Annotated in this window: 97 protein-coding genes and 10 pseudogenes; 42 read left to right on the forward strand and 65 right to left on the reverse strand. The window is 53.5% G+C overall.

Annotated elements, in window-relative coordinates:
* Positions 1 to 46: 46 nt before the first annotated feature.
* The 4 genes from KW062_RS05975 to KW062_RS05990 all read right to left on the reverse strand — a co-directional run bounded on the left by KW062_RS05975 (position 47) and on the right by KW062_RS05990 (position 3,214).
* Complete coding sequence (locus KW062_RS05975; protein ID WP_027619058.1) at positions 47 to 454, reverse strand: SufE family protein; 408 nt, start codon at positions 452 to 454, stop codon at positions 47 to 49.
* The gene (locus tag KW062_RS05980) at positions 451 to 1,656 is read right to left on the reverse strand and encodes an aminotransferase class V-fold PLP-dependent enzyme (protein WP_105755036.1); all 1,206 of its coding nucleotides are present in this window, start codon (positions 1,654 to 1,656) and stop codon (positions 451 to 453) included. Before KW062_RS05980 ends, KW062_RS05975 begins: the two co-directional genes overlap by 4 nt.
* A gap of 127 nt (positions 1,657 to 1,783) precedes the next feature.
* Positions 1,784 to 2,818, reverse strand: coding sequence for a 2,3,4,5-tetrahydropyridine-2,6-dicarboxylate N-succinyltransferase (gene dapD, locus KW062_RS05985; protein WP_027619056.1), 1,035 nt, complete (start codon positions 2,816 to 2,818; stop codon positions 1,784 to 1,786).
* A 33-nt stretch (positions 2,819 to 2,851) separates the two neighbouring features.
* Entirely contained in the window at positions 2,852 to 3,214 is a 363-nt protein-coding gene (locus KW062_RS05990; protein ID WP_027619055.1) for an ArsC family reductase, read from the reverse strand.
* Positions 3,215 to 3,447: 233 nt separating this feature from the next.
* Between KW062_RS05990 and KW062_RS05995 the strand changes: the two are divergent.
* A pseudogene (locus tag KW062_RS05995) lies at positions 3,448 to 4,299 on the forward strand (cation:proton antiporter); the annotation flags it as partial.
* Positions 4,300 to 4,965: 666 nt separating this feature from the next.
* Here the strand turns inward: KW062_RS05995 and KW062_RS06000 are convergent.
* Complete coding sequence (locus KW062_RS06000; protein WP_105755035.1) at positions 4,966 to 5,454, reverse strand: helix-turn-helix domain-containing protein; 489 nt, start codon at positions 5,452 to 5,454, stop codon at positions 4,966 to 4,968.
* Between the two features lie 187 nt (positions 5,455 to 5,641).
* Here KW062_RS06000 and KW062_RS06005 point away from each other — a divergent pair, with 187 nt between their 5' ends.
* The 4 genes from KW062_RS06005 to KW062_RS06020 all read left to right on the forward strand — a co-directional run bounded on the left by KW062_RS06005 (position 5,642) and on the right by KW062_RS06020 (position 7,636).
* Complete coding sequence (locus tag KW062_RS06005) at positions 5,642 to 6,379, forward strand: metallophosphoesterase (RefSeq protein ID WP_105755034.1); 738 nt, start codon at positions 5,642 to 5,644, stop codon at positions 6,377 to 6,379.
* An 88-nt stretch (positions 6,380 to 6,467) separates the two neighbouring features.
* On the forward strand, positions 6,468 to 6,818 hold the full coding sequence (locus KW062_RS06010; protein WP_146118231.1) for a hypothetical protein: 351 nt from the start codon (positions 6,468 to 6,470) through the stop codon (positions 6,816 to 6,818).
* Between the two features lie 7 nt (positions 6,819 to 6,825).
* Positions 6,826 to 7,230 (forward strand): DUF6957 family protein, encoded by a 405-nt coding sequence (locus tag KW062_RS06015; protein ID WP_105755033.1) that lies wholly within the window; start codon positions 6,826 to 6,828, stop codon positions 7,228 to 7,230.
* A gap of 49 nt (positions 7,231 to 7,279) precedes the next feature.
* Positions 7,280 to 7,636 (forward strand): hypothetical protein, encoded by a 357-nt coding sequence (locus KW062_RS06020; protein WP_105755032.1) that lies wholly within the window; start codon positions 7,280 to 7,282, stop codon positions 7,634 to 7,636.
* A 109-nt stretch (positions 7,637 to 7,745) separates the two neighbouring features.
* Here KW062_RS06020 and KW062_RS06025 read toward each other — a convergent pair whose 3' ends face one another.
* On the reverse strand, positions 7,746 to 8,045 hold the full coding sequence (locus tag KW062_RS06025) for a hypothetical protein (RefSeq protein ID WP_105755031.1): 300 nt from the start codon (positions 8,043 to 8,045) through the stop codon (positions 7,746 to 7,748).
* Positions 8,046 to 9,241: 1,196 nt separating this feature from the next.
* On the opposite strand from KW062_RS06025, the pseudogene KW062_RS06030 reads away from it, so the two are divergent.
* Positions 9,242 to 9,677 (forward strand): annotated as a pseudogene (locus tag KW062_RS06030) (LexA family protein).
* The gene (umuC, locus tag KW062_RS06035; RefSeq protein ID WP_105755055.1) at positions 9,664 to 10,944 is read left to right on the forward strand and encodes a translesion error-prone DNA polymerase V subunit UmuC; all 1,281 of its coding nucleotides are present in this window, start codon (positions 9,664 to 9,666) and stop codon (positions 10,942 to 10,944) included. Before KW062_RS06030 ends, umuC begins: the two are co-directional and overlap by 14 nt.
* 190 nt (positions 10,945 to 11,134) lie before the next feature.
* Here umuC and KW062_RS06040 read toward each other — a convergent pair whose 3' ends face one another.
* Both KW062_RS06040 and KW062_RS06045 read right to left on the reverse strand, forming a co-directional pair.
* Positions 11,135 to 12,052 (reverse strand): Kiwa anti-phage protein KwaB-like domain-containing protein, encoded by a 918-nt coding sequence (locus KW062_RS06040; RefSeq protein ID WP_105755029.1) that lies wholly within the window; start codon positions 12,050 to 12,052, stop codon positions 11,135 to 11,137.
* A gap of 2 nt (positions 12,053 to 12,054) precedes the next feature.
* Positions 12,055 to 12,651, reverse strand: a complete 597-nt coding sequence (locus tag KW062_RS06045; RefSeq protein WP_105755028.1) for a hypothetical protein — start codon at positions 12,649 to 12,651, stop codon at positions 12,055 to 12,057.
* A gap of 376 nt (positions 12,652 to 13,027) precedes the next feature.
* Between KW062_RS06045 and KW062_RS06050 the strand changes: the two genes are divergently transcribed.
* From KW062_RS06050 to KW062_RS06080, 7 genes and pseudogenes are all read left to right on the forward strand, one after another.
* Positions 13,028 to 13,393 carry a histone-like nucleoid-structuring protein, MvaT/MvaU family gene (locus KW062_RS06050; RefSeq protein WP_105755027.1) on the forward strand — a complete coding sequence of 122 codons (366 nt, stop codon included), beginning with the start codon at positions 13,028 to 13,030 and terminating at the stop codon, positions 13,391 to 13,393.
* 263 nt (positions 13,394 to 13,656) lie between these two features.
* Positions 13,657 to 14,388 carry a GntR family transcriptional regulator gene (locus KW062_RS06055; protein ID WP_105755026.1) on the forward strand — a complete coding sequence of 244 codons (732 nt, stop codon included), beginning with the start codon at positions 13,657 to 13,659 and terminating at the stop codon, positions 14,386 to 14,388.
* A 133-nt stretch (positions 14,389 to 14,521) separates the two neighbouring features.
* Complete coding sequence (locus KW062_RS06060) at positions 14,522 to 15,811, forward strand: MFS transporter (protein ID WP_105755025.1); 1,290 nt, start codon at positions 14,522 to 14,524, stop codon at positions 15,809 to 15,811.
* Positions 15,812 to 15,839: 28 nt separating this feature from the next.
* On the forward strand, positions 15,840 to 16,685 hold the full coding sequence (locus tag KW062_RS06065) for an amidohydrolase family protein (protein WP_105755024.1): 846 nt from the start codon (positions 15,840 to 15,842) through the stop codon (positions 16,683 to 16,685).
* 153 nt (positions 16,686 to 16,838) lie between these two features.
* Complete coding sequence (locus KW062_RS06070; protein WP_158261850.1) at positions 16,839 to 16,982, forward strand: hypothetical protein; 144 nt, start codon at positions 16,839 to 16,841, stop codon at positions 16,980 to 16,982.
* Complete coding sequence (locus KW062_RS06075) at positions 16,979 to 18,364, forward strand: GntP family permease (RefSeq protein WP_105755023.1); 1,386 nt, start codon at positions 16,979 to 16,981, stop codon at positions 18,362 to 18,364. Before KW062_RS06070 ends, KW062_RS06075 begins: the two co-directional genes overlap by 4 nt.
* Positions 18,365 to 18,435: 71 nt before the next feature.
* A pseudogene (locus KW062_RS06080) lies at positions 18,436 to 18,516 on the forward strand (transcriptional regulator); the annotation flags it as partial.
* Between the two features lie 213 nt (positions 18,517 to 18,729).
* Here the strand turns inward: KW062_RS06080 and KW062_RS28795 are convergent.
* The 6 genes and pseudogenes from KW062_RS28795 to KW062_RS06110 all read right to left on the reverse strand — a co-directional run.
* Positions 18,730 to 18,992 (reverse strand): annotated as a pseudogene (locus tag KW062_RS28795) (transposase domain-containing protein); the annotation flags it as partial.
* Between the two features lie 152 nt (positions 18,993 to 19,144).
* Positions 19,145 to 20,074: an AEC family transporter gene (locus KW062_RS06090; protein ID WP_105755022.1), complete on the reverse strand. Its 930-nt coding sequence runs from the start codon at positions 20,072 to 20,074 to the stop codon at positions 19,145 to 19,147.
* A gap of 256 nt (positions 20,075 to 20,330) precedes the next feature.
* Positions 20,331 to 21,353, reverse strand: coding sequence for a transketolase family protein (locus tag KW062_RS06095; RefSeq protein ID WP_105755021.1), 1,023 nt, complete (start codon positions 21,351 to 21,353; stop codon positions 20,331 to 20,333).
* Positions 21,350 to 22,198, reverse strand: coding sequence for a transketolase (locus KW062_RS06100; protein WP_105755020.1), 849 nt, complete (start codon positions 22,196 to 22,198; stop codon positions 21,350 to 21,352). The genes KW062_RS06095 and KW062_RS06100 overlap by 4 nt, the downstream gene beginning before the upstream one ends.
* A gap of 17 nt (positions 22,199 to 22,215) precedes the next feature.
* Positions 22,216 to 23,514: an MFS transporter gene (locus KW062_RS06105; protein ID WP_105755019.1), complete on the reverse strand. Its 1,299-nt coding sequence runs from the start codon at positions 23,512 to 23,514 to the stop codon at positions 22,216 to 22,218.
* Positions 23,515 to 23,614: 100 nt separating this feature from the next.
* On the reverse strand, positions 23,615 to 24,364 hold the full coding sequence (locus KW062_RS06110) for an SDR family NAD(P)-dependent oxidoreductase (RefSeq protein WP_105755018.1): 750 nt from the start codon (positions 24,362 to 24,364) through the stop codon (positions 23,615 to 23,617).
* 199 nt (positions 24,365 to 24,563) lie between these two features.
* Here KW062_RS06110 and KW062_RS06115 point away from each other — a divergent pair, with 199 nt between their 5' ends.
* Complete coding sequence (locus KW062_RS06115; protein WP_105755017.1) at positions 24,564 to 25,478, forward strand: LysR substrate-binding domain-containing protein; 915 nt, start codon at positions 24,564 to 24,566, stop codon at positions 25,476 to 25,478.
* Between the two features lie 205 nt (positions 25,479 to 25,683).
* Complete coding sequence (locus KW062_RS06120; RefSeq protein WP_105755016.1) at positions 25,684 to 26,505, forward strand: hypothetical protein; 822 nt, start codon at positions 25,684 to 25,686, stop codon at positions 26,503 to 26,505.
* A 57-nt stretch (positions 26,506 to 26,562) separates the two neighbouring features.
* On the opposite strand, the gene KW062_RS06125 is transcribed toward KW062_RS06120, so the two are convergent.
* Entirely contained in the window at positions 26,563 to 26,817 is a 255-nt protein-coding gene (locus tag KW062_RS06125) for a hypothetical protein (RefSeq protein WP_146118230.1), read from the reverse strand.
* Positions 26,818 to 27,192: 375 nt separating this feature from the next.
* On the opposite strand from KW062_RS06125, the gene KW062_RS06130 reads away from it, so the two are divergent.
* Positions 27,193 to 28,803, forward strand: coding sequence for a mechanosensitive ion channel family protein (locus KW062_RS06130; protein WP_105755015.1), 1,611 nt, complete (start codon positions 27,193 to 27,195; stop codon positions 28,801 to 28,803).
* A 24-nt stretch (positions 28,804 to 28,827) separates the two neighbouring features.
* Positions 28,828 to 30,519 carry an aspartate-alanine antiporter gene (gene aspT, locus KW062_RS06135; RefSeq protein ID WP_105755014.1) on the forward strand — a complete coding sequence of 564 codons (1,692 nt, stop codon included), beginning with the start codon at positions 28,828 to 28,830 and terminating at the stop codon, positions 30,517 to 30,519.
* 333 nt (positions 30,520 to 30,852) lie between these two features.
* Here the strand turns inward: aspT and KW062_RS06140 are convergent, their stop codons facing one another.
* From KW062_RS06140 to KW062_RS06195, 12 genes are all read right to left on the reverse strand, one after another.
* Entirely contained in the window at positions 30,853 to 32,358 is a 1,506-nt protein-coding gene (locus tag KW062_RS06140; protein WP_371321430.1) for a TolC family protein, read from the reverse strand.
* Between the two features lie 724 nt (positions 32,359 to 33,082).
* On the reverse strand, positions 33,083 to 35,452 hold the full coding sequence (locus KW062_RS06145; RefSeq protein WP_105755012.1) for a tetratricopeptide repeat protein: 2,370 nt from the start codon (positions 35,450 to 35,452) through the stop codon (positions 33,083 to 33,085).
* 224 nt (positions 35,453 to 35,676) lie between these two features.
* On the reverse strand, positions 35,677 to 38,190 hold the full coding sequence (locus KW062_RS06150; RefSeq protein ID WP_105755011.1) for a fused MFS/spermidine synthase: 2,514 nt from the start codon (positions 38,188 to 38,190) through the stop codon (positions 35,677 to 35,679).
* A gap of 147 nt (positions 38,191 to 38,337) precedes the next feature.
* Positions 38,338 to 39,918, reverse strand: coding sequence for an arylsulfatase (locus KW062_RS06155; protein ID WP_105755010.1), 1,581 nt, complete (start codon positions 39,916 to 39,918; stop codon positions 38,338 to 38,340).
* A gap of 72 nt (positions 39,919 to 39,990) precedes the next feature.
* Positions 39,991 to 41,019, reverse strand: coding sequence for an HAD family hydrolase (locus KW062_RS06160; RefSeq protein ID WP_105755009.1), 1,029 nt, complete (start codon positions 41,017 to 41,019; stop codon positions 39,991 to 39,993).
* Entirely contained in the window at positions 41,016 to 42,362 is a 1,347-nt protein-coding gene (locus KW062_RS06165; protein ID WP_105755008.1) for a BatD family protein, read from the reverse strand. The genes KW062_RS06160 and KW062_RS06165 overlap by 4 nt, the downstream gene beginning before the upstream one ends.
* Positions 42,359 to 43,939, reverse strand: coding sequence for a VWA domain-containing protein (locus KW062_RS06170; RefSeq protein ID WP_105755007.1), 1,581 nt, complete (start codon positions 43,937 to 43,939; stop codon positions 42,359 to 42,361). The genes KW062_RS06165 and KW062_RS06170 overlap by 4 nt, the downstream gene beginning before the upstream one ends.
* 1 nt (position 43,940) lies before the next feature.
* On the reverse strand, positions 43,941 to 44,933 hold the full coding sequence (locus KW062_RS06175) for a vWA domain-containing protein (RefSeq protein WP_105755006.1): 993 nt from the start codon (positions 44,931 to 44,933) through the stop codon (positions 43,941 to 43,943).
* Positions 44,920 to 45,504, reverse strand: a complete 585-nt coding sequence (locus tag KW062_RS06180) for a DUF4381 domain-containing protein (protein WP_105755005.1) — start codon at positions 45,502 to 45,504, stop codon at positions 44,920 to 44,922. Before KW062_RS06180 ends, KW062_RS06175 begins: the two co-directional genes overlap by 14 nt.
* On the reverse strand, positions 45,501 to 46,436 hold the full coding sequence (locus tag KW062_RS06185) for a DUF58 domain-containing protein (protein ID WP_105755004.1): 936 nt from the start codon (positions 46,434 to 46,436) through the stop codon (positions 45,501 to 45,503). Before KW062_RS06185 ends, KW062_RS06180 begins: the two co-directional genes overlap by 4 nt.
* An 8-nt stretch (positions 46,437 to 46,444) precedes the next feature.
* Positions 46,445 to 47,425, reverse strand: a complete 981-nt coding sequence (locus tag KW062_RS06190; RefSeq protein ID WP_105755003.1) for an AAA family ATPase — start codon at positions 47,423 to 47,425, stop codon at positions 46,445 to 46,447.
* A gap of 70 nt (positions 47,426 to 47,495) precedes the next feature.
* Entirely contained in the window at positions 47,496 to 48,326 is an 831-nt protein-coding gene (locus KW062_RS06195) for a hypothetical protein (RefSeq protein ID WP_146118229.1), read from the reverse strand.
* A 428-nt stretch (positions 48,327 to 48,754) separates the two neighbouring features.
* Here KW062_RS06195 and KW062_RS06200 point away from each other — a divergent pair, with 428 nt between their 5' ends.
* Positions 48,755 to 49,045, forward strand: a complete 291-nt coding sequence (locus tag KW062_RS06200; RefSeq protein WP_256350893.1) for a hypothetical protein — start codon at positions 48,755 to 48,757, stop codon at positions 49,043 to 49,045.
* A 165-nt stretch (positions 49,046 to 49,210) separates the two neighbouring features.
* On the opposite strand, the gene KW062_RS06205 is transcribed toward KW062_RS06200, so the two are convergent.
* The 5 genes from KW062_RS06205 to KW062_RS06225 all read right to left on the reverse strand — a co-directional run bounded on the left by KW062_RS06205 (position 49,211) and on the right by KW062_RS06225 (position 54,093).
* Entirely contained in the window at positions 49,211 to 50,503 is a 1,293-nt protein-coding gene (locus tag KW062_RS06205; protein WP_105755001.1) for an OmpP1/FadL family transporter, read from the reverse strand.
* Between the two features lie 157 nt (positions 50,504 to 50,660).
* Positions 50,661 to 51,326, reverse strand: coding sequence for a DUF3313 family protein (locus tag KW062_RS06210; RefSeq protein ID WP_105755000.1), 666 nt, complete (start codon positions 51,324 to 51,326; stop codon positions 50,661 to 50,663).
* Between the two features lie 437 nt (positions 51,327 to 51,763).
* Positions 51,764 to 52,627 carry a hypothetical protein gene (locus KW062_RS06215; protein ID WP_105754998.1) on the reverse strand — a complete coding sequence of 288 codons (864 nt, stop codon included), beginning with the start codon at positions 52,625 to 52,627 and terminating at the stop codon, positions 51,764 to 51,766.
* Positions 52,628 to 52,696: 69 nt separating this feature from the next.
* Positions 52,697 to 53,242, reverse strand: coding sequence for a hypothetical protein (locus KW062_RS06220; RefSeq protein WP_105754997.1), 546 nt, complete (start codon positions 53,240 to 53,242; stop codon positions 52,697 to 52,699).
* 632 nt (positions 53,243 to 53,874) lie between these two features.
* A complete protein-coding gene (locus KW062_RS06225) occupies positions 53,875 to 54,093 on the reverse strand; it encodes a hypothetical protein (RefSeq protein ID WP_105754995.1) in 219 nt (72 codons plus the stop codon).
* Positions 54,094 to 54,336: 243 nt separating this feature from the next.
* Here KW062_RS06225 and KW062_RS06230 point away from each other — a divergent pair, with 243 nt between their 5' ends.
* On the forward strand, positions 54,337 to 54,933 hold the full coding sequence (locus KW062_RS06230; protein ID WP_105754994.1) for a c-type cytochrome: 597 nt from the start codon (positions 54,337 to 54,339) through the stop codon (positions 54,931 to 54,933).
* Positions 54,934 to 54,943: 10 nt separating this feature from the next.
* Positions 54,944 to 55,999: a c-type cytochrome gene (locus KW062_RS06235; protein ID WP_105754993.1), complete on the forward strand. Its 1,056-nt coding sequence runs from the start codon at positions 54,944 to 54,946 to the stop codon at positions 55,997 to 55,999.
* 113 nt (positions 56,000 to 56,112) lie between these two features.
* Here KW062_RS06235 and KW062_RS06240 read toward each other — a convergent pair whose 3' ends face one another.
* Together KW062_RS06240 and KW062_RS06245 are read right to left on the reverse strand one after the other, a co-directional pair.
* On the reverse strand, positions 56,113 to 56,568 hold the full coding sequence (locus tag KW062_RS06240; RefSeq protein WP_158261849.1) for a GGDEF domain-containing protein: 456 nt from the start codon (positions 56,566 to 56,568) through the stop codon (positions 56,113 to 56,115).
* A 5-nt stretch (positions 56,569 to 56,573) separates the two neighbouring features.
* Positions 56,574 to 57,713 (reverse strand): ABC transporter substrate-binding protein, encoded by a 1,140-nt coding sequence (locus KW062_RS06245; protein ID WP_158261848.1) that lies wholly within the window; start codon positions 57,711 to 57,713, stop codon positions 56,574 to 56,576.
* Between the two features lie 531 nt (positions 57,714 to 58,244).
* Here KW062_RS06245 and KW062_RS06250 point away from each other — a divergent pair.
* Together KW062_RS06250 and KW062_RS06255 are read left to right on the forward strand one after the other, a co-directional pair.
* Positions 58,245 to 60,218: a BCCT family transporter gene (locus tag KW062_RS06250; RefSeq protein WP_105754990.1), complete on the forward strand. Its 1,974-nt coding sequence runs from the start codon at positions 58,245 to 58,247 to the stop codon at positions 60,216 to 60,218.
* 817 nt (positions 60,219 to 61,035) lie between these two features.
* On the forward strand, positions 61,036 to 61,467 hold the full coding sequence (locus KW062_RS06255; protein ID WP_105755054.1) for a glycine zipper domain-containing protein: 432 nt from the start codon (positions 61,036 to 61,038) through the stop codon (positions 61,465 to 61,467).
* A gap of 192 nt (positions 61,468 to 61,659) precedes the next feature.
* On the opposite strand, the gene KW062_RS06260 is transcribed toward KW062_RS06255, so the two are convergent.
* The 10 genes and pseudogenes from KW062_RS06260 to galB all read right to left on the reverse strand — a co-directional run bounded on the left by KW062_RS06260 (position 61,660) and on the right by galB (position 70,666).
* Complete coding sequence (locus KW062_RS06260; protein WP_256351111.1) at positions 61,660 to 62,097, reverse strand: LysE family translocator; 438 nt, start codon at positions 62,095 to 62,097, stop codon at positions 61,660 to 61,662.
* Between the two features lie 16 nt (positions 62,098 to 62,113).
* Positions 62,114 to 62,327 (reverse strand): annotated as a pseudogene (locus KW062_RS06265) (hypothetical protein).
* A 296-nt stretch (positions 62,328 to 62,623) separates the two neighbouring features.
* The gene (locus tag KW062_RS06270) at positions 62,624 to 63,853 is read right to left on the reverse strand and encodes an OprD family porin (protein WP_105754988.1); all 1,230 of its coding nucleotides are present in this window, start codon (positions 63,851 to 63,853) and stop codon (positions 62,624 to 62,626) included.
* 90 nt (positions 63,854 to 63,943) lie between these two features.
* Entirely contained in the window at positions 63,944 to 65,257 is a 1,314-nt protein-coding gene (locus KW062_RS06275) for a dicarboxylate/amino acid:cation symporter (RefSeq protein WP_105754987.1), read from the reverse strand.
* Positions 65,258 to 65,311: 54 nt separating this feature from the next.
* Entirely contained in the window at positions 65,312 to 66,175 is an 864-nt protein-coding gene (locus KW062_RS06280) for an amidohydrolase family protein (RefSeq protein WP_105754986.1), read from the reverse strand.
* Between the two features lie 115 nt (positions 66,176 to 66,290).
* A complete protein-coding gene (locus tag KW062_RS06285) occupies positions 66,291 to 67,175 on the reverse strand; it encodes a LysR substrate-binding domain-containing protein (protein WP_105754985.1) in 885 nt (294 codons plus the stop codon).
* A gap of 38 nt (positions 67,176 to 67,213) precedes the next feature.
* Entirely contained in the window at positions 67,214 to 68,125 is a 912-nt protein-coding gene (locus KW062_RS06290; protein WP_105754984.1) for an NAD(P)-dependent oxidoreductase, read from the reverse strand.
* Positions 68,125 to 69,213 carry a 4-oxalomesaconate tautomerase gene (locus KW062_RS06295; RefSeq protein ID WP_105754983.1) on the reverse strand — a complete coding sequence of 363 codons (1,089 nt, stop codon included), beginning with the start codon at positions 69,211 to 69,213 and terminating at the stop codon, positions 68,125 to 68,127. Before KW062_RS06295 ends, KW062_RS06290 begins: the two co-directional genes overlap by 1 nt.
* A gap of 5 nt (positions 69,214 to 69,218) precedes the next feature.
* Entirely contained in the window at positions 69,219 to 69,935 is a 717-nt protein-coding gene (locus KW062_RS06300) for a 4-carboxy-4-hydroxy-2-oxoadipate aldolase/oxaloacetate decarboxylase (protein ID WP_105754982.1), read from the reverse strand.
* Positions 69,932 to 70,666: a 4-oxalmesaconate hydratase gene (gene galB, locus KW062_RS06305; protein ID WP_105754981.1), complete on the reverse strand. Its 735-nt coding sequence runs from the start codon at positions 70,664 to 70,666 to the stop codon at positions 69,932 to 69,934. Before galB ends, KW062_RS06300 begins: the two co-directional genes overlap by 4 nt.
* Before the next feature lie 182 nt (positions 70,667 to 70,848).
* Here galB and KW062_RS06310 point away from each other — a divergent pair, with 182 nt between their 5' ends.
* The 5 genes and pseudogenes from KW062_RS06310 to KW062_RS28800 all read left to right on the forward strand — a co-directional run.
* The gene (locus KW062_RS06310; RefSeq protein ID WP_105754980.1) at positions 70,849 to 72,027 is read left to right on the forward strand and encodes a LysR family transcriptional regulator; all 1,179 of its coding nucleotides are present in this window, start codon (positions 70,849 to 70,851) and stop codon (positions 72,025 to 72,027) included.
* A gap of 151 nt (positions 72,028 to 72,178) precedes the next feature.
* Positions 72,179 to 72,910: a GntR family transcriptional regulator gene (locus KW062_RS06315; RefSeq protein WP_105754979.1), complete on the forward strand. Its 732-nt coding sequence runs from the start codon at positions 72,179 to 72,181 to the stop codon at positions 72,908 to 72,910.
* Between the two features lie 132 nt (positions 72,911 to 73,042).
* Positions 73,043 to 74,332 carry an MFS transporter gene (locus KW062_RS06320; protein ID WP_105754978.1) on the forward strand — a complete coding sequence of 430 codons (1,290 nt, stop codon included), beginning with the start codon at positions 73,043 to 73,045 and terminating at the stop codon, positions 74,330 to 74,332.
* 28 nt (positions 74,333 to 74,360) lie between these two features.
* On the forward strand, positions 74,361 to 75,224 hold the full coding sequence (locus tag KW062_RS06325; protein ID WP_105754977.1) for an amidohydrolase family protein: 864 nt from the start codon (positions 74,361 to 74,363) through the stop codon (positions 75,222 to 75,224).
* 15 nt (positions 75,225 to 75,239) lie between these two features.
* Positions 75,240 to 75,346, forward strand: a pseudogene (locus tag KW062_RS28800) (transcriptional regulator); the annotation flags it as partial.
* A gap of 242 nt (positions 75,347 to 75,588) precedes the next feature.
* Here the strand turns inward: KW062_RS28800 and KW062_RS06330 are convergent.
* Positions 75,589 to 76,941, reverse strand: coding sequence for an OprD family outer membrane porin (locus KW062_RS06330; protein WP_105754976.1), 1,353 nt, complete (start codon positions 76,939 to 76,941; stop codon positions 75,589 to 75,591).
* 420 nt (positions 76,942 to 77,361) lie between these two features.
* Entirely contained in the window at positions 77,362 to 77,775 is a 414-nt protein-coding gene (locus KW062_RS06335) for a hypothetical protein (protein ID WP_177433266.1), read from the reverse strand.
* Positions 77,776 to 78,037: 262 nt separating this feature from the next.
* Here KW062_RS06335 and KW062_RS06340 point away from each other — a divergent pair.
* Positions 78,038 to 79,161, forward strand: a pseudogene (locus tag KW062_RS06340) (IS3 family transposase).
* A gap of 68 nt (positions 79,162 to 79,229) precedes the next feature.
* On the opposite strand, the gene KW062_RS06345 reads toward KW062_RS06340, so the two are convergent.
* Positions 79,230 to 80,126: a LysR family transcriptional regulator gene (locus KW062_RS06345; protein ID WP_218277056.1), complete on the reverse strand. Its 897-nt coding sequence runs from the start codon at positions 80,124 to 80,126 to the stop codon at positions 79,230 to 79,232.
* 103 nt (positions 80,127 to 80,229) lie between these two features.
* Here KW062_RS06345 and KW062_RS06350 point away from each other — a divergent pair, with 103 nt between their 5' ends.
* The 5 genes and pseudogenes from KW062_RS06350 to moaA all read left to right on the forward strand — a co-directional run bounded on the left by KW062_RS06350 (position 80,230) and on the right by moaA (position 91,611).
* Entirely contained in the window at positions 80,230 to 83,661 is a 3,432-nt protein-coding gene (locus tag KW062_RS06350; RefSeq protein ID WP_105754975.1) for a molybdopterin-dependent oxidoreductase, read from the forward strand.
* 184 nt (positions 83,662 to 83,845) lie between these two features.
* Positions 83,846 to 85,294 (forward strand): short-chain fatty acid transporter, encoded by a 1,449-nt coding sequence (locus KW062_RS06355; protein WP_105754974.1) that lies wholly within the window; start codon positions 83,846 to 83,848, stop codon positions 85,292 to 85,294.
* 117 nt (positions 85,295 to 85,411) lie between these two features.
* On the forward strand, positions 85,412 to 86,332 hold the full coding sequence (lhpI, locus tag KW062_RS06360) for a bifunctional Delta(1)-pyrroline-2-carboxylate/Delta(1)-piperideine-2-carboxylate reductase (RefSeq protein WP_105754973.1): 921 nt from the start codon (positions 85,412 to 85,414) through the stop codon (positions 86,330 to 86,332).
* Between the two features lie 330 nt (positions 86,333 to 86,662).
* Positions 86,663 to 90,478 (forward strand): annotated as a pseudogene (gene putA / locus KW062_RS06365) (trifunctional transcriptional regulator/proline dehydrogenase/L-glutamate gamma-semialdehyde dehydrogenase); the annotation flags it as partial.
* A 134-nt stretch (positions 90,479 to 90,612) separates the two neighbouring features.
* Positions 90,613 to 91,611, forward strand: a complete 999-nt coding sequence (gene moaA / locus KW062_RS06370; protein ID WP_105755051.1) for a GTP 3',8-cyclase MoaA — start codon at positions 90,613 to 90,615, stop codon at positions 91,609 to 91,611.
* Between the two features lie 66 nt (positions 91,612 to 91,677).
* Here moaA and panB read toward each other — a convergent pair whose 3' ends face one another.
* On the reverse strand, positions 91,678 to 92,478 hold the full coding sequence (gene panB / locus KW062_RS06375) for a 3-methyl-2-oxobutanoate hydroxymethyltransferase (RefSeq protein ID WP_105754972.1): 801 nt from the start codon (positions 92,476 to 92,478) through the stop codon (positions 91,678 to 91,680).
* A gap of 209 nt (positions 92,479 to 92,687) precedes the next feature.
* Between panB and KW062_RS06380 the strand changes: the two genes are divergently transcribed.
* From KW062_RS06380 to KW062_RS06385, 3 genes and pseudogenes are all read left to right on the forward strand, one after another.
* Complete coding sequence (locus KW062_RS06380) at positions 92,688 to 93,470, forward strand: AraC family transcriptional regulator (protein WP_105754971.1); 783 nt, start codon at positions 92,688 to 92,690, stop codon at positions 93,468 to 93,470.
* Positions 93,471 to 93,609: 139 nt separating this feature from the next.
* Positions 93,610 to 93,918, forward strand: a pseudogene (locus KW062_RS28805) (CBS domain-containing protein); the annotation flags it as partial.
* Positions 93,919 to 94,015: 97 nt separating this feature from the next.
* Positions 94,016 to 94,210: a hypothetical protein gene (locus KW062_RS06385; protein WP_256350895.1), complete on the forward strand. Its 195-nt coding sequence runs from the start codon at positions 94,016 to 94,018 to the stop codon at positions 94,208 to 94,210.
* A gap of 319 nt (positions 94,211 to 94,529) precedes the next feature.
* Here the strand turns inward: KW062_RS06385 and KW062_RS29375 are convergent, their stop codons facing one another.
* The 3 genes from KW062_RS29375 to KW062_RS06395 all read right to left on the reverse strand — a co-directional run bounded on the left by KW062_RS29375 (position 94,530) and on the right by KW062_RS06395 (position 96,366).
* Positions 94,530 to 94,808, reverse strand: coding sequence for a DUF7693 family protein (locus tag KW062_RS29375; RefSeq protein ID WP_105754970.1), 279 nt, complete (start codon positions 94,806 to 94,808; stop codon positions 94,530 to 94,532).
* 119 nt (positions 94,809 to 94,927) lie between these two features.
* Positions 94,928 to 95,137, reverse strand: a complete 210-nt coding sequence (locus tag KW062_RS06390) for a hypothetical protein (RefSeq protein ID WP_105754969.1) — start codon at positions 95,135 to 95,137, stop codon at positions 94,928 to 94,930.
* A 449-nt stretch (positions 95,138 to 95,586) separates the two neighbouring features.
* Positions 95,587 to 96,366 carry an IclR family transcriptional regulator gene (locus tag KW062_RS06395; protein WP_090455766.1) on the reverse strand — a complete coding sequence of 260 codons (780 nt, stop codon included), beginning with the start codon at positions 96,364 to 96,366 and terminating at the stop codon, positions 95,587 to 95,589.
* Positions 96,367 to 96,580: 214 nt separating this feature from the next.
* Between KW062_RS06395 and KW062_RS06400 the strand changes: the two genes are divergently transcribed.
* Genes KW062_RS06400 through KW062_RS06415 form a run of 4 tightly spaced genes read left to right on the forward strand, consistent with a single transcriptional unit; the run spans position 96,581 to position 100,042 of the window.
* Entirely contained in the window at positions 96,581 to 97,363 is a 783-nt protein-coding gene (locus KW062_RS06400; RefSeq protein WP_105754968.1) for an ABC transporter substrate-binding protein, read from the forward strand.
* Positions 97,360 to 98,028 (forward strand): amino acid ABC transporter permease, encoded by a 669-nt coding sequence (locus KW062_RS06405; RefSeq protein ID WP_105754967.1) that lies wholly within the window; start codon positions 97,360 to 97,362, stop codon positions 98,026 to 98,028. Before KW062_RS06400 ends, KW062_RS06405 begins: the two co-directional genes overlap by 4 nt.
* Positions 98,025 to 98,777, forward strand: a complete 753-nt coding sequence (locus KW062_RS06410; protein ID WP_105754966.1) for an amino acid ABC transporter ATP-binding protein — start codon at positions 98,025 to 98,027, stop codon at positions 98,775 to 98,777. The genes KW062_RS06405 and KW062_RS06410 overlap by 4 nt, the downstream gene beginning before the upstream one ends.
* Entirely contained in the window at positions 98,774 to 100,042 is a 1,269-nt protein-coding gene (locus KW062_RS06415; RefSeq protein ID WP_105754965.1) for an NAD(P)/FAD-dependent oxidoreductase, read from the forward strand. Before KW062_RS06410 ends, KW062_RS06415 begins: the two co-directional genes overlap by 4 nt.
* Before the next feature lie 694 nt (positions 100,043 to 100,736).
* Here KW062_RS06415 and KW062_RS06420 read toward each other — a convergent pair.
* Both KW062_RS06420 and KW062_RS06425 read right to left on the reverse strand, forming a co-directional pair.
* Positions 100,737 to 101,627, reverse strand: a complete 891-nt coding sequence (locus tag KW062_RS06420) for a Fic family protein (RefSeq protein WP_256350896.1) — start codon at positions 101,625 to 101,627, stop codon at positions 100,737 to 100,739.
* Positions 101,628 to 102,904: 1,277 nt separating this feature from the next.
* Positions 102,905 to 103,942: a site-specific integrase gene (locus tag KW062_RS06425; RefSeq protein WP_158261847.1), complete on the reverse strand. Its 1,038-nt coding sequence runs from the start codon at positions 103,940 to 103,942 to the stop codon at positions 102,905 to 102,907.
* 1,098 nt (positions 103,943 to 105,040) lie between these two features.
* Here KW062_RS06425 and KW062_RS06430 point away from each other — a divergent pair.
* On the forward strand, positions 105,041 to 105,433 hold the full coding sequence (locus tag KW062_RS06430; protein ID WP_105755050.1) for an antitoxin Xre/MbcA/ParS toxin-binding domain-containing protein: 393 nt from the start codon (positions 105,041 to 105,043) through the stop codon (positions 105,431 to 105,433).
* Between the two features lie 527 nt (positions 105,434 to 105,960).
* Here the strand turns inward: KW062_RS06430 and KW062_RS06435 are convergent.
* The 12 genes and pseudogenes from KW062_RS06435 to KW062_RS06485 form a co-directional block, all read right to left on the reverse strand.
* Complete coding sequence (locus KW062_RS06435; RefSeq protein WP_105754961.1) at positions 105,961 to 106,368, reverse strand: hypothetical protein; 408 nt, start codon at positions 106,366 to 106,368, stop codon at positions 105,961 to 105,963.
* Complete coding sequence (locus KW062_RS06440; protein WP_105754960.1) at positions 106,365 to 106,586, reverse strand: hypothetical protein; 222 nt, start codon at positions 106,584 to 106,586, stop codon at positions 106,365 to 106,367. The genes KW062_RS06435 and KW062_RS06440 overlap by 4 nt, the downstream gene beginning before the upstream one ends.
* Positions 106,587 to 106,651: 65 nt before the next feature.
* A complete protein-coding gene (locus tag KW062_RS06445; RefSeq protein ID WP_105754959.1) occupies positions 106,652 to 106,933 on the reverse strand; it encodes a hypothetical protein in 282 nt (93 codons plus the stop codon).
* A gap of 268 nt (positions 106,934 to 107,201) precedes the next feature.
* Positions 107,202 to 107,378: pseudogene (locus KW062_RS28815) on the reverse strand (endonuclease); the annotation flags it as partial.
* Positions 107,379 to 107,821: 443 nt separating this feature from the next.
* Complete coding sequence (locus KW062_RS06455) at positions 107,822 to 109,429, reverse strand: DUF2326 domain-containing protein (protein ID WP_146118227.1); 1,608 nt, start codon at positions 109,427 to 109,429, stop codon at positions 107,822 to 107,824.
* On the reverse strand, positions 109,422 to 109,643 hold the full coding sequence (locus tag KW062_RS29225; RefSeq protein WP_371321431.1) for an ABC-three component system middle component 7: 222 nt from the start codon (positions 109,641 to 109,643) through the stop codon (positions 109,422 to 109,424). The genes KW062_RS06455 and KW062_RS29225 overlap by 8 nt, the downstream gene beginning before the upstream one ends.
* On the reverse strand, positions 109,637 to 110,368 hold the full coding sequence (locus KW062_RS06460; RefSeq protein ID WP_327192045.1) for an ABC-three component system protein: 732 nt from the start codon (positions 110,366 to 110,368) through the stop codon (positions 109,637 to 109,639). The genes KW062_RS29225 and KW062_RS06460 overlap by 7 nt, the downstream gene beginning before the upstream one ends.
* A 529-nt stretch (positions 110,369 to 110,897) precedes the next feature.
* The gene (locus tag KW062_RS06465; RefSeq protein WP_105754955.1) at positions 110,898 to 111,716 is read right to left on the reverse strand and encodes a PDZ domain-containing protein; all 819 of its coding nucleotides are present in this window, start codon (positions 111,714 to 111,716) and stop codon (positions 110,898 to 110,900) included.
* A 397-nt stretch (positions 111,717 to 112,113) separates the two neighbouring features.
* Positions 112,114 to 112,479: an MbcA/ParS/Xre antitoxin family protein gene (locus KW062_RS06470; RefSeq protein WP_146118225.1), complete on the reverse strand. Its 366-nt coding sequence runs from the start codon at positions 112,477 to 112,479 to the stop codon at positions 112,114 to 112,116.
* A gap of 507 nt (positions 112,480 to 112,986) precedes the next feature.
* Entirely contained in the window at positions 112,987 to 113,676 is a 690-nt protein-coding gene (locus KW062_RS06475; RefSeq protein WP_105754953.1) for a hypothetical protein, read from the reverse strand.
* Between the two features lie 260 nt (positions 113,677 to 113,936).
* Positions 113,937 to 114,530 (reverse strand): hypothetical protein, encoded by a 594-nt coding sequence (locus KW062_RS06480; protein ID WP_105754952.1) that lies wholly within the window; start codon positions 114,528 to 114,530, stop codon positions 113,937 to 113,939.
* 90 nt (positions 114,531 to 114,620) lie between these two features.
* Positions 114,621 to 115,280 (reverse strand): hypothetical protein, encoded by a 660-nt coding sequence (locus tag KW062_RS06485; RefSeq protein ID WP_105754951.1) that lies wholly within the window; start codon positions 115,278 to 115,280, stop codon positions 114,621 to 114,623.
* Between the last annotated feature and the right edge of the window lie 63 nt (positions 115,281 to 115,343).

The raw sequence follows: 115,343 nt of genomic DNA on the forward strand, positions 1-115,343 counted from the left end.
GCAGGCTGGCTCCCACAGGTTTTGAGATCGACTCACGGGCCGTCCTTTATTGAGCAGCCAATTCCCTTATCCGCTGCAACACTGCATTCAACCCATTACTACGCGACGGCGATAACTGGCGGCTGAGCCCCAACTGCTCGAACCAGCCCGGCAAGTCCACCAGTTGCAACTCGGCACTGGACAAGCCGTTGACCCGCGCCAGCAGCAGTGCCACCAAGCCGCGGATCAAGCGTGCGTCGCTGGCAGCGTTGAATTGCCAGTGGCCGTCGTGCAAGGCGCCCACCAGCCACATCTGGCTTTCACAGCCGTGTACCCGATTGGCCTCGGTTTTGTCGGCGTCGCGCATGGGCGGCAGGCGGTCGCCCCATTGCATCAGCAGGCGGGCCCGTTGTTCCCAGCCGGCGGCGGCCTGGAAGGTGGCGAGGGCGGTGACGGCGTCGGCGGGGAGGGTCATCGCAGTAGCTCCAGTGCCTGGTCGAGGGCTTCGAAGAAGCGTTCGAGGTCGTCGGAGTCGTTGTACAGCGCCAGCGATACGCGAATGGCGCCGGCCAGTTCGAAGCTTTTCAGCAACGGCATGGCGCAGTGATGCCCGGCACGCACGGCGATGCCCTGTTCCGTGAGCAGGTGCGCCAGGTCGGCGTTATGCACGCCATCGACGACGAAGCTGGCCAGGGCCAGTTGCGGTTTGCCCAGCAGGCGGATGCCGTTGCGCGCCTGCAGGCCACGCAGCAAGTAGTCATGCAGCGCGGCTTCGTGGGCGGTGACGGCGGCCTGATCGAGACCGGCCAGGTAATCCAGGGTTGCGCCGAGGCCGATCACGCTGGCAATCGGCGGCGTGCCCGCTTCGAAGCCTAGTGGTGCGGAGCGAAAGCGGGCGTCGTGGTAATTGGCATCGAGCACCATTTCCCCGCCGAATTGCCAGTGCTGCAACTGGCTCAGCGCGGAGTTGCGGGCGAAGACGACGCCCAGCCCGTCCGGGCCGTAGAGCTTGTGACTGGAAAAGACATAGAAGTCGCAACCCAGGGCCTGCACGTCGTGGCGACCGTGGACCACGCCCTGGGCGCCATCGACCACGGTTAGCGTGCCGTGTGCCTTGGCCAGCGCCAACAAGGGTGCCAGCGGCTGCCAGGCGCCGAGGACGTTGGACAGTTGGCTGACGGCAAGCAGGCGGGTGCGGGGGCCGATCAGCGTGGCGGCGGCATCGAGGTCGATCAGGCCGTCGGTATCCAGTGGCAGGACCACCAGTTTCAGCTCGCGACGTTTTGCCAGTTGCTGCCAGGGCAGCAGGTTGGCGTGGTGTTCCAGGGCGCTGATGACAATCTCATCGCCCGCCGTGAATTGTTGCTCAAGGCCATAGGCCAGGAGGTTCAGCGCCGAGGTGGCGCCGTGGGTGAAGATGATCTGCCCGCTGTCACCGGCATTAAGCCAGTGGGCAACTTTGCTGCGGCTGTCTTCGAATGCCTGGGTGGCATGGGCGCCGGGCAGGTGCTGGGCACGATGCACATTGGCTGCGCCGTTGGCGTAGTAATGCGTCAGCGCGTCGAGCAGGGCTTGGGGTTTCTGGGTAGTGGCGGCGCTGTCCAGGTAGGTCTGGTCCTGCCGTTGCAGGGCGGCGATGGCCGGAAAATCGGCGCGCCAGGGGGAGGCAATCATCACGGTTTCTGGCCCTGGTGAAGATGGGCGGGATTTACGCCGAACCCTGTAGGAGCGAGCCTGCTCGCGATGGCGTCCTCAAGGACACCAAAAGCTTCACGAGCAGGTTCGTTGCCACATTGGGACGGTATTAGTTGTGAGCGTGCAACGCTTCGTTCAGTTCGATGGCCGATTTGTGGGTTTTGCATTCCACGGCACCCGTCTCCGAGTTACGGCGGAACAACAGGTCGGTCTGGCCAGCCAGCTCACGGGCCTTGACCACTTTGACCAGGTTGTTGTTCTCGTCCAGCAGCGCGACTTTGGTGCCGGCGGTGACGTACAGGCCCGACTCGACGGTATTGCGATCGCCCAACGGAATGCCGATACCGGCGTTGGCGCCGATCAGGCAGCCTTCACCGACCTTGATCACGATGTTGCCGCCACCGGACAGGGTACCCATGGTCGAGCAACCGCCGCCCAGGTCCGAACCCTTGCCAACGAACACGCCGGCCGAGACGCGACCTTCGATCATGCCCGGGCCTTCGGTGCCGGCGTTGAAGTTGACGAAACCTTCGTGCATCACGGTGGTGCCTTCGCCGACATAGGCGCCCAGGCGCAAGCGGGCGGCATCTGCGATACGCACGCCAGCCGGTACCACGTAGTCAGTCATTTTCGGGAACTTGTCCACCGAGAACACTTCCAGCAAGTCGCCGCGCAGGCGGGCTTCCAGTTGATGCTCGGCCAGTTCGGCAAGGTCGATGGCGCCTTGGCTGGTCCAGGCTACGTTTGGCAGCAGCGGGAAAATGCCGGTCAGGTTCAGGCCGTGAGGCTTGACCAGACGGTGAGACAGCAGGTGCAGCTTGAGGTAGGCCTCAGGGGTGGAGCTCAGGGCGGCGTCTTCGGCCAGCAGGGTGGCGACCAGCGGCTTGTGGCTTTCTGCCAGGCGAGTCAGGAGGGCGGCCTGAGTGGCGTCAACCGACTTCAGTACTTCAGCCAGTTGTGCCGCCTGGGCGTTGCTGAACGCGATCGCCTGGTTGCCTTCGCCGTAGCCGAGAATCGGTGCAACGGCGGCGACCAGTTCGGCCGACGGGTTGAGCAATGGCTGTGCGTAGAACACTTCCAGCCATGCGCCCTGGCGATTTTGGGTACCGACACCGAAGGCGACGCTGAACAGAGTAGTGGACATGCAATTACCTCTAAAAAAGATGAACGGGCTGCCTTACTTGAGAGCGGCCGCGTAGATATCTGGCTTGAAGCCAATCAGGGTTCGGTCACCGAGATCGAGCACCGGGCGCTTGATCATCGAGGGTTGTGCCAGCATCAGTTCGATTGCTTTCGTCTGGTCGAGATCGGCTTTGTGTTCGTCGTCGAGTTTGCGAAAGGTCGTGCCTGCACGGTTAAGCACCACTTGCCAGCCGTGCTCATTGCACCACTGGGTCAGGTGTTCACGGTCGATTCCGGCCGTTTTGTAGTCGTGAAAATCAAAGCTGACAGCGTTTTCATCGAGCCAGGTGCGCGCCTTTTTCATGGTGTCGCAGGCTTTGATGCCGAAAAGGTGCAACGTTTTGCTTGAAGCGGTCAAGGAATTGCCCCCCTTTGGAGGTGTCGGGATTAAAGGTGACGGATTATGCCACGACCGAGCGGATTCGGCGTCGGCGGCGGGCCGGATTGAACAATTGTGCGACAAGTTACCCGGGCGGGTGCGACCTTTGTGCAACGGTCAGGCAACAGCTTAAGTGTCTAATATGGCACTTCGACGGCAACTCGTTGCCTGTTACCTGCTGTTGCATGTCGATTGATCGGGAATCCTGTTTTATGCAAACCGCCTACACCGTCCTCATTCTGCTGATGCTGGTCAGCCTCTCGCGTCTGCTCGGTCGATTGATTCCGCTGCCGCTGCCGTTGGTGCAGATCACTGCGGGTGCGCTGCTGGCCTGGCCGACGCTGGGGCTGCACGTGGCCCTCGATCCCGAGCTGTTTTTGTTTCTGTTCCTGCCGCCGCTGTTGTTCTCCGATGGCTGGCGGATGCCCAAGCGTGAGTTGTGGAAGTTGCGCGGGCCGATCCTGACCCTGGCTGTCGGGCTGGTGCTGTTCACGGTGGTCGGCGCCGGGTACTTCATTCATTGGTTGCTGCCAAGCATTCCGCTGCCGGTGGCCTTTGCGCTGGCGGCGGTGTTGTCGCCGACCGACGCCGTGGCAGTCTCGGCGATCACCCAGAATCGTCTGCCTACGCCCCTGATGCACATGCTCCAGGGCGAGGCCTTGATGAACGACGCAACGGGCCTGGTGACTTTCAAGTTCGCCCTGGCGGCGGCGATTACCGGCGCGTTTTCCCTGGCCAACGCCAGCCTGACCTTCTTGCTGGTGGCCATCGGCGGGCTGTTGGTGGGGGTGGCCCTGAGCTGGCTGGTGGGGCGTTTGCGGGCCTGGATGATTGCCCGGGGCTGGGACGATCCGGCGACCCACGTGGTGTTCATGTTGCTGCTGCCGTTTGCCGCCTATGTGCTGGCCGAACGCCTTGGCGCCTCGGGGATTCTGTCGGCGGTGGCGGCGGGGATGATGCAGAGCTGGCTCGACCTGCTGCCGCGCCAGACCAGTACCCGTTTACTCAATCGCAGTGTCTGGTCGCTGCTGGAATTCGCCTTCAACGTATCATTAGTTTTTCTTGATAGGGAAGGTAAACAAGGTAGGGGAGGATGGCTGGTCTGTTGATTTTCACTCCTAAATCCAGTGATTGCTTGGGTTTAAGGATATCTATCAACTGGCTAAACACGCGAATTCAGCATGCCTAAGTGGAGAAATGTAAACAGGCCCCCTGGACGAGTTTTTTTGTCGAAGATGTAAACCTAATCCATCTTCCGTCGGCCCATGTTTAAAAATTACCGCTTCGATTTAACTTAAATCCCTTGGTTTTACTGAGCCTAGACGTTTACATTTTGAGGAACTTCGGCGTTGAAAACGTTCGCCGCCTCGAACCAGTTCCCCTGGGTCAGAGTTAGATGTGTTCGATTGCGCGGCTTAGCTGGCCGCCTTGGCAAGATAGCGCTGCACTGTCGATTTCGAGATACCCAATTCCCAGGTGATTTTAGAATTGGACATGCCAGCGGATTGAGCCGTGGCGAGCGTTCGAACGCCTTTTAGACATCACGAGCTGCCGTGCGACCCGTTCGAGGTTCATGTTCAAAGGTAATGAGTTCGAGGACTCCGTCTCGTTTGAGAGACTCGAGCTTAGATGAGATGCGATTCATAGTCACATCAGCAGGTTCCCCAGACTGAAGAGAGTGCGCTAGAAGGATCAACAGGGCACCGACTCATAGTGGGGAGACGGTGGGCCTAGATGCTATTTCTCTCTCTTATTTTTTTGCAGTATCTGGAAACAGTTGCCGGGCTGAGCTCAAGATTTTTAGCAATAGTCTTCTGATCCAAACCCGTCTGTAGAAGGGCTTCGATCTTTTCTTCTGTGAGCTTTAGGCGCGATTCATTCGACAGGCCTTCTGTAGCCTGAGCTCGATCAACTTCCTTCTGGAATGCTTCGAGCAACCCGTTCTGGCTGAGAAGGGTAGTCGCGGCCAGAACGCCTTTCATCGTCTCCTGAACGGACTGTCCACTCCGGACGGATTCGCACAATGCGATCATCACGAGCGGTTCAATTTTCAGAACAGCAGCAATGGCAACGAGCTTATCTAGCGTAACGCTTGAATTTCCGTTCTCAAGCCAGCTCGTGTAATGACGACCCATAGCTTCTGAAAATTCATCCTGGCTCATGCCCTTTGCTTTGCGCAAAGCTCGCAGAGTGACAGCGAATGCGCGCCTCATTGACATCTTGCATCCCCAAAAGGAAGGGATAAAGCCATGTTGCTTCTATTTCATCGACCGGATATATTGGTCAGATGATGTGTTTGGCGCTTAGAGGTGCGAATTTTCGATTTTTGCACGGCTCACGCTCGTCTATTTTTCGACTCCCTTAAACATTAGCCATAAATTGACACTGTGACCAAGGAGGTGAGGTATGAGAATTCACTTGCTGTCAGACCTCCACCTTGAGTTCCAGGATTTCTCGCCTGCTACGCATGACGCGGATGTTGTTGTGTTGGCAGGTGACATCGATCTACTAGCCAGGGGAGTGGAATGGGCAAACAAAAACTTCCGCTGCCCGGTGATCTACGTTGCTGGAAACCACGAGTTCTACAAAGGCCACCTAAACCGAACGTTGGAAAAAATGCGTGAGAAGGCGCTGCCTCATGTTCACGTTTTAGAGAACGATGAAGTAGTGATTGATGGCGTAAGGTTTCTTGGAACTACAGGTTGGACTGATTTTTTCTCAACAGAAAACGTCACCACTGCGATGCTTACCGCTCAGATTTCCATGAATGACTACAAACAAATCAGAACAGGAAATCAGTACCATCGGATAAGGCCGATAGACCTCCAGCAAAAGTCGCAATTTGCGAAAAAGTGGTTGCTGGCTGAATTATCTACTGAATTTCAAGGACAAACAGTAGTGGTGACCCATCACGCACCTTTTCCGGAATGTGCGCCTGGAATCAAGTATGAGATGGGCCATTTGGCGGCAGCTTATGTCAATGACTGGAAGGAGTTTGCAGGATGCAATATAGACATCTGGTTGCATGGGCATACGCACGTCGGTTACGAGAAATCCATAGAAGGCATTCGCTGTGCGTCTAATCCAAGGGGCTACCCCTTCGAAGAGACTGGTTTTGTAAGTGATCTAATACTCACTATCTGAATCAGATGGGCGCTAAAGAAATAAATTGTCAGTCAGGAACTGTATTGTGTTCAGAACAAACGAGAGTCAGCTGCAAGGCAGATTCAAAATGCCTGATGAAAATCTCCTGTTATGGAAAAGCGTTAATCTTAGTCACAACCAATATTCTTTCTTAGTAGAAGGAGTAGGGTTTTTCGATGGGACTTTTGGGCCAAGCGTGCGCCTCGTCAGTGATGCGGAATCGGTTCAAGCAATGTGCAGTTCAGGAGATACTGAATTTTTTACTGTTACCAAGGTATACCTCATCTCCCCACCGTGGATGAACCGGCAAGATGAACGTCTAATGGAGCCGATTGCAGAAATCAGACTACAAAATCCTGGTAAAGAACCGCCGATCTACGAATTCGTAACCGTTGTGGGACAGACCTACACAAGCGTTCCTGAACCTTCACCGAAATGAGATACACATGGTGACCTTAAATGAAATCTCGCAACTCTTTTACGGCGCGGGAGAAGCAACTTCTGGTTGGAGTGGCTCGCAAGAAGACCTGATCTCTTTGGCAGGAAGGTCGTTCCCAGGCAAACCATTCTGCATCGTTCGGCAGTGGATTTTGATCGACCTCATCATGACGCCTGAGGAGAACGAAAAATTGACGAAGCTCGGACTGCTTCCTGCGACACTTTTCGCTCATGAGGTAGTCTTGGACAGCAAGGGCCGTTTCGAGCCGACCATGTGGGCACGCAGCAACTTCGGAAAATCATTCACCGAAGGCTGCATTTTTGAAACCAAGGACACCGTCTACTTGCTCTTAGGTGCAGGCCAGAAAAAAGAGGCTAGCGTGGCTGCCGCTTTTTCTATGTCCGCTGGGTGAGCTATGGCATCGCAAATACACAGTTATTGATTTTTTGAGGTTTGGCCGGATGCCTGATGTCATCGAAGTGGAGTTTCACGGCAAGGATGTTAGTGACTTTCAGCTGAGTCGCTTGGTGCGAGCGAGCCATCGAAAATATAGCGTGCCGATTACAGCTTTCATCAGTGATGCTTTCATCGCTGAGGATACGTGCGCAGGTGTTTCTTTTGACCACGCAGAGAAACACGAGGGATATCGCAAAGCGGATGGCGCCATCCTTCGCACAGGAAAAATTCACACTGTACGGAAGGAAGGGCGTTTCTGGCTGCTTGAAACGCAAGATGGCAATTACGTCATCGGCAGCTTCATGCGAGATGTTGGACGGCAGAGTTTTCTGAGGTTTCTGCGGACTGGCGAGCGCATCTGATACGTCAGTTAAAGAGCTCCGAAACCGCAATTCTGAGCCCTTAACTTGGTCGGTTCCATCCCGTGACTCACCTCATCCATGGGCTGTTTTCACAAGAGTGGTACCGGGCTCAGTAGCCGAACTCGTCCAGCAATCTCTGCAAAAAATCGCGCCGCCTTTGAACGATGCAAAGAATCAAATAATCCCGGTCGGTGTCTCTCGTCGACAGGTGCCCTGCATCCACCAAGCCATGGATGTAGCCTTCAGCTTTGCCCCTTGCCTCAAGCAATGCCTCGATGGAGGTGCTTTTGTAGATGTCGCCAGCGATCAGTTGCCACCGTTTCTTTTGGCGGTTACCAGTAGGGTCATTCGAAAACTTTGGTGCGCTGAGCAGGGCATCGAAATCGTTAGGTACGGCGGATGGACTCAAGGCGGCTTCTCACGATAGTGATTTTTTGAGGAGGCTATCACGCGCACACTATATGGCCTGTTTCTAGCTGGAGCGTTGCAGATACCCTTCCTTCCTTGATCATCCCAATCAGCACGGCTAGCCGCTTACGCGCAGAAGCGACTGCAGTAATGCCAGCGGCACAGCGAAAAGCGGTTACCGCTCAACTCTCATGACCACCTGGCCAACCTCCAGATTTTTCTCCCAGTGATGGGGCAGTTTCAATGCGTCGTAAGCCGGTGTCCACCTAGTCATCCAGCCAGCTTTCCAAAGCGCCTGTAACTGACTGTTGAATCGTTAAAACTAACCACCCAGCCGAGAGATAAAACCCTCGATAATCGTTACTCCGATTTGATTTGCCGCTTGCCGGGGATGGGAGATGAAACCATCGATATTCGTTTCACCCGCCAATCCGACCTCGCCAGGGGGTGGGAGATCAAATCGCTGATACTCGTCAAAGTCCCGTTGTTTGCTGGCTCCGACGGACAACCCAGCCGGGAGATTAAACCCCCGATATTCATTAGACGCCCGTGTTTGCTGGGCTGAACGGCCAGCGGAGCCGGGAGATGAAACTGCTTATAATCACTGACGTGATCCGATCCGACCCTCGCCAAGGGGCGGGAGATCAAACCGCCGATGTTCGCCAAAGGCCAATGATTGCTGGACGGAGCTGCCAGTAGGATATTCGTCAAAGTCCCGTGTTTGCTGGGCGGAACGGCCAGCAGGGCCGGGAGATGAAACCGCTTATATTCGCTGCCGCGAACCGATCCGAGCCTCGCCATGGGGTGGGAGATCAAACCGCCGATATTCACCAAAGGCCCGTGTTTGCTGGGCGGAACGGCCAGCGGGGCCAGGAGATGAAACCGCTTATATTTGCTGCCGCGAACCGATCTTGCCCTTGCCAGGGGGCGGGAGATGAAACCCCCGATATTCGTCTGAGCCCAGATGCTACGTACCGCATTAGCCAGGAATTCAACTCGCACGGCTAGTCGCTTACGCGAAGAGGCGACTGCTTTGTTACCAATGGGACAACGAAAAACGCTCATACCACAGTCTTTTTGGCCTAGCCTCCAGCTGCCAGCGAATCCATCGGTCGCAATTTTTCTCACTTGAGATTGACCGCAAGCAGGCTTCGACGTTAACTGTATGTATATACAGTTTTGGTTAAGGCATCCCTCATGAGCGTCACCATTCTCGGCCCCCTTGCAGAGGGGGGAGTCCAGCTCCCGTTTTACTCGTTCAAAGTTCCAGCAGGCTTCCCCGTCGCCAGCTGCTGACCATCTTGAACAACACATCTCAATCGATGAGCTCCTGGACATCCGAGCACCGCATATCTACCTGGTGCGTATTGAAGGCCACAGCATGGAAGGTGCGGGCATCTTCGACGGAGACATGGCCGTGGTGGATCGCTCGATCACCGCCGAGCATGGGCATATCGTGATTGCGGCGGTTAACTGCGAACCAGTCTGCAAGCGCCTGTGCAAGCGTGGGCCCAACATCATTTTGATGTCCGAAAACGTAGGTTATCCGCCGCGATACATTCTCGAAGGCGATGAGCTGATTATTTGGGGGGTGGTGACATTCAGCGTGCGTGCTCATGATCCAAAAGCCTGAGCCTGTCTTCGCGCTAATCGACTGCAACAGCTTCTACGCGAGCTGTGAACGGGTATTCCGGCCTGATCTGGCCAAGACACCCATCGTGGTACTGTCGAACAACGATGGCTGCGTGATCGCCCGGAGCGCGGACAGCAAACCGTTCGTAAAAATGGGTGAGCCGTACTTCCAGATCAAGCACAAGCTCAAGCAACACGGCATCGTCGCCTTCTCTTCAAACTATGCACTGTACGGTGACATGAGCGAGCGCGTTATGAGTGTGATCGAATCGCTTGTGCCAGCAGTCGAGGTCTACAGCATCGATGAAGCATTCGCAGATTTGGCCGGCGTACCAGGTGATCTCGAGACACTGGGGCGACGGATCCGGGCGCAGGTGTATCGAAGCACTGGCATTCCGGTCGGCGTCGGTATTGCCGGTACCAAAACCCTGAGCAAACTCGCCAACCATGCAGCCAAAAAATGGCAGGCGCAGAGTGGCGGTGTGGTTGATCTGCGTGACCAGGTTAAGCGCGATTGGGTACTCAAAAAATGCTCCGTCTCAGACGTGTGGGGCGTCGGGCGGAAGATGACTCTTCACTTAGAAGGCATGGGCATCAAGTCAGCCTGGGATCTCTCCAAAACCGATCCCTGGACGCTTCGCAAGAAATTCAGTGTGGTCATCGAGAAGACTGCGCGTGAGTTGGCGGGTACGCCATGCCTTGGGCTTGATGAGCCTGATCCGCCCAAGCAGGAAATTTGCTGTTCTCGCATGTTTGGCAAGCGCCTTACAGAGATCGCACCGATCAAGGAAGCGGTCGCCACCTACATCATGCGAGCGGCGGAGAAGCTTCGCGTGCAGCAGTCACTGTGCAAGAAGATCAGGATCAGCATTCGCACCGGCATGTGCAATCCGGAGGAGGCGAAGTACGCCAATGGTGTGCTGGTTGAGTTGCCGTACCCAACTGACGATGTTCGATTGATGACGAAGGCAGCGGTGGACGCTGTTGATCGAGTGTTTCGGCCAGGGTTCAAGTACAGCAAGGCGGAGGTACTCTTGCTCAGCCTCTGCCAAAAAGGTGAGTACACGGATGACCTTTTTTCCATCTCTCAACCGGCCGCTACTGAAAAAGTTATGAGTGTGCTGGATTCCATCAACGAGCGATGGGGAAGGGGAACACTGCGCTTGGCAAGTGTGCCAACCAATCCTGATTGGGGGATGCGCCGGGAGATGATGAGCCAGAGCTTCACGACGCGGGTTGATCAGCTATGGACGGTGTATTGCAATTGACGTCAGTTCCTCCTTTCTAAATAAATTTAATGACGAATCGAATTTATTAAAGCTATTAATAGTTCGCGTTCTATCTGAATCTCAACGGTCGTCTTTTTGGTCTAGTGCCAATGGAATTAATTTTCGATGTTGACTATCCGGCCTGCTAGTAAGGGGGCTAGCCGGATATAAACCGTTATATAGTTAAAGGTCACTGAATATTTTCTGTGTTTTGCACGTCATAATATTCACCGGAAAAGCGTGAAAATAGTCTGTGATTCAGTAGGGCAAGGAATATAAACTTACAATTTTCGGCGGTCGGTACTATTTTTCCGTTTGCATCGAAATCGATTGGTAGTCTCATTTCAACAGCGTTGTCACGAATATTTTGAATATAAATATCATTGTTGTAATGTGCTTTTTGCCGGATAGCTGATGCTCGTCTAAGCTGCATTTTGTTCTCTCCAACATAATTGTTGATAGCGTCCATGTTGGAAAATAGTGACGAAAAATTTGGCTCTAGCTTAAGCGCGGTAAAATCTTCTTTGTGTGCTTCTTTGTAGTTTAGTATGGATTCTGTTTTTTTCTTTGCTTTAGCGATTACGTCATCATTGAAAATAAAGAAATCGATGTGTTTTGAGATGTTGAAGGTCGGAGTTTCGTCAAGATCCAATGCGTTGTCTTTGAATGCTGCTCTATAAGCGCCTGAAAGCTTTCTAAGCTTCCATGAGTCATCAGTTGATTTTACAGCATATAAGGATTGTTGGTCGTTAAATGTAAGGCGAATGACGTAAAATTGAGCATTCTGAATATCCTTAATTTTCTTTATCTTTTTTTCGTCTCGGGCAACACATTCCTGTACCAATTGTCCTGCATGCGTTTCATCGACAGGGATAGAAAGGACGCTCGTTTCGTTATTTTCAGCCAGTAGCGAGTACTCTCGAATTTCTTCAATACTGAGAATGGCAGAGCTGACATTTTCTTTGATTTTTGAGTCAAGTATTTCCGAGGTTTCAACCCAGCGCCCTGTATAGACTAATTGACCGGCGCGAGTGGATTTTTTGAAAATCCATAGAGTCACGGTTGAATTTAAGACGTCAAACGCTTTCAGTGTTCGAAGATCGGCCATTGTTATTGGTCTCGGTTTTTTAAGATTTTAACTTTATCAATGGTGCTGTATGGCAGCACGTCGCCTGCTAATGGAGAAGACTCTGCTAAACAGCCCTCGGTGTTGATTTTTGTATCGCCTTCATATCGATATTTAATCTCGTAGTGACCCCATCCGAATGCGACAAGTGCGGGGTTCAGTATTACTTGACCTGATTTGAAGGTTAGCCAGAATATCCAGGCAAGAAAAATAAAAAAACCTAAAAATTTACCGGTCTCTTGGTAGTCTAGACTCATGAAGGAAACTACATATGGGAGAACATAGTTCATTAGGTCGGCCGGAACGTGTTTGGATTCCTCTATAACAATCTTACGCTTTGGTTTAGCCAGCCAAATCGTTCCCAAAGTTATGAGTAGTGAAACTAGACATAGAGTAAAGAATCCCAGCGCCAATAAAGGATGCTTTAACGGTAATTCACATTTGGTGTCAAAATCTAACCAATCTGTACACAAAGGTAGCGACGTAGCATCAATCTTGAAGTCCTGGGCTAGCAAGATCATGCTTAGAGGAAGGTAAGAACCAAGGTAGATCAGGAGTGCGACCAAAATCCTTGTCTGCATGTGGTGTATCTTCCCTGTCAGCCATTTCTATATGCCTTTTTCCTTCCTTGCACATTTTATAAGTAGTGCACGGAAGCTCAAGTAACCTTGTGCTTCATACCAGAGACACGGTCTCGTTTTTGCAGCAGCAAGGCTATCTTCGACAAGCTAGCAGAGTGCCACGATGGAGTCGACATCCATTTGGGACGAAGGTCAAGAATTTCTATGAAATTTAAATATTCACACCCAAGATGCCGTTATTCATCGTGTGCTTTTGCGAGGGTCGTTAATTTTCGTGCGCGCTTGGTTTTTCGAACGACGATGTGGCGGTGTAATTTTTTTGATTTTCAATAACACATTTTAATATGCTGTACGAAACTATCTCGTTGAGGCCGCTATGTCTAAACTCGCTGAATTCCGCCAACTCGAAAAACACCTTGCCGAACAGCTCGAAGCTCTCGAAGCCCTGAAAGGCGACGCTGGCCTCAAGAAAGAAATCGAATTTGAAACCAAGCTGCGCGCTCTGCTTGCTGAGTACGGTTACAGCCTGAAAGACGTGATCAACCTGCTTGACCCACAAGCCGGTCGTCGCGCTCCAACCGTCGAGTCGAAAGCCGGCAGCCGTAAGCCGCGCCAGGTGAAGGTATATAAAAACCCTCACACCGGCGAAGTCGTGGAAACCAAAGGCGGCAACCACAAGACTTTGAAGGAATGGAAAGCTGAGCACGGCTCCGCGACAGTTGAGTCCTGGCTGAGCAAGTGATTTTGGTTTGAGTACAAAAAGGCCCACCAGGGCCTTTTTTGTTGCCTGGGTAAGGCCAGTTAAACGGCTTAATCTGCTTCGAATTTTTGAAGGTATTGGTGCGGTAAGCATTGAAAATCACAGAGCTGGCTAGATGTGGGCCTAGGCAATGGCTCACCATTCGTCAGCACGGTGGCATGACCCTTCTTGACAGCCGAGTCGTCTGGGGAAATACTCGCTTCAAGATTCATATAGATGACTATATAACAAGGTGAATAAAGTCGATGAGTACTCTACCAAGTGATACTCGCCTGCCGCTCTACCAACGCCTGCGCGACCAATTGGCTGAGCAGATCGCCAAAAATCGCTGGCGTCCTGGCGAGGCGATTCCTACCGAGGCTGCGCTTTCAGCGGAGTACGAACTGTCTACCGGCACGGTGCGCAAAGCGATTGATGCGTTAGTCAGTGAGGGCATTCTGGAGCGTCAGCAGGGGCGAGGGACTTTCATTCGTCGTCCACAATTTCAATCCTCTCTGTTCCGCTTCTTTCGATTTCAGTCTGCTTCTGGTGAGCGCCAAGTACCGGAGAGCCGCATCCTGTCAATCGAGCCCGTTGCCGCGCCTTCGGCCGTAGCCCAAGCGCTTGGGCTGCCCTCCGATACACCGGTAATTCGCATTGTTCGTTTGCGTTTGCTGGAGGTTCAGCCAGTACTTGCCGAAGAAATCTGGTTGCCGCGCAGCCGTTTCCAACCCTTGCTTGAGACCGACCTCAGCCTGAAAGGGCCATTGCTGTATCCAATCTACGAAGACCTCTGCGGCCAGGTCGTTGCCTATGCCGAAGAGACCCTTACCGCCGAGTCGGTTAACGACGTACACGCACGCCTATTGCAGGTGCCGATTAACAGTCCGGTGGTAGTGATCGAGCGACTGGCCCGTGATTACGCCGGTACGCCACTGGAGTGGCGTCGTTCTCGTGGCCACGCAGAGCATTTCCGTTACAGCGTGGATATTCGCTAGCGCCTACCCGTGTAGTGAGCTGTTCAGCGGCGAACAAATCGTCGCTGGTTTCCTGTTTGTTTGCCAAAACTGGCCCTGTGGCGGTGCGGTTCGCTCTCGGCTGCCTTACGTTCCACTTATAAGGATAAGAACCATGTTCAGCTGGTATCGCCAAGTCACTCCTCGGGAGCGCAAAACGTTTTGGGCCTGCTTCGGCGGATGGTCGCTCGATGCGCTGGAAGTACAAATGTTCGGCCTGGCGATTCCGGCGCTGATCGCCGCTTTCGCCCTGATCAAGGGCGATGCAGGACTGATCAGCGGCGTCACGCTCGTCACTTCGGCCATCGGTGGCTGGGTAGGGGGGACTCTGTCCGACCGTTACGGTCGAGTGCGCACCTTGCAGTGGATGATTTTGTGGTTCTCGTTCTTCACCTTTCTCTCGGCATTTGTCACCGGTTTCAACCAGCTGTTGATCGTCAAGGCGCTGCAGGGTTTCGGCATCGGCGGCGAGTGGGCAGCAGGTGCAGTATTGATGGCCGAAACCATCAATCCGCAGTATCGCGGCAAAGTGATGGGCACCGTACAAAGTGCCTGGGCCGTGGGTTGGGGGCTGGCCGTCGGAGTTTTCACACTGATTTATTCCTTCGTGCCGCAGGACATGGCGTGGCGCGTTATGTTCCTGGTCGGGCTGCTACCGTCGTTCCTGATTATCTGGGTGCGTCGTAATGTCGAGGAGCCCGACAGCTTCCAGCGTCTGCAAAAAGAAAACGCCATCCCGCAAAGTTTTTTCAAATCCTTGGCCGGCATCTTCCGCCCCGAGTTGATCCGCGTAACGCTGTTCGGTGGTCTGTTGGGGCTGGGTGCGCACGGTGGTTACCACGCGGTGATGACCTGGCTGCCAACGTTCCTCAAGACTGAGCGCAATCTGTCCGTACTGAACTCTGGCGGCTACCTGGCGGTGATCATCTTCGCGTTCTGGTGTGGGTGTGTAGTCAGCGGCTTTTTGATCGACCGTATTGGCCGGCGCAAAAACATCGTGCTGTTCGCGCTTTGCTGTGTCGTCACTGTGCAGAGTTATGTGTTCCTGCCGCTGACCAATACTCAGATGCTGTTCCTGGGGTTCCCGCTCGGCTTTTTCGCGGCCGGTATTCCCGCGAGCCTTGGCGCACTGTTCAACGAGCTGTACCCGGCGGATGTACGCGGTGCCGGTGTGGGCTTCTGCTACAACTTTGGCCGAGTGCTTTCAGCGGTGTTCCCGTTCCTGGTCGGTCACATGAGCGACTCCATGTCCCTTGGGTCTGCGATTGGTATCGACGCCGGGATTGCCTACGGCGTGGCGGTGATCGCGGCACTTTGTCTGCCGGAAACCCGTGGACGCAGCCTCGAAGCTTCGAGTGCATCGGTGCCAGCATCGATCAACGGCAACGAGAGTGCGCGGGCCTGATGCCATTTACCTTCTATAGATGAACGCTATGACTGACACCTGTTCTACGCCGATCACCGGCATCGACTCCCATGCTCATGTGTTTAGCCGTGATCTAAATCTGGTCGGTGCACGGCGCTATACCCCTGATTACGACGCCACGCTTGAGCAGTATCTGACGCACTTGCACGCTCATGGTCTGAGTCATGGCGTATTGGTGCAACCGAGCTTTCTAGGCACCGACAATAGCTACTTGCTGGCGGCGTTGAGGCAAGCGCCGGATCAGTTGCGAGGCGTGGTTGTGCTGGATCCAGGCGTTAGTCGTGCCATGTTGAATGACATGGATCACCTGGGCGTGGTCGGCGTTCGCTTAAACCTGATAGGTAAGGCGTTACCTGATTTCCGTAACAGTGCCTGGAGAGAGTTTTTCAGCCACATTGCTGATCTTGACTGGCATGTCGAGTTGCATCGGGAGGTAAAGGATCTGCCGGGACTGATCCATCAATTGACGCCGTTCGGTTTGAAGTTGGTGATTGATCACTTTGGTCGACCGGATGCGAACTCGGGTGTCGATCAGCCCGGGTTTTGCGAGTTACTGGAGCTGGGATCGAAAGGTTCGATCTGGATGAAGGTATCGGGAATCTATCGTTTGGGAGGTACGCCGCAACAGAACATCAATTTTGCTCGAATGGCTTTACCGCTGCTGGAACAAAGTTTCGGCCTTCGCCAGTTGGTGTGGGGTAGCGACTGGCCGCATACGCAGCATGAGCAAAGCATCGGTTTCAGCACCGTAGTCGATCAGTTGCAAGCCCTGGAGTGTTCGACGCAGGTTAGCTATTCGTTGCTGGTGCAAGCCCCTCGAAGGTTATTCGGTTTTGCAGAAGGCGAAAGCTGAAATTTACGCCTGCATTTGCAGATGACCATTCATCTCACCCATTTAAACGAATACATACAGAACGTTCGAAGTGCGACGTTGCAGTCAAACCTCTCGTGCCGCATCGAGAAGTTCTGCGTAATAGCAGCTTCCAATTACAATAGAGTGGATTCCATGAACACGTCATCCAATGCCGAAGTTGAAAGCACCCAGACGATGTTTGGTTTATCGCGTGCGCCGACCGGCGTTACGGTTTCAAACTTCTCGTTCAAATCTGAGTGCAGTTTGGGCGCCAACCCAACCGAGATCATTTCATGACTCCTTTAGATATAGACCTCTTACTGACCGCATTGGTGAGCGTCCTGGTTCTGGTGGCGCTCATCGTGTCGCGTCTCAAAATGCACCCGCTCCTGGCCTTGCTAGTAGTTTCCATTGGCGTTGGCTTTGCAACCAGTATGGAGCCAGAATCCATCGTCACCCATTTGATCACCGGCGCCGGAAAGACACTGGGGGCAGTAGGGGTCGTAATCGCGCTTGGAGCGATGCTAGGCAAAATTCTTGCTGACGCAGGCGTCACAGAGCAGATCGCCGAGGTCATCCTCAAGCGAACATCGGATCGGATGATACCTTGGGCCATGATGATGGTTGCATTTGTAATTGGCATTCCCATGTTTTTCGAGGTGGGCTTGGTGATCATGCTGCCGCTGATTTTCAGCGTGGCGCGAAAGCTGGAAAGCCAGGCTCGCTTCAAAGGTTCAGCGTATGTGTATGTGGGTGTTCCGGTGATTGCGGCACTTGCAGCTATGCACGGGATGGTACCACCGCACCCTGGCCCCTTGACGGCCATCGCCGCGCTCAAAACCTCGGTTGGGCCCACAATGCTCTATGGCTTCCTTGCGGCTATTCCTTCAATGATTTTAGGTGGCCCGCTTTATGGCGCATTCATTTCGCCGCGCATGAGCACGCGGCCCGATCAGGTTTTGTTAGATCAGTTCACCCTAGCTGAAAAAGCCGACGATCAACCAAGCACCAGTGTATGCCTTGGCGTGCTGGCAGCCTTGCTACCGGCGATCCTGATGCTGATTCATGCCGTCGCTGAGATGGTATTACCCAAGGGCGATGCGATCCTGAACATGGCTAATTTCTTGGGCAATCCCCTGATAGCCATGCTCCTAGGTGTGCTGTTCGCAGGGGCAAGTCTGGTACTCGCGAGGGGCGGCGATGCAGGGCAATTGCGAGAATCCCTGGGCAAGAGCCTCAAGCCAATCGCCTCAATCATCATGATCATCGCCGGCGGTGGTGCCTTTCAGGAGCTGCTGACCAGCGCCAAGGTGGGCGACGCCATTGTGCACCTGACTCAGCAGTCTGCGTTCCCTCCGCTGATCTTGGGTTGGTTGATCGCGATGTTGCTCTCGGTATCTACCGGTTCTGCCACTGTAGGTATCGTTGGTGCTGCCGGCTTGCTGGCGCCGCTTGCAGGTGCTGATCCCAGCCTCAACCTGCCTCTGCTTGCCTTGTCCATAGGCTGCGGCTCGCTGTTCTTCAACTATGCGAACCATGCTGGCTTCTGGATGGTGAAGGAGTCCTTCGGCATGACTATGGGCGAAGCCACCAAGACCATTTCGGTGGTTCAATCCATCGTAGCCGTGGTCGGTTTGATTGTGGTGTTGATGTTGAATGCGGCTGTCACGGTGATTTGAGTCAGGATCTGTTCGCAGGTAGTAACCCTGTCCGAGCGAGTTAGCCGAGGGTGGGAGATAGAGTTACGTTTAAGGTCTATAAAAATCCTCACACTGGCGAAGTCGTCTAAACCAAAGGTGGTAACCACAATCAACTGAACGAATGGAAAGCCAGTATCGCCATGCTGGTCACTGGCGGAGTCGGAACGCGCACGGTTTCCGGGTGTGTCGGGCGTTCGCCAGACGACGCCGTCGTCCCCCAGCAAACGCAACCCAGCCCAGCTCGGGTGGCCGGCCGATTCATGCCAGCTTTTCTGCATCAGATTGAAGACCTGTAGTACAGCTCCGCTACCCAATCGCTGACAGGCTTGGACTACGGCACTGGGAGCCACCAACGGACGGTGACCTGGCAGCATGATGTTCATGCGACTGACCACATCCCACGCCGACATGCGCCGGAAAAACGCCATGGAGATGATGCACCACAGCATCATTCCAAGGGCAGGCGCCGCTTGCGCAAGGTGGCTACGCCGGCCTGTTCCAGCGTCTGCTCGACCAAAGAAGGATCGAGCAAGGAGCCCAACACCTCAATGGCGTAGGGGGTGGAGGCGATGTTGTGGGTCAGTTCCAGTGCCCGAGCGAGACGCATAAAAAATCCGATGCTAGTACATGCATCGGATTTTGAATTCTTGCGGCCAAAGGTCAAGCGAGAAGGCTTAACTGATCGGCATTAGCCCGAGAGGGTCATTTTTTGCGAGTGTCGCACATTAAGCAGACGCATCTCTTCGCTGGGTCTACTCCCTACGTACCAATGAAGTAAAGGCATGCCGATAGAGTTATGAGCGATCCGAGGGTCGACATCAATATCGTGTTGGACACAAGCGAGCCATCTCGACGGTAAAACTCTGCGAGCATGAATGGCCCTGTTCCGGTCGGCAGGGCGCTCAGAAGCAGAGCAGCTTGTGCCCAAATTAGCGGTAGGCGAAATACATAAATGGCGAGCAACCAAGTCATCAGCGGATGGGCAATTAGTTTGAGGATCACTAGGCTCGTTACGTGATCACTGCGTCCTTCATGTTTATGGGCTAAGAAAAGTCCCAGTGAAACCAGCGCACACGGCCCCGTCGCTGCAGATAGCATTTTGAGAAAATGGTGTAGTGAAACGGGCAATGGTTGTGCGGTCGTCGTCCAAAGCGCTCCCAAAATAGGTGCAACGACAATAGGGTTTTTGACCAAAGCCAGGCCAACTTTGCCTACAGCTTTAGAAAGGTTCTTTTCGCCCTGTAGGCTCACTTCAATGCAGACAACCGATATTGAAAACAATACGCAGACCACGATCAAACATGCGATCAGCGCGGGCTCCATGCCTGCTTCTCCAAATACCAGCAGGCATAGCGGGATGCCCATGTACCCTGTGTTGGCGTACGACGCACTTAATCCCACTACGCTGGCATCTGCCAGGTTGCCTGAGCGTCGGAGACGCCACACCAACGTAACGCAGAACAAACCGATTGTTGAAAGCCCATAAGTGAGAATGAAACCAGGCTGCCAAATCTGCTCCCATACAACGGTGGCCATGGCTTCAAATAACAGGGCTGGAAGGCATAGCCAAACCACCATTCGATTGATTTCTGTCGCTGCATTCGGGCCTAAGAGCCCCAGTCTACGACAGGCGAAGCCACTGAGGATGAGAGCAAAGACGGGGAGGATGATATTTAAAACAGAGGCCATTGGCCGGATAACTCGCAGTGTGTGAAGTCGAATTCTATATTCAAAATCGACAGGAGTGTCACGCATAGCTTCCTGCGGATTTAGTAGTCTCGTGGGCACTCTCGCTAATGGCTGGCGGCGCATCAATGACCAGAGTTCCGCGCTGGAGGTTAAATAAATGAGAAAGCGGGATCAAGCAGTTCACTTGGTTTTCATATTCTGACCACTTCTCCTCATGCGACGGGCGCCTCAAATCAAGGCGCCTTTCATCATGAAACTACAGCCAGGCTTTGATTTGCGCACAAACGGCTGGAGTCGAGATGCCATACCGATCATGTAGCGTCGGCAGTGCGCCCGCGTCCAGGAATGCGTCGGGTAAAGCAATTTGCCGGAAGGTAGGCGTCACTCCGTTACGCAGAAGTAACCCGGCAACAGCTTCGCCCAGCCCACCGATAATCGAGCTGTTTTCGGCGGTTACTACCAGGCGTCCGGACTTGCGGGCTTCGGCCAGGATGGTCTGCTCATCCAGCGGCTTGATGGTTGGGACGTGCAGCACTGCAACATCGATCCCGTCTGCCTGGAGCTGCTTGGCCGCTTCCAATGAACGCATCGTCATCAGCCCCGTAGAGATGATCAGGACATCGTTACCAGTGCGCAGAGTCTTGGCTTTACCGATCTCGAATTTGTAGCCGTACTCGTCCAGCACCAACGGGACATTGCCACGCAGTAAGCGCATGTAGACTGGGCCTTGATACGCAGCGATTGCAGGCACGGCCTGCTCGATTTCCAGTGCGTCGCAGGGATCAACAATCATCAGGTTGGGCATTGCGCGGAAGATCGCCAAGTCATCGGTAGCCTGATGGCTAGGGCCATACCCGGTGGTGAGGCCGGGCAAACCGCAGACGATCTTGACGTTGAGGTTTTCCTCGGCGATGGCCATGCAGATGAAGTCATAGGCGCGGCGCGAGGCGAATACGGCGTAAGTGGTGGCGAACGGCACGAAACCTTCCCGGGCCATACCCGCAGCTGCGCTCATCAGCAACTGCTCGGCCATGCCCATTTGATAGAAGCGATCCGGATGAGCTTTGGCGAAGATGTGCAGGTCGGTGTACTTGGACAAGTCGGCGGACAGGCCGACGATATCCGGGCGTTGATCCGCCAGCGCAGCTAATGCATGTCCGAAAGGTGCCGACTTGGTGGCTTGGCCTTCGGAGGCAATGGAAGCGATCATCGCGGAGGTAGTTAGGCGCTTTTTGATCGGCTCGGCGGTCGAAGTCGGCGTGTTAGCGGCATTGCTCATTTGTTTTTTCCTTCTTCAAGATTGCTCAGAGCCAGATCCCATTCGTGTTCTTCCACGCGGATGAAGTGCGTTTTTTCCCGTGTTTCGAGGAAGGGCACGCCTTTGCCCATTTTGGTATCGCAGATAATCACCCGTGGCTGAGTGCCGGGATGATTGCGCGCGGCATCGAACGCGGTGACCAGCGCCGCCAAGTCATTGCCGTCCACGCGTTGGGTGAACCAGCCAAACGCTTGCCAGCGATCAACGATGGGTTCGAACGAAAGGATTTCACTGGAGTAACCGTCGGCTTGCTGGTTGTTGACGTCGACGATGGCGATCAGGTTGTCGAGCTTCCAGTGCGACGCCGACATCACGGCTTCCCAGGTCGAGCCTTCATTCAGTTCGCCGTCCGACAGCAAGTTGTAAACGAAGGAGGACGAGCCTTTGCGTTTGAGGCCGAGACAGGCACCTACTGCGATGCCCAAGCCCTGACCCAGGGAACCACCGGTGATTTCCATGCCCGGGGTATAGGCGGCCATGCCCGACATCGGCAGGCGGCTGTCGTCCGCTCCGTAGGTTTCCAGCTCATCGAGCGGGATGATTTCGGCTTCGATCAAGGCGGCGTACAGGGCAATGGCATAGTGACCGATGGAGAGATAGAAGCGATCACGTTCTTCCCATTCAGGATCTTCAGGCCGATGGTTCATGGCATGAAAGTAAGACACTGCCAGTAGGTCGGCGGCGCCGAGGGCCTGGCCAACATAGCCCTGTCCTTGGACTTGACCCATTCGCAGCGCATGGCGGCGAATGTTGTGTGAGCGCTCAACCAGAGTCGTGGATGAAGCGTATGAAGGATTAGTAGTCATGATGAAACTCCGTTAACTCAACGATTGACCAGGGCGGCGGGAATGCGCAGTACCAGAGTGGCCCCTGCGAACAGCACGCCAGTGATCAAGTACATGCCGATGGCACTGGAGCCGGTCATTGTGGTGATCCAGCCAATCAGATAAGGCGAGCAGAACCCGGCGAGGTTGGCGAAGCTGTTGACCGCCGCGATGCCTGCGGCGGCCGAAACGCCTCCGAGCAACGTGGTGGGTAACATCCAGAACAACGACGTCGCAGACAAAATGCCAGAAGCTGCCAAGCAAAGACTGAGGATGGACAGGGTTGAATTTCCGCCCATCAACGCCGCCGAGCTCAGGCCGATAGCACCGGCAATCATCGGCACAATGAGGTGCCAGCGGCGCTCGCGATGTTTGTCACCGCTGCGTCCAACCAGCAGCATGGCGGCGATGGCACAGAGGTAAGGCAGGCTGGTCAGAAAGCCGATGTGAAGCGGATCAGAAACTCCTGAATTACGCACTAAGGTCGGTAGCCAGAAGGTTATTGCGTACTGCCCCATCACGACACAGAAGTAGATGGCAGCCAGCAGCCACAGACGACGGTCGCGAATGAACTCACCGACAGAGGCATGGGTGACTTTTTGCTGGTCGTCTTCGGCCAGCTCCCGGGTGATCAGTGCTTTTTCTTCGTCGTTTAGCCAGCTGGCTTGATGCACGCCGTCTTTCAGGTAGCTCAGTACCAAAAGTCCGACAACGACCGTAGGTACAGCCTCCAGAGCGAACATCCATTGCCAGCCGGCCCAGCCGTGCATACCGGCGAAGTGGTTCATGATCCAGCCGGAGAGGGGGCCACCCACCATGCCTGACAGCGGAATGGCGATGAACCACAACACGGTCATGCGCGCTCGGCGGTAGGACGGGAACCAATAGGTCAGGTACAGCAACAGGCCTGGGGCGAGACCGGCTTCCGCAATCCCGAGCAGAAAGCGCAGGGCATAGAACTGCCAGGCGGTTTCGACGAAGGCGAAAAGCGCCGAGACAATGCCCCAGGTGATCATGATGCGTGCGATCCATACACGCGCACCGACCTTGTGCAGGATAATGTTGCTGGGAACTTCGCAGAGGAAGTAGCCGATGAAGAACATGCCCGCGCCCAATCCGTAGACCGTTTCGCTGAGCGCCAAGTCGTTCATCATCTGCAGCTTGGCGAAGCCGACATTGACGCGATCAAGGTAAGCGCACAGGTAACAAAGCATCAGGAAAGGCATCAGGCGCCAAGCCGTTTTCCGGTAGGCGTTGGAACGCACGGTCGAAACCGCTTCGAGCGACAGGGTAGTCATGATGGTCTGATCTCTTGTTTTTATTGACTGCCAGGCCATGAGGCCCGGCTACGTCATCGATCCAGAACCGCACGAGCCGCACAGGCCCGCCCAGGTGTACTCAATGAATCAGCATGCCGCCGTTCACATCCAGAGTGATGCCTGTGAGGTAAGAGGATAGGTCGCTGGCCAGGAACAGGGCGGCGTTGGCGACATCCTGTGCTGCACCGAGTCGGCCCAACGGAATGCCGTCAATGATCGCGTGGCGGCGATCGTCCTGCATCAGGCCACCGGTGATGTCGGTGTGAATCAAACCAGGGGCGATGGAGTTGACGCGAATGTTGTCCGGCCCTAGTTCCCGTGCCATGGCTTTGCCCAGACCCAGCACACCTGCTTTAGCCGCACTGTAATGAGGGCCACCAAAAATGCCGCCGCCCCGCTGAGCAGAAACGGAAGACATGCACACAATGCTCCCGGAAGATTGTTGGCGCATGACCGGAATCACGGCCTGCGACATCAGCAGGGTGCCGCGCAGACTGACGTCCAGCACCTTGTCGTAGTCTGACGGGCGGATGTCCAAAGTCTTGAGTGGCTGAGTAATGCCGGCGTTGTTAACGAGGACGTCAATGCGGCCGAAGTGCTCGATGATTTTGGCAACGGCCTGTTGTACCTGCGATTCGTCAGCAACGTTGGCCGCAAGACCGAGATGACCTTCGCCCAAGGAAGCAGCGGCATCACGGGCAGCGGATTCATCCAGGTCAAGGATCACGACGTGAGCGCCTTGTTGCGCGAAAGTGGTCGCTGTAGCGCGGCCAATGCCACGGGCAGATGCGGCACCGGTGATGATTGCGACTTTGCCTTGGAGAAGCATGGAGAAGTACCTCAAATTGTTTTTATTGGGTCGATCCGTAAAGAACCGATGGATTCAGCTTGTTCTCCAGGGATGGTCTGAGCAATAACGCGAATGTCACTCGATGCTGAAAAAAATTCAGCACTCGCCAATAACTGGAACGAGTGATTGAATAGTTCAACGCCCGGCCTACGCCATTTGTTGTGGAATAATGAAAAAAATGAGTTCACCAGGCGATCTACCTTCGATCCTGCCACCCCTAAAATCCATTCAGGCCTTCGAGCAGACAGCCCGTTTCGGCAACGTGGCTCGCGCAGCAGAACTGCTCGACCTGACGCCTTCGGCAGTCAGCCACCAACTGGCCAAACTGGAGGCGATGATTGGTCGGCAATTGTTCTTGCGCACAGCGCGAGGCGTGACGCTGACACCGGTCGGCGAGCAATATCTCAAAGAAGTGTCCGGCATCCTCCACAGCCTCGCAGTCGCTACCGAACGCGCTGCCAGCGATGTCAGCCTCGACTGTCTACGCCTGCACTCATCGCCGAGCTTCGGCCTGCTCTGGTTGATGCCGCGCCTTGAGCAGTTCCGTGAAAGTCATCCCGATATCCAACTCAACTTGTCGTGCTCCTACGAGTCGTTGCATTTCAGCCGGGACAAGATCGATGTAGATATTCGCCATGGCACACCCAATTGGCCAAGCTTCGAAGTACGGACAGTCAGAGATGAAAAAATCGCGGTGATGGCGTCGCCGAAGCTGTTGGCGAAACGCCCGATACAGACGATTACTGATTTGCTCGACAGCAACCTGATTCTGTCTGAGGCAACATTAATCAAGTGGCCGCAGTTGTTTGCGCAGCATGGTGTTGCACGACCGGAAAAGCCCTACACCCTGAGCTTCGATCGTTCATATATGACGTTGGAAGCTGCCAGTCATGGCCTCGGTTTTGCTCTCGAAAGTACATTGCTGGCGCAGGATTATCTCGTTCGGGGAGTGCTTGTCGAAGTGGCGCCAGAGTTGAGCGTGCCGATTATGGCGCACCATTTGGTATTTCCTCGGGCTCACTCAAATTTTCCGAGGGTGCGACGGTTCCTTGAATGGATGCAGAAAGAATTGGGCCATGAATTTACGTACTGAATGTGGGCCAGATTGGGTAGTCTGCAAATCCAAATTTGAGTAGTTTTGGATCTACGGGCAGTTGCCTCATTAACGGTAGTTTTTTTCGTCACCTGTGACAAATCATACGCCCCAGACACACCGATCTTCCGAAGAAATTGCGCATTGATCAATGTTATCTACGCTAGTTACTTGCAGCGCACTTTTGTCGGCTAGGTGATTAGAGATGGATTCGAAAGATCGATTGATTTGTATCGCTTCTGTATTGACTGCAGCCTTGTGCTTTGTGCCCACGACACAGGCTGAGGACTCAGCAGAGCTGGCTAAAAAGGCCCTTAACCCAGTCGCTGCCATGTACAGTCTTCCTGTGCAGTACAACTGGGATCAAAAGATGGGCCCGACCGGCGATGGCATGCACAGCGTCACTAACATACAGCCGGTACTGCCTTTTACCTTGAACGATGACTGGAATCTCATTTCTCGCACCATTCTGCCAGTCATCGACCAACACGGGCTAATGCCCAATGGCGCAGCTGACAAATCGGGTGTCGGTGATATCACGCAGAGTTTTTTCTTCTCCCCGAAAGCGCCTACGGGCAGTGGCTGGATACTCGGCGCTGGCCCTGCGATATTGATACCTACGGGCAGTGACGAGTTGCTTAGTAGTGAACAATGGGGACTCGGCCCGACAGCAGTAGCGTTGAAACAATCAAACGGCTGGACGCGGGGTATCCTGGCCAACCATATCTGGGGGCTCAATGGCAGCCCGCCCGATGATAAGGAAAAGGTCAATCAGACCTTTCTGCAACCCTTCCTCTCCTACACCACAAGTAGTCTCACCACCTTCGGTGTGAATAGCGAGTCCACCTACAACTGGCAAACTCGTGAGTGGGCGATACCAATCAATCTGATGGTCACCCAATTATTGAAGATCGGTGGCCAACCGTTGACCTTGCAGGTAGGGCCACGTTACTGGCTCGAAAGCCCGGATGATGGAGCTCAAGGCTGGGGGTTTCGCGCGGCAGTAACTTTTTTGTTTCCTCGATGACACACCTTCCAAAAAGGAGTCTTGCTACGGATCCCTCAGGTAACGCCAAAGTATCCATCATTGTGTTTTGTATCGTATCAATCTGCGTAATGTTTGACCGAAAAAATCTGCCTTGGGGATATTCACATCAAGCAGAGAGAGGATGTTCATGCACCAGACCTGGCGCTGCAAAACAACCAGCTTGGTGCCGTTGAGTGGTAAAGACTCCAACGGCCTGTTTCTACCTGCCTCCCCCCGACTTAGGGTGACCCATTCGTTTTCTTCGGTGAGTTGACCACGATCAATATTTAAAGGCTGGTACTGTTGGGGCATCTTCGACTGCGCTACCAGCCATGCTTTTTATGGAGCAAAAAAGTGACTGAACGACAAATTTTTCAAGTTGCCGGATTTCGAGAAAGTTGAGTGAACACTGCCGTGAGACCGTAGTTTTAGGCGAGATTTCAGATGGTCAATTTTTTTGAAAATTCTGTATACAGGCGAGCGCATATGAGATCTCTGCCAAAGCGCTCAGGAACTGAAGTGAGCGACTCTTTATCCCGTCGGCCTTATCCCCTATTGGCTGCTCTAGGTTATTGGTACTTTTTTCAAAAAGATCCATTTAGTAAGCTTCTAGGACACAGATCTGACATTCGCTCTTCGCTGAACTACGCTGCGATTTGATATCTTCGTATCATAAGGACATCACGCATGCGAATCAGATTGCCAGTCATATGGATGGTTGTTTTTTGCATGCTTTGGTCAGTCAGCCTTTGGGCTGACACCACAGTAAAACCGGTAGAAAACCTCGCCGAGCTTAAAGTCGCGAATCGTAGCGTTATGGTCTTTCACGCGACGATACTCGGTGAAGTGCCCGAGTTACGAGCAAAGCGGGCGAAAGAGGTCATTGGTGAGGCCCTGGAAGCCGATGACGGGCTAAACGTCACCATCGAGCCGATCATGAAAAGCTATATGGTGTTGTTGGGCAGTCGTAGGGCCTTCATTTTTTCTCCTGAGGACTTCAATGAGTCCGAATTCGACTCAGTACAGCAGGCAGCTGAAGTGGCGGCGGAAAAGCTGCGCCAAGCGGTCTCTGAAACTCAAGAAACGCGCAACCTGCATCTGATCCTCTGGTCAGTGGGAGCCGCATTGTTGGCAACTGGCATTTATGTCGCCCTACTCTTGGGCGTGAGTAATCTGCGACGGCGCTTGCTGAGAAAACTCCCCGAGTTGATGCATCAACATACCAGAGCGTTAAAGATTGGGCGGATTCCGTTGCTCGACGCCAATTATATGTATCCGTTGGTCGGCCGTCTGTTCGAGCTCCTGCGGTGGATTGCTGTGTCGCTCCTGACATACGAGTGGTGTGGTTTTGTCCTATTGCGTTTTCCCTACACACGACCGTGGGGTGAAAGACTTGATAGCTATCTATTGGAAGTCGGCGATTATTTTTTGCAGGGGATTGTCGGTGCCATACCAAGATTGGTCATAGCCCTAGCAATTTTTTTCATCGCGCGCGGCGCTACTGCATTTACGAGCAGGATTCTGCGTCGCATTTCTAGCCCTGGAAACTTCAGCTGGTTGAACCACGAGACCCTACAACCGACTCAAAAGCTCACTTCCCTGGCCATCTGGCTGTTTGCTTTGGCGATGGCCTATCCGTATTTGCCGGGTGCTGGCACCGATGCATTCAAAGGAGTATCGGTGCTGGTCGGCCTGATGATTTCCCTGGGGGCCACCAGCGTGGTAGGGCAGGCCGCCGCCGGGTTGATTCTGACCTACACTCGAACACTGCGGCTAGGCGAGTACGTGCGTATTGGCGAATACGAAGGAACCGTCACTGAGCTGGGTATGTTCACCACGCGTATCCGCACTGGTCTGGGTGAGGTGTTAACTCTGCCAAACTCATTGATCACAGGTGCTGTAACGAAGAACTACTCGCGGGCGGTCAAGGGTATGGGGTATGTGGTCGACACCGTGGTGACGATTGGCTACGACACCCCGTGGAGGCAAGTGGAAAGTATGCTGTTGGAAGCTGCCCGACGCACCGTAGGCGTCCTTGAAGACCCATCACCCCAAGTGTTTCAGACCGCGCTGTCAGATTTCTACCCGGAGTATCGCTTGGTGGCCCAGGCCATTCCGAATCTGCCGCGACCGCGAGCAGTGTTGCTCAGCATACTGCACGCCAACATACAGGATGTGTTCAACGAGTACGGCGTACAGATCATGTCGCCCCACTATCTGGGCGATCCGCAGCAAGAGAAGTGGGTGCCCAAGGACAAATGGTACACGGCACCTGCGCAAGAACAGAAGGATTACTGAGTCGTCTCAAAGGGAGTGGGCAATATGCTTGAATTCGTGCTCCATGCTTTTCGATCCAACCCGGAGATTGCGGTGTTCCTCGCTATTGCCCTGGGCGTTTTCATCGGTCGCATCCACATCGGCAGTTTTCACTTGGGCTCGGTAGCCGGGGCGCTGCTGATGGGACTGCTGATCGGCCAGATCGGCCTGGAAGTGCCGACCGGGTTGAAGTCGGTGTTTTTCGTGATGTTCATCTACGCGGTCGGCTTCAAGAGCGGGCCAGAGTTTTTCGGAAGCCTCAATCGCGGTACGCTAAAACTGGTGCTGCTATCCGTGGTGCTGTGCGCCACGGCGCTGGCGACCATTCTGTTGATGAACGCGGTGTTTCATTTTGACGCCGGTTTCACCGCAGGCCTCGGTGCTGGTGCGCTCACCGACACGGCGATCATGGGTACCGCAACAAGTTCGATCAATCAACTGGCGATCGACGCTGCCGCGAAGGCGCAGCTCAACAGTCATATGGCGATTGCCTATGCAATCACCTACCTGTTTGGCACGATCGGTCTGGTTGTCTTTGTAGGCAGTATCGCCCCGAAATTGCTCGGTGTGGATCTTAGGGCTTCGGCAAGGGAACTGGAGTTGGAATTAGGAATCGCCAAAGACGAAGACGCAATTACCGTACCGTACACGCGCATTGTTGTGCGTGCACATCAAGTTGCCAGCAATGGCGAGGCGGCTGGACAACGCATCGTCGATATCGAAAAGTTGCATGACTCTCTGACGTTCGAGCGGGTAGTGCGTGCCGGGCAGATCATCGAGCGCGATGAAGATTTCACCCTAATGACAGGCGATATTGTCGGTGTGTACGCCTTACGCGAAGCCGTTGGAACACTAACCCAATGGATCGGGCCGGAAATCGACCATCCAGTATCGTTATCGTTTCCGACCCGCAAGGTAGACTTAATCCTGACTTCGCCAGAGTTCGCCGGAAAGACCATCCATCAAGCCAAATCTCTTCTGGAAAATACCCAGCGCCTAGGTTGCTTCATTAACACCATTACCCGTCAGGGATACGAACTGCCGTTACTGCCTAACACTGTGCTTCGCCGGGGTGATGTACTTACTCTCACTGGACGCACGGCCGGCGTCGAGGCGTTGGCTAGGAGGCTTGGGCGGATTCGCGAGAGCAACTACAAAAGTGACATCGCCGTACATGCCTTGGGCATGGTGCTGGGGTCGCTGCTAGGTTTGCTGTCCACTCATGTCGGGATGATTCCAGTGGAACTCGGCATCGGTGGCGGAGTGTTGGTCGCGGCGCTGGTGATAGGCTGGTACAACTCCCGTCACCCAGAAGTCGGAGCACTACCCAAGGCCGCGCAATGGGCGTTTTCCGAATTTGGCCTGACTGCGTTTGGTGCAGTTGTTGGTTTGCTCGCGGGCCCGGCGGCTTTTGCCGCAATGAAAGAGCAAGGTCTGGCGCTGCTGTTATCCGGCGCGGTAGTGACGATAGTACCTCCGTTGGTGGCGCTGTATTTCGGTCGATATATACTTCGTCTGCATCCGATGATCCTGTTCGGCGCACTAGCTGGTGCACAGACGGAAGCCGCATCAATGAACAAGATTATCGAACAGTCCGGCAGTAACACTCCGGTCATTGGCTTTACCGTGTGTTATGGCATTTCCAACGTATTGCTGGCCGTGTGTGGGCCCATCATCATTTTTGTCATCGCAGGTTAGAGTGTTTTTCAGCAATCACTTTCCCTAAGTAAGATAGCCAACAAATGAGCTACGCCATTAGCCGTCTTGCGGCTGCGTGCGCTTTTGCTCAGCACTTTAATTGACAGAAGGGGCGTCACTCCTCCCAGCAATAAATTAGGGTGTTTCTGATCGAGCTGGGCTTCGATTTGGACGGTCTGAACTACGGCTTCGAACCGCGCTTTGATGGCGCTGACATAGGCAGCGTGGGCTTGCCAGTTTCATGTAAGCTGATTTATAGGGGCAGGCCGGGCGTCGGTGTTGACGTTGGTGCTCAAGATCAGACAGGCCAACAACAGGAAGCCGAAACTGGGCTCAAGGGCGGTTTTGTGCATTCGGCGCTCCTTGCTGAGTGATGAGTAGGCGTTGCTGCTCCTGTTCGTTCAAAGTGCGTTGGATTTCCCGGGCCAAGGTCTTGATGTCGTGTTTAGATATTTCGGTCGGCAGGACATCTAGGCCCACTGAGTTGTACAAGCGGCCCCAAGCCGCCTGAGCACTGGAGAATGCGGCTTCGCGCTGATAGCGCGAGAGCAGATAGCGCCCTTCGGAACGAATCACTTCCAGTTCTGAGCCCAACTTCCCGGTTTTCGCCGCCTGGGCGTAGTCGAGCAGGCTGCGGTCGACCCGCAAACTGTCCTCGGTGAATTCCACTTCCTGGCGCGCCAGTTGATAGCGCAGGGTACCGACCCGTACCTGGGTCAGGATTGCCATGGACAGAGCCACCCGACGTGTATCGTCGGTTTCGTTCTGGGACTTTTGCGCGGCATTGAGCGATGGCAATTGCAACAGGCGCAGTAGGTTCATCGAGACTTGCAGGCCGGTGGCGTTCCAGTCGTTGTTGTAGAGGTATTTGTTGGAGTCGTAGTGATAGCCGAAGTCGACGCTGACATTAGGCCACAATTGCGCCTTGGCGATGTCCAGGTCTTTCTGGTTGACCCGCTTGCGGTACCACTCTTCCATGATTTCCGGACGGTGCTCCATGGACAGCTGCTCAAGCTGCGCCATGCTCTGGTGCACCTCGGGCAGCGGCGGATCGGGTACGTCGGCCAAGACCATATTCGTCCCCGGTGGCAGCGACATCAGCGCAGCAAGCTCAGCCTGGGCAAACTCCAGATCTTGGCGCCGTACGGTCAGCAGGTAGATCGAATCGAGCAGAGCCCGCTGGTAGGCGAGTATTTCCTGGCGTGGCAATAGGCCGCGCTGTTCGGCTTCTCGGGCCGAGGTCAGTGCGGTGTGGGTGCGCATCAGCAGCTTGTCAACTTCCGGCATTAGGCGCTGCGCACCGAGAGCGCGCCAGTAGGCATTGCGCACGTCTTGCAGGACGTTCTGCGCGACTTTGCGCCGGCGCTCTTCGGCCATCAGAATCTGGTCAGCCTTCTGCTGGGTACGGTAATACGCTACGCCGAAATCCAGCAAGCTCCAGCTCAGTCCTAGACCATAGATTTCGCGGTAACGCTCTTCGGAGGTCGAAGGCCGCAAGCTGACCTGGCGGTCTTCGATACCGATCGAGGTACCTCCTGAGTCATTATTGCGTCCGGCATATCCGGCTGAGGCCACCAACCGTGGCAGCATTTCATGGCTGGAGACATCGCGCAGGTCTGAGGCCAGCGCGCTTTCCATGAGTTTGAGGCGGTAGTCGAGATTGTATTTCAAGGCCCGTGCGGCCGCTTCATAAAAGGTAATGGGTGCGGTGACCGGTTCCTGGTCGGAGTACATGCGGGACTGGTCAGAGATGATGCGTTGACGGTTTTCTTCGTCGGTGGAGGGTTTAAGCTCCAATGCAGAGCAGGCGCTAAGTACCAGTGCCCCTGTAAAGGCCATACATAGAATCCGGATAGCAGTACTAGGCATACTCAATCCCTTTTGCTTGTCCGTGTAGGAGGGCCCTGATAGCGACTGTTCGGTGAAAGCACAAACTCCTAGGAGTTAAGAATGGGGAGCTTGAGCGCTATGGGCGTAGGTGCATTGAGACCAAAATGGATATTGATAAACCCAGATCGCCGAAATAGCATGTTCAATCCTTGTATGGCGCCTTGAACCATACAAGGGTATGCGACACCGGTTATCTGACTTAATGAGCGTAGAGCTTTTTTTGTGCTTTTCCATATGTCAGTGCGCCGTGCTGACCTCAGTATGGTTCGCGGTACAATAGAAGTCATCGAACAACCAAGGCGTGTTGGGTGAAGCTCGCCTTTGGCAGGTTCAAGAGCGCCTGTTATCCCTATGGGAATGATGAGCTGAATGCTCTGGTCGTCGCTGCCGCGCTTGCCTACGAGACCGTCGCCCCCTGTCCAGTCTCGCAAATTATGATACCGCCAATCTATGCCGAGGAGCGGTGGTGACGATTCTGCGATGGTCGATACGTACCTCTTACTCCGATTGAGTCGCTTAAACCTATCAATAAAAAAGTAGGCTAAGTTGATATTTCCTGATGGCGGTGATGGTTAAACTCAGGAACGCCCACTTCGTGTTTGTTGACATCTCCGGCGATCTAGACAGCTAGATGTTTAGCGTTGGAATGCTGAGCACTGATTAGATCATCACATCATTTTAGTGCCGGATCGCCCATATTCATTCTCTTCCACCCCTGCAATAGCACCTGCGCCTTCGGCTCTTGGCCGCTGTCGAGGTAGTACTGGATCAGCGACAGCCGTGCATTGCGGTTGGCCGGTTGCACCTTGAGCAGGCCTTCCAGTATCGAGCACGCCTCATCAACCTTGCCACTGTCGTGTAACGCCACCGCCAGCACATAACCGTACTGCGCGTTCTGCGGTTCCAGTTGTGCAGCCTTGTGCAGCGCAGCCATCGCTTCGTCGGTTTTACCGGTGCGGATCAGTGACAGGCCCTGGGTATGTTGCAACAGCGCAGCCTCCGGGTGTTCCTTGAGGCTGTCAGCAAGCAGTGTTTGCGCTTCCTGACCGCGACCGTTGGCCTCCAGCCATTGCACTAGCGTCACCAGCGCCGGGTAGAAGTCCGGATCGCGCTTGAGCGCATCTCGCAGCAATGCCTCGACTTCCGAACTGCGCCCACTGGCCTGATAAAGCATGGCCAGATTGAGGTTTGCTTCGGCGCGTTCGAGCAGACTCTTCTGCACCGCCTCGTATTCGCCAATCGCCGCTTCCCAGTTGGCTTGCGCTGCACCGAGACCATTACTGCGGGCGACGCTGAGCAAGTCCCGCGCAACAACAATGCGCACCGCTTTCACCGGATCTTCCAGCAGTGGTGACAGCAACGGCGCACGTTCGGGTGGCGGCAGAAATGCACTGATTGCCCTCGCTGCACTTTCACGCACCTGTGGCTCAGGATTTTTCAGATCTTGCGTGGCCAGTTTCAATGCCTGCGCGCTTGGGTACAGCGGCAGTTCTGCCAGCAAGGTCGAGCGTTGAATTGCCGGCAGGTTGCTGCGCTGCAATTGCGTAAACAACGCGTCGGCAGCCCCGGGCTGGCCATTGCGGATCAGCCACAGACTTTCGTCGTAACGCGGTGCCTGCGGGGCGGTGGAGGCGCCCCACAGCTTGAACTGCGCGGTGATTTTGTCGCCAGACTTGCCCTGATGGCAGGTCATGCAGGCGTCCGGGGTGCCGAGTTTCTGCGCACGTTCCGGGTTGGGAATGCTGAAGCTGTGGTCGTGGCGGAAGTCGTTGCCCATGTAGAACTTGCCGGGCATGTGGCAATCCACGCACTGCGAACCCGGTTGGCCCATGGTGTGGCGCGTGTGTTCGATGGAGTCGTAGTTTTTTGCTTGCAGGCCTCGGCCATCAACCCCTTCAACCGAAGTCTTGCCCGCCGTGTTGTGGCATTGCAGGCACACGCCATTGCCCGGCACCTTCAGCTGCGTGCTGTGCGGGTTGTGGCAGTTGCTGCAACGCACACCTTTGTCGAACATTTTGCTTTGCAGGAACGAGCCATGCTCGAACACTTCATCCTTGATCTTGCCGTCCAGCGCATACAGTTCGCGGGTTAGGGTGCTAGGCAGGTAGTCGTCCATCAAGCGTTTGCCGGCCGTGTAGCCATCGCCCAACGGTGCACGACGCGCATGGCAACGGGCGCAGGTTTCGATCTCGACCGTGGCGTTTTTGTCGTTGAGGTCGACGTCGAAACCCTGATGAATCAGGTCGCCTTTTTTCTGCGTCCATTCCAGGTGATTGGAGGCCGGGCCATGGCAAGCCTGGCAGCCGACGCCGAGGCTGTTCCAGTGACTGTCGAAGGTGTTTTTCGCCGCATCGAAATTGCGCTTGAAACCGGTGGTGTGGCACTCGACGCACATGAAGTTGGCGTTCTGGCTCGGCTTGCTCCAGTGCAGCGGGTTCTTGAAGGTCACACCCTGGCCCGGATACAAATGGAACCAGCGGTGTTTCTCGGTATCCCAGGCCACGCCGAGGGCTTGCAGCCGACCCTCGCCGACCTCGATCAAATACTGTTGCAACGGTGCAATGCCGAAGGTGTAGGCGACTTTGAAATCGGCGTTCTTGCCGTCGATACCCGGCGTGTTGACCCAGAATTCGTCGCCCTTGCGCGCGAACACCGTGGTCTCTTTTTCGGCCTTGAAGGTGACATTGTTGAAGTCGCCGAGCATGGTCTCGGCGTTGGCTGGTTGCATCGCCAACTGGTGATGGGAGCCTTGCCAGTCCTTGACCTGCTCGCCGTGGCAGCCTTGGCATTGCTGCTCGTCGACCATGGTCGCCGGTTTCAGCGCGACCAGTGGCGGCTTGGGTGCGGCAGGCGCGGGCGCCGGTGCACTGATCGGTGGCACCGTGATCGGCGCGGTAACGGGCGCAGGGCTGAACAGAAACCAGCCTATCCCCGCCACAGCCGCCAGCAGCACGCTGATGGAGACGGGGAACAGATAACGTGAAAGTGAAGATTGAGACAAATCCGGGTCAGGATGTACCGATTTATTTTTATGCTTGGGCATTGCGACTTCCATAGTCCGGATGCTTTCGCCGTCAGGCGCTGGCTGAAACTCGATGCAGCTTTATTGGAAAGCAACCGTGAGAATTGACCCCTCTGAGCGGTCACTCGCCTATTGCGGCTGTGAAATGCGCTGTGTCAGTTATTTACACTAAATAGCAGAAAGTTTGGTTACCAGTATTAGTGAAATTTTGCTCACTGAAAAACGTTAGTGCACAGTGGGCAAAGCTATTGTCCGATGAACCAGCGGTAATACGGATTCCCTGCATCAGCCCGCATCACTTCGCGCATATCCCGAGCCCAAGCCTCTCGGTCGCCGTCATAGGCATGCAGGCTCGCCTGATAGAACTGCATCAGGCGTTGCCGGTGGACGTCCATGCGTTCGGTGAATTGACCATCGGCGTTGACCAGTGGCGCCGGTTGGTGCAGGTCGAGCAGGGCCGGCAGCACCCGACTGATTTCCTTCGAGCGCACCCAGGGTGCGTATTCGATGCGTGGCTGATCGTCAGTAACTGGTTTGGCATCGGCAGCGAAGCGCTCAAGGCCTGCGCGGTCAGTTACCCAGGTGGCGAGCAGCGCTGCTGCTGAACTTATGCCGACTTCCTGCAAGGCGCTGCGCACACCCTCCTGTTGGAAGCGTTCATTAATCTTCGTGACGTCCAGTGCAATCGGATTCATTGAACCAATCAGCAACATCTCGTGGAACTCGCTTGTCCAAAGGGTAGCGTGAGGAAACACATCGAGGAAGCTGCGCACCAGAGAGCGAGAATCGTCGATGTTTTGCGTTGGCAGCGGCAGCCACTGCGCCACCAATCCTTGCTTGTTCAAACGACTGGCGGCGAGTTGGTAAAAGTCCCGGGAATACAAGTTGACCACGCCGGCTGCGGAGGGCGGCGGCGGTTCGAGGGTAATCAGGTCATAGGCTTGCGGATTACGTAGGAGTTCCTGGCGACCGTCGCGCAAGCGCACATCAACACCCGGATCGGCCGCGACATTGAAGTTGCCTTTGAACAGCGGAGCAGCGTTGACTACCGATGGCAGCAGTTCAGCCACCACCCGGTGCTCCAGGCCCGGATAACGGGTCAGTGCACCGGCGGTGATGCCGGTGCCGAAGCCGATTACCATCGCCGAGCGCGGTTCGCCGTTATGTATCAACAGCGGCAGCAATGCCTGAATTCGCATGTAGCGCAGTGACGGCATGGCATCGCCAGTGTTGGACACCCCTTGAATGTAAAGACGTTGGAACTGTTTCTGCCCCTTGCCCTGAGCGACGACGGCAACGGTACCGCCACGTCCTTCCTCGTAGAAGGTTAAGATACCGTTGCGCGCACCGGGCAACAGGCTCGCCATTTTGCTCACCGGTGTGAAGGCGGCAAAGGCCACAGACAACAGGCCGATGGCAATCACCGCCTGACGCCTGCCTTTCTTCACGCCATGACTTTTGTGCGCCGCGATGTAAGCGACAGCTGCAGCGATGATCGCCAGCAAGCCCAGGGTTCGCACCAAACCTAACAGTGGAATCAACAAAAAGCCGCAGAGCATCACGCCGATGATTCCGCCCAGCGTGTTGTAGGCCACTACCTCACCGACGCTGCGTCCGACATGTTCAGGCCCGACGCTCAATCGCAATGCTAGGGGGAATGCCGCGCCCAACAACAGGGTTGGCACAAACACGATGCTCAGGGCCGCCACGGCAAACCGCGTGCTCATGCCCAGCAGTTCACTGCCACCTAGGCCCAGCACCCAGGATTCCGCTAGGCTCTGGGCAAACACCAACCAGCGCCCGAGGAGGGCGATTTCCAGCAGGGCAATTAGTCCGGCCCCGGCAATCAGCAGGGCGAACATGCCCCAGGGATCGCGCAGGCGATCGACTCGACGGGCCAGCAGCAAGCTGCCGAGAAACAGACCGGTGAGATACGTCGCCAGCACTACGGCGAACGCATAGGTACGGGTACTCATGAACTGCACGATGGATTGCGACCACACCACTTCGTAGCCCAGTGCTACTCCGCCTGCGATACAGTAGAGCCAGAGTGCGAGGCGATCGGGGGCTTTTTCAGCGTGACGCATTTCCACGGCGTAGATCGGCGCCGGGCGTTGACGCTGGAACCACAGGGCACCGGAAGCGGCTAAAAGATTCAGCATCGCGGCGGCTAGCGCGCTGCCACGCACGCCGAGAGTGGCAATCAGCACGAACGCAGCGAGCAGGGTGCCGGCGATGGCACCAGCAGTGTTGGCCGCATACAGTTGGCCGCCGGCCTTGCCTAATTGTTGCGGATTGCTGGCCAGAGAGCGAACCAGCACCGGTAAGGTACCGCCCATCAACAGTGCGGGCGTGCCCACCAACGCAAACGGCAGCACCCAGGCCAGCCGGCCAACATGTTCTTCCAGCCAGGCAAACGGGCTGGCTGCCAGACTCATGGCGAAGGTTGCGCCGACCCCGACTATGGCCACCAGTATTTCCAGCCCCGCATACAATAGAACCGGTTGCCGCATGCGGTCTGCCCATTGGCCGAACAACAAGCTGCCTAAGGCCAAACCAGCAAAAAACGCACTGATCCCAGTAGTAATGGCGTAGACCTCGACACCCACCACCAGCGATAGCTGCTTTATCCATAACACCTGATACACCAGCGCCGCAGCGCCGGACAAAAACAGTAATAGAGCGGGAGCCAGGAGTGTGCGAGAAGCAATTTGAGGGACAGGCATGGCCGACGACTTGCTGGCGACACGTGAAGGCATAGATTTATTGCCTATCAAATTAGCAGAAATAGTCTTGCGCACGAGCTTTCGAGCGCTCCGATCAAGTTTAATATTTTTAGAGGTATTTATTAGAAAACGAGAATAAAAAACCGCTCGCCAACGAGGGCGAGCGGTGGTTAAGCAGTCTTACTGTGTAGCTTTCATTTTTTCAGCGATTTTGGCGTCTACCGCAGCACGGATCTGATCCACGCTGAAGCTGGCCGGTTTTTGGCTTGGCGGATAATCGATGAAAGTCTGCAGGAACGCTGCGGCCTTACCGACTGCCATTTCAGTCAGATAAACGTTTTTGGTCGCCCAGTCGTAGTACTGGTCGGAAACGATATCAGCACGCTCATACGGATCCATGCGCAGGTTGAAGACTTTCGGTACCCGCAAGCATACGAACGGTTCGCTCCAGACCTTGAAACCACCCGGTGCTCGTTGTTCACAGAACACGGCTTTCCAGTTGCCGAAACGCATCGACACCAGCACGCCATCGTCGTTGAAGTAGTAGAACTCCTTACGCTCACCTTTTGGGCTTTGGCCGGTCAGGTACGGCAGTTGGTTGAAGCCATCCAGGTGTACTTTGAAGCTGGTGCCGCCGGATGTCGGCGCCCAGCCTTTGAGCAGCTTGTTGGTGACGTCGGTGTCACCTGCGGCGGCGAGCAGTGTCGGGAACCAGTCCAGACCGGAGAACAGCTCGTTGGAGACTTCACCCGGTTTGATCTTGCCCGGCCAGCGGATCATTGCTGGCACACGGTAGGCGCCTTCCCAGTTGGAGTTTTTCTCGTTACGGAACGGCGTGGTCGCCGCGTCCGGCCACGACCACTGGTTAGGGCCGTTGTCGGTGGTGTAAACCACGATAGTGTTGTCGGTGATTTTCAGGTCATCGAGGGTTTTCAGCAGTTTACCGACATCACCGTCGTGCTCGATCATGCCGTCGGCGTAATCATTGCCGGGCATGCCGCTCTGGCCCTTCATCGAATCACGCACGTGGGTGAACGCATGCATTCGCGTGGTGTTCATCCATACAAAAAACGGTTTGTCCGCTTTCGCCTGTTTCTCGATGAAGGCTTGCGCAGCGGCGGTGGTTTCGTCGTCGATGGTTTCCATGCGTTTCTTATTCAACGCACCGGTGTCCTCAATTTTGCCATCGGCAAAACTGTGGATCACACCGCGAGGGGACGTCGCCTTGACGAATTCCGGGTCATCTTTTGGCCAATACGGACGCTCGGGTTCTTCTTCTGCGTTGAGGTGATACAGGTTGCCAAAGAATTCGTCGAAGCCATGATTTGTCGGCAGGTATTCGTCCTTGTCGCCCAAGTGGTTCTTACCAAACTGCCCGGTGGCATAACCTTGGGACTTCAGCGCCTGGGCGATGGTGATATCACGCTTTTGCAGGCCCACCGGAGCGCCTGGGATACCGACTTTTGAAAGTCCGGTGCGCAGCGGCGTCTGGCCGGTGATGAACGAAGACCGTCCAGCGGTGCAACTGTTCTCCGCATAGTAGTCGGTGAACATCATGCCTTCCTTGGCGATGCGATCGATGTTCGGAGTCTTGTAACCGACCACGCCCATCGAATAAGCGCTGATATTGGTTTGGCCAATGTCATCACCGAAGATCACGAGTATGTTGGGTTTTTCGGCCGCCCCGGCTGTTGCCGAAATTGCCATGACCGAGGCTGCCACCAGGGCGAGCTTCGGTAGCCATTTGCGTATGCGATTCATTGAGTGCTCCTTTCGCTAGCTTCAGTCGCTTATCCGCGACCAACTTGTCTTACGTTCCTGCGTAAACCATTTTTATTGCACTTGCTGGGGTGTAGGAAGATCAAAGGGATAGACCCGACGCCATTCAGACGCCATGTCTACGATAGTCCAACCTTGAAATTTTGCTTCATCCAAAGCCTTATCCAATCGGCCAATATCGGATTGTCGGTCGTAAGCCCATTCACGCTTGGCGTCGGTGTGATGCACCAATCCCATTAGGCTTTTGCCCGGGCCTTGCGCAGTCCACTGCAGCATTTGCAGGTCACCGTCGGAATTGCCGAACGCCAGGATTGGTCGTTTGCCGATCACCGCGTCGATGCTTTCCGGTTTGCCCGGGCCGTCATCGTTATGAGCCAGTTTTGGCGTGCGCAGGATCGACGCCTTACCGTTCTTGAACTGAAATGCGGTGACGAACGTCGTACCGATCACCTGCTCCGGTGGAATGCCATAAACTTTTTGCGCAAAGGCGCGCATGAACGCGGTATCGCCACCGGACACGATATAGGTCTTGAAGTCCTGGCTGCGCAGGTAATCGAGCATTTCCAGCATCGGCTGGAAGATCATTTCGGTGTAGGGCTTGCCGGTTTTCGGGTGACGGGCTTGGCTGAGCCAGGTTTTGGCGTAATCGTCAAACGCTTCGGTGGTGATGCCGGTGTGGGTGGCGCCGACAATCTTCAGCAAACCGTCCATGCCGGCAGAGGCCAACGCCTTGTGATCGTTTTCCAGCACAGCCTTGAACGGCTGCGTGGTTTTCCATTCCGGGTGCTGCGGCGCGGTGCGCTTGACCTCATCGAGAGCGAACAGCAACTCAAAGTACATCGGCTGCTCGCTCCACAGGGTACCGTCATTGTCGAACACAGCGATGCGGTCTTCGGGTTTGACGAAGTCCTTGCTGTCTTGGTCGGTCACGGCCTGGACGAACTCGATGATCTGTTTCTTCGAAGGGCCATCGTTCCAGGAGGGCAACGGTTCGGCCGCCTGCACTAGAAAGGGCAGGCTCAAGACCAGGGTCAACAGGAAAACCATCCAGTGATAATGGCGTTGAAATGTCGAGTTCTTCATGGGAAATCCTTCTCCTGAACCGGGTTGAGTGGGCGTAACGCCGGAGTGACGGGTGCCTTGTCACGTTCGGCCTGACTATGCAGCGTAGACAAGGATTCTCGCAGTTGACGCAGTGCCTGATCTTTGACCGATTCCCAGCCATAGCAGGCACGCAGGAAGGTTTGCAGGTGCGGGCTGAGGTGAGTCAACTTCAGGCCGTGACGGGTGCGGCGCGTCCAGAGATACAGGGCACTCAGCTGTGCCGGCTTGCTGTCGATTTGTGCCGGGATTTGCTGCCACGCGTAGTCGGCCGACGCTTGCCACGCGGCGTGCCTGGCCTGGCGTCGGGCCCGCCAGCCAATGTATAGACGGTGGGCGAGGGGGCGGGTGAACCAGCCGAGGGCCACTATTGCTGCCAGCAGCGCAAGCCAGCCGACCCAGTGTCCGGACAGGTGCAGGTGGTTTTGCTGGCCGAGTTTTTTCAGGTCTTCGGTGATCGAGAACACCGGCTGGTAAGCGGTATTGATCGTCGCGTCGAAAGTCAGGGCCGGCACGGTCGCCGTGCGCGTCTGGCGACTGTCGGCGTCCCACCATTTCAGCTCGATGGCGGGCAAGGTGTAGTGGCCTTCTGTGTCGATCCGGTAAGTCACGGTGTCGATACGCTGGCCGCCAGTGAAGTTGCCTCGGCCGTCGTTGATGTTGTTGATCTGCGGCGCTTTCGGATAGCGGCTCAGGCCCTTGATGTCGCCCAGTGACGGGGTGGGCAAGGCCATGGCCATGGCGCCATCGGCCTGCAGCGTCAGTTCCCGGGTGATGCTGTCGCCTGCCTTCAGCGGTGTGGCGGAAGGCGTCATTTTTTGCGTGAAGCGCAACGCCTGAGCGACCAGCACCGGCTCATCGGGTTGGAACCCCGGGGGCTGGGCAGCGGTGAAGTGTAATGGCTGACTGTTCGCACTCAGCTCATTGGTGGCTTGTCCGGGTGTGACGTGTACGGTCAGTGCCGGAATGTCGAACTCCTGGGCCAGGTTCGGCGTGATGAAGTAGCTGTAGCGCATGCCAGCGTAGGTTTTGCCGTCGAGGGTCTGGTTCAGGTGCTCGGCATGGCCGTCGGGTGGGCGCACCAGTGCGCCGGATATTTTTAGGTCAGGCAGGGTTGGTGCATCGGTGAACCAGGTGTCGGTGAGAATCACCAATTGCAACTCGACCAGGCTGCCAACCATGATCGAGTCGGCAGGTTGCAGCGTGGCCTGGACTTTCAGCTCGACAGCGAAGGAGTTAGTCGCGAACAGACAAAGGAGTATCAGCGGAAGTTTTGTAGTAAATGGGCTTACGATAGACTTAACGTGATTTTTCAGGCTGATCATGGTTTACCCCCCACCTGATCCTGCAAGCTGAATTTTTGTTTGAGGAATTTGGCCGGCGAGGTGGTCAGGTTTCGCAGCCACTGTTCATCGGACGCGGCCTGCGCGGTCTGCACCTTTTTGCTTTGTCCCTTGCCCGGCGCCTTGTCCATCTTGATTTCGTCGGGCTTGACCTTGGGGGTGTTCTTTTCGGCATCTTCGGTGTCTTTCTCCAAGGCAATGGCCAGCGCCAGGTTGGCCGTGGCTTCCGGAAACTGCGGCTGTAATTTAAGCGCCTGGGTATAGGCGGCGATCGCCTGATCGAACTTGAAGCGGCGCACGTAGATATTGCCCAGATAAAAGTAGGCTTGCGGCGTGTCCAGGCGCGCGAAGCTGGCAAGCGCCAGGTCGAAGTCCGCAGCGTTGTACGCGGCCACGCCTTTCCAGTACGGATCGACGAACAATGCGGCGGCCTGCGGATAGCGTTCATGTTCGAAAGCCCAGCGGCCCTGCTGGTCACGGGTGAAGAAGGCGTCCGTCAAGGCATTGGCCTGAGCCGGCGTCGGTTGCAATCCCAAACCCACGGCCAGCAATAAACCGGCCATCCAGTTCAGGCTCCAGCCCTTGCGCACGCTGAAGAACGCAATCAACAGCAGCGGCCAGCACAACCAGTAACCGGCGTCTTTCCAGTGCAGTTCACGCTGCTGGTCACTGGCGGCCTGGAAGTGTTGTTCGGCGTGCAGTTCGATCCAGTCCAGATCGTCGTTGTCGAGGGTCAGGCTACCCAACGGGGCGTCCAGCGCGGATGCAAGTTGCTTGAGCGCGTCCTGGTCGAAACTGCCGATCTGCGGGCGCCCATTGCTGTCGGTGCGAGGGCCGCCACCCGCGTCATGGATGATGCCACCATCCGTGTTTCCGACGGCCAGGATCATCACTTGAAGGTCACTGCCATCGAGTTGCTTGTCGAGCCCGTCAAGCGCCGAGGTGTCCGCGCCGTCGGTGATCAGCAGCAGGGTACCGGGAGTTTTTTCGGCGGCGAGCAGGCGATTGGCCTGATCGATCACGGCGCTGACGTTTTTCCCTGGTTTGCTGATCAGGTCGGTGCTCAAGGCTTGGATAAAGGTGTCGAGCAACCCTGGATCGTCGGTGGCCGGCAGCACCAGATGGGCGCTGCCGGCATAGGCGATCAAGGCGTTGCGTGCGCCAGAGCGGCGCTGGATAAGGTCGTGGAGCTTGTGCTTGGTCGCTTCCAGGCGCGTGGGCGAGACATCGCTGGCGTCCATGGAGGGTGACAGGTCGACGGCGATGATCAGCGGCGCCCGATTTTCCAGAAAGTCTGGTCGATCCTGTTCCCAGGTTGGCCCAGCCGCCGCAATGGCACCTAATACCAATAACGCGCACACCAGATGGACAGGGCGTAGGCGATGAGGGTCTTTTGGGGTTATCAACAAATGTGACAACAGATGCGGCGCGATACTGTTGCGCAGACGCTTTTGCAAATCACGACTGTGCCGCCAAAAAAAAGGCAGCGATGCGCCGAACAAACCGAGCAGCAACCAGTACGGACGCAGGAAGTGGAAGTCGCTTAGATTGATGTCCATCTCAGGCCTCCTGCCTTTGACGCGCGAGCATCAGCCGTGGAAGGAGCAGGGCGCCCAAGTGATACAGCGCTAACAAGCCGATCGCCGCGCCCAATGGCCACCAGAACAGGTCGCGCTTGGGCTGATGGCTTAGGGTTTTCACCTGATGCGGAGTGAGTTTGTCGAGTGTGCTATAGACCTGATCCAACGCATTGCGGTCTTCGGCGCGGAAGAACTGCCCGCCGGTGGCTTTAGCGATGTCGCGCAGGCCTTGCAGGTTGACCTTGGCTTCACCCTCGGCATTCGGGTCGCCGATGCCGATGGTGTGGATCACCACGCCTTTCGCAGCGGCCATAGCGGCCGCGTGATCCGGGGTGATGGCACTACTGGTGTCGTTGCCGTCGGTGAGCAGGATCAGCACCTTTTCCTGCTCGTGAGCTTGATCCAGCATTTTCAGGCTCAAGCCAATGGCGTCGCCGATGGCAGTGTTCGGCCCGGCCATGCCGATCCCGGTGTCGTCCAGCAACAGCGACAAGCTGGCATGATCGAGGGTCAAGGGTGCCTGCGGATAAGCACCGGTGCCGAACACGATCAGGCCGAGGCGATCCTCTTTGCGCTTGTCGATAAAACCATGCACCACTTCCTTGACCGCTGCCAGACGATTGATTTTCTGGCCATTGACGTCGGTGAAGTCGGTGGTTTCCATGGATTGGGACAAGTCGATGGCCAACATCAGATCACGCACCGGTTGTTGACGCTCGATGGGTTTCTCCACCAGCACGGGGCGACTGGCAGCGACCAGCAACAACGCCCAAACCAACAGGTTGAGTATCAGTTGCCAGCGATTGCTGCGGGTGCCAGCTTGTCTCGGGGACTGGCCGACTGCACGGCTCATCGCCCTGAAGAACGGCACGCGCACGGCGCTGCGGGCTTCACGGTAGTCCGGCAGGTAGCGATAGCCGAGCCACGGTAACGGCAGCAGGATCAACAACCAGGGGTAATCAAGCTGCCACATGGTGATGCTCCACCCAGTTCTTACAGGTACTGAACAGCGCCTCACGCTGCTCATTGGGCAGGGCAAGCAACGTGGCGTCCGGTGCGTAGGCCAGCAGCGACAATTGCAGGCTGAAGTCGGCAGGCAACGGCTGTTTGCTGTGCTGCTGTAAAAAGGCCTGCCAGTCCTCCTTCCCCAAGGCCGCCGGCGACCCTGGTAGAAGCGAGCCTGCTCGCGATGAGGCTCTGACATTCGACATCGATGTTGGCTGACGAGACGCCTTCGCGAGTAGGCTCGCTCCAACAGAGGCCGTGGCTGGCATGGAGAGGGCCACGCGTTTCAGTAACTCCGGCAACTCGCGCAGCGCATTGAGGTCATTGCCGCGCTGCTGCAACTCCGCAAACCGCAGCAGAGCTTCACGCCGATACCGATCCCGGCGCCATTGCCAATAACGCCGTACGCTCACCAACACCACAGCAAGCACCAATAAACCTAGAAGCGCCCACCAGCCCCAGGTCTGCGGCGCGTAACTGATCGGAGTCGGCAGTGCCATTTCCTTGAGTTGGTCGATGCTCGGAATGTTCGGATTCATCGACGACCTCCGGCGAGCTTGCCCAGTTCGGCGCGCAGTTGTTCCTGGGCGTCGCTGGCGGTGCTGAACATCATCAACGGCACCTGGCTGCGCCGCAGCAACGTGGCAACATCCTTGAGCCTGCCACTGAGAAAATCCCCCAGGGGCTGATGCACCTGACGCTTCTCCACTGCCAGTTCCACCTGCAACTGGCCCTGGGTGATCAACACCCGGCCATTGGTTGGCAGGTTCAGCGCCAACGGGTCGTAGACCTGCATGGCGATGACATCGTTGTGCGCCGACAGTTGCCGCATCAGTTGCAAGGTGCGTTCATCGGCCCCGGCAAAGTCGCTGACGATGCAAATCAGGTGATCGTGGCCGGCGATGGCCATGCAATGCTGCAGTACCTTGTTGAGCTGGTCTTCGCCTTCGGCATCCGGGTTGGCTGCGTTCAGCGCCTGATTCTGGTCGGCGATGCGGCTGCACAGCGATTCGATGCGTTTGCGACTGCGCAGGGGGGCGATACTGTCGATGCGCTGATCGTTGAACACCATTCCGCCGACCCGGTCACCGGCGTTGAACACCATCCACGCGGCCAGCGCACCGAGTTCGGCGGCGATGGCGGATTTGAAGCTGCGTTGCGAGCCGAAGAACATCGACATGCGTTGGTCAACAAGGATCAGCGCCGGGCGGTCGCGCTCCTCGGTAAACGTACGCACCACCGGTTTACCGGTGCGCAGGGAAGCGCGCCAGTCGAGGTGACGCAAGTCGTCGCCGGGTTGATAGCGGCGCAACTCGTCAAAGTTCAAACCACGCCCGCGCAGGCGCGAGGCATGGTTGCCGGCCAAAATGCTACCTTGGGGTTGGCGTGCGCTGAAACTCAGGTCACGGGCCTTGAACTCCAGGGCCATCAATTGCTGAAGCGAGACGTAGACCAATCCGTCGGCGTTCATCATTCACCTCAGGCAGGAATGGCCACTTTGTCGAGCAGGCGGTCGAGCACCTGTTCGGCCGTCACGCCATCTGCCACCGCGTCGTAGCTCAATTGCAGACGATGGCGCAGCACCGGGTGCACTACGGCGCGAACGTTGTCCGGGGAAACGAAGTCTTGGCCCTGCAGCCAGGCGTCGGCCCGGGCGCAACGGTCGAGGCCGATGCCGCCACGTGGGCTGGCGCCAATATTGATCCAACGGCCGAGGTCGGCGTCGTAATCGGCGGGGTGGCGGGTGGCGTTGATCAGGTCGATCAGGTAGCGGTCGATGGCCGGTGAGACGTGCACCGCACTGACCTCCCGGCGCGCAGCAAAAATCACGTCCTGGGAAAGTTCGAAGCCATTGGCAGCGGCAGTTTTTGCGCCGAGGGCCTGTTCTTCTTCACGCAGCAGGCGCAACACCTGGCTTTCGTTATCCGCACTCGGGTAATCCAGCAGCAACTTCATCAAAAAGCGATCCATCTGCGCTTCCGGCAACGGGTAGGTACCTTCCTGTTCGATGGGGTTTTGGGTTGCCACTACGATGAACAACTCCGGCAGCGCGTGACTGTTGCCGGCCACAGTGATTTGCCGTTCTTCCATGGCTTCCAGCAATGCCGCCTGCACTTTGGCCGGGGCCCGGTTGATTTCGTCGGCCAGGATCAGGTTTCCGAACAACGGCCCTGGCTGGAAGCGGATCTCGTTTTTACCCTCGACCTGGTGCAGCACTTCTGCGCCGGTGATGTCTGAGGGCAGCAGGTCGGGCGTGAATTGGATGCGGCTCATCTTCGCGTCCAAGTGTTTGGCCAATGCCTTGACTGTGCGTGTCTTGGCCAATCCGGGCAAACTCTCCAGCAGCAAATGTCCGTTGGCTAGTAGACCCACGAGGATCTGCCGGATGACCTTATCTTGACCCAACACCGCTTCGGCGATGCTGGCTTGCAGGGCGTTTATGTCGTCGAGCGCTGTCATGCGGTTTTCCTTTTTTAAGCATGAAAGTCAGAGTCAATGAGATAAAACAGTAGACGAAACGCTGGAACGCTCAAATATTTTGCTTGAAATGGACGCCTTCAGCTTTTTTTCCATCCCGTGTGGACGCATCCCTGAAAACCTCGTCAATAATTGAGCGTTCAAATCCTTTTACATCTTGAGAACCTCTTCGGAAAAGCGTCGCTCCCACCCCATTGGGCCAATATATTCCTACAATGCCCCCATAAATGTTTCGAGAATCAACCACGCATCGTAATTTGCGGGAAAATAATCTGCTTGGCTCAATAACGATGTGAGCCAAACCACACAGGCTTCTAGCTAACCTGTCAGGAATTACGGCGTATTTGTCTTTTTCGCTAGCGCTAATGTAAATGATAGGCAATGAGCAGCTGAGCTTTTGATCAAATATAGAATGCGCAATTTTTCTATCGGCTTCAGTGTCTTTTAATGTTATTGGTGCGATCTCAATAGGGAGTTCACCGTCCAGCCCACCGCCGAATTGGCTGACTAATCTAATGGTTAAACTCGAATTGTTGAGTCGTGGAAGCTGGGTAGGGAGTTCCTTAACGGCTTCAAGTGAGCAAAATTTTATCCAGAGTTGACTTTTATCTACTCTTGTTTCGATTCGAATGGTCAGGTTATACGTTGGCGACATTTTATGATATGTCAATGAGCTTGATGAGGTGTTTTCTACTTGTGGCTTGGAGAAAATAATATGCTCTTGAAGGTTTGAAAGCTCAAAGTTATTGTCAGGATTAACTCGATTGATATCATCAGGTTTGAAGTTGGTGTGGGGTAGGCATAATATCCAGCTCATGCATTCTTGGATGACATTTTCGATGCGTGGCATTTTGCTGAGTGGGAAGTTATAAGTAGCGCACAAGTTTTTGTCCTCCAAAGAAAATAAATGTATTTTTCTGGTGTTCGTATTAATAAATTGAAGTTTGGTTGTGGGTATTAAATCATGTGTGTGACTCGTCGCAATTGTCATCTTTGTTGTGATCAGAGTAGCAGCGAATTCTGAAGTTGCAATTGATTCGTCGCCTAGGGGGTTGCGAACGCAGTCTTTGCGAGCATTCGACCGCGAATGACTTAACGAAAGATAAAAGAAAGTTGGTGGTTTGGATAGAGCATGGTTTGGCGATGGAGCTTCGATTGATGCAAGTAAGCATCCAAGGCGCTACCAAGCGAGGAGGTGTTTTTTGTACTTTCCGTAGTTAAGATATATGTAAAATTTTGCGAGGGGGTAGTATGAGGTCTGTCATAGGGATGTTAGCGTTGGCGTCATTGACAGGATGCACAACTCCTACCATGAATGAAATGCGCCAGGAAGAACCTCGACAGGTTTTGCATTCAAAAAAAACAGACAAAGTCATCGCTGATTGCGTGCAGCATGCATGGCAGGATATGCCCGTTTTTGAAGGGGAATCCGGGGCCACTCAGGAACCTGGCAGCAACGGAGGCTACACGGTGGCGACCGTCGGCGAGGCATATTTTGTCGATATTCAAGCAGATACGGAAGGCTCGGTAGTTAAGTATTACGCAATGACTTATCGCTGGATATCAAGAAAGCACTTGGCGGCGCTGCAAGGTTGTTTGTGATTCCATCTAACATAAAGTATCTCTTGGAAATATTTTCTCCCCTTGCAGACGGGTGGCCCCGACAGTAATGCGTGCGGTGCTGAGACAGTGGGTTTTCGCGCAAAAAAAAACCGCGAGAAACTGCGGGCGGGAAATCCCAAAGGAGCTTGATTCACGGTGTATATATCAAAAACGCCAAGTCGCTCCGCCACCAACGATGTGCAGGGCCGAATTACGATAGGTGCCTGAAAGGGTATTACCCGAACGTGACTTGGTTTGTTCGACGTCCATGTCACCCAGCCAGACCAAGGTGTAGGCCGCATGCAGGTCGAGCCCTTCGTCAAGCTTGTAATTGATCCCGGTGGCTAGGCGCCAGGCTTCGCCCATGGGATTATCGACGGTGCGATCCTTATCATCTACCGCCGAGCTGTCGTAGCCAAGTCCCATGCTCCAGCGCACCCTTGAGTTGGCCTGGTACTGAGCTCCGAGAGAGACATGCCAGGTGTCTTTGTATTGGCGGTCGGCGGTACGATTGACATCGGTGGCATTGGCGTCGACCTCTACACCAATGTCGCCAAACTCGCTCCAGTCCTGCCAGCCGAGACTGCCCAGCAACTTCCATTGCGGGCCGAGATCGTGCGCGATGCTGAACAGCACAGTCTGAGGCACCGACATATCCAGCTCAATAGAGTCGATATCCAGACGACGTAACGCGGCGTTGATGATTGGATTGTCGACCTTGCGCACGCTCGGGCTGTCCTTGAACTCCAAATCAATCTTGCTGGTATAGGCGAGGCCAATCTGGGTGCGATCATTCATTCGATAGAGCAAACCGAGGTTGACCCCAGCCCCGACATCAGTGTCCTTGTATTCAAGCTGGCCGTCGGGGCTGTCCCGTAACCCAAGCAGGTTGTTGTTGATGGCCGTCTCGTTTCGGTAGTAGCCATACATGATGCGTGGGCCAATGCCGATGGAAAGATCGTCTGTGAGTTTGTGCGCCAGCGTGGGCTGGAGAGACACACCGATGATCGCCGCCTCCTGATTGAAGTAGCGTCCGGCCCAGTCATCGTCATAATCCAGGGCCAAGCCAAAATTGCCATACATACCGAACCCGATGGCCGAGCGTTCATCGATCTGGTGGCTGACAAAAAAACTGGCTCCCGGAAGGTATTGCAAGGAGTTGCCGCCTTCGTTGCCGTCGAACTGATTGTGGTTGTCGCGAGAGAAGCTTAGATCGCCCAGAATGACTTGAGCATTGGCGCTGATCTGGGTGCCCGCCAATTCGGTAATGCCAGCCGGATTGCTCATCAGTACGCTAGGGTCGGTCGCAAGAGCAGCGGCCCCTGCATTGGCCAAGCCATTACCTTCCTGCCCTGTTTCATAAATCAAGATGCCACCGGCCCAGGCATTGCTGGCGAGTAGGCTCAAACCAAGAGCCAACGATATGGGTAACCGGAGAGATTGGTAACTTCTGTACATCACGCGTCCTCTGCGAGGCCCTCAGGCACGAAGGAAGGTCTGCCAAACTCTTTCGTGCTGATAGGAAAACGACCATCAAGACTGCGCTTACCTCTCAGACTGCATCACGCATTGCAGTGAGTCACGGCAAGGCAATTCTGTTGGCCGTATTTAGGTACTACTTGGTTTTAAGCTGTTTGTAGGATTTGACGATGTCTTGTGCCCAGATATCGAGCACTCCCCTGAAGTCTTTGGCTTGCACGACTTCTGAGGAATTTGCGAGTTCAGACCCTGCGCCTTTACGAACCAATTGGGCCACCACCTTATTGTCGCCACCATCGATAAATGCCGCTTCAGTGGCGAGAGTGGTGTCCTGGTCGCGAATGCCGGTCGCCGCACTGACACCGGCGGCGACCAAGGCAATCGGGATTATCTCGTAAGGTTGCAGTCCCTTGGTCTTGGCACTGACGGCCGTAATGGCCGGACGCACAACCAACACGCCTGGGCCAGGGCCAGTAGCCAATGGAAGCTCTCTGGCAAAGGCATTTTTCAACGCTTGGTCATAAAACTGAGTAATACCATTGAGTGCACTTTGCGGAATTTTTTTGGTCGGTTGCGGTGGTGGATACATCTGGCTATGTTCGACGAATACGCTGGTGTAGCTGTTCGCGTCAACGTTCGGGTCGATCCAGCGCATGACGGGTTCACCCGACGGCGATTTTTCCTCTTTTAGCGCGCTGTAATCTTTGAGAAAACCCGAGTATTGCTCAGGATCAACGTAGGGGCTGGCGCATCCGGCAAGCGCCAAGGTCAAAACGCATGCGGCGAGCGGTCTGATATGCATAAAAACTCCAGAGTAATCTATTGAAATCGAAAGTAGCGTCCACAGTAGCCACGCTGACGGCAGCGCTTTCAGCACTGCTGTCTGTTGAGGTGATTTTTCAAGGCGCGTATTTCCTTTACTTCCTGGCTATGCGCTTGAACGGGCTAAAAACCGGGGTGAGCTCCTTAGACGGCATCTCGTGTTTCCTCTTCCATTTCCTTGTCGTACCTCTGCGCCATACCAGGGGGAGCGGCGAGCTAATTTAAAAGTAGTAGGAACTGAAAAAATTTCGAGTAAATACAGGCAGTTTTAATGGAATCTGTGAGAAGAGGGTAAGAAAAGGCCCTGGCGATCTCTGTAAAAATTAGAAACATTTTTTAATGCCTCTGGTTCTGAATTAAACCAGCCGATATCGAACGTACGTTCAGTTAAGGCTTCATGGGTAGGACGTGTAAACGTCAAGGGGCTCGCTTACGGAGCCAATCCGCGAAAACGTTTTTAACCACAGGAGTGACATTGAAGCCAAGCATCCATCGAGGGCCGAATGCGTCGGAACGCTCTGTGTAGTAATTGACTTCGACACCAAAACGCCAAGGTGTGTCGCCAATAATTATTGTTTTGGCAGCTGTGAGGTTGATGGGAATCGTCCATTGATCGGTTTCCCAGTCGTAGGTCATGGTCGGATTTGTGCCATAGATCCAAGCATTGCCGGGAAGAACGAGGGCCAAAGGTTCTATGGAGGTTCGATTGACGGGGGTCTCGCCCCAACCAGCAACGTCCCATTGGTGAGAGGGGAATATACCCACGATGTACGTTTGAGTCTTTTTGGCAACAAAGAGCTCTGGGCCGAGGCTAACTTGGCCGTTGCCTAGCTCGCTTTTGGTGGCGGTAGGCAAAGAGCCGGTGATACCGACTGACCAAATATTGCCTGACGCGGAGCCGTGCCCAAAAGAGAGATCGAATCCCATATCCCCCAAGCCCGCTTCGTCTTGAAAGCTTCCTGTTTGACTGTTGTGGACGGGCCCCTCGTAAATAATCGGAATCGCGGGACGAGCGAAAATCATATATCCATCGTCGAGGCTAATCGGAAATGAGGGCTGAAAGAGGGTTCCGAAACCATGTTTATCGGCGCCGGGAAGCTTGCCATCAAACCAGTACATTTCATTCTTAAATGTCAGTTTGGCGAGATCGGTGTTGGGGTTCGCGAGTTTTTGCGCCACCGCATTAGCGGAGTCATTTTCTTGCTCCTGCGCAATGGCTCCCTGAGTGTTGACCAAGGAGATTAGGCATAAGAAGGTAGGGATAGGAAAAGGGATGCGCATGGTTAATCTCCATTGTCAACTTGACGTTAGGCGCAGCCGAGCTTGCCAACCCATCTATGACTCAGCGTCTCACTTTGTATGGTTTTCGGATGGCCTTTGATTTTCGGTGCCTACCGATGGGAGCGGCCCTATGAACATTTTTTTCAGACGATCATGTCCGATGGCACGCGCAAGCTCCGAGATAACGCAGTACATGAATATCAACGTAACGAGCAGAAGCTGTACCGCCCAAAATTGGGGCCAATTCATAGCGTTCCAAAGCGTGGAGTTCGCATCCATGATGCTCGGAGCTTCTTTCCAGAACTCATATAGCCGTTCCAGATAATGAACAACAAGCGCGACCAAGGTATACATAAGCGTCTTCCAGGTGACATTCCAAATCAGTGGCTTTTCCGGAAAGCGGTTAATAAAGGGCAACATATCTGTAACTAATACTGACTTGCCAAGTATTAGAGAAGCAATCAGAACCGACGCTGAAACCGGAAGCGAAACGCCCGTTCCTTTAATCATGAGCGAACGGATGGCCGCTACTATGTGCAGAATGACGAAAAAGAATAGCGTAGGTGGAATTGCCTTGATGACTTCATGCTTTATGGTGAGCAGCACTGCTTTCATATTGTTCCCCTAGAAAAAGCTTGTGACCATAGATCGTTCTAGCTTAGTACAAAATTTGGATTCCCCTTCCGTGTGTCGAGTGAGTACCTCCAGACCAGGAACCGCTTGTCGTTGGAAGCGTGTCGTGATGCATTGGAGGAGGGGCGGGTCGAATCGCTGTAGCCTTCCAGCGGAAAAAACTGTATAGGTGGCAAAAAATAGTGAAGAAAGGAGGCTGCCGATGAACTGTTTGATATGCGCTGGTACAGCAGAGCGTATTAATTGCAAAGGGGCTTGGGAAGAAAGAGATTGCCCAAGTTGCGGACGGTATCGCGTGGCGGATGCGTTGGTTCTAACGCTAATGGAGCAAGGGCAAATTTTCGATGTGGGAAAAACCAGGGAGTGGCTTGCGAATAGGCGCCGAATCGAATGTGTGCCTTGTATTGAGGTCGAGGAAGCATTATTAATTCTGTGACGGATGATGTAAGGGACTTATGGTTTTACCATTAGCCGTCAATGCGAAATGGCGCAGAGGTTCTTGTTCAGTTTCGTTTGAGCGCTATGGATTGCGGTTGGGCGGGTAGATGACTATGAACCTTATAGGGTCAATCCACTTGGGGCGATGCCGTCTGTCGCCTTCACTCAGGCGTTTGTTACTCTGAGGGATTGTTCAACACCTGTTCATGGGCAACACGCAATACCTGAATGGCATTCGACAAATGGGGAAAGCCAACCCAGCGGTAATGTTCACCCTCAAGTAAACCAAACGTCGCACTTTCAACCAAAGCGGCCGAGTCTATTCCGCTGGCCACCACAGCTCCAATAAACGCAACAAGTGCCTGCTCAAGTGCAATTTCGCGATCAGTCACCATACATTTCTCCTTGAACCATCTCCTTGTCAAGCGGTGAGATTAATAACTCACTTGCAGTCATTTCGCCACTACTTTCTGTCGCATTTGGCGAGGCTAATGAAATTCAAGCTCAGCGGCGACCAGTTAGGGCTGAAGGTCATTGAAAATTAGGCGTACAAGAAAGTGAATGGCTCCAAGTCCTCCAGTTATTTCTCACCTATGCTGTTGGCATTCTTGACCAATTAGATGAATTGGGGGTGCTAGATGCGTCTTGTGAGAAAGGCTGCGGTGCTGCTTATAGTCGGGGTTGTAGGAACAGTTTGTGCACAAGAAATGCCGAGAGAGGCACAACCCTGTGTCGCCTGTCATGGCGAACATGGTTTGGGCACAGCCAAAGGCCCGATGCTCGCAGGACTGTCGAAGGAATACATTTACGCACAGATTGGGCACTTCATTTCTGGGCGGCGCAGCAACATACAGATGACCCCAATGGCTCAGGGCTATACCGACCCTCAACTGCGTGAACCCGTGGCAGCCTATTTCGCTGCCCAAGGGAAACAACCGCAATTGCAGTTGCGAGGACAGCGTCAGCCTAAGTCGCTCGCGGAGCAGCTCTACTATCAGGGTGACCCCACACGGGATATACCTGCTTGCTTTAGCTGCCATGGGCCGGCCGCAGTGGGAGGAGGCCCCTTCCCGCGTCTCGCTGGGCAGCAGGCGGATTACCTGGGTGCGCAATTAGTAGCTTGGCAGAAGGGCGAGCGAAGTGGTGACCCGGATAACATGATGGGCACCATCGCCAATCGTTTGAGCGGAAAAGATATTCAGGCGCTAGCTAGCTATCTGTCGTCTATTCGGTGAGGAAACAGTCATGAGATTTGCCAAACTCAGGCAGGTGATACTGCTCTGCAGTGTACTTCCGAATCTAGTCCTGGGCGCCTATCCGGACATGCAAGATGAAATTGCAGCCCAGCCCAAAGCGGCTGACCTGCACTATTTCACGCCGCGTGACCTGTCGCGTATTCCCAACGACGCTTTTGGTGACAAGGTGCGCAAGGGATACGAGCTGTTTGTCGATACCCAGCAACTCAAGGGTCGTTATGTTGGCAATACGCTCAATTGCACCAACTGTCATTTGGATGCCGGTACAAAAGCCTATGCCGCGCCAATGTGGGCTGCCTATTTAGCCTACCCAGCGTTTCGCAAAAAGGATAACCGGGTGAGCAATTTTGCAGAGCGCATCCAAGGCTGCTTCAATTATTCGATGAATGGAAAAGCTCCAGCTATTGGTTCCCCCGAGTTGGTGGCTATGTCCGCTTATTCATATTGGTTACTAATGGGTGGGTTGCTCGATATGTACGGCATGCGGGACAAGCCCGTGCCCGAACTCAACGACACGCGACTTCAACTGGGTGGGAGAGACGACTCGTTCGTCCTTCCTGGGCCACTGACAGGTCAAGTCAAGCTGGCCGGGCGCGAGCACATGCCGGGCCGCGCATTTGCTGCTCTGCAGGAACCAACCCAGCCAGCGTCTCCCTTACGTGGAAAACAGGTCTACGCCCAGCACTGCGCGGTGTGTCATGGTGAACAAGGCCAAGGGCGCTTGATGGCCGGCGTCCCCGTCATCCCTGCACTCTGGGGGCCGGAGTCCTACAACTGGGGAGCCGGAATGCATAGGGTCAATACTGCCGCCACTTTCATTTTCGAAAACATGCCGCTGGGCAAGGGGGTGCAACTCGATGTTCAGCAGGCCTGGGATGTGGCGGCGTTCATGAATAGCCGCGAACGACCGCAGGATCCCCGATTTGACGGTGACCTATCAAGAACCACCAAAGCGTTTCATGACTCGGATCAGGGCTATTACGGTAAGACCGTTGACGGTGCGCCGCTGGGAAGTCAGGCATTCCCTGCCGGGATCCAGCCCTAGTAGGCGGGAGTCGTAGAGGAGTCATCGAGATGACGGGGAACTGCTCGATTAATAATCGAGAATCGGAATATCGATAAGGCACATGCCCGATGCACAGCCGCTCGTAAACAGGTTCAGCCCTGCGCAGTGATACTGGCTTTGCTTTGGAACATGGCGGTATCGGCCTTGAACATCAGCTCGTCGAGGTATTCACCATCTTCCGGGTACAGCGCCACGCCAAGGCTGGCACTGACCTTGATCTGGCTGTTTTTCCAAGGAATGGCCAAGGCGATGGCCTTGCAGATTTCCTGGGTGACACGCTGGATATCGCTACTGTGATGCGCGCCGTCGAGCAACACGACGAATTCGTCCCCGCCCATGCGCGCGGCTATTTCGAACTCGCGAATATTGGATTTTATGGCCCAAGCCGCGTGGATCAGGATGGCATCGCCCGCCTGGTGGCCGAAACGGTCATTGACCTGCTTAAAGTTGTTCAGATCGATATAGCACAGCGCCAGGTGCTCCCCACAACGCTCGGCGTTGAGCAGCTTCTGAGTAGCGAAGGGGATAAAACTGTTGCGATTGGGCAAACCAGTCAGGCTGTCATTGAAAGCAGTTTGCGTACTTCTTCTTCGGCCTGTTTGCGTAACTTGATCTCGTTGTGCAGGCGGCGCTGGGCCCTCAACAGAATCAGGGTGAGCATCAGCGCCAGCGCGCAGCCAATGCTGATCAGGACAATAATTTTGCGCAGTCGCTCAAGCTGTGGCGGATTAGGATCATAGATGAAGTCCTTCAGACCTTCGATATTGCTGACCATGCCCAGTTCGAGGAAGTCTTCAGCCATACGTTGCCAGCGCCCGGGGTTCATGTGGCCGATCTCGATCAGGTCGGGTAGCACCAGCGCCCGCATGGCTTGAGCTTCGAACTGCAGGTGTGCGCGGCTTTTCTTCACCGAATACTGATTGAGCAGCAGGTCTATGATTTGCTCGGGGTTGTCCATCGCATAGCGCCAACCACGCAGACTGGCGCGGCGGAAGGCCTCGGCCCGTTGTGGATGATCGTCAATCTCGCCCTGGCTGGTGAATAAGATGTCGCTGTAGAAGTCGATCCCGTAGGTGATGGGCGCGATAATGTTGTAGTCGATGCCGCGCTGTTGCAGGTAGAAGGGCTCGTTGGTCAGGTAGGAGTTGAAGGCCGTCACTTTGTCGTTGGCCAGATCCTCGACTTTAAAACTGCTGGGTAGCAATTGCAGTTTATCGAGGGCTATACCCTCGTGGCGAAACATGGCCAGAAACTCGGCATCGGTCTGTGCATCCATCAGCATCACCGGCTTGCTGATCAGATCATGCACGGAGTGAACACCTTTGTCGGCGCGAGCCAGGAGCACTGAGGGGGAGTGTTGAAAAATCACCGCCAGCGCCACCAAGGGCTTGCCCTGCAAACGTGCGTAGAGCAATTCGCTGTTGGCTTCGCCGTACTGGGCGCGCCCGGAGAGCACTTCTTCGACCGGTGTGATGCTGGGGCCACCTTCGTGTAGGCGCACCTCCAGACCTTCTTCGCGGTAATAGCCCTGGGCGATGGCGGCGTAGTAGCCAGCGAACTGGAACTGATGTTTCCAACGTAGCTGGACGTCAATCACCTGTACGTCGTCATTCTGTTGGGTGACGGGGTTTGCCCACGCGGCCTGACCTGAGAGCAGCACGAAGAACAGCAGTCGACGCAGACGAGTCGACAAGGCTCTCTCCGGCTGGCGTGGCGTGATAGAGCAGCAACAGAGACTGGGCATGGTGGTCGTCCGTGAGTCGCGGTTATTGCTTAGGGTGCGGGACTTCGTGTGGCATTGTGGCATCACTTATGCGGTACCAGCAATCACGTGTCGGGATAAGAAAAACGGCTTCTACGGTTCCCCGAGTTCTGCACGAAAGCGACCTTCACCTCATCGATTGAAATTTTGAAGCGCTCGAACTCCAGGCTCTAGGTAAAGGAGTAGCGGTTGAGGCGTGCAAGCTGGTGAAACAACTAATATGCGACCTTATGCGTGCGACCGCTGTTGGCCGAGAGTGTGTAAAAACGCCTGCGCGAACCCTTGCTATGATTTCTGAGGATTTCATCGCAGGGAACCGCCCATGAAGCGCTTTATCCAAGGTGAACAGTACGCGGAAATGAAATGAAATTCTTCTGGACTACACTCGATGAGTAGTTGTAGCCCACGCGCATGTTGGACAGGACATGTGAACTCTTTGCTTCAAAAGAGAGCGACTCATTTATGGACAGCCCCTCCAAGCCAAAGAGCACCCTAAATCCGCCGGTGTTCTATACCAGCGCGATTCTGATTTTGTTGTTGGTTCTTTACACCGTCGTCTTTCAGGTCGAAGCCCAGACTCAGTTCGATCACATACAGCGCTGGATCAATACTAATGCCAGTTGGTTTTATATCTTGGCTGTCGCCCTGATTCTGATCAGCGTGGTGTTTCTTGCCGTGAGTCGCTATGGGGATATCAAGTTGGGGCCGGATCACAGCGAGCCGGATTATCGCAATAGCAGTTGGTTTGCCATGCTGTTTTCCGCAGGCATGGGCATCGGCTTGATGTTTTTTGGGGTGGCTGAGCCGGTCATGCATTTCACCAGCCCGCCAGTGGGCGAGGGTGGCACAGTCGCCGCAGCGCGCGAAGCGATGAAAATCACTTTCTTTCACTGGGGCCTGCACGCCTGGGCGATCTACGCAATGGTTGCGTTGATCCTGGCCTATTTCAGCTTTCGCAATGGCCTGCCACTGACCTTGCGCTCGGCGTTATATCCGTTGATTGGCGAGCGAATCTACGGCCCGATTGGTCATGCCGTGGATGTATTTGCCATCCTCGGTACCGTGTTTGGTGTGGCGACTTCGTTGGGTTATGGCGTGCTACAGATCAACAGTGGTTTCCATCACTTGTTCGGCCTGCCTGTGAACACCACGGTTCAGGTCATATTGATCACGGCGACTTGCGCGCTCGCAACGCTGTCGGTCGCCAGCGGACTGGACAAGGGGATCCGCATACTGTCCGAGATCAACCTCGGGTTGGCCGTAGTGCTAATGATCTTTGTACTGTTGCTGGGGCCGACGGTTTTTCTGCTTCAGGCTTACGTGCAAAACACTGGCGCGTATTTGTCAGACATCGTGAACAAGACATTCAACTTGTACGCCTACGAACCCACCGACTGGATCGGTGGATGGACGCTGTTGTATTGGGGCTGGTGGCTGTCTTGGTCACCGTTTGTGGGGTTGTTTATTGCTCGCATATCGCGCGGTAGAACCATTCGCGAATTTGTCTGTGGTGTCCTCTTCGTACCGGCCGGCTTTACGTTGTTGTGGATGACAATATTCGGCGATTCGGCAATCCATATGATTCTCAACGAGGGCGTCACAGAGTTGGCGAAGGTGATTGATCAGGACAGTTCGCTGGCGTTATTTGCCTTTCTAGAGCATTTCCCTTTTTCCGGTTTGATCTCGATGCTGGCAGTCCTGATGGTGGTGGTGTTTTTCGTCACCTCCGCCGATTCGGGGGCACTGGTGGTCGACATGCTGGCGTCGTCCGGGCATGACCACTCTCCATTATGGCAGCGCATTTTCTGGTCGGTGACGATCGGAATAGTGGCCATTGCACTGCTGCTGGCCAATGGGTTGAAGGCACTGCAGACCGCAACGATCGCCAGTGCCTTGCCGTTCTCGATCATTCTGCTGGCGTCCATATGGGGTTTGTTCAAGGCGCTCAGTCTGGACGCTACCCGCCGTGGGCTGCGCAACCAGGCGTTGCCTGGGCTGCATAACACCCGCCACCCTCATGGCGGATGGCAGCGGCGATTGCGCGGTATTGCGATGCGTCCCCGACGTGCCCATGTCAATCGCTTCATCACCGAGGTGGTCAAACCCGCTTGTGAAGAGGTGGCTGGCGAATTGCGCAAGCAGGGTTATGAGGTCACGGTGAATGAGTCCGAGGGTGGCAGTGTGGTATTGGAGTTGTTGCAGGCAGGGGAAGGGCGCTTCCTCTATGAAGTACGCCCGCGTGCGTTCACCAGCCCGAGTTTCGTGGTTGGTGATAGCGAGGATGGCTCTGACGCCCGCAAATACTTTCGCGCTGAAGTCCACCTGCGAGAAGGGGGGCAGGACTACGACATCATGGGCTGGAGCCGTGAGGACGTGATCGGCGATATCCTCAATCAGTACGAACGTTATTTGCACTATCTGCATCTGGTGCGCTGAGCTCAGCCGCTATGAACCCCGGCACAATAATGCGACTGCTGAGTAGGTCTTTATCAATGGCAATGAAAGATCAGTACTCTGACGGCCACTTTTTCCGATACCAACGTTCGAACTGGTAAATACCGATGAAACATTCTTCAATGGAGATGTAAATGGCATCAGGGCAAGGTCTTTGCGCGGCTGTACGCTTTTCCCTGGGGTTGAACCAAGATTTTATTATCGCTGCCATTGCACCCTGTGCCGCAAGCTGGCCGGGGTCGGCCATAATGTCGCCACGCTAGTCAAGGTTCCAGACTTTTGTTGAGAAGCAGAGCAGGATGCGATCACCTGTCAGCACAAACGTAGCGGGTAGAGAAACGATTTTTGCTCACGATGTGGTTCGACCGTGCCGAGTGCTATTCACTAGACGCCTTGCTTCTGGATCCCGCTTGGCCTTCCAGATGGCGAACTGGACATAGAGTGTGTTGAGATTTCTGCACCGATGACGCTATGCCACGGGATGAGCAACGCAAAAAAAACCGTTGCGTAGCGTCGGATTTACTTGAGTTTCTTCTACATGAACCAGATCAACAATGTTTGATTCGGGAAGTTGATCAGCATAGGGAAACAAGCGATCCAAGCATTTTCACACAGCCTGGGCCGATAACTATCTATTCATCGCTTAGCGGGATAATCCGCAGCTCATATTCGAACGACAAGCGGTCGTACTACTCACCGATTGATTGATCCAAATTAATGTACAGCCGGTTATGCATTGACCTGAATGCGATGTGCCAACAAACTTTTCTTCTCTTTTTTCTTTCTAGAGGTCTGCCTGATGCGTAAAGTATTATCTTTCGTTGTACTAAGCCTTCTTGTATCGCAGTACTCCTTCGCCAGCGAAACCAGCAACACGGCTATCGGTGGCGGTGTCGGTGGCGCCCTTGGTAGCGTCGTCGGTCAGGCTGTGGGAGGGAGCACTGGCGCTGCGATTGGAGCCGGCGTAGGTGGCGCGGCTGGGGGCGCAATGACCGCGAAGAGTGGCAAGAAGACCGAGTCAGCTATTGGCGGGGGGCTCGGTGCAGCGGGTGGACAGGTAATCGGCAACAGTGTCGGTGGTTCCACCGGTGGCTTGATCGGCGCTGGACTGGGCGGCGCAGCAGGTGGTGCTATCGGCAACAATATGGCCGATGACAACGACCACCACGATTCCGATTACAAGCATAAAAATAAGTACAAGAATAAACATAGACACAAGCATGACGATTGATCTTGGATTCCGAGACTGAACATTGGACGCATTCTTTGAAAAGGGGGGGGACGTAGATTTCTCCCTATTGATCGGCTATCAGGCGGTGGCATTCATTTCTGCGTCTTACAGCAGCGACGTGATATCGCGGCATTGCCAAGCCACTCGCGGGCGCCAGGTTACTGGCGGTGCTTCCATTTGGTGTGCGTGCACCTACTTCGTGGGTATGCCGCTTTGCAGCACGAATATGCAGCCTAGCCCAATCAGGATGGCGCTGCTCACGCAAGGTACCAAACGTTGGAAGCCTGTCGCCGAGAATGGGCCGCGAAGTAGCGAAGCGCCTGGCACTGCCATCACGTCAGCCAGGGAAAAGACCAGGTTGACGAAGTTGCTAATCAACAGAAATTGCAGCCATACCGACGCGGCGCTGGTGGCATCGACGAATTGCGGTAGAAAGGTCAGAAAAAACAATGCCGTTTTCGGGTTGAGCACTTCCACTACCACGCTGTCGCGCAAAACCCCCAGCTCTCGTAGCGGCTCTGCCGTCACGGGTTGGCGACTATTGATGATCATCCCGCCCCCCAACCAGACCAGATAATCGACACCGGCCAGGCGAATCACGTCGATCGCCATTGGTGCTGCCTGAAGCAGTGCGGATAGCCGACTGTCATTCTGGTGCCATCAGCACCGCGAGCGACATATTGATGAACTCTTCATTCTTTCTTGCTGATTGTGTCCAAAGCACCGCGTACGTTGCCTGCGACCTCAGCTGAACCGCGCTGCTCCACCCAGAGCGTGAGTTCCATAATCGCGGCTTCAAGGGCTAGCTGGTTCTGATTGATCTTGAAGAGTAGGGAAGGGAGCAGGTCTGCGTTCGACATTGTGATTCCTCCGTGGAAGAGGACAGCGTAGCAACAAAGGTCTGAATCAGTTAGGAACGGCTTCGACGCTGTTGAGTCCTGGCTGACCAAGTGATGTTGGTTTGAGTACAAAAGGGCCCTTCGAGGGCCCTTTTTTCGAGGAGGAATAGGTCGTAGTTTACGACATCGATCAAAATTCAGTTGCTGATGGGAGCGGAGTCAATCGGTCATCGTTTGTTGGACGCATGATTAGAATCGATACGACTTTTGACATATCCCGCACGCCTCCGCTTATTTCCCACGGTACTCCATATCGTTTAAAACGATGTGAACAGGTACGTTGCGATTAAGCGTGTCTCGTCAATATCGCGGGCATCATCACTACGATAGGTTGCATTCCTTAGACGCACAGAAAAGCCTTTAAGCGACCCCTGGAAAGCGTAGCTCACATCTATATCCCGTTCCCATTCCTTTTCGGTGCCGACTTTCTTCAGTCCATCTCCATGGGTGTAGGCTGTAAAAAAGCTCAGTCCAGGAATACCCATGGCCGCAAAGTCGTACCCGTACCGAAGCTGCCAACTGCGTTCGCCTGCACTTCCGAAATCATGGTATTGCACGTAGTTCGGCAGATAGGGGTTGTTGACGTAAGGGAAGCCGGTAGCGCCCTCCATGACCTGATAGGCCGCCATGACGCTATGCCCATTGCCCACTGCGTAGCTGAGCGCTGCGGCGTATGCACGGTTATCGACGTCTCCGGCTTTAGCTGCACCAACATCACTGCTTGCGAAAGCACGTAGATCAGTAGTGAGCGTGCCTTTTCCGATACGTGTGCTGTGTACCAAGCCAGCGAACTGCTGACGGTATACATCATCAAGCTCGCCATAAAAGTACGTTGCACTCAACTCGGGAGTCAGCTTGTATGCACCACCGCCATACCGGTAGTAGTCTCCGATACCTGTTGCACGATATCGGCCGTCTTTCACCGCGAGGCTGATGTCCTGCAGATCGGTGGAATCAGGTGTAATCGTCTTATTGAATTGAGCCAGATTTATGGTCAGGCGGTCGATGTCGGTAGAGCTAATCTGCCAACCTTGGAATGTCTGGGGAAGCAGCCGGCTGTTGTTGTATTGCAGCACCGGTACCTTTGGTAATGACATCCCATAGCGCAACGACGTCTCGGATATCTTGAGTTTTGCAACGTATCCAGCTTTTGAATATTCGTCTGCAGCCTCACCGGAAGCTCGTTTTGGGAGGAGGCCGCTACCAGTGCGATCTGGACTCGAATCCAGCTTGTAGCCTGCAAAGATCAATGCGTCAGCACCGAAGCCAATGACTCCTGGTGTGTATCCTGATTCATAGTTGAGCAAAAATCCCTGAGCCCATTCTTCTTTTTTCGATACGCCAGCTCCTTGGCGATAATCACCGTTGTAGTAGAAGTTTCGTGCTTCTAAGTGAATCTTGCTGTCAGCGATAAAGCCGTCGGCCATGGTGGTGTCGATGGAGAAAAATACGGATGCAAGCACAGCTATATATATGGCGCGGCTCATTTTTATTATTTTCCTGACGCAGGGAGTCGCTGCTCGGTATTAGACCGAACAGAGACTTCTAGAGATGTTGTGATCGGTAGTGCAGAAGGGTTACGGCTTAGTGCCAAGTTCCTTGGCGAGTTTGTCGCGATCTAGTTCCTTCTCCCACGCTGAAACAACCAGTGCCGCGACACCGTTACCAACCAGGTTAGTCATAGCAAGGCCAGTACCCATGAAACGGTGGATTCCCAGAATCAGCACCATCCCCGCTACAGGGACAAGTGGCACCACCATCAAGGTGCTGGTTAGCATGACAAAGGCTGCACCTGAGACACCGCTAGCACCCTTTGAGGTGAGCATGGCCACGATGACCAATGTCAGTTGCTGCGAAAGTGTAAGATCGATATTCAGCGCTTGTGCGATAAAAAGAACCGCCATCGTGAGGTAGATGTTAGTGCCGTCGAGGTTGAATGAGTAACCCGTAGGAATGACCAGTCCAACAACGGGTTTTGAGCAGCCCAGACGCTCCATCTTTTCCATAATTTGTGGCAGTACCACTTCAGAGGAGCTGGTTCCAAGAACGACCAACAGTTCCTCTTTGATGTAGGAGATGAAGCGAAGAATACTAAACCCGCAGACTCTCGCCACACCGCCCAAAACGACGATCACAAACAAGGCGCACAGCACGTAAAAGCTGCCTACCAGTTTCATCAGTGGCAGCAGTGAGCCAACACCGTAAGTACCTACCGTGAAAGCGATGGCGCCGAATGCGCCGACAGCGGAGAGCTTGGCAATGATGTGTACGATGCGAAAGAACACGCCGGAGAGACCTTCGATCATGTCGTAGACCGGCCGGCCCTTTTCACCCATAGCTGACAAAGAGCATCCGAAAAGCACTGAGACCAGCAATATGCAAAGGACGTTGCCCTCGGCAAATGCCTGCACAAATGTCGAGGGGATAATCCCCATCAGGAATTCGACCATATGCATGTGTTGTGCTTTTTCAGCGAATCCGGTGACCGCCGATGCATCCAGGGTATTAACGTCCACATTGAAGCCACCACCTGGATTGAAAAGGTGACCACCGATAAGGCCAATCAGCAGCGAAACGGTCGAAATCACTTCGAAGTAGAGCAGTGCTTTGCCACCTACTCGACCAACCTTTTTCAAGTCGCGCATGCCAGCGATGCCAGTGACGACAGTGCAGAAAACTACTGGGCCGATGATCATCTTGATTAGCTTGATGAAAGCATCACCCAGCGGCTTAAGGTCAGCGGCAAAGGTGGGCCAAAAGTGGCCGACGGCGATGCCTGCGATAATCCCCAGAAGTACTTGGAAGTACATTGCGCGATAGAAGGGCGGCTTGGTCTTCACCTTGATCGGAACTGTTACTTCGACCTGAGCAGATGCTGGGCTAGGATTCATGGCGGTCACTCACTGAAAGTCTTATTTTTGGAGGTGCAGCGAAGGCTGTTGCGGTTATCGTCCGTAAAGCTTCATGGGGTTCTCGACCAATAGCTTTTGACGCAACTGAGGGTCAGTACAGAACTTGAACATCAGATCTACTAACTCCCCGTCGTTGGGCATATCTTTGCTAATGTTCGGATGCGGCCAGTCAGTGCCCCACAGCACGCGGTCTGGAGCGATTTCAATCAGTCTCTCTGCAAAGGGAACCGCGTCTTCGAAGGGGCGACGGCCCACTGATACCCTTTCCGCGCCACATACCTTCACCCACGCCAATGGATTCTCCATCAGTTGCTGCAAGGCAATGAAGGGCTGCTGCTCAATGCCATCCTGAGCTTTGACCCGCCCCATGTGATCGATGATGAAAGGTACGGGGATACGCGCGAGTCTTTCCGAGTAGGTCAGGATGTCTTGCGCATCAAGGTGTAGGACTACATGCCATCCCAGATCAGCCAGGCGATCAACAGTGCTGTCAAAGACATCCAGGTCTGGCGCGCCACCTAGATGTGCAACGAAGTTGAATCGCACCCCACGAACACCTCCAGCGTCCATCTCGGCAAGCTGCTCATCGGTTTCACTGCCGTCCACGATGGCTATCCCTCGATACCGCCCTTCGCTACGATCGATAGCGTCCAACATCGCGCGATTGTCGCTGCCATGACAGCTGGCTTGGACAATCACACCACGAGTGAACCCCAGGTGGTCGTGCAACGCCCGCAAAGTTTCAAAAGGTGCGTCGGGCGGTGTATAGCTGCGATCTTCGGCATAGGGAAACTCAGCCCCGGGGCCAAATACATGGCAGTGGGCATCCCAAGCACCCACAGGAAGTGACTGCATGGGTTTTGTAGGATGGGAGTCAGGTGCGAGGCAGGTTTTCATCTCGTGTCCTTTGGTCATTGTTAGCGGAAGCGATAGCCCCGATGGTGGCGGTCTCTACGCTCGACAACAACCAGATGCGGGCTCTAGCAGTTATGCTGATTTAGCATGCGCTTGCTTAGGCTATGCAGATTTCACGAACCAGAGCCATTGTCTCTACTGCCAAGCGAGACAATGGGCGTTGCTCAAACGTGCCGATGAATAGATGTGTCTGGATAGATGGATCAACGATCTGCGCAGCTTTGAGCCCCTCCAGTTTCCCGTCGCTATTAGTGAGAGCTGAGCGAAAAAGCACACCGTAGCCCATGTTGAGGTTGATGAGTTCCAGCAGTGACGGAATGCTATCGATTTCCAGACATACGTTGAGGTGCACTTCGTGACGTGAAGCTTCACTTTCGATGAGACGACGTATGGAGTGAGGTTCGCTGGGAGTGATCAAAGGGTATTGCCCCAAGTCTTTCATCGCTACCTGGGCGGGAAGGTTCGAGTGCTGGCCACCGATGAGCATCAGTGGCTCTGAATGGATGTGCTCATACTGCAATTGAGCGCTGTGGCCAGGATTGAAGAGTAGGGCGAAATCCAGGCGACCGAGTAGCAGCCACTCGCGCATCGAGTGAGTCAGACCCTCTTTGATACCTAATATGCAGTCGGGAAAGCGTTCGCGAAAGGCCGAGACCAGCGCCACGGTGTGTCGTCGGGAAATGCTGGGAGGAAGCCCGACGACCACTTTGCCCGACAAGGTATCGCGTTGTTCGCGGAGATCCTCACGAGCCACTTGCACTTGACGCAAGATTCCTTTGCCATGATCGAACAAGCGTTGTCCGGAAGCGGTAAGCAATACCCCTCGACCATTTCGCAGCAGTAGATGCTCCTGCAGTTCGACCTCAAGTTGCCTAACCTGACGGCTGACAACCGACTGGGAAATGTTCAGTACAGCCGCCGCCTTGGTGAAACTTCCGAACTCGGCCACCCTTACGAAACATTCGAGCTGTTTTAGATCCATGAGCGCGACTCTGGTAAAAGGCTATGTTACCGCTTTTCCTATATAGCGCTTTCACGGGCTACTGGACTGCCATACAACGTGTCGATTAGGTTTGGCCAGTTGAATGGCTCAAGACTTGGGTAACCGATATCGGCGTCACGCATGGCGTCGACGAGCCCTTTTTGAGCATCGACGATGGCAAGACTCATGTTCGGAACAACGTCTACGTCGCGAGAAGTTTTCGCCACCTCCTTCATTTCCTCAGATCGACGCCGACCATGTTCGGCCACACGACTTATCAAGTAGTGAGGCAGGGCGTCGTCCCAACCCATTTGCGGGAAACTTTCGTGCAACGAAGCCAGCACCTCATCCTCGGCATGGTACTGGCGAGCAGTACTCAGGCATTCGGTTGTGAGCGCTTCCAGGCCTTTAATCATGATGCTTCGACACATCTTGATTGCTGATGCTACGCCGATCACGTTGGCCACTACCCGAACGTTCATTCCTAGCTCGCCCAATCGTTCGGCAACCTGGTCAGCACGTTCGCCGCCCAAAAGAATGGGGGTTTTCAAGCGCTGGGGGGGGACTGGTGCCATGACAGCCGCATCGATGTAATCGATGCCGTATTGCTGCATGGCCGTAGCCGCTGCGTGCTTCGTAGAGGGGGCGACCGAGTTGATGTCGATGAACAGTTGTCCACGCCTCATCAGTGGCGCCGCGTTCAGTGCGACTTCGAGTGCGTTATCCGCCGTGACTGCTGATATTACCCACTCGCCAAGCGCTATCGCCTGAGCCGCACTTTCACAAAGTTGAACGCCACACCGTTGAGAGCGAACTCGCAGTGCAGTTCGTTGAGCAGGGTCTTCAAGGAGTCGATCATAGGCGTAGATTTTTACATCCAGCGCGGCGAGGTCTTGGCCGAAAATAGCGCCTGCTTCGCCGAAACCGATTAGAGACAAGGTTGTGGTCATTATGATTTCACCGAGTTTTGCCAGATATCGCCAGGGATGAGAACGTTTCCGTCGAACAGAAGTCGGGCCGTGCGCACCAATCCGCACCCGGCTAACTGACCGGCAATCAAACGAAGTTCGACCGTAAACTCTCCCGTTGGATGCTCAACAGACAATTGCACTCGATCAGCTGTTTCCACTTGGGCTAGGTTGCTTGCAACTGTCCCCCCAACCTGGCAAGCAGAGGCGACACTGACAGCGCCGAACACCCCGATCGATGTGTGACAGCGATGAGGAATGAAGGTACGGCTGCAAATTGCGCCACCACTGCGAGGGGCAGCTATCAATGACATTTTCGGTACTGTGCGCTCGCGGACATCCCCCAGATTCATCAAAGGGCCCGCTTGCAGTCGGATTGATTCCAACAACGCTTTGAGCTCGATGTTGGCGTCCAATTGCTCGGGGAGCTCATAACCCGTGCAACCCACATCAGCGGCCCTGATCAGTACAACAGGCATCCCGTTGTCGATACACGTGACTTCGATACCGTCGATGCGATCAATGGCGTGACCAGTCGGTAGCAGTGTTCCGCAACTGGAGCCGACAATGTTTTCAAACTCGACAATCAGTGGGGCACTGGTGCCTGGAACACCGTCGATTCGAGTCTCACCAGCGTACTCAATGATGCCGCCTGGCGTGGGTACATTAGCTACAGCGATCTGGCCGGTATTGACCATGAAAATCCGCACGCTTGTCTGCGATTTGTCGGTGTTTATCAGCCCACGCTCAATCGAAAATGGGCCGACGCCAGCGAGGATGTTTCCACAATTCTGGCCGTAATCAACTTGAGCTTGATCGACTGAGACCTGGGCAAACAGGTAATCGACATCGGCATCCGAACGGTTTGAGCGACTGATGATTGCGACTTTACTGGTCAGTGAGTTTGCTCCACCAATGCCATCGATCTGGCGTGCATCGGGTGATCCCATGACGGCCAAAAGTACTCGGTCACGCAGCTTGCCTTCGGGCGGCAGGTCGTCGGCCATGAAGTAAGCACCCTTGGAGGTACCTCCACGCATCAAGAGACACGGAATACGAGTCTGGGGCATGAAGGTTATCCTTGCAGGTCAGTGAGACTGTCGTGGTATCTCAGGCCTCGGTCAGCGAGCTTCTGACGCATCTCGTAGATATCCAGCCCCAATTCACCCGCTGCCAGGCGTACGCGTTTCTCTTCTTCGAGCCGAGCGCGTTTTCGGCTGGTTTCAAACACTTCGGGTAACTCGTCTCGGCGGACAACGACTACGCCATCATCGTCTGCCACGATAACGTCTCCGGGCTCGACCAATTGGCCAGCGCAGATGATTGGCACATTGACTGAGCCCAGGGTTTCCTTGACGGTACCCTGGCCATGAACTGCCCGCGACCATACCTTGAAGCCCATGTCGCGTAGTGTTCGGGTATCGCGCACACCGGCGTCAATGATCAGGGCGCGTACTCCCCTGGCCATTAACGAGGTAGCGAGCAAGTCGCCGAAGTAGCCATCGGTGCAGGGCGACGATGTCGCGACCACAAGAATATCGTCGGGTTGGCATTGTTCGACTGCTACGTGAAACATCCAGTTGTCACCAGGCGCGACCAACACGGTTACCGCTGTTCCGCTAATGCTCTGGTTTTGCTGGATCGGGCGAATGGCGCAATCTAGCAGGCCTTTACGCCCCTGGGCTTCATGCACGGTGGCAACCCCAAAGCGATCCAGTTCGTCGATCAACGCCGAGTCAGCACGGGGAATATTGCGTACGACAATGCCGGTTTTTCCGATCAATGTGCTCATGCCAAGTTCTCCGTTACCCGTGGGAAGATGCTTTGGTAGCCCTCTGCGTAAACGATGTTGCGGGTGGAGGTGATGCCCACATTGCGTTTGGCCTGCACTCCACGTTGCAGCGCAACACGGGTGTAGTACTCCCAGAGATGTTCCTGGCCTGCCATGCACTGGATGGCGGCATATTTTTTGTCCCAGACCTCAGTGATATCCAGCAGAACATCCGGGCGCCATTCACATTGCTCAGGCTGATGGGGTTCGAAACTGTAGACAGGCGGGGCGCCCACAATTTTCTCGCCAGGTTTGTAGCCTTCAGCCTGGGCGATGATGCGGGCTTCCTGAGTCAGGTTCATCGCTAGTGGGTGATCATAGTTGTAAGGGTCTTTGATCGAGTGACTGAGGACAAACTCCGGTTGAACGCGACGAAATACATCGGCTAAGCGAAACAGCGTTTCTTTGTCGGCCCGCATCGGGTAGTCGCCGATATCGAAAAACTCCACGCTCGCGCCAAGGATCTCCGCTGCGGCTTCAGCCTCGCTGCGACGCGCTTTTTTGACCTTGTCTTCAGACATATCGCCTTTGCGCCAGAGCTTGGCCGACTCACCTCTCTCTCCATAGGAAAGGCACACGATATGAACGGCGTGACCTTGTTGGGCATGCAGCGCGATGGCGCCACCAGCGCGCCAGACGAAGTCGGCTGAGTGGGCGCTGACAACCAGTGCGGTTTTTATTTTATCGATCATCGGAGGGCTCTTTTTGCGGTTGGTTGATAGAGCCCACGTTCGCATTTGAGGAGGGAATTGAATAATGCGTTCGGCGGTGGCAGGTATACGTTTTACTTATCGCGATGGGTTCTGCATGCTGTAAATCTGCTTCCTCGAAAATTCGGTAGGTGCACGTGCACAATCCTGTACTACCCAATCTCATGCAGATTCGGGCGTTCCTTCGTGTCGTCGAATACGGCAGTGTTTCTAAGGCATCCGCTGTGCTGTTTCGTGCTCAGCCTGTTGTAACGCGCTCCATCCATTCTTTAGAGAAAAGGCTCGGTATTTCGCTGTTTGAGCGACACGTCGATGGTATGCGTCTGACTAAGTATGGTGAGTGCACAGTTCCTCGGGCTAGAAGGGCAATGGATGAATTGCTCGCTATACCGCACTTGCTTGGACAGGTATTAGGTCACGTTGCGGAGCCGCTTTATCTGTTCCAAATTCGACGCTTGGAGATCTTTGCGAAACTCTGTGAAACGCACCATATGCAAACCACTGCGAGCACTTTCGGGGTTTCACAACCAGCGATCAGTGCTGCCATTAAAGTCCTAGAACAAGGCAGTGGGGCTGGCCTGTTTGAACGTACTTCACAGGGTTTGCTTCCCACCCGTGCCTGTCTTGTAATGTTGGTGCAGGTGCGCCGAGCCCTTAATGAACTGCGTCACATCGATGCAGACATCGCTGCTTTGGGTGGATCCCTTCAAGGCGTCGTGCACGTAGGGGCCTTGCCTCTTGGGCGCACGGGGATATTGCCCGAAGCCATAGTGCGCGTGACCTTGGAACACCCTCATGTACAAATCGTAACCAACGAAAGCCCGTTCGACTTGTTGGCAAGTGAACTGCGCGCAGGCGATGTGGATTTTGTGCTTGGGGCTCTACGTCCATCGGCCTACGCCAGCGACCTGCATAGTGAGGCCTTGCTGCAGGAAGAAATGGTCATCCTGGTACGCCGCGACCATCCTTGGTTAAAACGGGTTCCAGTCTATGAGGACTTAAGTGCGGCGCGTTGGATACTGCCTCGTGCGGGTTCCCCCGCAAGAAAACTGCTGGATGCGTTTTTCGCCTACATCGGCATCACTGTACCTAGCTGCGTGATTGAAACGGGCGACCTAGCGATTCTGCGCGGCGTGTTGTTACGCTCAGACATGCTCGCCGCTGTTTCAGCACACCAGTTGGAATACGAAATTGTTAGCGGTGATCTTGTTCAGCTTCCACTTTCCCTGAGCCATACCACGCGACCAATTGGTTTTATCACAAGAATGGGAGCGCTTCAGTCGCCAGCGGCGCAGGCGTTGATGGACAAGATTCGTGAGGTGGTGATCAGGCAAACTGCTTGAAAGGTACGTAGCCTCCATATCTTGACTCGCCTTAGGAATTGCAGCCATTCGTCAGCAAGACAACTCGACCCTTCTTGACAGTCGAGTCGTCTGGGGAAATACTCGACACAAAATTCATATAGATGACTATATAACAAGGTGAATAAAGTCGATGAGTTCTCTCCCTAGTGATACTCGCCTGCCGCTCTACCAACGCCTGCGTGACCAATTGGCTGAGCAGATCGCCAAAAATCGCTGGCGTCCTGGTGAGGCGATTCCTACCGAGGCTGCGCTATCAGCGGAGTACGAACTGTCTACCGGCACGGTGCGCAAAGCGATTGATGCGTTAGTCAGTGAAGGCATTCTGGAGCGTCAGCAGGGGCGAGGGACTTTCATTCGCCGACCACAATTTCAATCCTCTCTGTTTCGCTTCTTTCGATTCCAGACGGCTGCCGGAGAACGCCAAATGCCGGAGAGCCGCATCTTGTCCATCGAGCCAGTGGCCGCGCCCTCGGCCGTAGCGCAAGCGCTGGGGTTGCCCGTCGATGCTCCGGTCATTCGCATTGTTCGTTTGCGCCTGCTGGAGGTTCAGCCGGTGCTTGCCGAAGAAATCTGGTTGCCGCGTAGTCGCTTCCAACCCTTGCTTGAGACCGACCTCAGTCTGAAAGGGCCATTGCTGTATCCGATCTACGAAGACCTCTGCGGCCAGGTCGTTGCCTATGCAGAAGAGACACTCACGGCCGAGTCGGTGAACGACGTGCACGCGCGCCTGTTGCAAGTGCCGGTTAACAGCCCGGTGGTGGTGATCGAGCGACTGGCTCGTGATTACGCCGGTACGCCACTGGAATGGCGTCGCTCTCGCGGACACGCGGAGCACTTCCGCTACAGCGTGGATATCCGCTAGCGCCTGCCCGTGTAGTGAGATGTTCAGCGACGCGCAGATCGTCGCTGTTACCTGATTGTTTGCCAAAACTGGCCCTGTAGCGGAGCGGTTCGCCCTCGGCTGCCTTACGTTCCACATATAAGGATAAGAACCATGTTCAGCTGGTATCGCCAAGTCACTCCTCGGGAGCGCAAAACGTTTTGGGCCTGCTTCGGCGGATGGTCGCTCGATGCACTGGAAGTACAAATGTTTGGCTTGGCGATTCCGGCGTTGATCGCCGCGTTCGCCCTGACCAAGGGGGATGCGGGGCTGATCAGTGGCGTCACACTCGTCACTTCGGCCATCGGCGGTTGGGTAGGGGGCACATTGTCCGACCGCTATGGCCGAGTACGCACATTGCAATGGATGATTTTGTGGTTCTCGTTCTTCACCTTTCTGTCCGCGTTCGTCACTGGTTTCCATCAGTTGCTGATCGTCAAAGCACTGCAAGGCTTCGGTATTGGCGGTGAATGGGCCGCTGGCGCAGTATTGATGGCCGAGACCATCAACCCTAAATTTCGTGGCAAGGTGATGGGCACAGTGCAAAGTGCCTGGGCTGTGGGTTGGGGCCTGGCGGTTGGGATTTTTGCGCTGATTTATTCGTTTGTACCGCAGGATATGGCCTGGCGTGTGATGTTTATCGTTGGCCTGCTGCCGTCGTTTCTGATCATCTGGGTGCGCCGTAACGTCGAGGAGCCGGACAGCTTCCAGCGCCTGCAAAAAGAGAACGCCATCCCGCAAAGTTTTTTCAAGTCGCTGGCTGGTATTTTCCGCCCCGAGCTGATTCGCGTGACCTTGTTTGGTGGCCTTTTGGGACTGGGTGCGCACGGTGGCTATCATGCGGTGATGACTTGGCTGCCGACCTTCCTCAAGACCGAGCGCAACCTGTCCGTTTTAAACTCGGGTGGCTACCTGGCGGTGATCATCATTGCGTTCTGGTGTGGTTGTGTGGCCAGTGGTTATTTGATTGACCGCATTGGCCGTCGTAAAAACATCGTGCTGTTCGCTCTGTGCTGTGTGGTGACCGTGCAGTGTTATGTGTTTCTGCCACTGACGAATACTCAAATGCTGTTTCTGGGCTTCCCGCTCGGCTTCTTTGCCGCCGGTATTCCGGCCAGCCTCGGGGCGCTATTCAACGAGCTGTACCCAGCGGATGTGCGCGGCGCTGGTGTAGGTTTCTGCTACAACTTTGGCCGGGTGCTCTCTGCGGTCTTCCCATTCCTGGTCGGTCACATGAGCGATTCCATGTCCTTGGGGTCTGCGATCGGTATCGACGCAGGAATTGCCTATGGCGTAGCGGTGATCGCGGCACTTTGTCTTCCGGAAACCCGTGGTCGTGCCCTTGAAGCCTCGAATACTTCGGTGCAATCCACGGTCACCGGTAACGAGAGTGCGCGGGCCTGATGACCATTACCTTCGAATGATGATAGCCATGCCTGATACCTGTAATACGCCGATCACCGGCATCGATTCCCATGCGCACGTTTTTAATCGTGAGCTGAACCTGGCCGCCGTGCGGCGTTATACCCCTAGCTACGACGCTACGCTCACGCAGTACCTGGGGCATTTACAGGCCCATGGCCTGAGTCATGGCGTTTTGGTGCAACCGAGTTTTCTTGGCGCGGACAACAGCTATCTGCTGGCGGCGCTGCGCCAGGCCCCGGAGCAGTTGCGAGGGGTCGTGGTGCTGGAGCGGGACGTCAGTCGCGACACGTTGAGCGAAATGGCTCGACTGGGTGTGGTGGGCGTTCGCTTGAACCTTATGGGTAAAGTCTTACCTGACTTTCGTGACTCGGCTTGGAAAGACTTCTTCGGTCACATCGCTGAACTGAACTGGCATGTCGAGTTGCACCGCCAAGTGGAGGACTTACCGGGGTTGATTCGTGAACTGATGCCGTTTGGCATCAAACTCGTGATCGATCACTTCGGTCGTCCGGATGCGCGTTTAGGCGTTGATCAACCAGGCTTTCTGGAGATGTTGGAACTGGGGGTAAGCGGGCAGGTATGGATGAAAGTTTCCAGCATCTATCGATTGGAAGGAACGGATCAACAGAACCTGAAATTTGCTAGGATTGCCTTACCACTCCTGTTGCAGAGTTTCGGCGTGCGCCGTTTGGTTTGGGGCAGCGATTGGCCACACACCCAGCATGAAGACAGCATTGGTTTCGGTACGGTGGTGGAGCAGTTTCAAGCGCTGGAGAGTTCGACTCAGATTATGCGGTCGTTGCTCGTGGAAGCGCCTAGTGAGTTATTCGGATTTCAATCTGGTTGCGAACTAGTAACAACCGTCGATTAAGGAAGCTGCCAATGTCCTAACACCAGGGAAGTCGTCGAAACCAAAGGCGGCAACCACAAGACGCTGAAGGAATGGAAAGCTGAGCACGGCTCGCTACTGTCGAGTCCTGGCTGACCAAGTGATCTTGGTTTGAGTACAAAAGGGCCCGAGAGGGCCCTTTCTCGCGGATCGAGTCAAAGTGACGTTCAATACCGGCTGAGCAAAATGCCACAATGACGATATGGTTAGTAATGTTCTGTTCGGCTTTCTAAATTAGACGCCCCTTATATTCCAAGTAATATATATGTAGGCTTAGATTTGGCCCAATCAATATCCTTTGGGGAGCGAGGCCGCGTCGAAGCAGTCTCGTAACTCTGACTAAAGCTTACTTAAAGGAGTAGGTGTAGTTAACGTAAAAACGTGTTTGGTCAGTATCAAAAGCGCTTTGTGCTTCAGGAACATCAGTTCGAAAGTTCGCTCGACGTAATGAGAAAGCCAATCCTTTAGCAGCTCCAGATTGAATGACATAGTCAATGCGGTAATCTCGCTCCCACTCTTTATATTTTTCTCCGTTCCCGCTTGCATCTTTAATGTCTGTTGCATGGAGATAGGTAATAGAAGCTTTTAGTCCTGGTAGGCTGAGTGGGGCAAAATCGTACGCATACTGCCCAAAGGTTGTATTTTCCCCCGCGCGGGTGAAAGAGTTGATCATCGAGTCTGTGAAAAGATAATAGCTTGAGCCACCCTCTCCCTCGGGACGTCCTCGACCATCGCGCACAGAACCATTACTAATTGAGGCCATTCCGCCATCGTCGCCAACTTGCTGATGGCCCATTAGGAATGAATGCCCCCCGATGGCGTATGTGAACATTGCAGACCAAGTATCGTTATTAACTTCACCAGGGATTTTTGCAAAGCCACCGTTGTTATTAAATTTATAACCATCTTGTCCATTAATACCATCAGACCGGCTGTTAAAATATCGTAGGTCTGTTTTCAGTGTCTGGCCAGGAACGATTTGAGCAATATGTACAAGTCCAAAGAAGTTCTGAGTGTAATAGTCTTCAAGTTTGGCGTAGTAGTATTGAAGGGTGAGGTCTTTATTAACCTTCCAATCGGCCCCTCCGAACCAGAATCCATCTGAACCCCGTGTGCCTCCACTCATCGCAATGCCAGCCCAATTGCTTGAAGCTCGACCAACTTCTCTATCGAGCATGCCCCCCGTTAGAGTAAAATCGTCAATTTCCTCTGAAGTGATTTGAGTGCCGTTGTAAGCGGCAGGCAATAGGCGCCCATCATTGGCCACAAGGATAGGCAAGGTCGGAGCTAGGCTATTGCCAACCTTAATTTCGGATTTAGAAAATTTTATTTTGGCAGCACCACGTATACTTGACCAGTTACTAACAGGAGTGCCATCACTACTGACCGGGCTTACAGTGTTGACAGTGGCAGGGGAGTGGTTATCTATCCCTCCATCCAAATTAAAACCTGTTACTGCTTGCAAGTCAGAGCCAAAACCAACGGTGCCTTCGGTAAAGCCCGAAGAAAAATCAAATTTAAGCCCGGTGACAGTTTGCCGTTGATCGGTGTTTTGTGAACGAACGTCATTTTCAAAATAAAGTGATCTAGAGCTGATACTGGATGTGCTATCTTTCAGAAAGTCGGCATGCGCATATTGAGTAACAGTTGATCCAAACGTTAAGAATACAAATGCGGCGCTTTTTGGAAATTTTATCATTGTTGTTCTGCTCGTATTTTTATCAGTGGTTTTTGTTTGGCAGGTGTGAGACGTTATGAGTGGTGTTTCATGTTTTATCGTGTTGTGATCCTGCTCCAGTGTATGGCTGGTAAGGTTGGTTTATAAACTCTTCTGATGCATTGAAAGTAAATGTATTTTGGTTGTTTTTTAGCGGGTGAAGTGGTGGTGGGACTTGTCCCGAGTGTTAAATGGTAAAGTTGTTGTGGTAGGTTACTTGGTTAACGCAGCATCCTATTTTTTGGTCTGTCATTATCAGTGCTGGCAAGGGTAGTTTGGCTTTCCTATTTGAAGCTGTTTGTCCAGCTGACCTCAAAACCCGTATGTGTATGGCGCACTCGTTTTGTCTGCAATCATTGTGTAATGAAAGATTGCATTACCTTGACGACCTTCTGACTGAGGTCACTCCATGAGCAAGACACAGCTTGTCAGCGGCAGCATTTCACCGCTTTCTGTGTGGAAAGGTGTACCCATGTATGCATCACTATCTATGAAGCCGGGAGGGGAAAACTTGCCATCGCAATCGATTTCTTGGGTGCTTTTAGCTGGTCGGCGTTTTGAATTGATGTAGAGCCCAGGGACTCCAACGGCCGCAATCTCTGTAGTGCGATTGCCCTCAATTAAAATGTCCGCTGACTCCCAGGGTGGTGCTCCAATGCCATCAATGATCGACAGTCCGCGAAGCACCATTCGATGATAGGGGCCGTCACCGCGATCATTTTGGATCGCAGTATTAACCTGGCCGAGCCCTTTCTTGGCGAAACCCGCGACCATTTTTTCGCCAACCTCAATTGGCGCCGTTGTGCTTGTCTCCACAATGCCTCCTATTATTCTAATTTGAATCCACACCTACCCATCATTCAGGTTATTTAGGAGACGATTTGCTCCTTTTTTATTTTTCAAATTGCCATGTTGCTATGCTCTCCAAGTCGCTCCATTATTGCTAATTAGAATTTTAGAAAGTTCAATATCGATAAAATCGATGAAGCCAGCCATCCGCCAGTTCCAGCATTTCACTGCACTCGCAGATGAATCGCACCGAGATTCGTAGATACCTCTTTGCCTTAAACCGACGGCAATCAAGAGGTGGCATGAGCAAACCGCGTACCCCGAAGAATTCAAAATCCAAGCGGTGGATCAAGTGATCGAAAAAAGCTGCCTGTCGCTCATGTACCGGCACGTCTTGGTGTGTCGACGCATAGCCTCGATGCCTGGATAAAGCGCTAGAGCGAACCTCAAGAGGAGCGTTAGCAGGACGATGATCAACACCCTGAACTGCGTCGTCTGCGAGCAGAACTCAAGCGGGTCACTGAAGAGCGAGACATCTTAAAAATGGCCGCCGCGTACTTTGCCAATGTGCGGCTGAAGTACGCCTTATCAAGCAGCGAGCGGGCGACTATTTGATACGACGCCTTTGCGAGGCGCTGAAAGTTCACCCCAGTGGTTATTATGCTTGGTTGTCCGAGCCGCAATCTGCCGGCGCTAGAGACGACCAGCGATTGCTGGGTTTGATCAAGTATTCAAGGCTGGAGAGCGGCGGAATTTATGGCTATCGTAAAATCCATGACGATCTGCGTGAGGTTGGTAAGGATTTTGGTCGCCATCGTGTGGCGAGGCAGATGCATCTTGAAGATCTGCGTTCTCATACAGGGACGACACCTTGGAAAGTACGGAGGTAACCCAGCAGTCGCCTCACCTAATTTGCTGAAACGCCAGTTCGATGTTGTTGAACCCAACAAATTTTGGGGCACCGTATGAAGGCTGGCTGTATTTGGCTGTGGTGCTGGATTTGTTTTCACGCCAATTTGACGACTGTTCAGTGAAGTCGCAGACGACAGTGATTTAGTCATTGATGCGTTAATGATGCTGGTTTGGAGGCGTAAACCGAAACGGGAGGTGATGGTCTACTCCGACTAAGGCAGCCAGTACAGCAGCACCGATTGGCGCAGCTTTTTTAAGGCGAGCAATTTGGTTAGCAGTATGAGTTGCCGAAACAACTGTCATGACAATTGCGTTGCCGAGAGATTTTTCCAACTTCTGAAACGGGAACGGATCAAGCGGAAATACATACCACGCGGCATGATGCTCGTAGCGAGGTGTTCGATTACATTATGCAATGCAAAAGGCCGCCATAGTTTCAACAATCAGCTGTCACCGGTAGAATTTGAAAAGCGTTACGCAATGAGCTTGCAAGGTGTGTAGATAATCCGGGGCGGCTTTCTTAGGTTGCCGTCAATAGGGCAATTGTTTCTGCGTTGTCGTCATAACAGTTAAATCGTAGTCGAGCGAATCAACTCAACTAGCGTTACCCAGCGATTAATACTCAAGTACTTAGAACTCCACACGATACCAATGTCCATGGTCGGTATTTTATCCGTTAGCATACGCCTCGAAATACGTTGTCCTTCAAGAGACCACGGGCGATACACAAAGTCGGACAAAATACTGACCCCTTGGCCTGCTGCGACCAAGCTACGCACTGCTTCAATAGAGCGGCTTTGCAGACGTACTTTTGGTTTAATCTCAAAAGGTGACCAGTAGCGATCAAGTGTGGAAATGTGTTCGTCCATATCAAGCAGGATGTAGTTGTGCCCTGCGACATCCTGCAATGAAATCTGCTCCGTGGCGATCAGTGGGTGCTCAGGGTGGGCCCAAAGTTGGCGAGTTGAACGAACCAATACTTCGTATTCCAAATCGTCGGAGATGGAGAGGTTGGACGTGAGCATGATCGCGAAATCCAACTCGCCTTTTCGCAGCCTTGATTCCAGCTCCTTTCGATCATGCTCCTCGCAAACCACTTCCAGCATTGGAAATTTACGCTCAATGGAAGGAAGCAGTACCCCAATGAGGTAGGCGCTTATCGTTTCAGTCAGTCCGATTCTGACGGTGCCCTCAAGTTGTGTGGGTTGAACATGCAAGTCTTCAACCGCCTCGTCCAAGGCGTTCATGATGTTTTGGGCATTGCGCAGGAATCGCAAGCCAGCCGGGGTCAAACGCGTGCCTGACGCTTGCCGGTAAAATAGCTGCGTCTCTAGCGTTTTCTCCAGGCTCTGGAGGGAGGCGGTCATGGAGGACTGCGAAATATGGCAACGCAGAGCCGATTTGGAGACCTGACCCGTGTCTGCAAGTGCAATGAAATGCTGCAGTTGGCGGATGGTTGGCTTCATCGATTTTACCGATATTGGTCTTTCTAAAATTTGAATTAGCAATAATGCGCCGGCTTGGAGAGCATAGCAACATGGCAATTTGAAGAATAAAAAGGAGCACATCGTGTCGGCCAAGCTTATACGCGGTTACTGCACCCTATGTAGATCCCGGTGCGGCACCTTGAACGAAGTTCAAGGCGATAACCTGATCGCAGTTCGTCCCGACTCCGAGCATCCAACGGGTAAGGCCATGTGCCTGAAAGGCAAAGCTGCTCCTGAATTGGTCGATAACGCGGACAGGCTCCGCCATCCCATGCGCCGCACGCAGCCCAAGGGTGCCGCAGACCCAGGCTGGGTTCAAATTTCCTGGGACGAAGCGCTGGATGAAATTGCTGGCCGCATGGCCGATATCAAATCGCGTAGCGGCGCAGAGGCCTTTGCCTTTGGTGTAACGACGCCCAGCGGAACTCCCTTGAGCGACAGTATCGATTGGATTGAACGTCTGATTCGTCGGTACGGCAGCCCCAATACCTGCTACGCCACCGAAATTTGTAACTGGCACAAAGATTTTGCCCACATGTTCACCTTCGGCAGTGGTATGCCGGCAGCGGACTACGCACATGCGGGGCTTATCATGCTGTGGGGCCATAACCCGACGAATACCTGGTTGGCCCAAGCCCATGCAATCGGAGAGGGAAGGCGTGCCGGGGCGAAGCTCCTTGTTGTTGATCCGCGGGAAACAGCTCTTGCCAAGCAAGCAGATGTCTGGCTTCGCGTGCGGCCTGGCAGCGATGCAGCGCTCGCCATGGGGATCGCGAACCTCCTGTTGAACAAAGGCGGATTCGATCATTGCTTTGTTCAGACGTGGTCGAACGCGCCCGCTTTGGTGCGTTGTGACAACGGGCGTTTTCTGCGTGCTGATGACTTGGGTCTCAAGCCAGGGCATGAACCGATGTATTGGGACAGCCTGCGTGAAGAAGCTGCTGTGCTGCCGCGAGCGGAAGCTGCCGAGGTTGCAATGGACTATCAAAACGCAACCTTGAGGGGGCGATTCCAAGTCAGGACGAAGTCGGGGCTAATCGAATGCCAACCGGTGTTTGAACTTTATGCTCAGGCCTGTGCTGCTTACACGCCCAAGCGTACGGCTGAATTGACTTGGGTGAGTGAAGAAGACTTGCACCAAGCAGCAACGCTCATCTCAGAGGCTTCGAGCGTCGCGTATCACTCTTGGTCGGGGGTAGGTCAGCAAAGCAATGCCACACAGAACGAACGAGCGATCGCGTGCCTCTATGCGTTGACTGGCAGTTACGACGCGGCGGGTGGAAATCAGATCTTACGCAAACCCCCTTATCGGCCTGTGAGTGGTCTGGATCTTGTCCGAGAAGAACAGCGGGTCAAAGCTTTAGGGTATGACAAACGACCCTTAGGGCCTCCGGCACAAGGTTGGATTACGTCGCGCGATCTCTACGAATCCATTACCACGGGCGCTCCCTACCGCGTCGAGGGCATGCTCGCTTTTGGCACAAACCTACTGTCCTCACACAGCGACACCGCCTTGGGCATCGAAGCGCTGAAATCTCTCGACTTCTATGCTCATTGCGATCTGTTTTTAAATCCAAGTTCTCATTACGCTGACCTTGTTCTGCCGGTCAATACACCATGGGAACGCGAAGGACTACGTATTGGATTTGAAGTATCTGCAGAAGCTGAGCAGCATATTCAGTTGCGCCAGCAGATGGTTTCTTCCCGGGGAGAAGCCCGGTCGGATAATGATATCGTTTTTGCGTTGGTTAACCGTTTAGGTTTCGCTGATGATTTCTTTGGCGGAACACTTGAGCAAGGCTGGAACGCCATGCTTGAACCGTCCGGGTTGACCGTCGACGAACTGCGCAAACATCCGGAAGGTATTTCGGTCAGCGTCGTACAACAAAGCCATAAATATGGGAACACGGGGTTTGCCACGCCCACGGGGAAAGTTGAGTTCTACAGTGAGCGGTTGCTAGAGCACGGTTACCCACCTCTCCCAAATTTTGTCGCTGAGCAAGACCTCATGGCGACGGATAGTCACTTTCCCTATGTGTTGACCAGTGCGAAAAGTGGTTATTTTTGCCATAGCCAACAGCGCAGTGTGGCGAGTTTGAGGCGCAAGTCGCCATCGCCTTTATTGGACATTTCCTCTGAGTTGGCCTGGGAAAAAGGCATCGCTGATCAGGACTGGGTTCGCGTCACGACCCGCATGGGAAGTGCGAGATTTCGCGCTAGACTCATTGATTCACTCCATCCGCGTGTGCTGGTCGGTGAGTTCGGCTGGTGGCAGAGTTGCGTCCCGCTCGGGCAGCCGGCAATGCGTGTCTTGGGTGAGGACAACAGCAATTACAACAGCCTGATCGATACTCAGCGTGTAGACCCCGTGAGCGGATCAGTACCTCTGCGCGCATTCACCTGCGATGTGTCCAGAGAAGCTAGCGAACAACTCCAGCCCTCACGATGGAAAGGCTATCGTCCGTTCGTCATCACTGCGTTGGACGCTCAAGGTGAAGATGTCACGCAAGTCTCCATGGAGCCGATTGATGGAGGACTGCTTCCCAATTATGAGTCCGGCCAACATGTGACCATCCGGCTGGATGTGACTGATCCTGACCAGGGATTGATCACGCCGAGAACGATTGCTGTGCGTTCTTATTCCTTAACCGGGCCTGCTGTTGAGCCAGGTAAAAGCCAATACCAGATCGCTGTGCGTCATGCGAAAGCTCGCGGGCCAATGGGTGAGGATTGGGATGGTCTGGTCTCAAAGCACATCAACCAGCGATTGAAAATTGGCGACAGAGTAGAGCTTCAGGCACCCAGCGGAACATTCGTTATCCCTGTGCATTCATCACGTCCCTTGGTTTTTTATGCGGGCGGAATCGGCATCACTCCATTTTTGTGCGCGCTGGAAACCGCTGTCGCAGCGAAATCCAAGGCCGAGATGCTGTTGCTCTACGGTAATCGCAATCATCGAGGCCATGCATTTGAAAAGCGCTTAAAAGAACTTCAATTGCACCTGCCTGGATTGAAAATAATCAATGTTTACAGCGAGCCTGAAGTGGGTGCTGCTTTTAATGCTGATGTTATTCATGGGTATTTAAATCTTAATTTAGTTGAGGATAATTGGATGGCCCGTCGTGCTCTGCACTATATGTGTGGGCCTCCCGTCATGATGAAGGCGCTGACAGAAGGCTTATTAAGCGCTGGTGTTCCTCGATTCGATGTTTTCAAAGAAATATTCCGTTCCCCCATTGCTTCGAAAATCGAAGCCAACGGGGCATTTGAAATTACTTTCTCTCGTAGTGGGAGAACCCATACATGGACAAGCGAGGCTGGGCCACTTCTCACATTTTCGGAAAACCTGGGTATTGAACTTCCTAGTGGTTGCAGGGTGGGTCAATGCGAAAGTTGTGCGGTAAGAGTTCTGAAAGGGGAAGTCAGCCATCTTCATGGTAGTGAACCGGAGGATCCGGAGATTTGCTTGGCGTGCCAAGCCATACCAACAACAAATCTGACGCTGGATGCTTGATTCAACCAGGAGTCAGAAACATGTACGAACCTAGAAGGAAAATAAAAATGCGCAGTACAAAGGTTCTTCCAACGTTGAATCAAGCAGAGCCGTCCTGCTGCTGTCTTGAGTCATGTCGTAGCAGCGGTTTTTTGCGTGACATTTCAAAAAGCCAACTCCAGTTGAGCATGCAAGGAGTACTAGCATGAACACTGAACGATTGAGTAATGTTGGGTATAAGAGCACTTCGGGCCGCTTAGAGCGTATTGCCATTTCGGTCAGTAATTGGTCGGAAAAATGGTTCCCCGAAGCCTATATTTTTGCAGCGCTTGCCGTAATCGTCGTGACATTGGCTGCGATGTCCATGGGCGTTCCCTTGGTACAGGTCGCTCGTGGATTTGGCGATGGCTACTGGACGCTGATTCCGTTCACGATGCAAATGGCTCTGGTAGCTATTTCGGGTTACATCGTCGCGGTCTCACCGCTCGCTTCACGATTGATCGACTCCTTGGCTCGCATGCCTCGCACTGCACGAGGTGCCGTGGTACTCGTGGCATGTGTGAGCTTGGGTACGTCGTTGTTCAATTGGGCGATCAGCTTGATCCTGAGTGGCTTATTGGCCAAGGCCATGGCTCGACGCAACGACTTGCACCTAGATTACCGTGCAGCCGGGGCCGCCGCTTACTTGGGTATGGGCGCCACGTGGGCCTTGGGTCTGAGTTCGTCCGCTGCTCAACTGATGGCCAACCCAGCGAGCTTGCCGACAGGCCTCATTGAAATCAGTGGTGTCATTCCGTTTTCGGAAACGATTTTTTCTTGGCAATCGATGTTGATGACAGCGATTCTGATTGTGGTCTCCGTCGCAATCGCCTATTTCTCTACACCTACTGGAAATCGAGTTAAAACCGCCGCTGATTTGGGTGTCGATCTGACTGAAATCAATTTGGTGGTCAGTAAACCTCAGCGTCCTGGTGAATGGCTCGAATACTCGCCGGTGATGACGGTTCTGGTGGTCTTGCTTAGCTCGCTCTGGCTTTACAGTGAATTCACCACTAAAGATCCAGTGCTCGCGATATCAAACCTCAATACGTATAACTTTCTGTTTCTGACGCTGGGTATGCTTCTGTGCTGGCGGCCAATCCGTTTTATCCGTGCCTTTGCCAAAGCCGTACCTTCGGTAGCAGGAGTACTGATTCAATTCCCACTCTATGGGGGCATTGCCTACATCATGACGAAGGCGGCCAACGTTGATGGCCAAACGCTTTCTCATGTGTTGGCGTCAGGGTTTGTTTCGGTCGCTTCATACGATACTTTTTCAGCGGTCATGGGGCTCTATTCCGCTATTTTGGGGTTTTTCATTCCATCCGGTGGCGGTAAGTGGCTGATCGAAGCACCTTATGTATTACAGGCGGCAAATGAGCTGAAGGTCAATCTTGGCTGGTCGGTGCAGATTTACAATGCCGCCGAAGCGCTCCCCAATTTGATTAACCCGTTTTGGATGTTACCGCTACTAGGTGTTCTAGGATTGCGAGCCCGGGATATTGTTGGCTTTACGTTCACGCAGTTACTGGTGCATTTGCCGCTCGTATTATTTTTGTTGTGGTTCTTCGCCAGTACGTTCCAATACATTGCGCCGGTAATTCCGGGTAAATAAACAACTGTCCAGGCAAATGTTTAGGTGCTGTTTTATAACAGCATCTAAAGCGCTTCGTCTGCATTGCCAACTATTACTGTTGGATGTGTATCGACAAAACTATAAACGGAGAATGACATGGCCGATAAAAAATACATCATCTGTGACAAGGCAGAAACCGCTGCGCTGCTGGATTTCGCTCAACTGACAGATGCAATTGAACAAGCGTCGCAGGAGTATACCCAGGGCCAGATTACCAGTCCGGAGCGTATGGTTGTGCCTATGGCTTTAGGGGGAGTCATGCTGAGCATGCCCGCAGTCTCTGAAGATCTGGCGATTCATAAATTGGTTAACGTACAACCGAAGAATCGGGATCTCAATATTCCAACGATTCACGGTCATGTTTCGGTTTATGACGCAGAAACGGGGAGCCCGTTGTTCATTCTGGATGGGCCTGAAGTCACGGGCCGTCGCACGGCGGCAGTAACCATGTTGGTGATCCGTACATTCAAGGAAGCTCTGCCAAAAGAAATTCTCATCATCGGCACCGGGACGCAGGCGACCTATCACTTGCAGGCGATTCAGGCGCTGTACCCAGAAAGTAAAGTTTGGATGCGTGGAATCAACGCAGCTGACGCTCAGCAATTCTGCACAACCAACCGTAGGGTACACCCTAATCTACATCCGTGTGTTGATGACGAGGTGCCAGAGACAGTCGATGTGATCATCACGTTGACCACTAGCACTGTGCCTGTCTACAACCAATCTGGACAAGTAGGAAGGCTTGTAGTGGGCGTTGGAGCGTTCAAACCAGAAATGGCTGAAATCGGAAAAAATACGTTGTTCAGCAGTGATATTTATATCGATGATCCAGCAGGGGCGAAGCATGAGGCTGGCGACCTGATTCAAGCTGGTATTGATTGGACTCAAACTCGATCCTTGGCTTCGGCCTTCACAGATACACCCGATCTGACTCGTCCGATTGTCTTCAAAAGCGTGGGTACGGGTGCATGGGATTTAGCTGCCTGCCGCGTAGCACGAGCTAAATTGGGCGTCTAGTAATCAGCTGATTGGTTTGTTGCGAAATCCCTCCAGTTGATTAAGTCGAGCCCTATATCGATGAGTTTATTAACTGGAGTTGTAAGCGCTGTTTTCTGAGCGCGTTAGTGATCGAGTTTAAAGAGTTGTTTTTATCTCTTTGTTAAGTGGTTTAACGGCCCTCGGAATCTGCGAGTTACAACTGGGTAATCAATCAGGTGGTTTCGCCAACTCCATGAGCGTCGGGGATTCTAATCGCGATTGTGTTTAGTTGGCCGTCGGGCCGATTGATCTCAGACCACATTCGCTTGCGATACATAAATTTTTAAAGTTCCTAGCAATATTGCGGAGGGCACGACGTTGAACTATTTGAACGAGATGGTCGGTAAAGAGACTGGCGAACCAGGAAACATCATGCCCAATGACCTGCATGAGCCATTTGCTGAGTTTGCTGCAAGCATTCTTCCGCAGTCCGTTATGCGGGCAGCCATCACGGCGGCTTATCGTCGTCCAGAAACGGAAGTCGTGCCTATGCTGTTGGAGCAAGCCCGCCTTCCGGAAAAAATGGCAACCTCAGCCTGCGAGCTGGCGGCGTCCATCGCAGAAAAGCTTCGGAACCAAAAAAATGCAGGGGGGCGTGCGGGTCTCGTTCAGGGACTTCTGCAGGAGTTCTCTTTGTCCTCCCAAGAGGGCGTTGCACTGATGTGCCTGGCCGAAGCGCTGTTGCGGATTCCTGATAAGGGTACCCGCGATGCACTTATTCGCGACAAGATCAGCTCTGGCGACTGGGGGCCTCACTTGGGTAACAGTCCGTCGATGTTTGTTAATGCCGCTACCTGGGGCTTATTGCTCACGGGAAAATTGGTATCGACTAACAGCGAAGCAGGGCTCACCTCGCTGCTTCGTCGGATCATCAGTAAAGGGGGAGAACCCCTGATCCGCAAGAGCGTGGATATGGCCATGCGCATGATGGGGGAGCAGTTCGTCACAGGGGAGTCGATTGCGCAGGCATTGAGTAATGCCAATCGTCTAGAGGAGGAAGGTTTTCGCTACTCTTACGACATGCTGGGCGAAGCGGCACTGAGCGAACACGACGCGCAGAGATACCTGGTGTCCTACGAGCAAGCAATCCATGCAATCGGTAAGGCCTCAAGCAACCGTGGTATTTATCAAGGCCCCGGAATTTCGATCAAGCTTTCTGCACTGCATCCACGTTACAGCCGTGCGCAGTATGGTCGGGTCATGGATGAACTTTATCCCCGTCTGCTGTCGCTGACGTTGCTCGCCAAGCAATACGATATTGGCCTCAACATCGATGCTGAAGAATCCGATCGGCTCGAACTGTCGTTGGATCTGTTGGAGCGCTTGTGCTTTGAGCCGCAACTGGCAGGTTGGAACGGTATTGGGTTTGTGATCCAGGCTTACCAAAAACGCTGCCCTTACGTGATTGACTACGTGATTGACTTGGCTGAGCGCAGCCACCACCGCCTCATGATTCGTTTAGTAAAGGGGGCGTATTGGGACAGTGAAATCAAGCGTGCCCAAGTCGAAGGATTGGAGGACTATCCGGTTTACACCCGTAAGGTGTACACCGATGTTTCCTACATAGCCTGTGCGCGCAAACTGTTATCTGCCCCTGAGGCGATCTACCCTCAGTTTGCCACGCATAACGCGCATACGTTGTCGGCCATCTACTATATTGCGGGCGACAATTATTACCCTGGCCAATACGAGTTTCAGTGTCTTCACGGAATGGGGGAGTCACTTTACCAGCAGGTCGTGGGCAAGGTGAGCGATGGGAAACTGAATCGCCCTTGCCGAATTTACGCTCCCGTGGGCACTCACCAGACATTGCTTGCCTACCTGGTTCGCAGGCTGTTGGAGAACGGGGCGAATACATCTTTCGTCAATTTGATTGCTGACAAGTCAGTGTCAATCAAGGAGCTGGTCGCCGACCCGGTCAGAAAGATCGAAAGCCTTGCGCTGAAAGAGGGTGCCTTGGGTTTACCTCATCCTCGCGTCCCCTTGCCACGTGATCTGTATGGTGTCGAACGACCAAACTCGGCGGGCATCGATCTCGCGAACGAGCATCGCCTGGCGGCTCTGGCGGATGCGCTGGTTAGCACCACGCGTGCTGAATGGTTCGCTGCCCCCATGCTGGGCTGTTCAGCCAGTGACGGCAAAACGGAGGAGGTGCGTAACCCGTCCAACCTGCGTGATGTTGTAGGCCATGTTCAGCACGCAGATCTTGAAGATGTCAGCAACGCATTGGAGTGCGCGGTGCGCGCAGTTCCCGTTTGGCTGTCGACGCCGCTCAGTGAGCGCGCGGCCATTCTGGAGCGAGCTGCAACGCTGATGGAGGCTCAGACCCAGCCACTGATAGGACTGTTGGTGCGCGAGGCTGGAAAGACCTTTGCAAATGCCATTTCAGAGGTGCGAGAAGCGGCGGACTTCCTCAGGTATTACGCCGTACAGGCACGCAATGATTTCAACAACGACACCTACCTACCCTTGGGCCCAGTCGTTTGTATCAGCCCCTGGAACTTCCCGCTGGCGATTTTTACAGGCCAGGTAGCGGCGGCGCTCGCGGCGGGTAATCCGGTGTTGGCCAAACCTGCTGCACAAACATCACTGATCGCGGCCCAAGCCGTACGATTGCTTCTGGAGGCAGGTGTACCTAAGTCGGCGTTGCAATTACTACCAGGAAGTGGACGCATTCTAGGTTCAGCAATGATCGCGGATGAGCGCGTGAAAGGTGTGATGTTCACGGGTTCCACCGAGGTAGCTCGCTCCTTGCAAGAGACCCTGGCCGGGCGTCTTGATGAGCGAGGTCGGCCAGTGCCCCTGATCGCGGAAACTGGCGGACAAAATGCGATGATTGTCGACTCGTCCGCGTTGACGGAGCAGGTGGTTTTCGATGTCATCACTTCTGCTTTCGACAGCGCGGGTCAACGTTGTTCAGCACTGCGAGTCCTGTGCTTGCAAGAGGACTCCGCTGACGACGTTATCGAAATGCTCAAGGGGGCAATGGCTGAGTACCGCCTTGGCAACCCAGATCGGTTGAGCGTTGATATCGGGCCCGTCATCGATAGCGGCGCCAAAGCGGGCATTGAAAAACACATTCAATCGATGCGCACCAAAGGGCGAAATGTTTATCAGATCGCAATCGCAAACACCGAAGAAACTCGACGTGGGACTTATGTCATACCGACGCTGATTGAACTGCAAAGTATCGAGGAGCTGGAGCGAGAGATTTTCGGGCCAGTCTTACACGTTGTTCGGTACGCGCGTAAGGAGCTGGATCGCTTAGTGGATCAAATCAACAATTGTGGCTATGGGTTAACATTAGGCGTTCATACGCGCATTGATGAGACTATCGCCAAGGTCGTAGACAACGCCCACGTGGGGAACATCTACGTGAACCGCAACGTTGTCGGCGCAGTTGTTGGTGTGCAGCCGTTTGGTGGAGAGGGGCTCTCAGGAACGGGGCCAAAAGCTGGTGGCCCGCTGTACCTGTACCGCCTTCTCTCGGCACGTCCAGTCAATGCAATTTCGAGTTCATTTCAACGCAACAGCTCGTTTTGCAAGACGAATGTATCCGAACGTTCATTTGATTCTGCGCCGATCGATGAATTGAAAAAATGGGCCGCAGACAATAAAAGGTTAAGCTTGGTCGGGCTGTGTGTTCACTTTACACAGCAATCTCAAAGTGGCGTTACCCGAGTGCTGATGGGCCCAACCGGTGAGCGTAATAGCTATATTTTGCTTCCGCGCGAACAAATTCTGTGCCTGGCTGAGATTGAGGACGATCTCCTGATCCAATTGGCTGCGGTATTGGCGGTTGGTAGTCGTGCCTTGATAGTCGCCAACGCTAAAAGTCGTGCGCTTATTAGTCGATTGCCTCCTTCGGTTCAGGCGAGAATTCTTACGGTCACAGACTGGAAGATTCACGATGTGAAATTCGATGCAGTATTGCACCATGGCGATTCAAATGAACTTCGTGAAATTTGCCGAACGGTTGCTCAACGAAGTGGAGCGATTATCAGTGTGCACGGACAATCGAAAGGAGAAACTGATATTGCGCTGGAACGATTACTGATTGAACGTTCTGTGAGTGTCAACACAGCTGCTGCGGGTGGTAATGCCAGTTTGATGACCATCGGTTGAGGCCGGATCGATAAGGGGGCTTCTATTGGAGCTTCCTTAGCGATTTCTTAATCGGAGAACTTAAATTTGGATAGCGGCACAAAGCAAGTCCAGCATAAAAATAGAATTCCCTGTCCTAGGCTATGGTGATTGAAATGTCAGGTCGCACATTAGTGGACGCGTTCTCTCGGCGGATCGATTACTTAAGGATGTCGGTAACAGATCGCTGCGATTTTCGTTGCGTTTACTGTATGACTGAAGAGATGGAATTTCTGCCACGAAGCCAGATTTTGAGACTGGAGGAAATTTATCGTGTCGCCGAAAGTTTTGTCGCTTTAGGAACCCGCAAAATCAGGTTGACCGGGGGGGAGCCTCTGATACGTCCGGGTGTTGTGGGCCTGTGTGAACGTATAGCCGCTCTACCAGGCTTGAAGGAACTGTGCATGACCACTAACGGTTCACAGTTAAAAAGGCTTGCGCAGCCACTGATCGATAGTGGGCTTAGCCGTCTGAACATCAGCTTGGACAGTCTTGCGAATGAGCGTTTCAGTAAGCTGACACGCACGGGTAATTTGTATCAGGTTATCGAAGGCATCGACGCCGCAATCGCGGCAGGCTTCCAGAATACAAAGATCAATTGTGTAGTCATGAAGGGACACAATGACGGTGAAATAAATGATTTGATCCGTTTTGCGATTGACCGACACCTGGACATTTCTTTTATTGAGGAAATGCCTCTGGGGCTAATTACCGAGCACAGCCGAACGACTACCTATTTTTCCAGTGAACAAGTACGTCAATGTATTGCGCAGCAATATACAATGGTTGAGTCTGCTGAGACAACAGAGGGCCCCTCGCGGTATTGGAGGCTCGCTGAAGCACCGAATATTCGCGTAGGCTTTATTTCTCCTCAGAGTCATAATTTTTGTGACAGCTGTAATCGAGTGAGATTAACAGTTGAGGGGCGGCTCATACTATGTTTGGGGCACGAGCAAGCAGTCGATTTAATGTCCATTCTACGGAGTGACCAAAATGATCGAGACCTGTTAGAAAACGCGATCATTGAGTCCATGAAGGTAAAGCCGTATCGCCACAGCTTTCAAGTAAGTGATGATGTTCAGATTGTTCGCCTGATGAATATGACAGGTGGATAGTCAAGAAGCTGGAGAAGTTTTGGATTCCCCAGTGCGCAGAGTAACTTGGGCAGGCTTTAAGAGTGATTACGCTTTGAACGTGTGTTCTGCACCAGGAAACTCACCAGATTTGACTTGGGCCACATAGGTTTGTAATGCGGAGTAAATGCTGTCGTGACTTTTCATAAAGTTCTTAACGAATTTTGGCGTGTGCCCAGTCATTGATAGTCCCAATATGTCGTGGAGTACAAGTACTTGTCCATCCGTATCTGGCCCAGCGCCAATTCCAATAACCGGGATGCTGACGGATTGTGTGATTTCGGCTGCGAGCTCTTTAGGGACGCATTCCAGCACCAACATCGCGGCACCGGCTTGTTCCAGGGCCACCGCATCAGCCCGCAATTGCCGCGCGTGAGCCTCGTCGCGGCCTTGTACTTTATAGCCTCCCAATACATTGACCATTTGAGGCGCTAGTCCCATGTGTGCACACACCGGAACACCTCGATGTGAGAGCTCACGGATCGAATCCAATTGGAGTTGCGCGCCTTCAATTTTTATCATGTGCGCACCAGCTCGCATTAACAGCGCGCTACTGGTTAAGGTTTGTTCATGGGTGGCGTTGGCCATAAAGGGTAAGTCCGCGACAATTAGAGATCCGTGGTTACCTCGTTTAACACCAGCCACGTGGTAAGCAATTTCCTCAGTCGTTACCGGAAGTGTGCTGTCATGCCCTTGCAGCACCATGCCCAGGGAGTCGCCGATGAGCAACACCTCTACACCAGATACACTGCAGGCATGGGAAAAAGTCGCGTCATAGCACGCGAGCATAGTGATTTTTTCTTTTTTTTGCTTGAGTGACATCAATGTAGACAAGGTGGTAAGAGTCATCCGACTTCCTTCGGCGTTAAGTCTGAAAAAACAAGTCAATGAGAAAATTTGTTAGGCAACTTTTCTCATAAAGACTTTGGGGTAAATTAGGCATGTGAAAAGATGTAAAAGGTACGCATTGGGTACTGGGTAATGTCAGCGCTATCGTAGTGTTTGATTTTTAGTACGTATACATCCAACCGGACAACCTATAACTGAATTCAGCCAACATGCGAAAAAAAAATATTAGCCTACTCGACCTCGAAGGATTTTCCGCACCTATCTATTTTCGACAGGCTGAATTCGAAGCGGAGGGAGAAACTGATTGCCACCAGCATGCTTGGGGCTCCCTTGATTATGCCGCGAGCGGCGTTATGCATTATAAAATTGATGGGCAAAATCTCATTTCACCACCTCAGTACGCGGTATGGATTCCCCCTAACACCGAGCACAGTTTTCATAATGCGCAAGCTATTCTTTATCGATCGGTTTATTTGGCGCATGAATATTGCAAGCGATTGCCTTCGCATCCGCAGATTCTTATTATCAGCGATATAGTTAAATCCATTTTGAGTGATTTTGCGAAGCGCAATTTATGTACCCCTGAACGCGAAGAAGACATTCGTTTGGCGCAGGTGCTGATTGATCAACTGTGTCAGGCCAAAGTGCATCAATGCTATTTGCCAACGACTTCGCATCCTGGGTTGCTCAAAATACTCGATTTGATGCGCGAGGATCCTGGCAACAATTTTTTGCTGAGCGAATGGGCCGAGCGATTACACGTCAGCGAGCGGACTCTTGCTCGTCACTTCGTACGGGAATTGGGTATGAGTTTTGGGGAGTGGAGGCTGCGCTTGAGGTTTCTTGCAGCGGTAGATGCCCTTGAAACTGGGCGCACTGTACAGGAGATAGCATTTGATATGGGGTACAGCACGGCATCTGCATTCATTGCAATGTTTCGACGCCAGGGAGGTCTCACGCCGGAGCAGTATCGTCGACGCATGCTTAAGTAAAGGAGCAAAATAAATTGAAGAAAGGGCCCTTCGAGGGCCCTTTTTTATTGAATATTGCGAGGACAATTTGATCGCCAAATCATAGGCAGACATGGTTCATATCGCCTATAAAGCGAGCCATGATCTCGGATACACGTGTTTAGAGGATGGCCAAGTGGTTGGTGTTATCAGCGAACGGGACTATACGCGTAAGGTTGTTCTCCAGGGGTGATCCTCGGTTGGTACGCCGGTCAGAGCCAACATGAGCGCTCCTGTCGTGACGGCAGACTGTCAGCAGAGTATCGAGCGTTGCAAGGCGGTCATGACTGACAGACATCTGCGCCATTTACCGGTATTGAAAGGCGACCAACTGAATGGTCTTTAGTCGATTGGTGAGCTGGTGAAAGAAGCCATCGCCGAGCAGGCCGACCTGATCCGACAGCTGGGACACTACATTCGCGACCATTAGCGATCAAGTTCACTGGGGGGCGTTGGTGACTCAGCATCAGTTCAAGCAGATGCAACACAGACGAAACATTACAGCCATATGATTCCCGTCAAGAAGCATGCGCAAGCTGCTCGACTCAGTCGCGACTAACAATGAGGCGGCGGCGCTCGATGTGATGTGCGTAGCAGAGCAGCTTCATGACGAAGTTCTTCGTCAACGATTGCTCAACATGATTCACCGGCTCAACCAGGACGCCCATAATTTGCGCATGGCGCGTGACGATATCCAAGGTGGAGCCATAAAGCTCGCGTGAGCGGCCTTGTAGACGTTACACAGTCGTCCCTTCGGGCCACTAGGCCCGGCTAAAGCTTGTTTTCGCTGATCGAACACCTTTATCCAAAGTCTTAGTGAAAAATCAAAACGGCGCTGGTAATGTCCCGGCCACGTTCGCCAACCATTAAGGGATGGAGGCGAAAATAGAAGCCCTGGAGCCGCGAACCTCCGGGGCTTTGTTTTTTCTACTCTGTGGCTTTTTCACGTACGGTTTCCATTGCTACTGCACCGGCAATGGTTAGGTGCTTGTACGTGCAGGCTCAGAGCGCGGCGTGCAAGCGTTCGAGCTGTTCACGCTCCTAAGCACTCAATAGGTCGACAGGATCAGTTCCTTCGCGCTGCCAGAGTTCAAGTGTACCGACTCGGCCATCAGGCGACCTGCAGTACTCGCAGTAGTCCAGGGTGTCACAGTCATTGAAGAGGGTGAGTCTCCAGCCATCAATCTCCACGGACATGAGGCCGTGATAAATCTCGCTCCAGGACTGTGTGGAGCTTCGCATCATGATGCGTTTGCCGAGCACGACATCCGTCAGCACCTGGCAGACCTCGCGGGCGGGGAGAGGTGAGGTTGTGTTCAAATCAATATACTCTCGGGTGATCGCATGCCCAAGGCTAAGCTACGGTACGAGGTGGCGTGAATTGACTGTTGATCGTTCAAGCCAACGACGTCCGGCTAGCCTAATAAACTCGAAACTACTCACTCCGGCGACATGAGCACCGCAAGCGTCATGTTGATGAATTCCTCGTTCATGCTGATTGTGTCCAAAGCGCCACGAACGTTGCCGGCGACCTCCGCTGATCCTCTCTGTTCGACCCAGAGCGTTAGCTCCATTATCGCGGCTTCGAGGGCTAGCTGGTTCTGATTGATCTTGAAGAGTAGGGAAGGGAGTAGGTCTGAATCCGACATGGGATACCTCCATGGAAAAAGGTCAGCGTAGCAGGCTGGTGCTATTCCCGTTCTAGCTACCGGGCGATTAAGATCACCGCTTCCATTTTAGAAATCAGCTCTCTAAGCATCTGCATAAGGGTGAGCAAGATGCTCTGTCGGCAAAGTAGGAACATCCACGCACCAACGGCATCGAGTGTTCAATATTCAGCACTGAGGAAACAGCGTCCGCCTCTGTCCTGACCCGGAACACATCATGCTTTCTAGCTGAGCCTCCCTCTACAAAATCAACGACCTCTATCGCGTGGTGTCATCGCCTAGTGTGGTGGTCAATCACCTTAAATCTTGACTGTGTGGTGCGATCTCTGCTGAAAGCGCAGTTTTAAAGAAGCCGGCAACACGTACCGACTTAAACTTCGTAACTGGCTTCATTAAAAGCGCAGAAACGATCCCTCCCTGCCGCTTTGAGATCAATCTAAATTCCGCGCGGAGTTGGTCAACGCACGAGAGCATTGCAACAGCGCCGGTGCCAGTTGCCGCTCGGCATCCGCGCGGCTCCAGCGACTGGTAGGTGCTACCACATGCACCGCAGCTACCGGTCGGCCATTAGCGCCCAGCACGGGTGCACCGATGGTCATATCACCGAGAAAAAGTTCTTGGGTATTGACCGCATAACCTTGCTCGCGCACTTCCTCAAGAGACTCCAGGATCTTGTCGACCTGCGTCAACGTATGGCTGGTGTGAGCGATTCGCTGGCTATTTTCAATCAACACCAACGCTTCATCCTGTGGCAGCGCGCTTAAGTAAGCCCTGCCGGACGCAGTGCAATACATCGGCACGCGCGACCCAATCGGCATATGCACCGGCACAAAACCTGAGCTGACAAATCGCGCAATGTAGGTCATGTCGTAGCCCGCTGGCTCAGTAAGGCAGGAGGTCTCCCCGGTCAGGCGCGTCAGTTCGGAAAGGAACGGGTTGGCCACTTCAATCAGCGAATGGGCATCCAGGTAGCTGAAGCCGAGTTCCAGCACACGTGGTGTCAGTTGGTAATGGCGTGTGCGGGAGTGTTTCCGAAGGTAACCAAGGCTTTCCAGAGTAAACACCATGCGCTGGGCGGAGCTTTTGGTCATGCCAGCGGCGTCAGCCACCTCTGCAAGGCTCATGCTACGGCGCTGTGCGCTGAATGCCTTGAGTACCGACAGGCCTTTTTCCAGGGATTGATTATGCAAACTGTTGCGTTCTTCGGTCATGGCCCACTCGTTGTCAGTTGGATCAACTCTCAGGAGATTTCTACACCACAAAGCAAAAATTGACCATTAAATATCGCATATCGATACGAATGATTCATTTATAGAAATTTATAAATCGATATGCACTACTTATTAATCGGAATGGCATGAGGCTTGCGATTGTTCTCTTGCCGCTAGCGGTACTCACAATCCGTTTTCCTTCTGGAGTAACCCGATGAACAGTCTTTCACACGTGTTTCGCCGCCTTGCCTTCGGCCTATGCGCCACCCTTTGCGTGTCCACCGTGCACGCGGCCAGTGCGACCTCGTACAAAGTTGGTGCAACCGCCAGCGGTTCGCCGTTTACCTTCCTTGATATCAAGAGCAACAGCATTCAGGGGGTGATGGTCGATGTTGCCGAGGCGGTAGGCAAGGCCGGGGGCTTCACCAGCCAGATCGAACAGACCAACTTCGCCGCGCTTATTCCTTCGCTAACGTCAGAAAAGCTCGACTTCATTTCCGCCGGCATGCTGAAAACCGAAGAGCGTAAAAAAGTCGTCGACTTCAGCAGTCCGGTCTACGCCTACGGCGAAGGCTTGATCATCAACGCCGATGACAATGCTACTTACCATGACCTGAGCCCGCTCAAGGATCAGGTCGTGGGTGTGCAGGCCGGCACCATTTTTTACGACCAGCTAAACAAGCTCGGCATTTTCAAGGAGATCCGTACCTACGACTCTATCGGCGAAATGATCCGTGACCTGTCCCTGGGTCGCATCAAGGCTGCCGTGGGTGACCAGCCGGTGGTGGCCTACCAGATCCGGCAGAATCTGTTTAAAGGCGTGAAACTGGCCGCCGACTACAAACCCACCAATGTCGGCGAGGTTTGCCTAGTGGTGCGCAAGGGCGATACCGAAACCCTCGAGCGATTGAACCAGGCCATCGCCAGCATCAAGGCTGACGGAACCCTGGCCAGTATCCTCAAGAAGTGGGGGCTTGATGCCCAGGTGAACCTATGAGCCCCACTGAATTCCTGCAAACCGCCGTGGATTTTTTACCCATCCTGCTTCAGGGCGCCTGGGTGACTATCCAGATCACCGTGCTGTCGTTCCTCCTCAGCAGCGCGATCGGCCTGGTGTTGGCGCTGCTCAAGCTGTCACCGATCCGTGTGCTGTCGGTAACGGCGAGTACGGTGATCAACGTGATTCGCGGCCTGCCGATCATCGTGCAGCTGTTTTACATTTACTTCGTGCTGCCGGACATGGGCGTTCACCTGACCGCCTTCCAAGCTGGGGTGATCGGCATGGGCATCGCCTATTCCGTCTATCAGGCCGAGAACTTTCGCACCGGCATCATCGCCGTGGAGCAAGGACAGCGCGAAGCCGCCGAAGCCTTGGGCATGCGCTCGGTACTGATGATGCGCCGCGTGATTCTGCCCCAGGCATTCCGTATCGCCTTGCCACCCTATGGCAACACCTTGGTGATGATGCTCAAGGACTCCTCACTGGTATCCACCATTACCGTCGCCGAGATGACGCGCCAGGGGCAATTGATTGCCTCATCCACCTTTCAGAACATGACTGTTTATACCCTGGTGGCTTTGCTCTACCTGCTGATGAGCCTGCCGTTGGTGTATGGCCTGCGCCGCATGGAACAGCATCTGAGCCGGAGGAAAAAAGCATGATCGAGATTCGCCAGCTGCAAAAACAATACGGCAGCCACCGGGTGCTGCACGGCGTAGACCTTGACGTCGCCAAAGGGGAGGTGGTGTGCCTGATCGGCCCCTCCGGCTCGGGCAAGTCCACGTTGCTGCGCTGCATCAATGCACTGGAAACCTACGAAGGCGGTGTTATCACCGCGTTCGGCGAAACCGTGCAACGGGGCAGTAAAACCGTGCACGCGCTGCGAAGCCGCATGGGCATGGTGTTCCAGCGTTTCAACCTGTTTCCCCATCGCACTGTGTTGGAAAACGTCATGGAAGGCCCGGTATACGTCAAGGGTGAGTCACCCAATCAAGCGCGTGCAGAAGCCTTGGCCTTACTGGAAAAGGTTGGTCTCTCGGCAAAGGCGGACGCCTATCCGGAACAACTTTCCGGTGGCCAGCAACAGCGGGTGGCCATCGCGCGCGCCTTGGCGATGAAGCCCGAAGCCATGCTGTTCGACGAACCTACCTCGGCCCTCGACCCTGAACTGGTGGGCGATGTACTGGCAGTCATGCGTACCCTCGCGGATGAGGGCATGACCATGATCGTGGTCACCCATGAAATGGGTTTTGCCCGCGAAGTGGCCGACCGCGTGTGCTTCCTCCATGGAGGTTACATCGTTGAAAGCGGCCCGGCGGAGCAAGTCCTGGGCAATCCGCAGCAGCCGCGAACCCAAGACTTTTTGCGCCGGGTACTGCATCCGACCGCCAACGCCCGGAGCCTGTCATGAAGTCACTATGGGCAGCGACGGCACCACCTGCCGTACCAACACCAGCATTGAGCGAGTCGTTGAAGGTGGATGTGGCGATTGTGGGGGCGGGGTATACCGGTTTGTCGACGGCCCTGCATCTGGCGGAGAAGGGTGTAAGGGTCTGCGTCCTGGAAGCTAACGAACCTGGTTGGGGCGCTTCGGGCCGTAATGGTGGGCAGGTCAACCCGACGTTGAAATACGATCCGGATCAACTGGTGCAAATGTACGGCGCTGAGCGCGCTGAACCATTGATCGACACCGTGTCGAGTTCTGCTGACCTGGTGTTCGATCTGATCAAGCGGCATGAGATTGATTGCGCGCCGATACGAAAGGGCTGGATGCAGGTTTCCTACTCGGACAAAGGCGTGGCCGGGCTGCATGCCCGGGCGGATCAGTGGGCCCGTCGTGGTGTGCCGGTGCAGTGTCTGGATGCCAGCGCAGTGGCTACGCGCATGGGCAGTGAAGCCTTTGCCGGCGGTTGGCTGGATGGTCGAGCGGGGGCGATTCAGCCTTTGGCCTACGCACGCGGATTAGTGCGCGCGGCGCTGGCGGCAGGTGTGCGGATTCACGGCCAGAGTGCCGTGACGGAGTTGCAGCGCCAGGGCTCTGGGTGGCAAGTGCAGACTGCCTGCGGCGCACAAGTCACGGCGGATCAGGTGGTACTGGCAACCAACGGCTACAGCAGCAACCTGTGGCCGGGGATGGCGCAGAGCATATTGGCCGCCAATAGTTTTATCGTCGCCACCAAACCGTTGAGCGGGTCGGTAGCCGAAAGTATTTTGCCAGGGCAGGAAACGGTTTCTACGTCGCAACGACTGCTGCTGTATTTCCGTAAGGATGCCTACGGTCGTCTGTTGATGGGCGGGCGCGGGTTGTTCAACGATCCCACCGGGCCGACGGACTTTGCTCACTTGGAGCGTTCTCTGGCCTTGCTGTTTCCGCAGTTGGGGCCACTGGAATTTGAGTATCACTGGGCTGGCCGGATCGCGATTACTCGGGACTTCATGCCCCATGTTCACGAACCGGCGCCGGGGCTCACCTTGGCGCTGGGGTGCAATGGGCGGGGGATTGCCTTGTGTACCAGCCTTGGGCAGCAGTTGGCAGGACGCTTGTGTGACCGCCATGCGGCTTTTGCTTATCCGGTGTCGCCATTGCAACGGTTACCATTACATGGACTGCAGCGCTTCTACATTGGCGCGGGGGTGGCTTGGTACAGCTTGTTAGACCGATTAAATGTGAGCTGAAGAAATCTCAGCTATCAGCGTCAGAAGCTGCGTGATTCATGCCGCGCGATGTAAGGGGAACGGCAGTCAGAAAATGGGATAAAAGCTCAGAAGCAAAGCCGTGTACCCATGTCGTGGGAGTGCCTATGGAAGGGCTCCTACTGCTCAAGTTTGAATGATTGGCTTCTGCGTCGTCATTCAAGTTTGGCGGAAAATAAGCCATTGCATATGAGATGCCGTATCTGTTCACACTAAGTGCTATGCAATGCCCGCGTTGCCAACTGAATAGGATGATCAGCATTCAATGTCGAGCAAACAGCCTCCGCCTCTGTTCTAGCTTTGAACACACCATGCTTGCTGGCTGAGCCTCCCTGTACAAGGTCGACAACCCTGTATCGCTTGCTGCCATCGTCCAACGTGGTGGTTTCAATCACTCTGAATCTTGCGTGCATGGTTGCTTTCCGTGCATGACATTGGTGACCTACAAGTACCGGCAAAACGAGACGATTTCAAGAACGGGACGGTCTTCAGCTGAGACAATTTATGACAGTGCAATGCGCTCGTCATTGCGGGAGAGCTTAGCGGTGGGGGGAGTGTCGAGGCATTTCTAAATGTCGCTGCTTCGGGCCTCATGGCCCGGCTTGACGTAAACCTTGGACAGCAGCTCCGCCTGAGCATCCGTAGTATCTGCAAGGCTGCATCTTGACGATCAGAGCTACCAACTCTTGTGCAAATCCGGAAGGAGCTCTCTTACAAACCAGTCTGGTAACGCAACCCCAAGTGTGAGGAGGTCAGATGACGAGCTCACTACGACACCGACGTCAATCAACCTGTTGAGCTGAGCGTTTGCGATGTCAGGCTGAAGTCCGGTAAAGGTTACGAACTCAGAACGAGGAAGCGTGCCCTGGATCAGCATCGCCAAAAAAGCTGGTGCAATTTCTGCTCTGATCCCGGCCTCTGTTAAGCGAGGGTTTGTGTGGAACGCATGCGTAACAGATTCACGAAGCTTGCGGCGATTCAGGGCAGCCGTCATGTAGTCCACCTCTTCATGGCAGACATCAAGCATGAACTCAATGAAGGCGAGAGAGGCTTTGTCTGTTCGCTGGAAACCACCAGCAAGTTGTCTTTCTTGCATGTCACCAGTTATGCCCAGCGCAGCGTGATACTCCTCCTGTCTACGAGCTATACCGCGAGATAACGACCACAGCTGTGGATGCAATCCGATCTGAGCGAAATGTATATGAACGATCAGCCTCGCCACAGCCCCATTACCGTCAGATAGCGGTTGAGTTTGTACAAGGTGATAGTGGTGGGCTAGCGCCGCAATGAGACGTCGACGAAGCTCGGTGATTTCCGCCAACGTGGACTGCGTGCTAGCCAAGTTGTTTGCGTCTTCCAGCACCGCCAGGTCAGTGTTGTGCCCGTCGATGATCCTCGAGTACTCGGCGTCAGAGACCTTCAGCTGTCTGCTCAAGCATGCTGCAGTTTCAGGTGCGAGCAGGCCGGCAAGGAAAGCTGTTTTCGTTACAAGCACGTCTGCTTTCGCCAGTATCGACGGAGGAATCGAATCGGGCAGGGGCGGAATAAGCCATTGATCAGCGGTCATCTGAGATATCTATAAAAGGATATTGTTTCATTCATCATCCGCCATCACCGATGAGTTTGGGTCGATATTCGATTCGGGCCGGCTGAAGGCCACGTAAACCGGGCCGCTCACGAAACTCCAGTGGTTGCTTCGGCCAGGAAACGCTCAGCAAATTCCGGTCGGCGTACACAGAATTCCGGTGCCCTATGTCGATTGCACACTGAACGGTGCCAGTGATTCTGTTGACGGAGGGTGGGAGATAAAACCCTTGATATTCGATTCTGGCCGGCTGCGGGCCACGTAAACCGGGCCGCTCATGAAATTCCGGTGATTGCTTCGGCCAGGAAACGCTCAGCAAATTCCGGTCGGCGTACACAGAATTCCGGTGCCCTAGGCCGATTGCACACCGAACGGAGTCAGTGCTGCTGATGGAAGGTGGGAGATAAAACCCCCGATATTCGATTCCGGTCGGCTGCAGGCGCCGTAATCCGGGCCGCACACCAAATTCCGGTGGTCGCTTCGGCCAGGAAGCGCTCACCAAATTTCGGTCAGCGTACACAGGATTCCGGTGTCATATGTCGATAGCTTGTTTGTTGCACGCCGAACGGTGCCAGAGTGAACTGATGGAAGGTGGGAGATAAAACCCTCGATATTCGACTCCGGTAGGCTGCAGCCCACGTAATCCGGGCCGCACACCAAATTCCGGTGGTTGCTTCGGCAAGGAAGTGCTGACCAAATTTCGGTCGGCGTACACAGGATTCCGGTGCCCTGTGTCGATTAGCTTGATTTGTTGCGCGCCGAGCCAATCCGTCCCTTTCCAGGGGGTGAGAGATAAAACCCCCTATAGTTGCCCAAGGCCCGTGTTTGCTTGCCGGAATGGCCAGCGGGGCCGGGAGATGAAACAGTCGATATTCGCTTCCGCGAGTCGATCCGACTCTGCCAGGGGGGTAGATGAGCCCCCCTATATTCGACTAAGGCCCGTATTTGCCGGCTGCACGCCACGTAAACCGTGGTGTACACCAAATTCCGGTCGGTTCTGCAGGATTCGGGTCTAATTAACCTAAGCGGCGGGCGATGGGAGATGTCGCTTCTTCGGGCCATCTGGCCCGGCTTAGTCTTAGGTATTTCAGATGGAGGTGAAAGTGCTGTCATCGATCAAGGAATACCCACCAGGGCCACAGATCCCACAGAGCATTTGAATGACCCTCGGGCTGCAGTTACGCGGTACCAGAAATGGCAGAGGTGATGGGTAGCCGCCGAGCTTCAAGCAAATGAAGCTCGGACAAGCCTGTGAAACCCTATTCCTTTGGCTTTTTTTTAACGCCTCGTATGTAATCAAGCGTCTTTGGGGGGGAGGAATGTCCCATCAAGTCAGAGACTGATATTGCGCCCGACTTCATCGCGTTTGCGATCACAGATTGCCTGATCCGATGTGTCGACCGTTGTTCAGGATCTGCCAATGCATCACGCAAATATGAACCAATCATCCTACTCATTTCATGTGAGCTCATGGGGGCAGTTGCATCCACTTTGGATGGGAACAGATAGTCATTCACTGAAAGGCCTGCTTCCTGGATATACCTGCCAACCACCTGTCCAAAGCTACCGGGTAAAAAAGCAGATCTTTCTTTTGAGGAGGATTTAGCATAACGGACGCGCATTAGGACTCCCGAGTCAAATCGCGAGAAGTCGTGTGGCTTGGCGAGCTTGAGATCATGAGGACGTAGTCCATGCAGCAACATGGCAAAACAGCTCTGATCCCGAAGATTGCCCTTGCGCTGCACCACCTCCCAGAGAAACTTCAGGCCCTTCTCATCAATGAATTTTATGGGTGGAACTGAATGACTCAGTTTCAAATCTGCGTTAGTGGGCAAACTTGCATGATTCGCGCTGATCTCATTTGATGGATCTGGCAACTCCCGTTCTGCGTCTAAGGGCGTATCGAGGACAGTTGGTGCGGGGAGATCTGCCGGGTGCCCTGGATTGAATCCCTGGAATACACCGAGCTCATGGAGGGGGAGTAGCTTTACCAAGCGCTCGACATCGGTCTCATTAATAATGCTGGTAAATTTGCTTGCCTGACAAAATGCGAAAATAGACGTGCTGATGCCATCTCGAGCCTCATTCTGAGTAGCTAGGGTGGCATGTAAATCGCCTTCCTCAGCCGACTGTTGGAGATCATGGAAGTCGCGATAACCTAAGCCCCGTGAGAGGATCCCTTGGGCCGAGGCAAGATTTAGAGGAGTGACATCGGGCCAATTCCGCTGCAGTTTTTTTGCAATACGTTTGAAGCCACGCTTGTCGCTAAGGTCGGCGGTATAGATGGGGACACGCATGACATTCTCCAATGCGTCAGAGTGTCGGCTGCCCCTGACAATTGTCGAAGTGCATGCGAAGCAGAAGTGAATCAACCTGAGGCAAACCGCCTTTGCGAACCGACCGCTCGATCTAGGAGACCGCTTCGTCCAAGGTAGCACAACCATGCCACCTGTCTAGTCGGCGGCATAGCACCGTACGAGGAGTCCCCATAAATCTCATTCCCCCTGCCTGCCTTGCTGACTCTGATTCATCCCCAGATCACAGCTATGCCAGATAGGTTTCACGGGCCAGCGAAATAGGTCGCTGCTTCGGGCCAATTAGGCCCGGCTTAACCATCTTGAATCAACTGCCAGCGTTATTGAAAACTCGGAAAAATCTCCTGAGCAAACCAAACAGGTAAGCCAATCTCCAGCCCATGGGGGTTAGATGGTGGGCTCACCACTACGCCGAGGTTGATCAGCCTACTGAGCTGATTGCTTGCTGCTTCAGGCGGAACCGATAAAGGTTATGAACTCGGCGCGAGGTAGCGCGCCCTGGAAAGCTCTTGGTCATTATCTGATACGCCTATGCGCTCTGACTCATTGCGAGAGTGGATGGTTGAAATAGCTGAGGTAGGATTTGAATCGTTCATGGCGCAGACATTCTCTGTGGTTGGAGCACTTGTCATGCGCTGCTTTCGGAAGTTGCAAAGCTATGCGATTCGCCGAGTGTGGGATCGTTGATTCGGGCCATTGGCCCGGCTAGCCTGAGGTTTTTCAGATGGAGATGAAAGTGCTGTCATCGATCATGAAATGCGTTTGGGCGTATCCGGGCCATCCTGGACAGGCAAGGTCGAAAGCGCGCGATTTGTGTGTGTAGTAGGCTGAATAACGTTACTCCCCCATACACGCCAGCGAGGTACATCAGCCATGATTACAATCCTAAGCTGTAGCCAAGCTCGCTGGCGAATCCGTCGCCTGTTTGCGCTGTCACGAGGGCACAGTTTCGTCATAACTAAGAACGGGCGAGAAATTTGTCGCCTGGTGAATGCTGAGGCGAAGGAGTAGCCGAAGGTGAGATTGCAGTCATCAATCAAGGAATACCAGCCAGACCTCCAGATCGTACAGAGTATTTGGATGACCCTAGGGTTGCCGTCTCGCGGCGCCATGCTTCATGACGTGGTTCGCGAAGGACTGCCTTTCGATTACCTAGAGCGGATAGCGAGCTTTCTGCTGGTGCCGCGAGGGGTTGTCTCCAAAGCAATATGCGTGTCTCCCACAACGATGGCCCGTAGAGCGAAAGTAGGGCGGTTCAACACCGTAGAAAGCGACCGCCTAGTTGCATTAATAGTTGTCTTTGAGGACGCACTTTCTCTCTTCGAAAACGATGTCGCCGTTGCAACGGAATGGATGAGCTCACCGGTTCAAGGGCTCGGATCGAAGCGTCCAATCGACATGCTGGGGACGAGGGTGGAAACGAAAGCTGTCCTCGATCTTATCGGTCGATTGGAGAGAGGAATTCTTGTGTGAGACTCACTAGACGCTCTAGCGGGCTGGAGAGCTGTAGCAATTTTTGCTATCGCTCCTTCGGGCGTAAGCCCGGCTCGACGCGTGAGGGCCGGGTGTCTGAAAAAATGTTTGACAGAAAAATGTGTATAAGTATACAGTATTCTTGCTGTGTTGACGTGCCGCTCCTGATTAGCTGCCAGATGTTTTGGGCGTCAGCGATGATCGTCATACAGTGAAGCCAGAGCCCCTTAAATGGGGCTTTTTTTGCCTGAGCTAAAGAAGCCGATGGCTCAGATGGCTGTATATCAAGCTTTCCAAGCAATCTCTCTTTCGGCTCGATGGGTCGACCTCCGAAAACCGAAATGACATCACGACATCACGCCATCAAGTGAGCCAGGTCGGAAGGCGAGTGAGATGGGTCATTAGGTGCGGTCAGTAACTATCTTCGACCTCATCGGTCGACTGAAGAGGGGGGAGTGCTTGTGTGGGATTCGTCAGGCACTGGCATCCTCTGACAATCCTGAGACTTACGAATCCCCCAGCAGGTTCTAGCGCATCTCCCTATGCGCTGCGAGGTGCTGCATCTCGGCTGTCCATAGTCTTAAAAAACGGCGCCAATCTCTCGCATAGCAGCCCTGCTGCAAACGGGTAGATCCAGTACTCGCTTCTTCGAAACGAGTTTTCCAAGGTTCTGGTATGTGCTCGTCAAGCACGACTACAAAGTGGGATCCGCTGACTCCCTCGATTTCGGTTTCTGGAACACATTCACGTAGCTCATCAACCGACATGGCGACTGCATCGCCAATGGGGTCATCTCGATCTTGGCGCTCAATTTCATCAAGAATCGCAAGGTACTGAATCGCTCGATCAGATCCGGGTTGCAGCCTTTCCAAATCCCACAATGCATAGCGACGCCTGCGTTCGCGCTGCCAGAGACGATTCGCGTCAATCATCATTGTCCGCCATTCCAGGCCCCAGTGAGGTCGTGTATTCGATCTGCGATTTGAGGTATTTTGGAGAGGATACGGCAACGCGTGTTGTCGACAAATTCTTCTATCAAGTACATAGCTTCGCCGACATCCAGTTCGAGCTGCTGCACCGCTTCGTCCGAAGTCCGAATCGCCCCGTCACCATCCCATTCTTCGATGATGATTTTCTTAGGGGGCTTTCTCACATGTGGTCTCCATTGGTTCTGATTCTGTGAGCCGTTCGATGCCTGTAGATCCACGGTGGTAGGTTTTAGAGATCTGGATAATCATCAAGCCTAAGGCTAGGAGTACCCCCGTCCTCTGGCTCGTACTTAGGCGTGTGTATCACTCCTGCTTCAGCATCGGCACGCATCTGCTCGAGTTCTTTGTGAAATGCTTTGTCCTGAACCGAAGGTTTGCTGGTGTACGGCTTTCGTTCAGGTACTGGCTTGGCTGCATAAGTCGTTACAGCGTCTGGGTCGTGCTGTAGTTTTTCTTGAACTTGTGATTCCAGCATCGCACGTAGCGCGTCTTTGTCGGGACGATTAAGCAATTTGGTACTCCTAGTTGGCAGTCAGGAACTGAGTGTTCGATTGGCTCATTGGCTGGATGATGAGAGAGGAATCGTCGATATAGATTGCGGAATTGCAATAATGGATTAACAGCCACACTAGCATGTGTGAGCCTACCAAGCCTTAGCAGCAACCGCCTGTGGTCAATGACGTTATCAAGTGTGAAAATGGAAAATACAGGACGCATGTCTCAGCCTCCCGCTGGGAGACGGCCTCGGTTTCGCGAGGCGGGCTTTCAACAAGAAGCAACTACTTGCAGTTGCCTGCCTTTCGATATCCTGCCGCCTGGGCCTCAGATTCTGACGTGAAGGAGACCTGATTTTTTTCAGACACCTGACCATCGCCAGGGCATCCCATTGAAAGGTGGTACACCGGGCTCTTCCGGTTACCGATGATCACACCTGTCCCGGTCACGCTCGCGAGGGTACGAGGGGTAATTCGGCGTCTGCGTCTATGCGTGTCTGCGCACGCACTTGAACGCCTGCCACAGGCAACCTCGGTGGAGGATTACGAAGCCCTGATGCCTTGGAACTGCTCGCTCGGATCGCCTTGCTAACGCGCCGCCTATTTTTGAATAGGTGGGGGGATGGAGCGCTTACGATGCTTTTCTGTGGATTGAGGCAGTGATGGCGAGGACAATCCACGCGGTATCTGATTATGATGAAAGTAGACTGCTTCGCGAGTACGGTCAGGAGATAAACTTTAGTATCAATCCTTTCATTTTGAGTTTGTAAGAAAAGCCAGGTAGTGACCTACTCAGACGCACAAAATTCGCACATGTAGCCCTTTCATAGTCGATTAATAATACGAGTGTCCAGTAATAAAAAATATCCATCGAAAATGGTTGGGTTCTAGTTGAGTTGTGCTTTTCAAGAGTCTGATGTTTTGGTTTTCCATTTGTTATTGAAAGCCAGTCGATCTTTATCAAGCTTTATAAACATTGATGTGCTTAGAGTTGACTGGGTTTCTTTGCTGTATTTTGTGATTTCATCAATGGATATGAATATTTGTTTAGAAGATTTTTTGTAGATGCTGACGAGTCTTTCTATGGCGGGTGTATCCATGTTTTTAAAAAGTAGACTGTCATGAATTAGCGCTGGCAGCGCAGTTTCATTTAGGAAGGTTATGTCTAATGCGATCATGTTGGCAAAACCTTTCCCTGTGCCTCGATCATCGCCATGATCAAATTTATAGTCTGTTGTGCTGAATGAAATAGCTGGGGTGATTGAGTCTTTTGAGTAAATTAATTCGATGACTTCCTTCATGCCAATATTTAAGCTAGATTCAATCGCCAATAAAGAAGTTATCAGCTCGGAATTTATGGTCTGTTTAAGAGCTTTTATTTCGGCTAGGCTTTCTGTATTTAATGTCCAATACAGTTTTTGTTGGTTTATGTCGTTTTGAAGACGATCTAGTTCGATTAGTCGCTCAAGTAAATTAACAGCATCTTCTTTTGAGTCAACGATCTTCAAAAGCTCGGCATCGACTTTTTCTATATCAGCTTTCGCTGATGATATTGCTTCAATCAATACGCTTTGCTCTTCCTTAAGCTGCTTTTTTAGTATGTTCGTTATCCCCTTGTGAAAGCTTTCAACTTCGAGAAGTTTTTCAGAGTCGATTTCGGGGAAAAATGTTTGGACGGTTTGAAAGGATTTGCTATTCCTTATTTTTCCATTGGCAAGGTTTGACTCTATTCGGTTTAGTTGGATTTGCAAGTTTGATTTAATTTCAACTAGTTTGTCTTTTTCATTTTTCAGTTCAAGGTTTCGTTCGTTAATGATTGATTTTATGTCTGTGACGTTGCGTTTAAGTGCTTCTTTAATTGAGTTGATTTCTTCAGATAGCTCAAGAAGAACGGCATCGGTTTTTAAAAGCTGAGGCTTGGTTAGCTTCTTTACCGCTCCAGAGTTGAAAGTTCCTGATATGTCTTTGGATTTTTTTTGAGCAATTGTTCGTTGGTCTTCTAGTTGGGCAATAGTCCAATACCGGTTGAACATTTTCAGTAGGCGCTTTCTAACAGCTTCCCATTTTTCTCGGGAGGCGATATCAAGTGGGCGCTTGTGATTATAATTGTTTCTTTGATAAATTCTGAAGAAGCCGCTGACGCAATCACGAAAGGATATTTCATTCAGTTTGGAGAGATATTTTTCTTTGAGGAAGCTGGTAAATTCGCGGATCGACAACGGACGATTTTCGTTGACATAATACACCGTATCTGGAGTTTCAGTATTCCGGACAAATGAGTGAATTTTTTCAAATAGAAACTCAATTGAAATTTCAATGTGGCCTACGTTTTTTATCACGTCATCACATTTAGTGGGAAAGTCGCTACCGCCAAAGGCAAAGTCAATAAGCATTAAAACTGAGGATTTACCAATTGAATTGTGTGCGTCATCAGCACCAATAATTGCGTTAAGTCCGGGTTTGAAGTGGAGAGTTGATTGAATGAGCTTGGCGCAAACAATTGATTTAAGCAATATTGATCACTCCCGTTGTATAATTTACGTTGATCTTGCCTAGGGCAAAGAGTAAGTCTAAGGCGTCAATGTATTCGGAAATGTCGAAAAAACTATTTTTTTTTAATTCGTATAAACTCTGAACGCTATCCTCTTCTTCGAGAAACTCTAAGATTTTGGCTGCTTTCAAAAGGCAGCTTTCGTCGAGCGATATTATTTTATTTGGCATTAACATTCAGAGAAGATCTCGCAATTCTGGATGAAATAAGAAACAAGTACTTCTGATTTGGCTCGGTCTTTAATTCCAGTATTTGTCATGAACCATTCGCACATGTTTTCAAATATTTCGTTTTGGTTGAATCCTTGCATTAGTAATAGCGTGTAATAACTTTTAACTTGAGAGCAAATAAAAAGAGATTTTGCTTTTTCTTCCATTTCTAATTTTTTAAGCGAGTCTCTGATTGGAGTGAAAAAGCTTAGGATGTATTGTGATATTTTCATCTCGTTTAGTAAGCCTAGTGTCTCGTCTTTTTTTTCAGAAAGCTTCAAGGCTGCAAATGACAGAGATGTGTTTTTTATATCAATATCGCTGAGCTTTTCTATGTCTCTAGCTACGGTTGATATATCTTTATGAAGAGTTTGTTTGTCCCATGTTTGAGACAGTATCTTTATCTTGTTGATTGTTTTTTTTATCTCGACTAGCTGTCGATATTCTTCGACCGTTTTCTTTGTGTCGTATATTTTATGGCATTCTTTGCAGAGTGCTATAAAGTTTTCCTCGCAATCTATATTGATTGAGAGTCTTACTTCGTGTTTAAGTATAATTTGCTCATGAGGCGTAGCGTTTAATGGGTAGATGTGAGCAACGTCGAATACTCGCACCGATTTTTCATTGCGCTTAACCATGAGACTACGATTACAGAGAGGGCAAGACCCTTGGACTTCACAGAGTAAACTCATCTTCACTGTGTCATTGACATTTGCTCTCCTAAGCTGGTCTGACAAGTTGAAGCTCCATCAAATCTAAAAATAGTCAAGGATTGAATTTATTGATGCCTTGAGACATGTCACTCATGTTGAGCTACGCGCCGTACGTACTGTGTTCCAAGATGAGGCCCTTTGTCATGCCCTAGTCTTTCATGCTCTAACGCTACTGTTTTGCCATCATTTTGTCTAGCAAACCAGGGTGGACGGACGAAGTGAACACGTAAAATGGCGACAAAGCCTAAATTGGAAGCCAGGGCGTCTATCGACACGGCGATAGTGCTCACATCCACATCCACATCCACATCCACATCGCCCGGCGCCGGTTAGATAGTAGCGCTAAATGCAGAAATCGCTATTTCGGGCCCCCCGGCCCGGCTCACGTCGTCAGGCGAGCACCTCCATAACGATGGCGGCACTATTTTTGAGTCGTCTATCCCTCGATGATAGGTACCCTGCCAAACATCGCGACAGGTCTCGAAGGATAGGTGCCGACAGCCTAACGTCATTTCAATAAGGCAACCGATTTCTCAAGCGATTTATCCTTGCGAACGATATTCAATTTTATTGATTGCCCGTCATGGATTCCAATCAGCCTGGACACATCTTCCGGCGTTGAGACTTTTTCGCCGGCCATCAACACAATTACATCGCCGGGAAGAATGTCGCTCAGGTAAGCCGGACTGCCATCGACGATGGTCTCCACAACGTATCCCTGGTTGGTCTGCAATGCCTGGCGCTCGGCATCGTTAAGGCTGCGACCAAAGATCCCCAGGCTGAAGCGACGCTTGATGAAGTAGGCCGCACCGTAATCCGAGCGATTGACCGTAACCGGGATGTAGGTGGTATTCGTGCCGTATGTTGTTGTCGTCGAATTACCATAGGCCGTGACAGGCCCGCCAGCCCCGTAAGCGGTAGCTGATCCACTCGAATAGGAGGTATTTGTTGTCGGCATCGTGAGGGGCACGCTGGAGGTCACTGAGCCGGTGTATTTGGGTGTGAAGATGAGTACTAGATCGGCTCCGACGAGTCGCCCTTGCTCGATGGCATCATCCTCGGACTCGCTTTCACCACTGTTGAACATCGCGCTGCCGATTGGGATATAGCCGCGTTTGAGGTAGTCACTCTGGATCTGCTTACCATCAGTAAACGTCATCCGTTCGACCAAGGGTTGTGTCGGAGCCGGTACTGCGCGCACTTTGGCGATTTCCTCCGGTGTGGCCCCAGTGACTGGTATGTAGAAGGATTTGTAGTTGCTGGCGCAGCCTGAAAGCACAAGCGAAGTCAGCGCCATGAGCGCGTACTGCTTTAATTTTCCCTTCATTCCTTGACCCCTCAAATGCAAAAACTCGCTAAGTTATTGAACCTTTCCCAGCTCCTACTGCTATCTGAGTAACAGTAAGAATATAGCTGTTGTGGCGAGCAGTGCCCCTGTGTGTAAGCGGTGATAGGATTATGACCCGAGCTGCCGGAATCCATTGCCCCATTCGAATACTCAGGCAACGATGGCTAGCGCGGGATTTCAGAGGGTGGGTATGGGGGGCAGTCAAAATCAGCCGGCTGGGTCAACTTTCAATCAGCGCCAACAACCCGATCTCTGGCTTGCTCGCGGTCTGATCTGTTGTCTCGACAAACGAGTCCTATCAATCGACCGAACCACTTCATGCCGCAGTCCTGATTTGGTGTTCCGTGGCAGCATTTTCAGCGATGTGCAGGATATGTTAAATGATTGAGCGAGTAGCAGCGAGATATTGGACAATTTGCTCGAGTCCCGTTCTGCATGCGATGAGATCACGTGGTCGACCACTCAGACCACGATTCTTGCTGCTTATCCAGATCTTTGCATTTTGCTCGGTTCCTACAAGCGCGAGCAATGACTGATACAACTCAACCAAGAGCATGCCTCGGCTCCGCGCTTCGGTGCTAGGTTCAAGCAGTTCATGTCCGTGACGCAGACGCAGCACAGTGGAAACCTGCTCGCCCAAGACAGCTGCCAGATCAGTGTCATCAAGCCCCAACCCTTCTCCGGCTCGGATAAAAGCTTTGCCAAGTACAGCGTTTTCAGCGCTCGATGTGACTGATTTCATGCTCCACCATATCTGTGATGACTGGTCTGTGATGACCGAATTTATCAATCCTTCTCCATCGACCAGTATGGCCTCTTCTGACCGACGACTAAATTGATCCTTCAATGTTCTGAATTACTCCACTCGTGAACGGCTCCAGCAGCCATGCAATCAATGGTCTGTAAGGTAATTTTGTGCTTTGTAACACTGCTTACGTTACAGCGCACAAAGCTACGTTACAGACTCCAGAAGGCGAGGGGGGAGGCAGGCAAGCGGAGCGCGCAGGCGTGCGGATGGAAGCCCGAAGGGCCAAGACCAACGCCTTGCGCGTGGGCTTGGTTTACGACAGCCATCTCCGACCAGGGGCACGCCCAAAACAATGGCCTCTCAGCTAGAAGCCTTATCAAAGGCCCTCGCCCAGAGGCGCATGGCGTTGTCTTTGGCTATTACAGCGAAATCAACTCTTGGGAGTGCGATGACATGCCATCCTACTGCCGCCGCCATGTGCGGGGCTTAAACAACCATTACTTACCAGCCCGCATAATGAGTAACCATGTGGCCCCAGGCTGAGAGCGCCGGCCCATTTCTGCGAAGAATATTCATTGCCTCGGCGGCAGGAATTTTCGTCGGACAGCCCCCAATCAGATATGTCTTGTCTTTGCCCTGGTTGTACAAGTGCATGATCGTTAAAACCATGATCTGTTGCAGCGGCGACATTGCGCGATAGCTTTTGCGCATTGCTTTCAAGTATTCAGGGACGGGCTCTTCTCCGTCAGCCCAATCGAAGCCGCGAGGCCGCAAGTTGTAATGGCTACCTTCACTACCATAGGCGCGTTCGACGTACTCAAAACACCCCTCAAGCGAGTAAGCCTCTACGATTCCCCACACTGATTGTCCAAAAATATTTTCGCGCTCTGATGCACTGGAGAACGTAGACATGGAAGCTCCGCAAACCATCGACAGCGCCGTAAGCTCAGCACCGTCCATACAAGGCACTTTATCCACCATATCGACCAATGCCCAGTTGGGAAAACGGCCAGCAGCGAACGTGGGGTTAACTGCCGCGTAGGCAGCCAGGGCGACTGGTTGAAGTGAGTGGTGGTTGTAGGCTTGGCTGGCAGTGTGAACATCCGTGAATGCCCATACACCTTCCGAAAGTTGGTGGACGCCAATAGCAGACAAAAGGCCTTTGGCCTTATCAACGTAGTCGTTGTTCACGATTCGATTTCCTCGTCGCTGTTGGGCGCCCAATTCGCTACTGTCCTGTAAAGGTACCCGTCCTATTTCGGAGATACGCAAACTGGGTTGATCGCTTCCCTCATCCCGTCAGGTTATGGCGCCGTCATTGAGGTAAGCGGAGCTCGCGGGCGTGAGGATGGATGCCCGTAGGGCCGATTCGCCGGCGCTTGCGCCAGAGGCTCGGTTCACGACAGCCGAACCCTCCCGGGGCACGCGCTAACGCAAGTCGTTCATTGGACTTAGAACTTCACGTCATCATTAAAACCAAAATCATAAGGATCGTCTGGGGCCTGAAGCTCTTCCTGAGTGGCTGGCCCGAAAATATTCACAGGATCCCACTCATCCCAAAACAGAAACATATCCGCCGTATACTCTGTAATACCTAAATCATTGGTTTTCAGGATTTCGGGGGCGTATTTTCTAAATGCCCTGCAACTTTCGAATGTATTATCTACAAAAATATCCGCAATAAATATTACTATCCAAGATTCATATATCACGCAAGAAGCAATATCCTCCCAAGCGGTAACAAATTTTTTGTATTGACGTTCGTTTAATTGGGTGTCGTATGCGATGACAAGTGTTCCCTCAGAGGCATGCAGCAGTTTCACAGGTGCAAGTATGCCTTTGATGATGGCTTTTTCAATCAAGTAGATTACTTGAGTGTCGGGGATGCCTCCCCAAAGAACAGCAAATTTCTGCATGCATAGAGCGTCAAGGAGTTTGTGGTTAACATCTCTAACCTGCTGTGTGCTGAAGATGGTGTAAGCCCCATCTCCATATTCGTCGTGGGGATAGTCGTGTTCAGTATAAAGCACTCGGGAATAGATCATGAAACGCACCTTTTGGTAAAGCTACGCTAATGACAATCGATGTGGGTAGGCCGGTGCCTTTAATGATGCGTGACCCTTTGGGCCAACGTATTAGGCGTCAGGCTTCCGATTATTCGGATAGATGTAATGCAGCGACATCAGACAGTTGTTATGACCCATGATTTCTGCGAAATTTGGTGTTTCGATCGGGCAGTGCTGAATAGTTTCAGGCTGACCATCCTCTTGTGATTGGCGAAACCACAGATCTTCATCGATGAACCCAATATCCGAGAAGTCATCGAGAGCCTTCAGATCATATGGCGCAATCCCCAAGCTATAGGATTCCAGAATTTCTTTCGCATCCTGCCAAAAGACGTAGTCGGAGTGTCCAGAGTGGACTTCGTTAACGTTCTCAAAGTCTACTGTTAGCCGAATGTGGCTCATACATATGACCTGTTCCCACAGTGACTCGACTTCCTGGAAGGTGGCGCTTGATACCCCACTGTCCAGAAAAAGGCGGAGAGAGTCTTCGTGTACGGCGATAAGCTTCACAGGCGACATCGCTCCCAAAATATAGGCGCGCTCTAGGGCTGCGGTAACGTACGGATTTAAATGATCGCCGGACATGACTGCAAAGCTTTGCTTGGCTGCCTGTGGCATCACCTCCAGACTTGGGGTTTTCCACTGCAAGCAACTGAACACCACATGATTTGGGGCGTCGTGAGGTTCTATTGGTTCGCATTCAGGGTGAAAAATTTCTGAAAACGGCATGGCGGTTTCCCTCCTTGTGTAGCTAGATCAAAGTCGACTTTTGAACACCTGTCAAAGATGAAA

The sequence above is a fragment of the Pseudomonas fluorescens genome (genome assembly GCF_019212185.1).
GTDB lineage: Bacteria > Pseudomonadota > Gammaproteobacteria > Pseudomonadales > Pseudomonadaceae > Aquipseudomonas.

Coding starts and splice junctions, on each gene's coding strand:
- KW062_RS05975 (WP_027619058.1), bottom strand. CDS start 454: ATGACCCTCCCCGCCGACGCCGTCACCGCCCTCGCCACCTTCCAGGCC.
- dapD (WP_027619056.1), bottom strand. CDS start 2,818: ATGTCCACTACTCTGTTCAGCGTCGCCTTCGGTGTCGGTACCCAAAAT.
- KW062_RS06000 (WP_105755035.1), bottom strand. CDS start 5,454: ATGTCAATGAGGCGCGCATTCGCTGTCACTCTGCGAGCTTTGCGCAAA.
- KW062_RS06005 (WP_105755034.1), top strand. CDS start 5,642: ATGAGAATTCACTTGCTGTCAGACCTCCACCTTGAGTTCCAGGATTTC.
- KW062_RS06010 (WP_146118231.1), top strand. CDS start 6,468: ATGCCTGATGAAAATCTCCTGTTATGGAAAAGCGTTAATCTTAGTCAC.
- KW062_RS06015 (WP_105755033.1), top strand. CDS start 6,826: ATGGTGACCTTAAATGAAATCTCGCAACTCTTTTACGGCGCGGGAGAA.
- KW062_RS06020 (WP_105755032.1), top strand. CDS start 7,280: ATGCCTGATGTCATCGAAGTGGAGTTTCACGGCAAGGATGTTAGTGAC.
- KW062_RS06040 (WP_105755029.1), bottom strand. CDS start 12,052: ATGGCCGATCTTCGAACACTGAAAGCGTTTGACGTCTTAAATTCAACC.
- KW062_RS06045 (WP_105755028.1), bottom strand. CDS start 12,651: ATGCAGACAAGGATTTTGGTCGCACTCCTGATCTACCTTGGTTCTTAC.
- KW062_RS06050 (WP_105755027.1), top strand. CDS start 13,028: ATGTCTAAACTCGCTGAATTCCGCCAACTCGAAAAACACCTTGCCGAA.
- KW062_RS06055 (WP_105755026.1), top strand. CDS start 13,657: ATGAGTACTCTACCAAGTGATACTCGCCTGCCGCTCTACCAACGCCTG.
- KW062_RS06060 (WP_105755025.1), top strand. CDS start 14,522: ATGTTCAGCTGGTATCGCCAAGTCACTCCTCGGGAGCGCAAAACGTTT.
- KW062_RS06065 (WP_105755024.1), top strand. CDS start 15,840: ATGACTGACACCTGTTCTACGCCGATCACCGGCATCGACTCCCATGCT.
- KW062_RS06070 (WP_158261850.1), top strand. CDS start 16,839: ATGAACACGTCATCCAATGCCGAAGTTGAAAGCACCCAGACGATGTTT.
- KW062_RS06075 (WP_105755023.1), top strand. CDS start 16,979: ATGACTCCTTTAGATATAGACCTCTTACTGACCGCATTGGTGAGCGTC.
- KW062_RS06090 (WP_105755022.1), bottom strand. CDS start 20,074: ATGGCCTCTGTTTTAAATATCATCCTCCCCGTCTTTGCTCTCATCCTC.
- KW062_RS06095 (WP_105755021.1), bottom strand. CDS start 21,353: ATGAGCAATGCCGCTAACACGCCGACTTCGACCGCCGAGCCGATCAAA.
- KW062_RS06100 (WP_105755020.1), bottom strand. CDS start 22,198: ATGACTACTAATCCTTCATACGCTTCATCCACGACTCTGGTTGAGCGC.
- KW062_RS06105 (WP_105755019.1), bottom strand. CDS start 23,514: ATGACTACCCTGTCGCTCGAAGCGGTTTCGACCGTGCGTTCCAACGCC.
- KW062_RS06110 (WP_105755018.1), bottom strand. CDS start 24,364: ATGCTTCTCCAAGGCAAAGTCGCAATCATCACCGGTGCCGCATCTGCC.
- KW062_RS06115 (WP_105755017.1), top strand. CDS start 24,564: ATGAGTTCACCAGGCGATCTACCTTCGATCCTGCCACCCCTAAAATCC.
- KW062_RS06120 (WP_105755016.1), top strand. CDS start 25,684: ATGGATTCGAAAGATCGATTGATTTGTATCGCTTCTGTATTGACTGCA.
- KW062_RS06125 (WP_146118230.1), bottom strand. CDS start 26,817: ATGCCCCAACAGTACCAGCCTTTAAATATTGATCGTGGTCAACTCACC.
- KW062_RS06130 (WP_105755015.1), top strand. CDS start 27,193: ATGCGAATCAGATTGCCAGTCATATGGATGGTTGTTTTTTGCATGCTT.
- aspT (WP_105755014.1), top strand. CDS start 28,828: ATGCTTGAATTCGTGCTCCATGCTTTTCGATCCAACCCGGAGATTGCG.
- KW062_RS06140 (WP_371321430.1), bottom strand. CDS start 32,358: ATGGCCTTTACAGGGGCACTGGTACTTAGCGCCTGCTCTGCATTGGAG.
- KW062_RS06145 (WP_105755012.1), bottom strand. CDS start 35,452: ATGCCCAAGCATAAAAATAAATCGGTACATCCTGACCCGGATTTGTCT.
- KW062_RS06150 (WP_105755011.1), bottom strand. CDS start 38,190: ATGCCTTCACGTGTCGCCAGCAAGTCGTCGGCCATGCCTGTCCCTCAA.
- KW062_RS06155 (WP_105755010.1), bottom strand. CDS start 39,918: ATGAATCGCATACGCAAATGGCTACCGAAGCTCGCCCTGGTGGCAGCC.
- KW062_RS06160 (WP_105755009.1), bottom strand. CDS start 41,019: ATGAAGAACTCGACATTTCAACGCCATTATCACTGGATGGTTTTCCTG.
- KW062_RS06165 (WP_105755008.1), bottom strand. CDS start 42,362: ATGATCAGCCTGAAAAATCACGTTAAGTCTATCGTAAGCCCATTTACT.
- KW062_RS06170 (WP_105755007.1), bottom strand. CDS start 43,939: ATGGACATCAATCTAAGCGACTTCCACTTCCTGCGTCCGTACTGGTTG.
- KW062_RS06175 (WP_105755006.1), bottom strand. CDS start 44,933: ATGTGGCAGCTTGATTACCCCTGGTTGTTGATCCTGCTGCCGTTACCG.
- KW062_RS06180 (WP_105755005.1), bottom strand. CDS start 45,504: ATGAATCCGAACATTCCGAGCATCGACCAACTCAAGGAAATGGCACTG.
- KW062_RS06185 (WP_105755004.1), bottom strand. CDS start 46,436: ATGAACGCCGACGGATTGGTCTACGTCTCGCTTCAGCAATTGATGGCC.
- KW062_RS06190 (WP_105755003.1), bottom strand. CDS start 47,425: ATGACAGCGCTCGACGACATAAACGCCCTGCAAGCCAGCATCGCCGAA.
- KW062_RS06200 (WP_256350893.1), top strand. CDS start 48,755: ATGAATGAAATGCGCCAGGAAGAACCTCGACAGGTTTTGCATTCAAAA.
- KW062_RS06205 (WP_105755001.1), bottom strand. CDS start 50,503: ATGTACAGAAGTTACCAATCTCTCCGGTTACCCATATCGTTGGCTCTT.
- KW062_RS06210 (WP_105755000.1), bottom strand. CDS start 51,326: ATGCATATCAGACCGCTCGCCGCATGCGTTTTGACCTTGGCGCTTGCC.
- KW062_RS06215 (WP_105754998.1), bottom strand. CDS start 52,627: ATGCGCATCCCTTTTCCTATCCCTACCTTCTTATGCCTAATCTCCTTG.
- KW062_RS06220 (WP_105754997.1), bottom strand. CDS start 53,242: ATGAAAGCAGTGCTGCTCACCATAAAGCATGAAGTCATCAAGGCAATT.
- KW062_RS06225 (WP_105754995.1), bottom strand. CDS start 54,093: ATGGTGACTGATCGCGAAATTGCACTTGAGCAGGCACTTGTTGCGTTT.
- KW062_RS06230 (WP_105754994.1), top strand. CDS start 54,337: ATGCGTCTTGTGAGAAAGGCTGCGGTGCTGCTTATAGTCGGGGTTGTA.
- KW062_RS06235 (WP_105754993.1), top strand. CDS start 54,944: ATGAGATTTGCCAAACTCAGGCAGGTGATACTGCTCTGCAGTGTACTT.
- KW062_RS06250 (WP_105754990.1), top strand. CDS start 58,245: ATGGACAGCCCCTCCAAGCCAAAGAGCACCCTAAATCCGCCGGTGTTC.
- KW062_RS06255 (WP_105755054.1), top strand. CDS start 61,036: ATGCGTAAAGTATTATCTTTCGTTGTACTAAGCCTTCTTGTATCGCAG.
- KW062_RS06270 (WP_105754988.1), bottom strand. CDS start 63,853: ATGAGCCGCGCCATATATATAGCTGTGCTTGCATCCGTATTTTTCTCC.
- KW062_RS06275 (WP_105754987.1), bottom strand. CDS start 65,257: ATGAATCCTAGCCCAGCATCTGCTCAGGTCGAAGTAACAGTTCCGATC.
- KW062_RS06280 (WP_105754986.1), bottom strand. CDS start 66,175: ATGAAAACCTGCCTCGCACCTGACTCCCATCCTACAAAACCCATGCAG.
- KW062_RS06285 (WP_105754985.1), bottom strand. CDS start 67,175: ATGGATCTAAAACAGCTCGAATGTTTCGTAAGGGTGGCCGAGTTCGGA.
- KW062_RS06290 (WP_105754984.1), bottom strand. CDS start 68,125: ATGACCACAACCTTGTCTCTAATCGGTTTCGGCGAAGCAGGCGCTATT.
- KW062_RS06295 (WP_105754983.1), bottom strand. CDS start 69,213: ATGCCCCAGACTCGTATTCCGTGTCTCTTGATGCGTGGAGGTACCTCC.
- KW062_RS06300 (WP_105754982.1), bottom strand. CDS start 69,935: ATGAGCACATTGATCGGAAAAACCGGCATTGTCGTACGCAATATTCCC.
- galB (WP_105754981.1), bottom strand. CDS start 70,666: ATGATCGATAAAATAAAAACCGCACTGGTTGTCAGCGCCCACTCAGCC.
- KW062_RS06310 (WP_105754980.1), top strand. CDS start 70,849: ATGCAGATTCGGGCGTTCCTTCGTGTCGTCGAATACGGCAGTGTTTCT.
- KW062_RS06315 (WP_105754979.1), top strand. CDS start 72,179: ATGAGTTCTCTCCCTAGTGATACTCGCCTGCCGCTCTACCAACGCCTG.
- KW062_RS06320 (WP_105754978.1), top strand. CDS start 73,043: ATGTTCAGCTGGTATCGCCAAGTCACTCCTCGGGAGCGCAAAACGTTT.
- KW062_RS06325 (WP_105754977.1), top strand. CDS start 74,361: ATGCCTGATACCTGTAATACGCCGATCACCGGCATCGATTCCCATGCG.
- KW062_RS06330 (WP_105754976.1), bottom strand. CDS start 76,941: ATGATAAAATTTCCAAAAAGCGCCGCATTTGTATTCTTAACGTTTGGA.
- KW062_RS06345 (WP_218277056.1), bottom strand. CDS start 80,126: ATGAAGCCAACCATCCGCCAACTGCAGCATTTCATTGCACTTGCAGAC.
- KW062_RS06355 (WP_105754974.1), top strand. CDS start 83,846: ATGAACACTGAACGATTGAGTAATGTTGGGTATAAGAGCACTTCGGGC.
- lhpI (WP_105754973.1), top strand. CDS start 85,412: ATGGCCGATAAAAAATACATCATCTGTGACAAGGCAGAAACCGCTGCG.
- moaA (WP_105755051.1), top strand. CDS start 90,613: ATGTCAGGTCGCACATTAGTGGACGCGTTCTCTCGGCGGATCGATTAC.
- panB (WP_105754972.1), bottom strand. CDS start 92,478: ATGACTCTTACCACCTTGTCTACATTGATGTCACTCAAGCAAAAAAAA.
- KW062_RS06380 (WP_105754971.1), top strand. CDS start 92,688: ATGCGAAAAAAAAATATTAGCCTACTCGACCTCGAAGGATTTTCCGCA.
- KW062_RS06385 (WP_256350895.1), top strand. CDS start 94,016: ATGCGCAAGCTGCTCGACTCAGTCGCGACTAACAATGAGGCGGCGGCG.
- KW062_RS06390 (WP_105754969.1), bottom strand. CDS start 95,137: ATGTCGGATTCAGACCTACTCCCTTCCCTACTCTTCAAGATCAATCAG.
- KW062_RS06395 (WP_090455766.1), bottom strand. CDS start 96,366: ATGACCGAAGAACGCAACAGTTTGCATAATCAATCCCTGGAAAAAGGC.
- KW062_RS06400 (WP_105754968.1), top strand. CDS start 96,581: ATGAACAGTCTTTCACACGTGTTTCGCCGCCTTGCCTTCGGCCTATGC.
- KW062_RS06405 (WP_105754967.1), top strand. CDS start 97,360: ATGAGCCCCACTGAATTCCTGCAAACCGCCGTGGATTTTTTACCCATC.
- KW062_RS06410 (WP_105754966.1), top strand. CDS start 98,025: ATGATCGAGATTCGCCAGCTGCAAAAACAATACGGCAGCCACCGGGTG.
- KW062_RS06415 (WP_105754965.1), top strand. CDS start 98,774: ATGAAGTCACTATGGGCAGCGACGGCACCACCTGCCGTACCAACACCA.
- KW062_RS06420 (WP_256350896.1), bottom strand. CDS start 101,627: ATGACCGCTGATCAATGGCTTATTCCGCCCCTGCCCGATTCGATTCCT.
- KW062_RS06425 (WP_158261847.1), bottom strand. CDS start 103,942: ATGCGTGTCCCCATCTATACCGCCGACCTTAGCGACAAGCGTGGCTTC.
- KW062_RS06430 (WP_105755050.1), top strand. CDS start 105,041: ATGACCCTAGGGTTGCCGTCTCGCGGCGCCATGCTTCATGACGTGGTT.
- KW062_RS06435 (WP_105754961.1), bottom strand. CDS start 106,368: ATGATGATTGACGCGAATCGTCTCTGGCAGCGCGAACGCAGGCGTCGC.
- KW062_RS29225 (WP_371321431.1), bottom strand. CDS start 109,643: ATGTTAATGCCAAATAAAATAATATCGCTCGACGAAAGCTGCCTTTTG.
- KW062_RS06460 (WP_327192045.1), bottom strand. CDS start 110,368: ATGAGTTTACTCTGTGAAGTCCAAGGGTCTTGCCCTCTCTGTAATCGT.
- KW062_RS06465 (WP_105754955.1), bottom strand. CDS start 111,716: ATGAAGGGAAAATTAAAGCAGTACGCGCTCATGGCGCTGACTTCGCTT.
- KW062_RS06470 (WP_146118225.1), bottom strand. CDS start 112,479: ATGAAATCAGTCACATCGAGCGCTGAAAACGCTGTACTTGGCAAAGCT.
- KW062_RS06480 (WP_105754952.1), bottom strand. CDS start 114,530: ATGATCTATTCCCGAGTGCTTTATACTGAACACGACTATCCCCACGAC.
- KW062_RS06485 (WP_105754951.1), bottom strand. CDS start 115,280: ATGCCGTTTTCAGAAATTTTTCACCCTGAATGCGAACCAATAGAACCT.